Below are 113765 nucleotides of genomic sequence, written 5' to 3' on the forward strand. Positions count from 1 at the left end.
GCGCGCTGGCGGCCGGGTTGGTGCCGCTCGACGAGGGCTCGGACTTGGGCGGTTCGCTGCGCAATCCGGCGCACCGCGGCCGCGGTGGAGCGGGCCGCCGAGGCCGTCGACGACGCTCGGCAGCAGTAGCCGCACGGTCCGCTCCCGGGCGGTGTCACCACCGGGCCCGTCACACCCGGGTGGGTGATCACCGTGCGTGGCCCCGATGGGGGGCCCCCGGCCTCCCCGCTTCCCCGCCTCGGCGCCTTCCCGGCTCTCCCTGACTCCCCGCGCCGACGGACGTGAGAGGCCCGGAACCGCCCTCCCGCTGCCGGGCAGCAACACACCGTGCCCACTGGTCGCGGGCACGGCCCCCGTGGCCGGCTCCGGCCGGGCCCACCCCGCACCGTCAGGCCGTGCGCGGCACGCGGCGCAGCGCAGAGCCTGTTCACCATTGCAAACGATCATGGTCGGTGGCTCGCGACGGCGACCCCGTCGGCGCTAAGGTCGAATGCATGTTCGATCCGGTGGTGGATGAGGCGGACCTGACAGACCTGGTGCTCGCCCGTCCGCACTGGGCCGAGCGGGAGCCCCCCGAGATCGACCCGGAGATGGAGGACGAGGAGGCGCCCCACGTCCTCCACCCGCCAGCACCCGGCACCCCGGTGATCGATCCCGACTCCCCGCCCGGCGCCCGCCTCGCCCTCGACATCGAGTACGCCACCGCCCTCGCGAACCAGCTCACCGACACCCAACTGCTCGAGGTCGTCGCGGCCACCGCACGCCATCGCAACTGGCTCGCCGCGCTCGAACACCGCGTGATCGCTCTCTACGCCGACCGCCATCCCCGGTCCGGCGAGGCCGTCCGCCCCGGTGCCGCCGCCGCGACTCCGGTGCAGCAGTGGCTGCCCGACGAGCTCGGCCTCGTCCTGGCCGTCAGCCGCGAACGGGCCCGCGGGATCATCGCCGACGCCCAGCGCCTCGCGCACGTCCTGCCCGCGACGCTCGACGCCCTGCAGTCCGGGCGGCTCGACCGGTGCAAGGTCGACACCGTGCTGCGTGCCACCGACGTCCTCGACGACGAGCAGGCTCGCCAGGTCGAGGCCATCGTGCTCGCGAATGCCGCCGGGGCCACCCGCCGTCAGATCTACGACCGCCTCCGCCGCGCCGTGGCCACGGTCGATCCGGACGGAGCGCGCCGCCGCCACCTGCGCAGCCTGGACGACCGCAGGATCGGGCTCTCCCACGGAGATGACGGCATGGCCACCCTCTGGCTCACCGGTTCCGCCCCCGACGCCCAGGCGTCCTGGAGATCACTCGACCGCCTCGCCCGCTCGCTCGGCGCCGAGGACCCGCGCACCCTTGAGCAACGCCGCGTCGACCTGGCTCATCAGCTCCTGCAAGGCACCCTTTCCGTCACCGACCTCGGCCAGGTGCACACGGCCGTGGAGAGCCTCCTCGCCGCCACCCCGGTGCCCGTGGCCCCGGCCGCGGTCCCGGTGACCAGGCCGCCGGCGGCCACCGCCCGACCCGGCACCGAGCAACCCGGTCCGGGCACCACCGGGCCACCCGGCCCGACCAACACCGACCCCACCGGCCACCACAGCGCGTCCCGGTGCGGTGCCCGCGAACCCGCCGACCAGCCCGCCGGTCCGGCCCGGGTCCCGCATCACGTGCTCGCCGAAGCGGTCGCCCGAGCGCTGGCCCAGAAGCCCGACCCGAGCGATGCGCTCGGCCGCAAACCACTCGTCCAGGTCGTGGTCTCCCTCGACACCCTCATCGGCACCAGCGAGCGCCCCGCCGAACTCACGGGGCACGGCCCCATCCCCGCCACCACCGCCCGCGCACTCGCTGCCGGTGGGGTCTGGCAGCAACTCATCACCCACCCCGCGACCGGCCGGATCCGGAACGTGGGGCGCACCATGTACTCACCGCCCGCTGCCATGGCCGACCACGTCCGAGCCCGCGACGGGCGCTGCCGTGGCCCGGCCTGTGATCACCCCGTGCGGGACCTCGACCACCACATCCCCTGGGCACGAGGCGGTCAGACCAGCGAGGACAACCTGCACGGTTACTGTCGCGGCTGCCACACCCTGAAGGATCGACCTGGCTGGCAGGTTCTGGCCCACCCCGACGGCACCATCGAATGGATCAGCCCTCACGGCTGGACCAGCACGTCGCATCCCCGCGACTACCGAGACCTCACCGGCGACGCGCCTCCGGATGCATCCCCAAGGCCGGGCACCGTCTCGTCACCGGCGCCGGCCGCCGTGGCATCCGCGCGACGCGACCGGTGCGTCCCGCCCCGCCCGGTGAGGACCCTCGCCGGCTCGGACACCACCTCGTACGACTCGGACGATGCGGGCGACGACCCGGCACCCTTCTGACCGCACCCGACAGGTCGGGTCTCGGTCTCGGGACCACCGGGCCGCGGGCACGAGCCCCCGGTCGCGGAGGCGTCGGCCCCGAGTCGATGGCACACTGGACTCCGTACGTCGTACTGAAATAGTACCGAGGCGTACCGCCCCATCATCGAACCGGCACCGACCTGTGGAGATGCCATGACCGGCACGCCCGACCCCCGTTCCCAGATCCGTGCGCCGCACGAGCTGAAGGGGATGAATGATCAGCTCCTGGCCCGGCGCGAGGCCGGAGAGCTGCCGTTCGAACTGCCGGTGCTCACCGTGCCGGGCCGGCGCAGCGGCCGCCCCCGGGCCATCCCGCTCACGGTCCACGAGCGGGACGGTGCCCGGTTCGTCGTCGGCGGCTTCCCGGCCGCCGACTGGATCGCGAACGTCCGCGCCGCGGCCGGGCAGGCGATACTGAGCAGTGGCGTACCAGCGACCACCGAGACCGTCCTCCTGACCGAGCTCCCGGTCGAGGAGGCACGCCCGGTGCTCGCAGCGTGGCCGGAGGTGACCCCGGAGGGGGTCGAGATCATGGTGGAGAGCGGCATCGCGGCTGCACCGACGTCCGAGGCGCTGGCAGCCCTCGCCGGCATCTGCCCCGTGTTCCGGATCGATCCGGGCTGAGTCGCGGGCTGTGCCGCCGGCCCTCCCGCGCTCGGCGGTGCCGGTGCGGTCCGCCGCACGACCAGATCGTTCGCTCGAACAACGATCGTGTTCCGGGTCACCGTTGCGCGCGGGGCGGGCTCGGCACGGTCCCGCATACGCTCGGCCCGTGATCACACGGTGACGGCATTCCGGCGCCCGCGGAACACTTCCTGGTGGCGATGGCTCCTGCTCGCCGTCCTCACCGTGCTCGGCACCGCCGGCCTGGCCGCCCTCGGTGTGCCCTCCCCCGCACTGTTCGCCGGGCTGTTGGTCGCCACCGTGCTGGCCCTGTGCGGGCTCGGTCCGAGCCGGGTCGGGCGCCCGCTCAGCGTCGGTGCGCAGGCCGTGATCGGCGTCGTCATCGGGTTGCTCGCCCAGCCCGACACGCTGGCCGCGATCGCGTCGAACTGGCTCCCCGTCCTGCTCATCAGCCTGGGGACGCTACTGGTGAGCATGGCCGCCGGCCTGCTCATGGGCCTGCAGTCCGGCGTCACACCACTCACCGGGATGCTCGCGCAGACCGCGGGCGGCGCGTCCGGGCTCGTCGCGATCAGCCGCGAGCTAGGTGGCGACGAACGGATGGTCGCGGTCATCCAGTACCTGCGTGTCGGCCTGGTGACGGCGATGATGCCGGTGGTCGCCGTCGTGCTCTACGGCGCGCAGCACGACGCGCCCGGCGCCGTGCCGGATCCCGCCGCACCCGCTGCGTCGTGGGCCGGGTTCGCGGTGCTGGCCGTGTGCGCAGCCGCCGGTATCCCGCTCGCCCGGCTCGCCCGTGTACCGGCCGGGGCACTGCTCGGTCCGATGGTGATCGCGCTGGCGATCACCCTCAGCGGATTCTCGTTCGGCGCCTCGGTCCCGCTGCCCGTCGTCGACCTCGCCTACGCGCTCATCGGCTGGCAGGCCGGTCTGCGGTTCACCCGCCGGGCCCTCGCCACCGTCGCACGGGTGCTCCCGCTCGCCACCGTGCTCATCCTGGCCGTCGTCGCGCTGTGCGCGGGGCTCGGCCTGGTCCTGTCGTACTTCACCGGCATGACCCCGCTGGAGGGCTACCTCGCGACGACCCCCGGCGGGGTGTACGCGGTACTGGCCACCGCGATCTCGTCCGGGGTCGACGTGACGTCGGTGGTCGCCGTCCAGGTGCTGCGCGTGGTGCTGATGCTGCTCGTCGCGCCGTGGATCGCCCGGCTCACCGGTCAGTGGCTCGGTTCGGGCGGTCGTGGCGGTGACCAGGCGGAGCCGGAGCACCCACCGGGGTGACGACGCGCGGTCGGGCCCGGGCGGAGCGCCCCCGCGCCGGAGCGCCCGGTCAGCGCACCCGTTCGATCCGGCCCGGCGGCGGCTCCGGCACCGCCCCCGGATGCAGCACCGAGGCGATCGCCTCGACCCCGTCCACCAACCGCGGCCCGGCCCGCACCACATAGGACGCCGAGTCCAGGGCGTACACCGGGATCTGCGCCGGGAGCCGGTCCAGCACCGCGCGGGCCTGCGCGAGTGCTCCCTGCTCGCCGGTCAGCCCGAAACCGCACGGTGCGACCAGCACGACGTCGAACGGGCCGGGCAACGTGTCCCACCCGGCCGCGACGCTGCGGCCACCCGGAACCGCGCCGACCGCGGACCCGCCCGCCGCCGTCACCAGGTCCGGGACCCAGTGCCCGGGCAGGAACGGTGGCTCCGTCCACTCCAGCACCAGCACCCGGGGCCGCGGCCGTCCGCACACCGCGGCAGCGACGCCGTCCAGCCGCCCGGTGAGCTCTCCGACGAGAGCGACCGCCGCCTCCGGGACCTGCGCCGCCGTACCGACCGCGGTGATCACGTCCAGGACGTCGGGCAGCCGGTGCGGGTCGAGCGACAGCACCTGCGCGTCCGTCCCGATCGACTCCTGCGCCTGCGCCACCGTGGATCCCGGCAGCGCACACACCGCGCACAGATCCTGGGTGAGGATCAGGTCGGGATCGGCGGCGGCCAGCGCCGCCCGGTCCAGGTCGTAGAGCGGCAGCCCGGCCGCCGCCCGCTCCCGGACCACCGCATCGATCTCCGCCGGCGTCCCGGCCGCGGGCAGAGCCGTGTCGACCACCACCGCAACCCGGTCCCGAACCCCCGCCGGATGGTCGCACTCGAAGGTCACCCCGACCAGCCGGTCGGCCAGCCCCAGCCGCCCGGCGATCTCGGTACCGGCCGGCAACAGTGAGGCGATCCGCACGTACGGCAGCGTAGGTGCTGCCGACACCCCTGCCCATGCGGCAGGGTGAACGACGACCGATCTCCGGAAGGACAGGACTCCATGACCGTGCACGAGCGCGCCGGAACCCCGGCCCGCCCCGAGGACCTGGTGGACGTGCCCGCGCTGCTCGCGGCGTACCGGGACGTCCACCCGGACCCGAAGGTCGACGTCCAGCGGGTCGCGTTCGGCACCTCCGGGCACCGGGGGTCGGCGTTCACGGCCACCTTCAACGACGACCACATCGCCGCCACCAGCCAAGCGATCGTCGAGTACCGCGCCGCTCAGGGCATCGACGGACCGCTGTTCCTGGGGCGCGACTCACACGCACTGTCCGAACCGGCCTGGCGCACCGCGGCCGAGGTGTTCACCGCGAACGACGTGACGCTGGTGGTCGACTCCCGGGGAGGCCTCACCCCCACCCCGGCGATCTCGCACGCGATCCTGGTCGCGAACACGGGAGAAGGCGGGCGGGCAGGTAGCGCCGGATCGGGTCGGCTCGCCAACGGTGCCGGATCGGGTCGGCTCGCCGACAGTGCCGGATCGGGTCGGCTCGCCGACGGTGTCGTCGTCACCCCGTCGCACAACCCGCCCGCCGACGGCGGCTTCAAGTACAACCCGCCGGACGGCGGCCCGGCCGGCACCGAGGCCACCACCTGGATCGCGAACCGGGCCAACGAACTGCTCGAGGCCGGCCTCGCCGGCGTCCGGCGCTCCACGACGATCGACCCCGGCCGCTACGACTTCCTGGGCGAGTACGTCGCCCAGCTCGACCAGGTCCTCGACATGGACGCGATCCGCGACGCGGGCGTCCGGATCGGCGCGGACCCGCTCGGCGGCGCCTCGGTCGACTACTGGGGCGCCATCGCCGAGCGGTACGGGCTCGACCTGACCGTGGTCAACCCGACCGTCGACCCGGCGTTCGGGTTCATGACGCTGGACTGGGACGGCAAGATCCGGATGGACTGCTCGTCGCCCTACGCGATGGCGTCGCTGATCACACGCATGGCGCCCGGCGGTGCCGGCGCGCGGCCCGCCGACGCCCCGTTCCGCATCGCCACCGGGAACGACGCCGACGCGGACCGGCACGGCATCGTCACCGCCGACGGCGGCCTGATGAACCCCAACCACTTCCTCGCCGTCGCGATCGGCTACCTCTACGCGCACCGCCCCGGCTGGCCCGCGGCCGCCGGGGTCGGCAAGACCGCCGTCAGCTCGTCGATGATCGACCGGGTGGCCGCCGACCTGGGCAGGCCGCTGGTCGAGGTGCCGGTCGGGTTCAAGTGGTTCGTGCCCGGCCTGCGATCCGGGGAGATCGGGTTCGGCGGCGAGGAGAGCGCCGGCGCGTCGTTCCTGCGCCGGGACGGCTCGCCGTGGACCACCGACAAGGACGGCCTGCTGCTCGCGCTGCTCGCCGCCGAGATCACCGCGACCACCGGGCGCACACCCAGCGAGCACTACCGTGAGCTCACCGCGCGCTTCGGCGAGCCGGCCTACGCCCGGACCGACGTGGCCTGTACCCGCGAGCAGAAGGCGGCGCTGGGCAGGCTCGACGCCGACGCGGTCACCGCCACCGAACTGGCCGGTGACCCGATCACCGCGAAGCTCACCCGGGCCCCGGGCAACGACGCGCCGATCGGCGGGCTCAAGGTCGTCACCGGGTCCGGCTGGTTCGCCGCCCGCCCGTCGGGCACCGAGGACGTCTACAAGGTCTACGCCGAGAGCTTCCGCGGCCCCGACCACCTGGCGGCGATCCAGGCGCAGGCGCGCGACGTGGTGTCCGCCGCACTGGCGGGCTGAGGAAGGATCACCGACGTGAGCAGCACGCACGAACACGGTTTCGGTGTCGACATCGGCGGTTCCGGCGTCAAGGGGGCGCCGGTCGACCTGGCGACCGGGAAGCTCGTCGGCGAGCGGGTCCGGATCCCGACCCCGCAGCCTTCCACCCCGGAGGCGGTCGCCGGGGCGGTCGCCGAGATCCTCGACAGCTTCGGCTGGACGGGTTCGTTCGGCTGCACCTTTCCCGCGGTCGTCCAGCACGGGATCACCCGGACCGCCGCCAACGTCGACGCCTCCTGGGTCGACTGCGACGCCGCGTCGGTGCTGCGCACCGTGACCGGCCGGGACGCCACGGTGGTCAACGACGCCGATGCGGCCGGGGTCGCGGAGGTCGAGTTCGGCGCCGCCGGGGCCGCCTCCGGCGTCGTCCTGCTCGCGACGCTCGGTACCGGGATCGGGACGGCGTTGATCTCGCACGGCCACCTCGTGCCGAACACCGAGCTCGGCCACGTCGAGCTGGACGGGCACGACGCGGAGACCCGAGCCGCCGATTCGGCCCGCGAGCGCGAGGGCCTGAGCTGGAAGGAGTGGGGCGGGCGGCTCACCCGGTACTTCCGCCACGTCGAGAACCTGCTCTGGCCGGACCTGATCGTCGTGGGCGGCGGGGTCAGCAAGAAGTTCGACAAGTGGTCGCCCCACGTGTCGACGCGGACCCCGATGGTCCCGGCGAAGCTGCGCAACGAGGCCGGGATCATCGGGGCGGCGCTGCTCGCCCGCGGCTGAGCGGAGGGGATCTCCCCCCGGTCGCCGGCCGGGTTCAGGCCAGATCGGCGACGGTGGCGGCCGCACCCCGGGTGTAGAGCGACTCCAGCGCGCCGCGGAACGCACCGGCGAACCGCTCGTCCTCGGCGAGGTCGCCGAACACCGGGGTGTAGCGCAGGAACGTGAGCGGCTCGGTCCGCTCGCGCTGCGCGAGCACGGTCAGCTCCGCGGCGAGCCGGTCCTGCTGCTCGATCGGGGTGCCCTGCTCGTCGGTCCCCTCGGCGTAGCGGCACCATCCGGCGACGACGGCGGCCGCCCGGTCCACCGGCCCGCCCGCGGCGAGCTGCTCGCGCACCACCGGCAGCAGGAAGATCGAGATCCGGTCCGAGCTGCCGTAGTTGATACGGAGCAGGGTGTCGGCCACGCCGGCGTTGGCGAACCGCTCGATCAGCGTGTCCTTGTACCCGTCGAGGTCGATCCCGGGCACCGGGCGCAGGGTCGGAGTGGCCTCGTCGTCCATGTAGCCGCGCAGGAACGCCGCGAACACCGGGTCCTGCGCGACCTCGTGCACGTAGCGGTACCCGGCGAGGTAGCCGAGGTAGCCCAGCGCCTGGTGGGTGGCGTTGAGCAGGCGCAGCTTCATGAACTCGTAGGGCACCACGTCGTCGACGACCTGCACGCCGACCCGCTCGAAGTCGGGGCGGCCCGCGGCGAAGTCGTCCTCCAGCACCCACTGGGTGAACGGTTCGCAGACCACCGGCCAGCCGTCGCGCAGGCCGAACCGCTCGGCGAGCGCTTCGCGGTCGGAGTCGGCCGTCGCCGGGGTGATCCGGTCGACCATCGAGTTCGGGAAGGTGACCTGGTCGGCGACCCAGGCCCCCAGCGCGGGGTCACGCAGCTGGGCGACCCCGGTGAACACCCGGCGGGCGGCGTCGCCGTTGCCCTGCATGTTGTCGCAGCTCATGATCGTCAGGGGCCCGGTGCCGCGCTCCCGGCGCCGGGCGAGCGCCTCCACGACCAGGCCGAACGCGCTGGCCGGATCGCCCACGCCGGGGAACTCGGGATCGAAACCGCCGGTCTTCTGGTCGATCGCGTAGCCGCCCTCGGTGATCGTCAGGGAGACGATCCTGGTGTCGGCGTGCGCGATCCGCTCGATCACCGCCTCCGGGTCGTCGGGGGCGAACAGGTAGTCGAGAAGCGAACCGACGACGCGTGGGGCGAGCGAGCCGTCGGGTTCCTTGCGCACCAGCGTGTACAGCCCGTTCTGGGCGCGCAGCACGTCGCGCATGCGGGAGTCGCCGGGCAGCACGCCGACGCCGCAGATCCCCCAGTCCCGGGCCTCCCCGGCGATCAGCAGCGAGTCGACGTACATCGCCAGGTGCGCGCGGTGGAAACCGCCGACGCCGATGTGCACGATGCCGGTCCGGATGCCGGTCCGGTCGTAACCGGGGACGTCCACCCCCGGCACTCCTTCGTTCCAGATCGCGGCCTCGTCCAGCGAGCGCATGGCCCTCTCCCCCGGGTCGACTCCGTACCGACGGGCGACCCTACCCGGGACCGGGCGCCCGGCCGTCCCGTCCACCGCACCGACCTGAACGACGCACCGGATACCAGTGCCGTACCTGCACGGAACAGCGCCGACGGCACGACAACGTTGCGATTAGCGCAAGTCGGGCATTACGGTGCCCCGTCATGACCTCCCGTCCCGCGACCACAGGAGACGCCGCCGTCGCCTCCCGGGTGCGCGATCTGCTCGAGCGGGAGGGCTGGACCCAGCGGCGCTTCGCCGCCGCGATCGGGCTGGAGGAGACCAAGCTGTCCAAGGCGCTGGCCGGCCGCCGCCGGTTCGCCGCCGCCGAACTCGTCGCGATAGCCGACGTCACCGGGGAGACCGTCAACCGCCTGCTGCACGGCCGCGACGATGCCCGGACGCACACCGCCGTACCCGGCGGCGCCGCGGTCACACCCACCGCCGCCACGACGGCCGGACCGGCCACCCACCGCGCCCGCCGGACCCGCCGCCGGATCCTGGACGCGGCCTGGCAGCTGATCGCCGACCACGGCTATCACCGGGTCCGCACCGCGGACGTCGCCCGCGCCTGCGGCACCAGTCCCGCCGCGATCCACTACCACTTCCCCACCCGCTCCCAGCTCCTGGACGAGGCACTGCGGCACAACGTGAAGCTGGCGTTCGACCGGCAGGTCGCGGAGCTGGGTGAGATCGCCGACCCGCACCGGCGGCTACTGCGGCTGATCGACCTGCAGCTGCCCCACGGTGAGCTGTTGCGCCGCGAATGGTCGATCTGGATCCAGGTGTGGGCGGAGTCCGCGATCGACCCGGCACGGCGCGAGCTCTACTGGGACTCCTACGACCGCTGGTACCGCAGCGTGCTCATGACCTTGCAGGACGGGGCGTCGGCCGGCGTGTTCGTCACCGGGCGGGCCGAACTGCTGGCCCACCAGCTCACCGCGCTGATCGACGGTCTCGGGATCCAGGTCATGGCGGGCACCCCCGGGACCGGGCCCGCCGAGATGCGCGCGGTGCTCCACGACTTCATCGACCGGGCCGTGCTCGCGGTGCCGGGAGACCCGTCGACCGAGAACGACCGGATGGAGAACGGATGAACCGTGACGTCATCATCACCTGCGCGGTGACCGGGGCCGGAGACACGGTGGGCCGCAGCCCGCACGTCCCGGTCACCCCGGCCGCGATCGCCGCCGACGCGATCGCCGCCGCCCGCGCGGGCGCCGCCGTCGTGCACATCCACGTGCGCGACCCCGAGACCGGTGACCCGTCCCGCGCGGTCGCCCTCTACCGCGAGACCGTCACCCGGATCCGGGACTCCGGTGTCGACGTCGTCCTGAACCTGACCGCAGGAATGGGCGGCGACCTGGTGATCGACGCCGAGGACCCGTTGAGACCGGTCGAGGGCACCGACCTGGTCAACGCTCTGGAACGGCTCCCGCACGTCGAGGAGCTGCTCCCGGACATCTGCACGCTCGACTGCGGATCCCTGAACTTCGGCGAGGGCAACCAGCTCTACGTGTCCACGCCGGACATGTTGCGCACCGGTGCCAAGCGGATCCAGGAGCTCGGTGTGAAGCCCGAGTTGGAGATCTTCGACACCGGTCAGCTGTGGTTCGCCTCCACGATGGTCACCGAGGGGCTGATCGACGCCCCGCCGCTGTTCCAGTTGTGCATGGGCATCCCCTACGGCGCCCCAGCCGACCCGGGCGTGCTGGCCGCGATGGTCGCCCTGCTGCCACCCGGCTCGAACTTCGCGTCGTTCGCGATCGGCCGCGACCAGCTGCCCTGGGTGGCGCAGTCGATGCTGCAGGGCGGACACGTCCGGGTCGGGCTGGAGGACAACCTCTACCTGGCCCGTGGTGTGCAGGCCACCAACGAGCAGCTCACCGAACGGGCCGTCGAGATCGTGCAGAACCTCGGTGGACGGGTCGCGACCCCGGGCCGGGCGCGCGAGATCCTGGGGCTGACGGAGCGGGCCGGTGTCTGAGCCCCCGGTGCGCGAGCACGAACCCGAGACCCCCGTCTCCGGGATCCGCACCGTCGCCTGCATCGGCGCCGGGGTGATCGGCGGCGGTTGGGCGGCGTACTTCCTGGCCCGCGGCCTGCGGGTGCGCGCATGGGACCCGGCACCGGACGCTCAGGCCCGGTTGCGGCGCACGATCGACGCAGCCTGGCCCGCGCTGACCGAGCTGGGCCTGGCCGACGGCGCCGACCCGCGCGCGCTGGAACTGTTCCCGACCGCGGCCGAGGCGGTCGCGGGCGCCGACTTCGTGCAGGAGAGCGCCCCGGAGGACCTCGCCCTGAAGCGGACCCTGCTGGCCGAGCTGGCCGACGCCGCCGGGCCCGGTGTCGTCGTCGCCTCGTCGACCTCGGGGTTCCCGATGTCCGACATGGCGACCGAGGCCGTCGATCCGGGGTGCCTGGTCGTCGGGCACCCGTTCAACCCGCCGTACCTGATCCCGCTGGTCGAAGTGGTGGGCGGGACCGCGACACAGCCCTGGGCGACCACCCGGGCGGCCCGGTTCTACCGGCACATCGGCAAGTCGGTCATCGAGATGGACCGGGAGCTTCCCGGCTTCATCGCCAACCGGCTGCAGGAGGCGATCTGGCGCGAGGCGCTGCACATGGTGGCCGCGGGCGAGGCCACCCCGGAGGAGATCGACCGCTCGATCACCGACGGGCCGGGTCTGCGCTGGCCGGTGCACGGCCCCTGTCTGACCTTCCACCTGGCCGGCGGCGAGGGCGGCATGGCGCACATGCTCGACCACTTCGGACCTTCGCTGAAGGCTCCGTGGACGCGGCTCGACGCCCCCGAGCTGACCACCGCGCTGCGTGACGACATGGTCGCCGGGGCACAGGTCAGCGCCGGGGGACGGCCGATGGCCGAGCTGGTGGCGGAGCGGGACCGGGCGGTCATCGCCGTCCGTCGTGCGGTCGAGGCGGCCCGGGCCGCCGGAACCGGCGGGGGCACCGGTGGCTGACCCGCTGCAGCCCGGGGGGCCACTGGTGCACACCGACACGGCGCGTCCGGAGTGGATCGACTACAACGGGCACCTCTCCGAGCCGTACTACGTGCTGGTGTTCGGCGACGCGACGACCGCGCTGATGGACCGGGCCGGGATGGACGCCGGTTACCGGGCGGCCACCGGCTGCTCGTTGTACACGGTGGAGGCGCACGTCCGGTACCTGGCCGAGGTCGGACCGGGTGCCCCGCTGACCGTGCACACCCGGGTGCTCGGCCGGGACGCCAAGCGGTTGTGGCTCTGGCACGAACTGCGCGTCGCCGACCGCCGCGCGGCCACCGAGGAACTGATGTGCCTGCACGTCGGGGCGGACGGGACCACGCCGTTCCCGCCCGACGTCGCCGACGGGCTCGACGCGCTCGCCGCGCTCGACGGGGGCCGGCCCGCCCCCGAACAGGCCGGACGGGCGATCCGTCCGGTCGGCGGGCGGGCCGCGGAGAACGGGACGGTGGTGCGCCGGCCCCCGACCTGAGCCCGCGACCGCGGCCCCGGGGCGGGACCCCGGGGCCTTCCCGGAGGAGAAGTCATGATCAGCACGACAGCGGGGAACAGCACGCCGGCGGCGTCGATCTCCCGGCGCCGCCTGCTCGCCGGCGCGGCCGGCCTGGGGGCGGTGGTGCTGCTCGCCGGCTGCGGCGGCACCGCCGCCGCCCGCGACGCCGGGCCTCCCCGCCGCGGCGGGGTCCTACGGGTGGGGGTGACCGGCGGTGGCGCGTCGGACACCCTCGACCCGCACAGCCCGGCCACCAACCCCGACATCGCCCGCACGCTGAGCCTCTACGAACCCCTGCTGCACTGGGACGACGCGTACACCCTGCAACCCGCCGTCGCCGAGATGGTCCGACCCGAACCGGGGGCCCGCGCATGGACCGCGACGATCCGCGCCGGCATCACCTTCCACGACGGCCGCCCGGTCACCCCGGACGACGTCGTCGCCACCTTCCGCCGGATCACCGACCCGGACGACCCGAAGTCCGGGGCCTCCCAGTTCGGGATCCTGGACGACGTCGTCGTGGCCGGTGACCGGCAGGTCCGGTTCGAGCTCACCGAGCCGTCGCCGGTGTTCGACCAGTACCTGGCCGAGTACTCGTGCGGGATCGTGCCCGCCGACTTCGATCTCGCCCGCCCGGTCGGGACCGGGGCGTTCCGGGCCGAGTCGTTCACCCCCGGCCAGCAGAGTGCCTTCGGTCGGCACGAGGGTTACTGGCGTCCGGACCAACCGTGGGTCGACCGGTTGGAACTGATCAACTTCTCGGAGGACGACGCGCGGATCAACGCGCTGCTCTCCGGCCAGGTCGACGCGATCGACCAGGTGCCGCTGTCGCTGACCGAGGTCGTCGGGTCCTACTCCCAGATCCGGCTGCTCACCTCGCAGACCGGGGCGTGGCTGCCGATCACGATGCGGGTCGACGTCGAGCCCTTCGACGACGTCCGGGTGCGGCAGGCGCTGCGGTTGATCGCAGGGCGCGGGGAGATGGTGAACCAGGTGCTGTCCGGCCTGGGCGCCCCCGCGGTCGACCTGTACGCGCGGTTCGACCCGGACTACCTGGACCCGCAGCGGGAACAGGAGCTGGAGCGGGCACGCGAACTGCTCTCGGCTGCCGGGCGGCCGAACCTGTCGCTGGAGCTGGTGACCTCGCCGATCCAGGCGGGCACCGTCGAGGCCGCCCAGGTGTACACGACACAGGCCCGCGCGGCGGGCGTCGAGATCGGGCTGCGCCGGGTCGACACCTCCACCTTCTTCTCCGACCAGTACCTGCAGTGGGAGTTCGCCCAGAGCTTCTGGAACACCCGCAACTACCTCCCCCAGGCGTCCCAGTCCTCGATGCCCGACGCCCCGTTCAACGAGACCCACTGGGACGACGCCGAGTACCAGGCCGTCGTCCGCCGGGCCCGCTCCGAGGTCGACGGCGGGATCCGGGCACAGCTCGTCCGGCAGGCCCAGCAGATCGAGTTCGACCGCGGCGGTTACCTCATCTGGGGTTTCCCGGACCGGGTGGACGCGCACCAGACCTACGTCGGCGGCCTCGTCCCGAACCGGACCGGGTTGTCGCTGTCGGGTTACGAGTTCCGGAAGGCGTGGGTGGCCGCATGAGCCTGCTGACGACGATGATCATGAAACGCCTGCTGGTGAGCGTGCTGGTGCTGCTCGTCGTGTCATTGCTGATCTTCGCCGCGACGCTGCTGCTGCCCGGTGACCCGGCGCGGGCGATCCTCGGCCAGCAGGCCACCCCGGAGCGGGTGGCGGCGCTGACCGAGCAGCTCGGCCTGGACCGGCCCGCCTGGGAGCGCTACCTGTCCTGGCTCGGCGGTGTCCTCACCGGCGACCTCGGCTTCTCCGCCGCCACCCAGGGCCCGGTGTCCGAACTGCTCGGCGGCCGGATCGCCGCGTCGGCGCTGCTGCTGGTGCTCACCGCACTGATCAGCACGCCGGTGGCGCTGGCGCTGGGCACCTGGGCGGCGACCCGCCGCGGGACCCGGACCGACTCGGCGCTGTCCGGTGCCAGCCTGGTGCTGGCCGCGCTGCCCGAGTTCGTCATCGGTGTCCTGCTGGTGATCCTGTTCGCCACATCGGTCCTGCAGATCCTGCCGTCGGTGACGATCGCGCGGCCCGGCGAGCCGGTGTGGGCGCGACCCGAGCAGCTGGTGCTGCCGGTCCTCACGCTCGCGCTGGTGGTCATCCCGTACGTCGTGCGGATGACCAGGGCCACGCTGTCCGAGGCGCTGGACGCCGGGTTCGTCGAGATGGCCCGGCTCAAGGGCCTGCCCGAGCGCACCGTGCTCGTCCGGCACGCCGTCCCGCACACGATCGGGCCGGTCGCCCAGGTCCTCGCGTTGCAGCTCGCCTGGCTGGCCGGCGGTGTCGTCGTCGTCGAGTTCCTGTTCCGCTACCCCGGTGTCGGTCAGGCGCTGATCGACGCCGTCGCCAACCGGGACGTCCAGGTGGTGCAGGCGATCACGCTCATCATCGCCGCGTTCTACGTGCTGGTGAACCTGGCCGCGGACGTGGCCGGGATCCTGGCCGATCCACGGATCCGGCACGCATCTGGAGGTGGCGCATGAGTGCCCCCGCTGTCCCTGCAGGACTGCTGCGGCGCACGTTCCGCCGTCGCCAGGCCCGGATCGGGGCGGTGCTGACCCTCGTCGTCGTGGCGGTCGCGCTGCTCGGCCCGGTGCTCGGACCGCTCTTGACCGGTTACGGCGTGGACGACTTCGCCGGGCGCCCGTTCCGGCCCGACGGGGTCGCCGGCACCGACGATCTCGGGCGCGACGTGCTGACCCGGTTCCTCGCCGGCGGTGGCCCGGTACTGCTCTACGCGCTGGCCGCGACCGCGATCGGCATCGTCGGCGGCGCGATCGCCGGGATGCTCGCCGGGTACTCGGCCGGTGACCGGACCAGCAGGCTCGACTCGCTGATCATGCGAGGTGGCGACGTGCTGCTGTCGTTCCCGCAGCTGGTGCTGGCGTTGCTGGCGGTGGCGGTGCTCGGTTCGTCGGGCTGGCTGCTGGTGCTGGTCATCGGGATCACGCACATCCCCCGGGTGGCCCGCGTCGCCCGGCAGGCGACGCTGTCCGTGGCCGGACAGGACTACGTGCTGGCCGCCCGGATGTACGGCGTGCCGCGGCGGCGGATCCTCGCCACCGAGGTGCTGCCGAACATCACCGGTCCGTTGATGGTCGAGCTGGGTCTGCGCCTGACCTACTCGATCGGCTACGTGGCCTCGCTGTCGTTCCTCGGGCTCGGGGTGCAGCCACCGGCAGCGGACTGGGGGCTGCAGATCAACGAGAACCGGATCGCGCTGATCGTCACACCGTGGGGGGTGCTGCTGCCGGTGCTCGCGATCGCGGTGCTGACCGTCGGCACGAACATGATCACCGACGCGCTGGCGAAGGAGTCGGCCGACACGACCGGGGAGGCTCCGGCATGAGCAGCACGAACGAGGCCGGCACGGGATGCACGATCGAGTGCAGCGGGCTGCGGGTGGCGACCACCGGCGGCCGGGAGGTGCTGCACGGTGTCGACTACGCCGTCGCACCCGGTGAGATCCTCGCCCTGGTCGGCGAGTCCGGTTCGGGCAAGACGACCGCCGCGCTCGCCGCGCTCGGGCACTTCCGGGCCGGGCTCGCCCACACCGGTGGGAGCATCCGCTTCGACGGGCACACGGAATCCCACGAGGACCTCCTCACCCTGCCGGCGGCGACGCTGCGCGGCGTCCGCGGCCGGTTGGTGAGCTACGTGCCGCAGGACCCGGCGCTCTCGCTGAACCCGCTGCTGCGGATCGGCACCCAGGTCTCGGAGGTGCTGGTGGCGCACGGTTACGACGGTGACGTCGACGAGCGGGTGCGGGAGGTGCTGACCGACGTCGGCCTGGACTGCGACGAGTCGTTCCTGCACCGCTACCCGCACCAGCTCTCCGGCGGGCAGCAGCAGCGGGTCGGGATCGCGGCCGCGTTCGCGAACCGGCCGGACGTCGTCGTGCTCGACGAACCGACCACCGGGCTCGACGTGACCACCCAGGACCTGGTGCTCGACACCGTCCGCGATCTGGTGACCCGGTCCCGGACGGCGGCGCTCTACATCACCCACGACCTGGCCGTCGTCGCCGGGCTGGCGGACCGGGTGGCCGTGATGCAGGCCGGCGAGGTGGTCGAGGCGGGGACGGTGCGCCAGGTGCTCACCACACCCGAGCACCCGTACACGCGGAGCCTGATCGCGGCGGTGCCCGATCTCGACCGGATCGTCGAGCGGGACACCGTCGCGTCGGGCGCGGATGCCGGTACCCCGCTGCTGCAGGTGTCCGGGGCCGGGAAGAGCTACGGGCGCGCGACCGTGCTCGACGGCATCGACCTGGAGCTGTGGCCCGGTGAGTGCCTGATGCTGCTCGGCGAGTCCGGCTCCGGCAAGACGACCCTGGCCCGTGGCCTGGCCGGGTTGCTCGATCTCGACACCGGGTCGCTGGCGCTGCGCGGCGAGCCGTTGACCACCCCGCGCAGCTACGTCCAGCTGCGCAGCGTGCAGTACGTGTTCCAGAGCCCGTTCGCGTCACTGAACCCGCGGCGGACGGTCGCCGGCTCGCTGGAGGTGCCGCTGCGCCACCTCACCGATCTCGACGCCCCGGCGCGGCGGGCCCGGGTAGTGGACATGCTCGGTCAGGTGCGCCTGGACGAGACGTTCGCGGGTCGCTACCCGGGCGGGCTGTCCGGTGGGGAACGGCAGCGGGCGGCCATCGCCCGGGCCCTGGTCACCGCGCCGGACGTGCTGGTGTGCGACGAGGTCACCTCGGCGCTCGACGTGTCGGTGCAGGCGGCGATCGTGGACCTGCTCGCGACAGTGCGCCGCGAGCTCGGCACGGCCATGCTGTTCGTGACGCACAACATCGCACTGGCCCGCGAGGTGGCGGACCGGATCGCGGTGCTGCAGGGCGGGCGGATCGTGGAGCAGGGCACCGTCGAGGAGGTGCTGGCGAACCCGCAGCACGCCTACACCCGGCAGTTGCTGGAGCACACGCCGTCGATGGCTGCGGTGCGGTGAAAGGGCCGGTACCGGCTGCTGGCCGGTGCCGGCTGCCTGCCGATGTCGGCTGCTGGCCGGGTGCCGGCTGCCTGCCGGTGTCGGCTGCCTCCCGCTACCGGCTACTGGCCGGGTGCCGGCTGCCTGCCGGTGTCGGCTGCCTGCCGATGTCGGCTGCTGGCCGGGTGCCGGCTGCCTGCCGGTGTCGGCCGGGCGGAACCACTCACCAGGTGAGCGGTTCCGGCCGACCGCCCGGCCTCGCCGGGCCCGGCCCGACCCGGCCCGGGAGACAACGGCACGGAGCGGACGGCCGGCGCTCCGCTCAGATGAAGCTCAGCACGTCCTCGGCGGCCAGGCGCGGCAGGCGCGGGTACCAGGGGTCCGCCCCGGGGTGGCCGATGTTCACCACGAGCAGGGCGCGCAGCCGGCCTCCGGGGAAGAACTCCTCGGTGACGGCGTCGGCGTCGAATCCGGCCATCGGGCCGCTGGCGAGGCCGTGCGCGCGGACGGCGAGCAACAGGTAGCCGATCTGCAGGCCGGCGTTGAACCGTGCCATGCCCTCGCGTCCGTCACGGCCCTGCGCCTCGAAGTTGTCCCGCATGTCGGGATTGATCGGGAAGGTGAAGGGTGTGTGCTCGTGGAAGTCCAGGTCCGCGGCCAGGATCGCGGTCACCGGGGCCTGTTCGGACTTGGCCCGGTTGCCCTCTGCGAGCAGCGGGATCAGCCGCTTCTTCGCCTCGGCGGTGCGCACGAACGTCACCCGCAGCGGCTGGGTGTTGGCGGCGGTCGGGGGCCACTGGGCGAGATCCCAGATCGAGCGCAGCGTCTCGTCGGACACCGGCTCGTCGGAGAAGGTGTTCGAGGTACGGGCCTCGGTGAACAGCACGGCCCGGCCGGCGTCGTCGAGCACGGGCAGGCGAAGGGGGAGCTGGGTCTCGGTCGTCACAAGCGATAAAACGCTCAACCAACAGCCCGGATTCCGGCCGCGCAGGTGAAGTGGATCACCCGGTGGCGGTGATCCCCCAGTGCAGCACCTGTGCCTCACCCGGGACCAGCTCGATCAGGTCGGTGCCCGAGTTCAACGCGTCGGGCGGGCAGGTCATCGGCTCCACCGCGACCGCCCTCGACGCGACGACGGCACCGTCCGGGCCCTGCCGCGGGAAGTCCCCCGGGGTGAAGACCTGCACCCAGCCGAACACCGGGTCCGCCCACAGCTCGGTCCCGCCGCCGTCCGGAGCGACCACCCGGTGCCGGACCAGCCCGTCACCCTCACCGGGCACGCAGCCGCCGAACGCATGGTCCAGCTCGAGCCCGGCCAGCGGGGTCCCGGCGAACGGGCGCTGCAGCGGTTCCGGCGGTCCGTCCGGCAGCTGGTCGCGCAGCGGCAGGCAGGTCCGGGCGGCCAGGGTCAGCTCCAACTCGTCGGCCGGGACGTCACCGACCCGCAGGTAGGGATGGAACCCCAGGCCGAACGGCACCGGCGCGGTGCCCACGTTCTCCACCTCGGTCTCGACGCCCAGCCCACCGGGACCGACGGTGTAGGTGAGCCGGAGCCGCACCGGCTGCGGCCATCCCGGTTGCACCGGCGCGACGGCGGTCAGCACCAGCCGGTCCGCCGCGCGGTCGGCGAGCGTCCACAGGACGTGCCGCAGCAGTCCGTGGATGGCGTTGCCCGCGCCGGGCTCGGTCAGCGCGAGCTGCTGCTGTGCCCCGCGCAGGCTCCAGCGACCGCCCCGCACCCGGTTCGGCCACGGCGCGAGCACCGCGCCCGAGCCCTTCGCCGGGCGGGCCGTCGGCGGGTGCGGTTCGACCCGGACCCGGCCGCCCTGGACGAACCCGGCCAGCCCGCCACCGACCTCGTCGACCTCGGCCCGGCAGTCCCCGGAGACGATCACGAACCGCTCACCGCACGCGTCCATGCCCGCAGTGTGCGCGACCGGCCCGGATCAGCCCGCGAGCGGGGTGGCGCGCGCGGAACCGGCGTCGAGCGCCGGTTCGATCCGCGACGGCGGGCCGAGCTCGGCGACGGCGAACTCGACACCGGTCCCGCGGGCCAGCCCCACCAGGTGCTCGTGATGGGTGAACAGCAGCACCTGGGCGGAGCCGGCGAGTTCGGCGAGCACCCGGATCGCGGCCGGGGCGCGCTCGTCGTCGAAGGTCATCAGCACGTCGTCGAGCACCACCGGAACCGGCGGCAGGCCCGCCGCGACGCGGTCTGCCTGCAGCTGTTCGATCCCGGCCAGCCGCAGCGCCAGGTGGACCTGGTCCGCGGTGCCCTCGGACAGGGTCGGCGGGGTCAGCTCCTCACCGTCGGCGCGCACCGCGACCAGTGTCCGCGCACCGGACACCGGTTCGGACGGCGGGCGCAGCGCCACGAACCGGCCACCGGTCAGCCGTTCCAACAGGGCACCGGCCCGGACCAGCAGCGGGGAGGCGTGGCTGCGCTCGTAGGCGTCCAGCTCGCGTCGCAGGATCTCGCGCTGCAGGTGCAGCACCAGATAGCGCTCGGCCGCGTCGGCGACCCCGGCCAGCTCCTCCTGTGCGCGGGCGTGCAGCTCGGCCGCACCCTCGGCGTCCTCCAGCTCTCGGCGCCGGGCACGCAGGCCACCCAGCTGCTCGCGCACCTCGTCCTGTTCGGCGCCCAGTTCCCGCTCGTGCGCCTCGGCCCGCTCCAACGCCTCCGCCAGCGCACCCGGATCGGCGCTCAGGCTCACCCCGCCGGCGCCGGTGGGCGGTTCCGCACCCGGATCGGCCGCGGACGCCACCAGCTCGTCGGGGTCGAGGTCCGGTGCGGCGGCGGCGAGCAGCCTGGACTGCTCGGCGATCCGGCCGTCCAGCTCCGCCACCACCGCACCGCGCTCGGCAGCGGCCTCCAGCCCGCCCGGTTCCATCGCCTCGGTCAACGCCAGCTCGACGGCGAGCCGGTCGAGCACCGCCCCCGCGGCCGCGACGTCGCGGGCGGCCCGGGCCGCCGCCTCCTCCGCTACGAGGATGCCGTCGTCGAGATGCCCCGCCGACACCGCGGCCTTGGTGACCTCGCGGACCCGGTCGGCCAGCTCGCCGAGCCGGTCGGCGGGCGCGGTGCCGGTCGGGGCCCGGTCCAGGTGGCGTTCGACCAGTGCCGTGACCGCCCGGCGGTGTGCGTTCACCGCCCGCTCCAGACGGGTGGCCTCCTGCTCGTCCTGCCGGGCCAGCGCACCGGCCTGCTGGGCGTCGGCGACCGTGTCGCGCCGGGTGCCCCAGCCGGACGGTTCCAGATCGGTCGGCAGCCCGGCGCCGCGCAGCGCGAACCGCCAGCGCTGACTCGCGAGCTCCCGGTCGTGCCGTGCGGCGTCGGCGGCGCCACCGGCCCGCTCGGCCTCGCTGCGCAACCGGGCCAGCAGCACCTGGCGGTCCCTGGCGTGCCCCGCCTCGACCGCCAGGTCCTCGGCGGCGAGCAGCAGGACGTCCAGCGGCGCCCCGTCGCGCGGACGCCCGGCGGCGGCCAACGCGGAGGCGAGCGCGCGTTCCTGCTCGTGGGCCTGGTCGCGCAGCCGGGCCAGCCGCTCGTCGGCGCGGGCCACCTCGTCGTGCGCGCGGGCCGCCTCGGTGAGCGCCGCGACCACGGCGTCGGCGTCGTCCGGCTCGGGGACCGCGACACCGTGCGACCGCCACAGCGTCGCCCACGCCGACGAGGCCGCGTCGCCCTGCTCGCGGGCCCGCTCGACCGCCGTACCTGCCTCGGTCAGCGCGACCGCCGCGGCGGCGAGCTCCGACTCCTTCTGGGCGAGCTCGGCGACCCGGTCCGCGGAGGCGATCATGTCGTCGGCGACGCGGTCGGCCGCCGCCACCGCGGCCGCGACCCGACCGGCCGCCGTCGATGCCGCGCGGTCGTCGGCGGCCAGCAGCCCGGCCACCGCCTCGTCGCGTTCGGCACGCGCCGCGGCCAGCGCATCGGGCCCGACCGGACGCCCCCGGGCCACCACACCGTCACGGGCGGTGCGGGCCCGGTGCTCGCGCTCGGCCGCGTCGGCGGCCACCCGCTCGGCCGCCCGCAGCTCCTGCTCCGCCGCGCGCAGCGCCGTGCGGGCCGATCGGACCTCCCGTACCGGCGGGGCGAGGACCGCGATCGTGTCACCGGGCCCCTGGGAACCGGGCCCCGCTGAACCGGACCCCTCGGAACCGGGGCCACGGTATCCGGCCGCGACGAGCGCGTCCGAACACCGGGCGCGCGCGGCGTCGCGTTCGACGACCGCTGCCCGGCAGAGCGCCGTCGCGGACCCGTCGGCCTCGATGGCCCGTCGGACCTCGGCGACCCGGCCGACCCGGTCGGGATCCAGCCCACCCGGCACGTCCGCCGCCTCACGCACCTCGGCCAGCGCCTCGGCGTACACCCGCTCCGCGCGGTCGGCCTCGACGACAGCGTCGTGCAACCTGCGGGCGATCTCGTCGAGATCACGCGCCCGGTCCGCGGGCAGGTGCACCTCGGCGAGCCGCTCCCCCGCGCTGCGGCCATCGTCGGCGACCAGCCCGGCCAGCGCCGACTCCGCCCGCCGGTGCGCCTCCGCGGCATCGGCCCGCAGCCGGGCCGCCCGCTCGGCGTCGGCGCGGCGGGCCTGGGCCGCGGACTCTAGCTCGCGCACCCGGCTCGCGTCGGCCAGCAGGTCCTCGTCGAGGTCCAGCTCAGCCCGGGCGGCCCGCAGCTCGTCGGCCCGCTCACGGTGGTCGTCGCGCTGCTGTTCGGCGGCGGCCCGGTCCGCCGTCGCCCGGGTGTACTCGGCGAGCGCCTCCGCGCCGAGCGCGGCACCGGTCGCGCACTGCGCCGCCCGCTCGGCGCGCAGCGCGGCCAGCTCGCAGGCCGGTTCCCGGGCGCGGAGCGCCTGCCGGACCCGGTCGGCTCCGTCGGCCGCGGACCGCCGGGCCCGGGTCAGCTCCGCGGCACGACGCTCCAGCCGGGCGATCTCCTCGGCGACGGCGGTGACCTCGCCCGCCCGCGACGTGCGTTCGGTCGCCAGCTGCTCGGTCTCGGTGAACCGGGCGAACGCGGTCCGCACGGCCACCGAGCGGTTGCCGCGGTGCTCCTTGAACAGCGCGTCCGCCTCCGCGTCGAGGGCGGCGACCAAGGCGCGCGCGTCGCGCCCGCTGCGGGCGGTGAACACCAGCTCGGCGAGGTCCCCACCGCCTGCGCACAGCTTGCGTCCGCCCTCGCGCAGCTGCTCGTGGCCGAGTCCGAAGCCCTCCCGCCAGCGCCGGCGGGCCTCGGCCCCGCCGGGCCCCCACGGCGCGTCGACGGCGATCTCGGCCGGGCTCGCCGGGGCCCCGGGAACCCGGTGCAGGCCGCGGGTCGTGCGACGCAGCAGCTGCTCACCGTCGGGTCCGTCGACCAGCGCGGACACGGCGAGCCGGGCCGGGCTGAACGCGTACCCGTGCCGGACCGGGCGGGGCATGCCCCAGAGCAGGTCGGACAGCGCGTCGAGCAGGGTGGTCTTGCCGGCCTCGTTCGGACCGGAGACGAGGGTCAGGCCCGGGCCGAGCTCCAGCTCCCGGCCCTCGTAGGCGCCGTAGCGCTCCAGGACCAGGGTCCGCAGCCTCACCGGTCGCCCCCCGCCCCGGCCATCCTGGCCAGCAGTTGCTGCTCGGCGTGGCGGGCCAGCTCGGCCAGCCGGGCGTCGTCACGCAGGTCGAGCAGGCCCGCCTCGCGCAGCCTGCGCCCGACCTCGCGGTCCAGCGGGGCGGCCAGCTCCCGGATCCGCTCCGGGTCACCGGCCAGCCCGGTGGCGGCCGCGGACACCGCCGCGGTGAGTTCGGGGTCGACGGCGAGCGCATCGGACGGCGGCCGGGTGCGGTTGCGGATCTTCTCCAGTACCGCGCCGGCCTGCCCGGCGGCGAGGTCCAGCTCGGCCCGCACCCGTTCGGTCTCGGTGAGCGCGGCCGCGGCCGGGCCGGCGCCGTGCAGGGTCACCTGCGCGACGACGGTGCGGGGCGCGGCCTGCACGCAACGCTCGCGCAGTGCCGCAGCGGCCGCGTCGAACACCTCGTCGGCACCGGCCAGGCCGGTGATGTCCACCTCGACGAGTTCCCAGCGCGCCACGTCCAGCACGAGCGGCTCGACCGACGCCACACCGCCCGCATCGACATCCACGAGCAGGGCGCCCTTCGGACCCCGCTCCTGCGGGTGGCGGCCCTGCAGGTTCCCGGAGAAGGCGGCCTTGTGCGCCCCGTCGCACACCGTGCGCCGCTCGTGCACGTGCCCGAGCGCGAAGTACTCGTACCCGCAGCCCGACAGGTCCTCCGGGCGGCACGGCGCGTAGGTGTCGTGCCGGTCGTCACCCTGTACCGAGGTGTGCAGCATGCCGACGTTGACCAGGCCGGGTATCCGGTCCGGATAGGCGGGCACCAGGTTCTCCAGGACGGCGCGCCGGGCGAAGCCCTGACCGTGTACCGCCAGGCCGAGATCGTCGAGCACGACCGTCTCGGGCCGCTCCACGGACAGTCGGCGGGTGTTCGGGGGCAGGCGCAGCGACCGGGTGATCTCGGACTCCGCGTCGTGGTTGCCGTTGATCAGGAAAACCGGGATGCCCTCGTCGTGCAGCCGGGACAGCTGCCGGACGAAGAAGGCGCCGGTGGCGTAGTCCTTCCAGTCGCCGTCGTAGACGTCGCCGGCGAGCAGCAGCGCGTCGGCCCGGTGGTCCACGGCGGCATCGACCAGGATCTCGCAGGCCCGGCGGGTCGCGGCGCGCAGCGTACCGGCCAGCTCGGAGTCACCGAGCCGGGCCAGCCCGCGCAGCGGACTGTCCAGGTGCAGGTCGGCGGCGTGCACCAGGCGCATGGCTGCTCCGTCCTGTCCCGGCCCGGTCTCGCCCGGGGTGCTCGTCGAGGGGCGCGCCGAGTGTAGGAGAGGGCACCGACAGCGACGGTGACGTGACCCGGCGCGTCCCCGAAACGGGGTGAAGTCGCAGCTCAGGTGCCTGAGGACACACAGCGGCGCCCGCCACATCCGGGTGTAGAGTAAGGGTACCCTGAGTGAGGATGGGGGAACCCGACTCCGACAGCTCCCCGAGGGCCGAACGATGATCCTGCTCTGCGAGCGGTGCTACGCCTCGATCGATCCCGACAGCGAGGGCCACTACCGGCTCTCGCACATCGACCATGCCGACTCCGCCGGCCGCATCACCTGGCGTGACGCGGTGGTGCACACAGCACCCTGCGCCGCGGCCGGCGGCGAGTGGCGTCCCGAGCCCCAGGACCGCGCGGCATGACCCGGGACCTGATCTGCGAGCGGTGCTGGAACCCGATCGACCGCACCGTCGAACCGCTCCGGATGACCACCCCCGGCGGCGTCGCGGCACACGGCGCCCCGGTGCGCACGTTCGTGCACGCCCTGCCCTGCGTGGCACCGGACACCGGTGACTGGGACACCGGCCGGCGCGGGCTGTCCCCGGCCGCCGTCCGGCACGCCGCCGCCCGCGCCGACCACCGCTGAGCGGACCCGGCCCGGTCCCGCCCGCCGCGGACCGGCGAGCCCGGCCTCAGCCCAGCGCGGCCGCGTCGGCCGCGAGCGCGCGGATCCGGTCCCAGTCCCCGGCCGCCACCAGATCCGGCGGAGAGATCCAGGAGCCGCCGACGCAGGACACGTTCGGCAACGCCAGGTAACCGGGCGCCCGGTCGGCGGTGATCCCGCCGGTCGGGCAGAACCGCAGGTCGGGCAGCGGGCCGGCGACGGCGGTGAGGAACGCTCGTCCGCCGGCGGCCTCGGCCGGGAAGAACTTCATCGCGGTGTGCCCGCGCTCGGCGACGGCCAGCATCTCCGAGATCGACGAGGTGCCCGGCAGCAGGTCGAGCCCGGAGTCCTCCATGGCGTCGAGCAGCCGCGGGGTGGCCCCCGGGCTGACCAGGAAGCGCGCCCCGGCGTCGACGGAGAGCCGCACGTCGCCGGGTGTGCGGACGGTGCCGGTCCCGACGACGGCGTCCGGCACCTCGGCGGCGATCCGGCGGACCGCCTCGGCTGCGGCCGGGGTCCGCAGGGTCACCTCGATCACCGGCAGGCCGCCCTCGACCAGGGTGCGGGCCAGCGGGACGGCCGATCCGGCGTCCTCCAGCACGACGACCGGGACGACGGGGGCCAGCTCCAGCAGCTTCTCGCTCATGGTTCCTCTCAGGATCCGGTTGCTCTCAGAGTCCCGGTGCCGCGACCACGGCGCCCTCGTCGGCCGGTCCGACGGCGGCGCGGAACACGCCGAACAGCTCCCGCCCGGTGCCGAAGGCCGGCCCGGACGGACCGGCCGGGCGGGCGGGCTCGCGGGCGTCGAACTCGTCGGCGTCCACCAGCAGGGACAGTGTGCCGTTCAGGGTGTCGACCCGGATCGGGTCACCGTCGCGCACCTTCTGCAGCGGGCCGCCACAGGCCGCCTCGGGGGTGACGTGCAGGGCCGCGGGGACCTTGCCGGACGCACCGGACATCCGGCCGTCGGTGACGACCGCGATTCGCTGCCCACGGTCCTGCAGCACGCCGAGCGCAGGCGTGAGCTTGTGCAGCTCGGGCATCCCGTTGGCCCGCGGACCCTGGTGCCGCACGACGGCGACGAAGTCCCGCCCGTCCAGCTCACCGGCCCGGTAGGCCGCGAGCAGGTCGTCCTGGTCGTCGAACACGACCGCCGGCGCCTCGACGAACCGGTGGTCCGGCTCGACGGCGGAGGTCTTGACGACCGAGCGCCCGAGATTGCCGTGCAGGACGCGCAGGCCGCCGTCCGGCGAGAACGGGTCACCGACGCCGCGCAGCACCGACTTGTCCAGGCTCTCGGTGGGGCCCTCCCGCCAGACGAGGTCCGCGGCCTCCCCGGAGCCGTCGAGGAACGGCTCGCGGGTGTAGCGGCGCAGCCCGGGACCGTCGACCGTCCGGACGTCGTCGTGCAGCAGCCCGGCCCCCAGCAGCTCGCGCACCAACAGCGACATCCCGCCGGCGGCCTGGAAGTGGTTCACGTCGGCGTGCCCGTTGGGGTAGATCCGGGCGAGCAGCGGCACGACCGAGGACAGGTCGGAGAAGTCGTCCCAGGTGATCCGGACGCCTGCGGCCGCGGCCATCGCGACCAGGTGCATGGTGTGGTTGGTCGAGCCACCGGTGGCGAGCAGCGCGACGATGCCGTTGAGCACCGCCCGCTCGTCGACGATCTCGCCCATCGCCCGGTCCGGGTCGTCGGCGGCCGCGAGCGCGCGGCGCGCGGCCTCGACGGTCAGCGCGTCCCGGAGCGGGGTGCCGGGATTGACGAACGACGAGCCCGGCAGGTGCAGGCCCATGACCTCCATGAGCAGCTGGTTGGAGTTCGCGGTGCCGAAGAAGGTGCAGGTACCGGGGCCGTGGTAGCTCCGGGACTCGGCCTCCAGGAGCTCGTCGCGGCCGACCTCGCCCGCCGCGAACGCCTGCCGGACCCTGGCCTTCTCCTTGTTCGGCAGACCCGAGGGCATCGGCCCGGCCGGGACCAGCAGCACCGGGAGGTGCCCGAACGACAGCGCGCCCATCACCAGCCCGGGCACGATCTTGTCGCAGACGCCGAGCAGCACCGCGGCGTCGAACATGTCGTGGCTCAGGGCGACCGCGGTGGACATCGCGATGACGTCGCGGGAGAACAACGACAGCTCCATCCCGGCGCGGCCCTGGGTGATGCCGTCGCACATCGCCGGCACGCCACCGGCGACCTGGGCGACGCCACCGGCCCCGCGAGCCGCGTCGCGGATCAGCTCCGGGTAGCCCTCGAACGGCTGGTGCGCGGAGAGCATGTCGTTGTAGGCGGTGACGATCCCCAGATTGCGGGCCGGGGTGGCGGTGAGGGTCAGCTTGTCGGGGCCGCAGGCCGCGGCACCGTGCGCCAGGTTCGCGCAGCCGAGGCTCTCCCGGCCGGGGCCGGCCGGCGCGGCTCGGCGAGCGGCGCGGATGCGCTCGAGGTAGGCGGCTCGGGTGGTCGCCGATCGGGCGACCACCCGCCGGGTCACCTGGTCGAGGACCGGGTGCAGATCCGGGGTGACGGTCACGATGCGTCCATCTCCTGGAGGTGGTGGGCACGGTGGAGGACCGGGCGGAGCATGCCCGCAATTCGTACTCTAACGAGAGAATTAGGTACTTACAAGACGTTAGTGTCAGCCGATTGGCGTTTTGCCAGTTCAAAGCCCTGTGGTTGACTGGATGAATGCGAGGACGCACCCCGACCAGCGCGCCCGCCACCGCGGGCGAGATCTTCCGGCTGGTCCGGGACGGCATCGCCGCGACCCGGACCGAGATCGGCCGGGAGACCGGGCTGTCCCGGACCGCGGTGGCGGCCCGGGTCGACCGGCTGCTCGCCGACGGTCTCGTCACCGAGGTCGTCGGGGCCGCCGCCACCGGTGGCCGGCCCGCCGCGCGGCTCGAGTTCAACGCCGCGGGCGGCACCGTGCTCGCGCTGTCGGTCGGTGTCAGCCGGAGCAAGGCGGCGGTGTGCGACCTGACCGGTGAGGTCCTGGCGGAGGCGGTGATCGACCTGCCCGCCTCGGTCGGCCCGTACCGGTTGCTCGGCGACGCCGTCGCCACCCTGGAGAAGCTGCTCGGCGACGCCGGTGCCGAGGAGTCCGGGATCCGTGGCCTCGGACTCTCCATCCCGGGCACCGTCGACGACCGCAACGGCTGGTCGGTGGGCGTCCCCTCGCTGCCGGGCTGGGAGCGCATCCCGCTCCCGCCGCTGCTGACCGAACGCTTCGCAGTGCCGGTCCGGGTGGACAACGACGTGAACGTCATGGCGCTCGCCGAGCACGCCGCGCACCCCGACGTCGCCGACCTGCTGATGGTGAAGATCGGCTCCGGGGTCGGGGCCGGGCTGGTGTCCGGCGGGTTCCTGCAGCGCGGTGCCTGGGGGGCGGCCGGCGAGATCGGGCACATCCCGGTGCACGACGGCCCGGGGATCGGCTGCGGCTGCGGCAACATCGACTGCCTGGAGGTGCTGGCGTCGGGCCGGGCGCTGGTGCGCGACCTGTCGGTCGGCCGCCCGGACGGTGAGGTCGCCTCGATCGCCGACGTGGTCGCGCTGGTGAAACAGGGCGACCCGGACGCCGTCCGGCTGGTCCGGATCGCCGGTCGCAGGCTCGGCGAGGTGCTGGCCGCCGCGGTGAACCTGGTGAACCCGGCGCTGGTAGCGATCGGCGGTGACCTGGTGGGGGCGTTCGACCCGCTGGTCGCCGGTGTCCGCGAGGCGATCTACCGGCGCTCGATGGCGACCGCGACGCAGAACCTGCGGATCGAGCCCGGACTGCTGAGCGGGCGCAGCGGCGTGATCGGCTGCGCGATCCTGGTGCTCGACGAGGTGCTCTCGGCGGCCGCGGTGGATCGCGCGGTGAGCACGGCCGGCCGCGCGGCGGGCCGGCCGGTCAGCGGTTGACCGGCGGCGGCTCCGGGGTCCGCAGCAGGTCGAAGCGCATCTCGCGGGACACGACGAACCCCATGTTCCGGTACAGCCGGACGGCGCCGGTGTTCACCGCGGACGCGTGCAGCAGCGGGCGTTCCCCGCGCGCCACGATCCCCGCGACGACGGCGCGGACCAACCGGCCGGCGAGGCCCTTGCCGCGGAACTCCGGGTCGGTGCACACGGCGCTGATCTCGGTCGCGCCCGCCGCACCGGGCCCGCCCAGGCGCATCCGCTCCCCCGCCATCGCGACCAGCCTGCCGTCGTGCCGGATGCCGACGAACCGGCCGAGCTCGGCGGTGCGCGCCAGCCACGGGCCGGGCTCGGTGCGCGCGGTCAGCTCCGCCATCTCGGTCCGGTCGGCCGGGCCGAGCTCGATCGCGTCGTCGTCGGGTTCGCCGGGCGCGGCGGAGCCGTCCATCTGGACACCCGGGAACGCCCGTTCCAGCCGCCAGCCGGCCGGGAGCTGCGGCGGCCCGTCCCCGGCGCGGACGAGGACGACCTGGTTGCCCGGCCCGCAGAGCGCCGCGAGATCGGACCAGTCGTCGGCGGTGGGGTCGAGCGGCATCCCACCGAACGGGGAGACGTCCGGGTCGAAGCGGGCCGCGCGTCCGCGTACCGAGCCGAACTCGCGCAGCCTGCCGGTGAGGGTGTCCGGGACCGGGTTGCGCAGGGCGGCGGCGAGATCGGCGTGCACGCTGCGATCCTGCCCCGGGCTCCGGCGGCCCGGCCCCGCGGGGCGCGGCTCGCCGTATCGGAACGCCTGCGGCCGAGGAGCACCGTGAGCACCGCCGGGTCCGGAGCATGGTTCGCCCCCGGGCGGGTCAACCTGATCGGCGAGCACACCGACTACAACGACGGCTTCGTGCTGCCGTTCGCGCTGCCGCACCGGGCCGTGGTCACCGCGTCCGTGGCGGACGGCGGGCCGAGCCGGGTATGGTCGGCGCAGCAGGACGGCGTCATCGCCTTTTCGGCGTCGACGGTGACCCCCGGCGAGGTGACCGGCTGGGCGGCGTACGTGGCCGGGATGTGCTGGGCGTTCCGGGAGGCCGGGTACCCGGTCGCCGAGGTCGATCTGCGCCTCGACTCGGACGTGCCGGTCGGGGCGGGACTGTCGTCGTCGGCGGCGGTGGAGTGTGCGGTCGGGATGGCCCTGGCCGGGCTGGCCGGGGTGCGGGTCGGCCCGACCGAGCTGGCCCGGATCGCCCGGCGGGCGGAGAACGTGTTCGTCGGGGCGCCCACCGGCGGGATGGACCAGATGGCGTCCGTGCACGGCAGGCCCGGCCGGCTGGTCTTCCTCGACACCCGCGACGACACCGTGGAGCTGGTGGTGTTCGATCCGCCGGCGCACGGACTGGAGCTGCTGGTGATCGACTCGCGGGCGCCGCACGCGCACGCCGGCGGCGAGTACGGCGCCCGGCGGGCCGACTGCGAGGCGGCGGCGGCCGCGCTCGGCGTGCCCGCGCTGCGCGATGCGGGCCCGGCGGACCTGGCGTCGCTGGCCGACGACCGGATCCGGCGCCGGGCCCGGCACGTGATCACCGAGAACGACCGGGTACGCGAGGTCGCGGCGATCCTCTCGGCGGGCGCCGACCCGCGGGAGATCGGGCCGCTGCTGGACGCCTCGCACGTCTCGATGCGCGACGACTTCGAGATCACCGTCCCGCACGTGGACGTGGCGGTCGAGGCGGCCCGAGCGGGCGGAGCGGTCGGCGCGCGGATGACCGGCGGCGGTTTCGGCGGGTGCGTCATCGCGTTGTGCGACACGGACCGCGTCGGCCCGGTGATCTCGGCGGTGCGTTCGGCCTACGCCGCGCGCGGCTGGGCGGCGCCGGTGGTGTTCCCCGGACGGCCGTGCGAAGGGGCCGGACGGCTCTCCAGTTAGGCTTTTGAAGAGCCGATCGGACTCGGTACAGTGCTGAAGGACAGGCACCTCTGTTCCCGATCGATCGAGGAGACGGCTCGTGCCGCATCCACACCCCGTCATGGACCCCGCCGACATCGTCGTGTTCGGCGGAACCGGCGATCTGGCCATGCGCAAGCTCCTGCCGGCGCTCTACCTGCGCGACCGCGACGACCAGCTGGCCGTGGGCACCCGGATCGTCGCGGTGTCACGATCCGGACTCGACGACGCCGGCTACCGCGACAAGGTCGACGCCGAGCTGCGGGAGACCGCACCCCGCTGGGCCGGTGCCGACGTGTGCACCGACGACGCGGTGCACGAGCGCTTCCTCGGGCGGCTGCACCACGTGACGCTCGACGTCGCCGAGGACGACTGGTCCACGCTCGCCGACCTGCTCGGCCCGCAGGACCGCCGGATCCGGGTGCTGTACCTGGCGTCGGCACCGCAGCTGTTCGGCCGGATCTGCGTGGGCAGCGCGCAGGCCGGCATCGTCGACGACCGCACCCGGGTGGTGCTGGAGAAGCCACTGGGCCACGACCTCGCGTCGGCACGCGCGATCAACGACGAGGTCGGCTCGGTGTTCGCCGAGGAGCAGATCTTCCGGATCGACCACTACCTCGGCAAGGAGACCGTGCAGAACCTGCTGGTCCTGCGCTTCGGCAACTCGCTGTTCGAGCCGATGTGGAACGCGGGCCAGATCGACCACGTGCAGATCACCGTGGCCGAGTCGATCGGCGTCGGGAACCGGGCCGACTACTACGACGGTTCCGGTGCGCTGCGCGACATGGTGCAGAACCACCTTCTGCAGCTGCTCTGCCTGGTGGCGATGGAGCCGCCCGCCCGGATCGACGGCGAGGGCGTGCGCGACGAGAAGCTGAAGGTGCTGCAGTCGCTGAAGCCCCTCGACGGGCCCGACGTCGTCCGGGACACCGTGCGTGGGCAGTACACCGAGGGCCTGGTCGACGGTGCCGCGGTACCCGGCTACGCCACCGAGCTGGCCGAGTCGCGGGCCGCGACGCCGCGCGAGCGGGAGCGGTCCACGACCGAGACCTTCGTCGCACTGCGCGCCGAGGTCGCCAACTGGCGCTGGGCCGGCGTGCCGTTCTACCTGCGCACCGGCAAACGCCTGGCCACCCACGCGTCGGAGATCGTGGTGCAGTTCAAGCCGGTCCCGCACTCGATCTTCCCGGCGTTCGGCGAGGAGCTCCCGGCGAACCGGCTCGTGCTTCGCCTGCAACCGGACGAGGGCGTGCGGCTGCACATGACCGCCAAGCAGCCCGGTCCCGGTGGGATCCGGCCGATCCCCGCGCCGCTGGACCTGTCGTTCGCCCGCACCTTCGGCGACCGGTTGCCCGACGCCTACGAGCGGTTGCTGATGGACGTGCTGCGCGGCAACCCGACCCTGTTCATGCGGCGCGACGAGATCGAGGCCGCCTGGACCTGGGCGGAGCCCATCCTGCGCACCTGGGCGTCCACCGACCAGCGCCCGCGGCCGTACTCGGCGGGGAGCAACGGCCCGGCCTCGGCCACCGCGCTGGTCGAGCGCGACGGCCGGGCCTGGCACGAGGACTACTGAACGGGCAACTACTGAACGGGCAGCGCACCGGGCCGGCGCAGCCCCGGGCGGCGCGCGACGTGATCCACCACGCGACGTGGTGAAACGGCCCGATCATGCTGTTGGTCACATCACCGGCCCGGTTCCTAACCTGATGGTCGTCCGTCACCGCCGCCCGGCGGCGACCACCAGGAGCGGATCGACCGATGAAGTTCGTGACCTTCCAGACCCGGCCCGGACCCGGCGGGCCCCGACCGACCCGGTTCGGGATCCTCGACGGTGACACGGTCCGCGAGGTGCCGGGCAGCCTGCTCGGCCGGCTGCGTGAGGACGACGGCCTCGCGCAGCTGAGAGCCCTCGGCCCGAGCGGGTTCTCCGGTGAGCACCGGCTCGGCGACGTCGCACTCCGAGCGCCGTTGCCCCGACCGAACTCGATGCGGGACTTCATGCTCGTCGAGGAACACGTGAAGGGGAGCCTCGGCGAGGTCCCCGCCGAGTGGTACCGCATCCCGGTCTACTGGAAGGGCAACTGCGACACCGTCATCGGTCCGGAGGCGACGGTGCCGTGGCCGTACTACACCGACAAACTCGACTTCGAGCTGGAGCTCGGTGCGGTCATCGGGCGCCGTGCCTTCCGCGTCGACGTCGGCGAGGCCGCCGAGTGCATCGCGGGGTTCACCGTCTTCAACGACTGGAGCGCCCGCGACATCCAGATGCGCGAGATGAGCGTCGGACTGGGTGTGGGCCTGTCCAAGGACTTCGCGACCTCGTTGGGCCCCTGCCTGGTCACCCCGGACGAGTTCGACGTCACCACGGCCCGCATGCGGGCACGCGTCAACGGTGAGGTGTGGTCGGAGGGCACGCTCGGCGGGATGCGGTTCAGCTTCCCCGAGGTGATCTCCCACCTCTCCCAGGAGCAACCGCTGCAGCCCGGTGACGTGCTCGGCAGTGGCACGGTGGCCCGCGGATGCGGGCTCGAACTGGACCGGTGGATCCGGCCGGGGGACACCGTCGAGCTCGAGGTCGACGGCATCGGCGTGCTGCGCAACGTCGTCGGCCCGAAGAACCCGCCGCCCGGACCCGGAGCCGGGATCCCCAGCATCCTGCGCCCCGCCGCGCCGGCGAACGGCGCCTGACATCACCCCGAGGAGTCGACGATGACCAAAGTGATCCTGCAGGTGTATCCCACGCTCGGTGCCGAGGACAAGATGGCCGAGCTGCGCCCGATCGGCCGCAACAACCAGGCCTGGCAGGACATGCTGGCCGGGCTGGTGGACGTCGCGAAGGCCGCGGACGACCTCGGCTACTGGGGTCTGACCCACGTCGAGCACCACGGCCACTCGGAGGGCATGGAGGTCTCCCCGTCGCCGCTGATGCTCAACATCTACCTCTCGCACTTCACCCGGCGGCTCAGGCACGGGCAGCTCGGCCTGGTCCTCCCGGCGCACGACCCGGTCCGCCTCGCCGAGGAGATCGCGCTCGCCGACCACATGATGCAGGGCCGCCTGTTCGTCGGCATGGCGCGCGGCTACCAGGCCCGCTGGCAGAACGTGCTCTGCCAGAAGTACGGGGTGACCTCGACGGCCTCCGACCAGAGCGAGGCCGACCAGCGCAACCGACTGCTGTTCTCCGAGAACTTCACGATCATGAAGATGGCCTGGGAGAACGACCTGCTCCGGTACAACGGCCCTACCTACCAGGTCCCGTTCCCCTTCGAGGGGATCAAGAACTGGCCCCCGGCGGAGACGATCACCCGGCCCTACGGCGTCCCCGGGGAGGTCGACGAGAACGGCACCCTGCAGGGGCTCAGTGCCATTCCCAAGCCCTACACCTCACCGCACCCGCAGCTGTTCCAGGCCTTCGGTGCCAGCCCGGGCACGCTGCGCTGGTGCGGCGAGGAGAACGTGACGCCGACGATCCTGATGGGCTCGCACGAGAAGCTGCGCCAGCTGATGGAGATCTACCTCGAGGGCGCGAACTCGCGCGGCCGGAGCCCCGCCTTCGGCGAGGGCATCGGGGTGTGCCGCACCTTCTACGTCTACCCGAACGGCACTCCCGAGGACGAGGTCCGGGCCCGCATCCGGCGCAGCGTCGAGCTGTACGAGGCACCGGTGTGGCAGGGCTGGTACGCCCAGTTCGGCTTCATGGAGGGCGCGCGCCTCGACGGTGAGGAGGGGCCGGTCCCCAAGCCCGGTGAGCACCTCGCGGACCGGCTGATCAACAGCGGTCTGCTGATCGGCGGCACGGTCGACGACGTCAAGCGTCAGGTCGCCGGGTTCCTGCAGAAGATGCCGATCGACTACTTCGTCTGGCTGTTCCACTGGGGGATGATCCCGCCCGAGGAGGGGCTGCCGATGCTGGAGCTCTTCGCGAACGAGGTCATGCCCGAGTTCGATCTGGACGCCGCGCCGCGGACGGCGAGCGCCGCCACCGTCTGATCCACCGGCGTCCGTCCCACCGGGGGTACCCGGCCGCCACCACCCGCGCCGGACCGGCGCCCGCCCGACCGGGCGGGCGCCGGCTCGCGGCCGTCGACCGGAGAGCAGAACCATGACCGACACCACGCCCGGCCACGTCGAGCACCGCGCCGATCTCCCCGCCCCGAAGATGGTCGCGCTCGGTGGCGGGTTCCACGCGTTCATCCAGCTCGACGGCAGCTGGGGGCTCAACAACGCCGGGGTCTTCGTCGGCGACGACGGTGTCGTCGTCATCGACACCGCGTTCACCGCCGACCGGGGGCGGTTGCTGCGCGACGCCGTCCGCGAGCTCTCGGACCTCCCGGTCCGCACGGTGCTGAACACCCACCACCACGGCGACCACGTCTACGGCAACTACCTGTTCCCCGGTGCGACCGTGGTCAGCAGCGAGCGGTGCCGCGAGGCCGTCCTCGCCGACGAGTTCGAGGTGACCAACTGGTTCCCCGGGGTCGAGTGGGGCGACCTGCGGGTCTCCCCGCCCACGTTGACGTTCGAGGACTCGATCAGCATCTGGTGCGGCGACGTCCGGGCGATCGCCCGGCACGTCGGGCCGGCGCACACCTCCAACGACGTGTTCGTCTGGGTGCCGGAGCGGCGGCTGCTCTACGCCGCGGACCTCGTCTTCCACGGCGGGACACCGTTCGTGGTGATGGGCTCGATCCAGGGGTTGATCGAGGCCCTCGGCGAACTCGCCGCACTGGAGCCCGAGACGGTCGTGCCCGGGCACGGTGAGCTGACCGGGCCGGAGTCGATCCAGGACCAGCTCGCCTATCTCCGTTTCGTCCAGGAGGTCGCCGCCGAGGGCTTCCGGGCCGGGAAGGAGCCGCTGGAGCTGGCCAGGGCCACCGACCTCGGGCCCTTCGCCCGGCTGACCGACCCGGAACGGATCGTCGGGAACCTGCACCGGGCCTACTCCGAGCTGCGCGGCGAGCCGCTCGGCCAGCCGCTCGACTACCACGGGATCGTCGCCGAGATGGTCGAGTACAACGGTGGTCGCCCGCTGCGCTGCCTGGCCTGATCTGCGGCGCCGCCACGGTCGACGGGCACCGGGTGGGCGATCCGGTGCGGTAACGTCACCCGGCGGTCCTCCCCGGTGCCCGTCGGCCCCGGGCACGAACCTCGACGAGGAGGGGCAGGTGGGCGCTCGCGGTGCACCCGGGGGCGGCCGGCGTGCAGGTTGAGCTGCGTCATCTGCGGGCGTTCGTCGCGGTCGCCCGGGAGCTGAACTTCACCCGGGCGGCGGAGCGGATGCACCTCGCCCAGCAGGCCCTCAGCACCCAGATCCAGCGACTCGAGAAGAGCCTCGGCACCGACCTGTTCGTGCGCACCACCCGTCGCGTCGAGCTGACGGCCGCCGGTGAGCTGCTGCTCGCCGAGGTCGCTCCGCTGCTGGAGTCCCTGGACGCCGCGTTCGAACGGACCCGCCGGGCAGGGCAGGAGGGCGGGCTCTCGATCGCCTACACCCCGACGGTCGCCCCGGAGGCGCTCCCCGCGGGGGCGAACCGGATGCACCGTGAGTACCCGACGATCACTCTCCGCACGGCCGAGATGTGGCAGCCCGAGTCGGTCGAGGGGGTTCGGTCGGGACGCCTGGACGTGTGCTTCATCCGTACCCGTGCGGGCACCGGTGACCTCGCGACGGCCGTGGTCCGGCAGGAGCCGCTGGGCATCGTCCTGGGCGACGGGCATCCCCTGGGCCGGCGGCCGGTGGTCCGGATCGACCGGCTGGGCGACACCTACCTGACGATCTGGCCGCGGGCGATGTCCCCCGGCTACTTCGACGCCGTGTGCGAGGCGTTCCGGGCGGCCGGGTACACCGGGCCGGTGCGGGAGTACGAGAACCACACCCGTGACACCTGGTTCGGCGACACGGTCGCCCGGATGGAGATCGCCTCCGGGCGGGCGTTCTCGGTCGGGTTCCGGTCCCAGCCGTTGACCGACGGGTTCGTCTGGCGGGAGCTGGACCCGGCCCCGTCGGTACCGCTCACCGTCTGCTGGCGGGAGCCGGCGAACACGACCCTTCGGCTGTTCCTGGACGTGGTGCACGCCGTCGCCCGCGAGGAGCGGTGGCTGACCGACACTCCGTGAGTCGCCGGGGTGTCCCGCCGGGACACCGGGGAGCCCGGTCAGCCCTGCGGGGTGCTGCGGCAGCGGTCGGCCGAGTACAGATGCGAGTCCGGGAAGTGCCGGGCGGCGAGCGCCTCCCCGACGATGATCACTGCGGTGCGCTCGATGCCCGCTTCCCGCACGGCCTTCGGCATCCCCCGCAGTGTGCCGCGCAGCACCACCTCGTGGGCGCGGGAGGCGTGCGCGACGACCGCCGCGGGGCAGTCGTCGCCGTAGGCGGGGGCGAGGGCGTCGACGGCCTCGTCGATCCGGTGCACCGCCAGGTGCAGCACCACGGTGCCGCCCGCCCGGCCGAGCGAGGCCAGGTCCTCGGCCGGCGGCATCGGGGTCGCCCGGGCCGCGACCCGGGTGAGGGTGACGGTCTGCGCGACCGTCGGGACGGTCAGCTCCCGGCCCAGTGCGGCGGCCGCGGCGGCATAGGCGGGGACGCCGGGACACACGTCGTAGGGCACGCCCTCGGCCTCCAGGCGACGCATCTGCTCGGCCATCGCGGAGAACACCGACGGGTCCCCGGAGGCGAGCCGGGCGACGTCGAGGCCGTGCCGGTGCGCCCGGACCATCTCGTCGATGATCTCGTCGAGGGTCATCAGCGCGGTGTCGACGGTGCGGGCACCGGGCGGGCAGATGTCCAGCATCTCCGGCGGCACCAGGCTGCCCGCGTACAGGCAGACCGGCGCGGCCGCGATCAGGTCCCTGGCCCGCAGCGTCAGCAGGTCCACCGCGCCCGGCCCGGCCCCGATGAAGTGCACCGTCACGGCTCGTCCCCCTTCTCGTACGTCCAGATCGTGACCGGCATCGACGGTCGCCAGCCGTGGAAGCCCGACCCGCCGGCCGCCCGGCCGATCGGTTCGGCCAGGGCGACCTGCACCCGCACCAGCTCACCGCCGTGCTCGGCGTGCGCGGCGGCCAGCAGCGCCTCGGTCTGCACGGTCACCGCGTTGGCGACCAGCCGGCCGCGGCGGCGCAGCGCACGCAGACAGGCGTCGAACACGCCGTCGCGGGTGAGGCCGCCACCGACGAAGATCACGTCCGGCTCCGGCAGATCGGCCAGCGCCTCGGGCGCACGGCCGGTCACCACCTGCAGTCCGGGGACGCCGAGCGTTGCGGCGTTGCGCGCGACCCGCTCGGCACGATCCGGTCGCGGTTCGACGGCGATCGCCCGGCAGGCCGGGTGTGCACGCATCCACTCGATCCCGATCGATCCGCTGCCGGCGCCGACGTCCCACAGCAGCTCCCCCGCCCGCGGCGCGAGCCGGGCCAGGGTCACGGCGCGGACGTCGCGCTTGGTGAGCTGGCCGTCGTGGCTGTAGGCGTCGTCGGGCAGGCCGGGGGTCTCGCCGAGAGGGCGCAGGCCGTCGTCGGGGACGCACTCGACGGCGACGACGTTGAGCGGGTCCGCCCCGCCGCGCCATCCGGCGGCGGTGCCGGCGACGATCCGCTCGTCGGCGGCACCCAGGCGCTCCAGCACGGTGAGCGGCGACCGGCCCCAGCCCGCGCCGGTGAGCAGGGCGGCGATCCCGGCCGGTGACCCGGCTCCGGCGGAGAGCACGATCAGCCGAGCTCCCGGCGCCAGCGCCCGGCGCAGTGCGTCGAGCGGGCGGCCGACGACGCTGAGCACCCGGACGTGCTCGGACCCCCAGCCGAGCCGGGCGCAGGCCAGCGCCACCGACGACGGGTGCGGCAGCACCCGCAACCGCTCCGGCCCGGTGATCCGGGCGAGCGTCGCACCGATCCCGAAGAACATCGGGTCGCCGGAGGCGAGCACCGCCACCCGGCGACCGGTGAGCTCGTCGAGGATCCCGGGCAGGGCAGGGACCAGCGGTGACGGCCAGGGCCGCCGCTCCCCCGCGACGACGTCAGCGGGCAGCAGGTCCAGCTGACGGGGCCCGCCGAGGAGCACCTCGGCATCGCGCAGTGCGTCGCGGGAGGGCTCGGCGAGCCCGGCCCAGCCGTCCGCCCCGATCCCGACGACGGTGACCGGCGGATCACCCATCGGTCGCGGCCGTGACCGGTCCGCCGGTCGGGTCGGCGGGGCCGGGGCCTGTGGTCGATGTGGCCCCGCCAGCGGTCTTGTCGGTGACACCGGCGCTGTCGAACGTCGCGACGTCGGCCATCGCCCGGGCGGCGCCCTGCAGCACCGGGAGTGCGAGCAGCGCCCCGGTGCCCTCGCCGAGCCGCATGTCCAGCTCCAGCAGCGGTGTCAGACCCATGTGCTGCAGCGCGGTCGTGCCACCCGGCTCGGCGGAGCGGTGCCCGGCCAGGCAGTAACCGGTGACGTCCGGCGCGAACGCGGCGGCGGCGAGTGCCGCCGCACCGGCGGAGACCCCGTCGAGCAGCACCGGCACCCGCAACGCGGCGGCGCCCAGGACCAGCCCGGCGAGCCCGGCGTGCTCGAAGCCGCCGACCGCGGCCAGCACCCCGAGCGGGTCGGCCGGGTCCGGCCGGTGGCGCTCCAGCGCCTCCCGGACGACGGCCGTCTTGCGGGCCAGGGTGTCGTCGTCGACACCGGTGCCGCGCCCGGTCACCTCCGCCGGGTCGGCGCCGGTGAAGGCACAGATCAGCGCGGCCGCGGCGGTGGTGTTGGCGATGCCCATGTCACCGGTCAGCAGGCAGCGGTTCCCGGCGGCCACGAGGTCGCGGGCCACCTCGATGCCGTGCTCGACCGCCGCGCGGGCCTGCTCGCGGGTCATCGCGGGTCCGGCGGTCATGTCGGCGGTGCCGCGGGCGACCTTGCGCGGCAGCAGCCCGGGCACCGGGTCCAGCTCGGCGGCGACCCCGACGTCGACGACCTGCACCTCGACCCCGAGCTGGCGGGCGAACGCGTTGACCACCGCACCGCCGTGGAGGAAGTTCGCGACCATCTGCGCGGTGACCTCCTGCGGCCACGGCGTCACCCCGCGGGCGTGCACCCCGTGGTCGGCGGCGAACACCGCGACCGCGGCCGGCGCGGGCACCGGCGGCACCGGCTGTCCGGCGATCCCGGCCAGGGTGACGGCGACGTCCTCGACCCGGCCGAGTGCGCCGCGCGGCATCGTCATCCGGTCCAGCCGGTCCCGGGCGGCGGCCCGGGCGGCGGCGTCGACCGGGCCGATCGCGGAGACGGTGGACCCGAGCAGCGCGGCCGGGGCTGCCCCGGGCAGTCCGCGCGCCCCCCAGGTCTCCTGGTGCACCGCCCAGTCCAGCGGGCGGCGCCGGGCCCATCCGTGGCTCTCCAGCTCGGGCCGGGCCGGGAACGCCTCGACGTGCCCCACGCAGAGGTAGGCGACGAGCTGCACGTGGCCGGGCAGGCCGAGCAGCTCGTGCACGGCGGCCAGCCCCGCGTCGTCGAAGAAGCTGACCCAGCCGACGCCGAGGCCCTCGGCGCGGGCGGCCAGCCACAGGTTCTGCACGGCCAGCGCCGCCGAGTAGGGCCCCATCTCGGGCCGGTCGTGCCTGCCCAGGGTGTGCCGGCCGCCGCGGGTCGGGTCGGCGGTGACGGCGATGTTCAGCGGCGTCTCCCGGATCGCCTCGATGCGGATGGCGCGCAACGCCTCCGCCCGTGCCCCGGGCAGCGAGGCCGCGTAACGCTCGCGGTGCTCGGCGACCAGGGCGTGCACCCGCTCCCGCACACCGGCGTCGCGGACCAGCACGAAGTCCCACGGCTGGGAGAACCCCACGCTCGGGGCGGCGTGCGCGGCCTCCAGGACCCGGGTGAGCAGCGCGTCGTCGACCGGGTCGGAGCGGAACCCGGTACGGACGTCGCGGCGGGAGTGCAGCACGTCGTAGAAGTCGCCCTGCACCCGTGACCTCCCGATGATCGACCCACAGCGGCGAACGAGCCGACCACACGGCACATCGGGGGGTCAACCGGACCGGGCGGGCCGGTCGGGCAGGTCACACCGGGGACCCCGGCCACCGGATCGTCCGGATACTGGACGGATGCCGGTGAGCTGTCCCTGTGGCCGCGACCGCCCGGAGCGGGCCTGCTGCGGACCGGTCCTCGACGGCCGCCCCGCGGCGACTGCCGAGGACCTCATGCGCAGCCGCTACACCGCCCTCGTCCGGGGCGACACGGCGCACCTCACGGCGACCTGGCACCCCTCGACCCGGCCGCGGGCACTCCGCCTGGAACCGGGCTCGGTGTGGACCGGGCTGGAGGTCCTCGACCGCCGCGGCGGGGCGATGTTCGACGCCGAGGGTGTGGTCGAGTTCCGCGCCCACCGCCGGGACGGGGCGCTGCACGAGCGGAGCCGGTTCGTCCGGGAGGGCGGCCGGTGGTTCTACGTCGACGGTGAGCTCGATCCCGGTCCCGGCGGCCCGGGGTCGGGCAGGTAGACCCCGTGCAGCCGCCACCCGGTGGCGCCCGGTTCCCAGTGCAGGTTCTCACCGGGCAGCGGGTCGATGCGCTCCAGCCTCGCCCACAGCTCCTCCTGGGCGCGGCCCAGCTCGCGGGCCGCGCGGCGCAGGCCGGTCAGGATCCGGACGAGGGTGCTGTCCTCGCTGCTCATGGCGTCGATCCTGGCCACCGACGATCCCGGGCGGAATCGGCAGTGACGCCGATCGTGAGCAATATCCCGCCACGCCCGCCCGGTTGCACCCTGACGTGCCGTCCGGACCGGGATAGCGTTCCGGTGCGTGGATCACTCCCCGACGCAGGACCGTCCCGATCTCGGCGACGCCCCGGCCGGCGGCCCGCTGGACGGAGTTCTGGTCGCCGACTTCTCCCGGGTGCTGGCCGGCCCGTACGCCACCATGATGCTGGCCGACCTCGGCGCGACGGTGATCAAGGTGGAGAGCCCGGGCGGGGACGACACCCGCACCTGGAAACCCCCCGTGCACGACGGCACGGCCACCTACTACCTGTCGATCAACCGCAACAAGCGGTCGGTCGTGCTGAACCTCAAGGACGCCGGCGATCTCGCGGTGGCCCGGCGGCTGGCGCAGCGGGCCGACGTGCTGGTGGAGAACATGAAGCCGGGCGGCATGGCCCGCTTCGGGCTCGACCACGCCTCGGTCGCCGCGGACAACCCCTCGGTCGTCTACTGCTCGATCTCCGGTTTCGGCCCGCTCGGCGGCGCCCACCTGCCCGGTTACGACCTGCTGGTGCAGGCGGTGTCGGGCCTGATGAGCCTGACCGGTCCGGCCGACGGCCCGCCCTACCGGGCCGGGGTCGCGGTCTTCGACGTGCTCACCGGCCTGCATGCCGCGCTGGCCGTCACCGCTGCGCTGCGGCACCGGGAACGGACCGGTGAGGGCCAGTTGCTGGAGACGAACCTGCTCTCGGTGGCGTTGTCGACCCTGGTGAACCAGACCGAGGCCTACGTCGCCGCCGGCGCCGTGCCGCACCGGATGGGCAACGAGCACCCGAGCGTCTTCCCCTACCAGCCGATGCCCTGCAAGGACGGCGACCTCATCGTCATCGCCGGGAACGACGGCCAGTTCCGCAGGCTCGCCACCGTGCTCGGCGACCCGGCGATGGCCGAGGACCCGCGCTTCGCGACGATGTCGGACCGGATCACCCACCGCGCCGAGATCGAGCAGCGGCTGCGGGCCCGGCTCGCCACCCGCACCGCCCAGGAGTGGTACACGGCGATCACCGAGGTGGGGGTGCCCTGCGGACCGATCAACTCGGTCGACGGCGGTGTCGCGCTGGCCGAGCAGCTCGGCCTGGAGCCGGTGGTCCGGGCACCGGACGCGGCGGGAGTGCCCACCGTCCGCAACCCGGTGACCTACTCGCGGACGCCACCGTCCTACCGCCGCTCGCCCCCTCCGCTCGGTGCGGACTCCGACGACGTGCGGGCCTGGCTCGCCGGGCCCTGACCGGACGGCTGCGCGACTCGGCCCGGGCGGTCGGCGCCGAGCGCCAGCAACCGGACCTGCAGTTCGACGGTGAACCGCTGCACGGGGTCGTCCAGGCTGATCCCGCTGCGCTCCTCGATCCGCTGCAGCCGGTAGCGCAGCGTGTTGCGGTGCACGCACAGCCTGCGGGCCGCCTCGGAGACGTCACGACCGGCATCGAACCAGGCGAGCAGCGAGGCCAGTACCTCGGCGCGGCGGTCCGGGTCGTGATCGAGCCAGGCGTCCAGTGCGCCGTCGAACAGGCCCGGCCGGTCCCGGGCGATCTCCCCCAGCTCGGCGAGCACCGCCCAGGGGCGCAGGTCGCTCAGGCTCGCGACCGACGGCCGTCCGCGGCCGGCGAGCACCGACGCCGCGCGGCCGAGCGGGCCGGCCAGCCCGGTGACACCGCCGTCGGTGTCCACCCGGCCGCTCACGCAGGCGACGAGGCGGGCGCCGGACAGCGCCGCGAGCCGGTCCCGCACTGTCTCGGCGTCGCGTTCGGCGGCGTCGCGGCCCCGCCAGCCGGGCAGCAGCACGAAGATCGCGCCGTCGTGCCGGGTCAGGGCCGCGCCGGGGAACACCATGCGCACGCAGGCCCCGGCGAGCGGGACCGGGGCGGGCTCCGGGCCGTCACCGGCCGGGCGGAGCGCGACCAGGGTCCACTCGGCGGGCCCGTCGAGCGCCTCCAGCGATCCGGCCCCGGACAGCGCCCCGCGCAGCAGCTCGTCGGCGAGGTCGCCGGGGCCGGGGGCTCTCCCGTCCGGGGCGCCCACCATCCGGGCGGCGACCACGGCGGCCGCCTCGGCGAGCACGTCCGGCACCGTGTCGGACAGCGGTTCGCCTCCCTCGGCGACGATCACGTACCCGGCGACGGCGTCCCGGACGACGACCGGTGCCACCACCCGCGGCGCCGCACCCGGGAACAGCACCCGTTCGGGTCTGCGATGGTGCAGCAACCGGCGGGCGGCACCGGATCCGTGGAACCACTCGCGGACGGCGGCGGGGGCCCGGCGGTCCAGCACCGAGCGCTCGCGCAGCGGGTCGAGGAGATGCCCGAGTCCGGCGTGCGCGAGGGTCCGCAGTTCGGCGTCGACGATCTCGACGGGTCCACCGGCGGCCGCCGCCGTGGCCTCCGCCAGCGGGAACAGGTCGGCGGCCGGGATCGCGGGCCGCTGTCCGAGGCGGGCCGCCGGAACCAGCGACCGGGCGAGTACGCACAGGTCGTCCCAGCAGACCCGGTCCGCGGCGACGAGCACGGTCACCCCGGCCCGTCGGGCCTGGTCGCGGACCGCGGTGACGTCCTCGACGCCCTTGAGGACGACCGCGCAGGCACCGCCTCCGGCTGCCTCGGCGACCGCCTGGCAGGCCAACCGCGTGTCGACCGAGGGCGCGGCCACGAGCAACAGGTCGTCCTGGCCGCACGGGCGGCCGGACAACGGGTCCCAGAGGGTGACCCCGCCGAGCGGGCCGTCGATCCCGTGCGGTGCGGCGAGCACGTCGAGCACACCGCGCCCCGGCCCGAGGAGCAGGTCGGCGAGCCGTGGTGCGGGGGTGTCGTCCACCGTCGGCACCAGCCGCACGACCGGGTGGCGGTCCGTGCGGGCGGGTGCACCCTCCACCGGTCGCCGGTCCGTCAGGGTCACTGCGTCACCACCTCTCCGGGCACGTCGGTCGGCGTGCGATCTCGGAGTGAGGGTAGGAACGGTCGACCCGCGAGTCTGTGGGCGAACTGCACGGCCTGCCCGGTGGAGTGTGCAGACTGCACCTCGGGCCGGTCGCCGGCGCGGTGGCGGGGCGGTGACGGGGCGGGCACCCGGCCGGACACATGGACGTGACAGGAGTGTAGCCCGCCCGACACGGTCCACCGCTGCGTCGTGCACCACACCCGGGGGCCGACGGGACGGTCAGTCGGACCGGTCCCACGCCACACCCAGCGCCCGGGTCGCCAGGTGCACCACGATCCGGTCGTCCGGGTCGTCGAGGTCGACCGGGAGCAGGTCCCGGATCCGCTCCAGCCGCTGCATCACGGTGTTGCGGTGCACCCCGAGCGCGGCCGCCGTGTCGGTCGCCGAGGACTCCCGGTCCAGGTAGCCGCGCAGGGTCCGGACGAGCTCGCCGTGCGGATCGGCCTCCAGCAGCGGGGTCAGCACCTCGGCCGCCACCGACCGCAGAGCGGGCGAGCTGTACCAGCCGACCAGCATCCGTTTCATGCTGACCCCGTCGACGTGCTCGACGGCCGCCGGCCCGTCCTCGGTCCCGGCCAGCAGACAACCCCGGCGGGCCTCCTCCAGCGAGCTGCGCAACCCGGACAGTCCCTCACGGGTGCCGCCGATCCCGGCGCACAGCCGCAGGCCCGGCCGGTCCGCCTCGACCGACAGCAACGCCTCCCGGACGGCGTCGCGCACCGCGGCGGCCGCCCGGTCCGGGCCCTCCGGCACGGTGCCGGACGGTTCGGTGGTCGCCCACAGCACCCATCCGTCGGGCCGCTCGACCAGCCCCATCGGCATGCCGTGCGCAGCGAGGCGCTCGTCGAGGTCGGCCACCGGTTCGCCGGACCGCAGCTCGGCGCTGCCGGGCCGCGCCGCGATCTGCACGGCCGTGTGCCTGCCCGCCAATCGCCAACCGAGCGCGGTCGCCTGCTCCACAGCGCGCGGCGACGGAGTGTCCCCCTGATCCAGCAGCTCACCGAGCAGCAACGAGCGGCGCCGTCCGGCCCGCTCCAACGAGGCCGCAGTGCGGGCGACATAGGCGGTGTAGGACAGTGCCGCGATCGCCATCGACTGGCGGATCGGTTCCAGCAGTGCGCCGGTGACCGTCTGCAACCGGGCGGCGAGCCAGAAGTTCGCCGGAGCGTCCGGATCGAGCTGGACCGGCTGGACGAGCACCGCGTCCCCGTCGCCGACCCCGAAGGTGCCGGCCGTCGGACGGGCCGCGCTCAGGTGCATCCGCACGTCGGGCCGGTCCATCAGATCCCGGACGGCGGGCTCACCGGCGACGAAACGGGACTCCGCGTCGACCAGTGCCACCGGTCCGCCGAGGGCCTGCGCAAGGGTCCTGGTGAGGCGTCCGGCGTCCGCAGACGGTGCCTGGAAGCGTTGCGCGGTCGTCCCGAGGATCCGCAGCCCGGCGATCTCCGGGGCACGGACGTAGGGATCGAACGCGGCGGCCACCGACGCCGGCGCGATCTCGTCGAGCACGACCAGCGGGACGGCGAGCCGGTCGGCGAGCCTGCGGGTGGCGAGCGGGACGGCCGCACCGGGCCGTTGCGCGAGGATCCCGGCGATCCCGGCACCGTGCGCGAGCCGCAGCGCGAGGTCCGCACCGGGAAGGTCCAGGGCCAGCTGCTCCGGCCCGAAGACCACCACGCTGCCGGGAGCGAGATCCTCGATGGCGTGCACCGACCCGCCCGGCACGACCATCCGCACCGCACGGTCCAGTCCGCCGGCACCGCCGAGCACCTCGTGCCCGCGCAGCAACCCGGTCGCGAGCAGCCTGCCCAGTGTGACCGTCGATCCGCTCACCACGCCTCTCCCGTCGCCGACGGATCCACCAGCGGACCGGTCGCCGTCACCCGCAGCCGTACGCACGGCATCGGCACGTAGGTCATCGCCATCTCGCGCACCGCGCCGACCCGCACCCGGCGCGGGTCGGCACCCGCGCGGACGGCACCGTCACGGGCGGCCCGCCGGGCCAACCGCACCCCCTCGGCGAGGGAGCCGTCGGCGAACCGGAACAGCCGGTCGACGGTGGCCGAGGCCTCCGCGGTGGCGGCACCGTACGCGGCGGCCGACTCCGCCTCCGCCGGACGTTCCGCCTCCGGCGGGACCGGCACCGCACCGGGGGTTCCCGCGACCGCGACCGGTGCGTCCCCGAGAGCGGCGCCGACGCGCAGGATCCCGGCCCGGACCCGTTCCAGCAGCGCCGCCCGGCCCACGGCGGCGTCCGGTCGTACGTGCACGACGCGGTCGGTCCGCACCGCCAGCCGGACACCGCGGACCTCCCGGAACGTGCCGGTGTCGGGCACCAGCCCGCCGTCGAGGCCGCCGATCCGCATGCCGTCGGCGCGCGTGTCCAGCACGACCAGGGTCGGTGATCCACTGAGCCGGGCCGCCCCGGCACGGGTGGTGGCGTGCGGGGCTCCGAGCAGCAGCAACGGGTGCGCCGCGGCCACGTCCGGGCTGAGCACGTGCCCCCCGCCGTCCATCAGGAAGAGCTCGGCGTCCGGCCCGGCGAGGGATGCCAGCTCGTCGGCGAACGCCGCGGTGAGCGCGCCGGCCCGGCGGGCCAGTGCCGCGTCGAGCACCGCGGTGTTCTCCCGCTCCAGCAGGCCGACGCCCCCGTAGGGGTGCGCGGTGACCACCGGCACCTGCGGGCCCAGCACCGCGCCGAGCAGCGCGGCGGCCCGCTGCTCGTGCCCCGGGTCGAGATGCCCGGAGACCGCCGCGACCGCGACCGCCGCGACCCGGCCCGCGCAGCGGCGGGCGAACGCGCCGATCGCACCGGTGTCCAGGGGCGCGATCTCCGAACCGTCGTGCAGGTAGCCGCCGCCGACGACCGCGACCGGCCCGCACACGGCGTCGGCGAGGTCGTCCGGCCAGCCGGTCAGCGGTGGCACCCCGGTCGTCGCCGGGGCGCCGATCCGCAGCACCCCGACCCGGTCCAGCACGGCGGGGTCGCCGAGCAGGTCGGCCGGGCCCGGGCAGCTGACCACCGCGCGCACCGGTCCGGGATCGGGTGGCAGCAGTCCGGCCACCAGCCGGCGCACGAGACCTGCCGGGACTGTCAGGTCGGTCGTACCTGCCAGGTCGGTCGGAGCCGGTGGGTCGCTCGGGCCTGGCGGGGCCGGCGGGTCCCTGGGTTCTGTCAACCCGGCCGGGTCCGCCGGGAGCGTGCACCGGGCGAGGATCCGGTCGTCGGCACCGACCAGCACCGCGGTCGCCGCGCCCGGGCCGAGATCGATCCCGATCCGCAGCAGCCTGGTGCCGCTCACGGCGCCCCGACCCGGACCGGGTCGACGTCGAGGCCGAACGCGCGCGGACCGGCCAGCGCGTAACCCTCGGGCCGGTGCCAGCGCTCGTCGACCGGCAGCGCGACCACGTGCACCTGCTGACCGACGACGACGTCCACGGTCTGCAGCACCGCGCCGGTGTCCCGGTCGATCAGGTCGATCACGTCCGGCACCGTCACCATCACCACGCCGTCGCAGGACGCGACCAGGTTCTCGTTCTGGAAGTCGACCCGCAGCATCCGCGCGCCCCGCCGGTCGTACGGCGGGTCCGACTCGATGCTGACCACCCCGCGCGGGAAACCGTCGGTGGTGCGGTGCACCAGCTCCCGGACGACCCCGGAGAACAGCAACCGGCCGCCGGTCTCCGCCAGCAGCGGCCCGGGATCCCCGACGGCCGCGGAGCGCAGCGCGCGGCCGATCCGCACGCACTCGGTGAGCCCGCCGCGCGGCGCGAGCCGGGCGCACTCCTCGGCGGTCAGCCGGTAGGCGCTGATCAGCGCGACCAGCCCCATGTGCGGCATCGCGCTGCGCAGCAACCGCGACACCGTGCCCGCGTCGTCGGCGGAGAGCACCGCCGAGGTACCGCGGGAGTCGACCACCACCACCGGGGACGCGGTCAGGCCGGCCAGGGTGAGCAGCGTGGCCTCGATCATCGGCAGGCAGCGGCGCATCGCGTCGGCGTCCACGCAGGGCAGGCCGAGCTGGGCGGCGGTCACGATCGGCGCGATCGCGTTGACGGCACCGAGCTGGACCGGCAGCACCGCCGAGCAGGTGCCGTCGGCGATCGTCTCGAACAGCGCCCGCAGCCGGGCACTCTCGTGCTCGCCGTGGAACATCTCGACCAGCACCGAGGGGGTGCCCGCCGACAGCACGGGCAGCACCAGCGACTCCGGCGGGAGGTCGGCGGCGTCCACCAGCGGGACCGGGCCGTGCCGGCGCAGTGCGGCGCGCAGCATCTGCCGGGGCAGGTAGGGATCTCCCCCGCCGCCGCTGCCCAGCACCACCGCGCCGCCGACGACGTCGTCGACGTCCTCGTCGGTGATCCAACCCTCGGTGCGCCAGTCCCCGGTGGTCCACCGCATCGCCGTGCTCCACCCTTCTCACACCGGGTCGGTCACCCCGAAACCCGCGTACACGGCGGCGAACGTACGGGCGGCCGCCGACAGCTCGTCGACCGGCACGTACTCGTCGGCGGTGTGCGCGACGGTCATCGAACCAGGACCGTAGACCACCGCCGGGATGCCGAGGTCGTTGCGCAGGAACCGGGCGTCGGTGCCCAGGTTCAGCCCGCGCACCGGCGCGCCCCCGGCCGCGGCGCGCACCCGGTGCACGAACGGGTGCTCCGGGTCCAGCTCCGAGCCCTCGATGAAGGCCAGTGTCTCGACGGTGTGGTCGATCCCCGGGCCGGCGCGCCGCAGCACCTCGCCGAGCCCGGCCAGCACCTGCTCCTCGGTCCAGCCGGGCAGCACCCGCCGGTCCACCCGCAGGGTCGCCTCGTCGGCGACGATGTTGGGCATCGAGCCGCCCGAGATGGTGCCCACGTTGCAGGTCGGGTCCCCCAGCAGCGGGTGCGCCTCGGTGCCGAAGTCCGCCAGGTGCAGCACCTGCACCAGCCGGGCCGCGTCGGCGATCGCGGAGTGCCCGGCCGCCGGGTCACCGCCGTGCGCGGCGCGTCCGCGGACCCGCACCTCGGCGAGCAGCGCGCCGCGTTCGGCGACGCCGACGCCGAGCTCGCTCGGCTCCGGGACGATCGCCGCGTCCGCGGCGATACGGCCGGCCGCCACCAGTGCGGCAGTCCCCCACCGGCCACCGGTCTCCTCGTCGGCGACCAGATGGAACTGCAGGTCACACGGCAGTTCGACGCCCGCGTCCTGGCAGGCGCGGACGCCTTCGATCGCGGCGGCGATACCGCCCTTCATGTCGCAGGCGCCGCGCCCGTACACCCGGCCCTCGCGCACCACCCCGCCGAACGGCGGCACCGACCAGTCGGCCGCCCGCAACGCGACGACGTCGATGTGCCCGTTCACCAGCAGGGTCGGGCGGCTGCCGTCGCCCGCGCCGAGCGTGCCCAGCACCGACGGGCGGCCCGGCGCGGGTTCGAACACCTCGGTGCGGGCGCCGAGCCCGTGCAGCACGTCGCGGAGCAGCCCGACGATCGCGGTCTCGCCACCCGGCGGGTTACGGGTGTCGCACTGCACCATCGCCACCGTCAGGTCGGTGCAGCGGTCGGTGTCGACCGCCGCCCGGGCCCGGTCCGCACAGGTGTGCACGGCGGTCACCGGCGGCCGCCGGGACGGGCGTCGGCCGCGGTGTCCGGCAGGGTGTCCGGCTGGGTGTCGAGGAACGCCGTGCTGTCCAGGAAGCCGAGCGGCGCGATCCCGTCGAGGAACCCGCGCAGCTGCGGCCGGGCCCGGAACAGGTCGGTGAACAGTGCCCGCGCCCCGTCGGTGTCGCCGCTGCGCGCCATCAGCAGCGCCCGCCAGAAGTCCGCCTCCCGGTTGTCCGGCCCGAGCAGCTCGGCGGCCCTGGCCAGCCCGTCCAGCCGGTCCGCCAGCTCGTCCGCGGACACCCCGGTGAACGGCCCGAGGGTCAGGCCCCGCTCGAAGATCACACCTCCGATCAGGTCGAACGCCCGCTGCCGGGGCAGCAACCTGCCCAGCTCGCCGACCGGATCGGGGTGGTCGTCGATGCGCAGGTCGACCAGGGTCTGCTCCCACGGACGGTCGGTGCGGGTGCCGGTGACGACCTTCAGCACCGCCGACTGCGATCCGCGCACGTCGCCGCCCGCCGCCTCGGCGGCGACCATCGCGGCGAGCAGCCGGTCGGCCAGCTCACCGGAGGCACCGTGGTAGGCGTCGAGCATCGCGGGCCAGACCTGCGCCGAGCCGAGCATGTTGCCCTGCACGGCGACGCCGTCCCCGGTGGCCCCGCCGGCTGCGGGGGCGCACCGGTCACCGGTGTGCGAGGCGGCGCCGCCGCCGGCGTCGACCACACCGAGCTGGCGGTAGCCGGCGTCCGGATCGGACGCGACGAGTGCAGCGACCGCGTCGGCGGCCGACGCGCCGGACCGGATCAGGTCCAGCGCGCCGGGACCGTGCGCCACCTCGACGAACGCCTGGGTGGCCGCCGCTGCGACGCCGGGCTCGGTCCAGCCGACGAGCCGCCCGACCCCGAAGAAGTGTGACTGGGCGGCGACCCCCAGCGCCCCGGTGCGGGGACAGCGCGCCACGATCGAGTAGGTCACCGGGTGGCCTCCACGTGCTGGGTGATCAGTGCGGCGACCTGCTCGGGCCGCTCCAGCATCGGCAGGTGCCCGACGCCGTCGAGGAACACCGGTTCGGTGCCGGTCGCGGCCGCGATCTCCGCGGTCATCTCCGGTGGGCAGGTCGGGTCCTCGGTACCGGTGGCGGCCAGCACCGGGACCCCGACCCGCCCGGCCAGGTGCCGGATGTCGGCCCGGAACGCACCGTGCAGGATCGCCGCGACGACGGACTCGTCGCGGGTGCCCGCCGCCTCGGCCAGCCCCTCGACGACCCGCGGCTCGGTCCGGAACGCGCTGCCGACGATGTTCGGCAGCAGCCCGGCGAAGTAGCCGGCGGTGCCCTGCGCGGTCAGTTCGGACACCATCGCCTCGATGGCCTCGTCCGGTGCGCCCACCCCGAGGGTGGAGCCGAACGTGGCGACCGAGAGCACCCGCTGCGGGTGCAGCGCCGCGGCGGCCAGGGCGATCGACCCGCCCAGCGAGCCGCCCGCCAGGTGCACCGCCCGCAGCTCGAGCGCGTCGAGCACGGCGATCACGTCGGGGAGCCAGCCGTCCTCGATCGAGAACGGCCCGGCGGTGGTGGACGTGCCGTGGCCGCGCAGGTCCAGCGCCACCGTCGGCACGTCCAGCGCCGCGGTGACGTGCCCCCACACCGAGCCCGCGGTGTTGATCGGGTGCACCAGGACGAGCGTGCCCTCGGTGACGGGTTCACCGGTGACCCGCACCGTGAGCGGCCCGGCCGGGCCGTCCACGGTGCGGGTCGACGTCGCGACGCCGCTCATTCGGTGCCGTACTTCAGCTGCCCCTCGGGGGCGGACTCGCTGATGTGCATGTGCCAGATCCGCCACTCGGCGTTCCCGGCGCCGTCGTCGCGGCGCAGGAACTCGGTGTTGCGGAACCGGGTCGCCCCGCTCGACTCCAGCTTGCCGGTCGGGGAGGGCAGCACCAGCTCGGCCTCGCCCTCCGAGGTCAGCAGGGCCACGTCGCCGAAGACCTGGATCTCGGGCTCGGTCACGTCCTCGATCCGGGTGATCGTGACGCCGATCGAGCTGAGGTTGCGCCACAGCTTCGCCTTGTCGGCGGCGCCGCGGTAGACGAAGCCGTTCAGGTTGAACTGCAGGTAGCCGTCGCCGACCGGGAAGTAGGGCAGCATCTTGTCCACGTCGAGTCCGACGTTGGCGGCGAACCAGCCGTCGTGGACGGCCCGGACGGCGGCGACGTCGTCGGCGTTGCTCATGGTGATCTCTCCTGGTTGTCGGGGTCGGGGGTCAGGACGTGAAGTCGGGGACGAGACCGGCGACGGTCGCGAGGGTCTCCTCGGCGTTGTCGGCCACCACCGGCACGACGACGACCTTGTCGGCGCCGGCGTCGAGCAGGGCCCGGATCCCGGCCCGGGCCTCGTCCGGGCCGCCGGTGACGCTGAACGCGTCGACCCACTCGTCGGGCATCTCGGCGGCGACGGTCTCGGCGCCGCCGCGGGCGATCATGTCGGCGATCGCCTCGTTCGCCCCGATCGAGGCGAACAGCGGGCACGGGCCGGTGGCGGCGACGTAGAACGCGAGCACCGGCTTGATCTGCTCGCGTACCTCGGCCGCCCGGGCCGGGTCGCCGGTCAGGTTCATCGCGACCAGGACGACCTGCTCGGGCCGGATGTCGCGGCCCGCGGCATCGGCGGCGGCGTCCAGCTTCTCCCGGGTGGAGCGCACGTAGTCCGGGGTGGCGAGCACGCTGACGACGATGCCGTCGGCCAGCTCACCGGTCAGTGCGATGCCCTTGTCGCCCAGCACACCGGTGTAGAGCTGCGGCGGCTGCGCCGGCGGGTGGGTGAGGGTGACCTCGCGGTAGGAGTGCACCCGGCCCTCGTCGTCGACCTTCTCCCCGGCCAGCAGCGACCGCACACCGGTGAGGGTCTCGCGCAGCGCCGACATGGGCGACTTCACGGTGAGCGCCATCTGGGCGGTCCAGGCCGGGACTCCGTGCCCGACACCGGGTTTGAACCGGCCGGGGTAGGCGCGGGCCAGGGTGGCGGCCTCCATCGCCAGCAGCGCGGGGTGGCGCACCATCGACGAGACCACCGCGATCCCGACCGGGATCCGTTCGGTGGCGCCGAGCGCGATCGCCGAGGCGGCGATGCCGCCGAGGAAGAAGTAGTCCTCCGGGATCCAGAGCTCCCCGAAGCCGCGCTCCTCCACCTCGCGGGCCAGCCGGGCGATGTCCTCCGGTGGTGTCGTGCTGCCGAGCAGCAGGCCGATCCGGTTGGTCATGATCCTCAACTCCTGGTTCAGCCCAGCGCCCGCAGCCGCGGGGCCAGGTCCTTGTCGAACAGCTGCAGGAACCGCTGCTGGTCGTGTCCCGGTGCGTGCAGCACCAGGTGCCGGAATCCGGCGTCGACGTAGGGGCGGACCCGCTCGGCGACCTCGTCCGGGTCGGACGCGACGATCCAGCGGGACGCGATCTGCTCGATCGGCAGCTCGTCGGCGACCCGTTCCATCTCCAGCGGGTCGGAGATGCCGTGCTTCTGCTCCGGGCGCAGCGACAGCGGCGCCCAGAACCGGGTGTTCTCCCGCGCCGCGTCGGGATCCGGGTCGTAGGAGACCTTGATCTCGATCATGCGATCGACGTCGATGCGCCGCCGCCCGGCCGCCTCGGCGCCCGCGTCGACGGCCGGCTGCAGCTTCTCGGTGTAGAGGTCCATCCCCTTGCCGCTGGTGCAGATGAACCCGTCGGCGGCCCGCCCGACGTAGCGCGCCACGACCGGGCCCCCGGCCGCGACGTAGATCGGGACCGGGACCTCGGGGCGGTCGTAGACGGTCGCGTCGACGGTGCGGTAGTACTCGCCGTCGACGGTGACCCGCTCGCCGCTCCACAGTGCCCGGATCAGGTCGATCGCCTCCCGCATCCGGGCGAACCGCTCCCGGAACTCGGGCCACTGCAGCCGGGCCACCGCCACCTCGTTCAGCGCCTCCCCGGTGCCGACGCCGAGCAGCACGCGCCCCGGGTACAGCGCACCGAGGGTGCCGAACGCCTGCGCGACGACCGCCGGGTTGTACCGGAACGTCGCGGTGAGCACGCTGGTCCCGAGGGTGACCCGGGAGGTGCGCTCGCCGGCCGCGGCGATCCAGGCCATCGAGAACGGGGCGTGCCCGCCGCGATGCCGCCAGGGCTGGAAGTGGTCACTGACCAGCACGCTCGCCATGCCGCGCTCCTCGGCGAGCACGGCGAGCTCGACGAGCTCGCGGGGGCCGAACTGCTCGGCCGAGGCCTTGTACCCCAGCACCAGTTCCGACTCGGTCACGCGGTCCCTCCTGTCTCCTGGTCGACGACCGGGACGGCGTGCGCGACGGCCGTCGCACCGATGTAGGTGCGCAACGACTCGTGGAAGCTCGCCGGTAGCCCGGCCATCGCGGTGCGGAACCCGTCGAGGTCGGCGACCTCGATCAGCTCCGGGTAGTGGTGTGCCGGGACGTCGGCGCCGTCGAGCACCGGGCCCTCCATCCGCAGCACCCGGAAGCTGAGGACGCCCGGCATCGCGGCGGCGGTGGGGGCGCCCACCTCCTCCAGCCAGCGCTCGTAGTCCGCGCGCACGCTCTCGTCGGTGAGCGTGGTCAGGGCGACGACGGTCTGACCGGTCTGGCTCATCGGGCCGGTTCCTCGGCCAGTCCGGCGAGCACCCGCTCGGGCAGCACCGGGATGGAGGTGAGCGGCGTCGCACCGGCGGGCAGCGCGTCCTGTACGGCGTTCGCGATCGCCGACGGCGCCGCGATCACCCCGCTCTCCCCGACCCCCTTGGCGCCGTTGAGCGCGAACGGGGTCGGCGTGACGGTGTGGAACACGTCCAGCTCGGGGATCTCCGGGGCGATCGGCATCAGGTAGTCGGCGAACCCGACGGCACCCGGCTGCCCGCTCTCGTCGTAGACGATCTCCTCGGTGAGCGCGGCGCCCAGGCCCTGCAGCGCCCCGCCGACGATCTGGGCGTCGACGATCCGCGGGTTCAGCTGGGTCCCGCAGTCGTGGCCGAAGACCATCCGCGGGACCCGGACCTGACCGGTGTCCGGGTCGATGTCGACGAGTGCGACGACGACGCCGTAGGAGAACGCGAGGGCCTGCGGGTCGAACGCGCCGAGCGTCTCCAGCCCGGGCTCCATCCCCTCCGGGAGGTTGCCGCCCTGGTAGGCGGCCGCGGCGACGGTGGCGTAGCTCAGGCCGGTCGCCCCGGCTCCGCGCACCCGGAACTCCCCGTCGGCATGCTCGACGTCGTCGGGATCGGCTTCCAGCAGGTGGGCGGCGATCCGGCGCATCTTGTCGACCGCCTTGTCCGCGGCCAGGATCAGCGAGGAGCCACCGATCCCGGCGGCCCGGCTGGCCCCGCTGGCGTAGGCGGTGTAGTGGCTGGAGTCGGTGTCGCCGAACCGGACGGTGACGTGGTCCAGCGGCACGCCGAAGCGGTCCGCGGCGAGCTGGGCGAACGCGGTCTCCAGGTCCTGCCCCATCGGGGTCTGGCTGGACACCACCCGCACCCGGCCGTCCGGCTCGACGGTCGCCGAGGTGGCGTCCCAGCCGCCGGTGGTGATCCCGATCAGCGGGAACACGCCGGACGGGCCGAAGTTGGTGCACTCGTTGAAGAACGCGACCCCGATCCCGGCCGGGCGCCCGGCGGCACGGATCTGGTCCCGCTCGCGCAGCATCTCGGCGTAGGCGGGCCGGTCCAGGGCCATCCCCAGCATCTGCGGGTAGTCACCGGAGTCGAGGAGCTGCCCGGTGGCGGTGGTGAAGGGGAACGCGTCGGGCGGGACGAGGTTGCGCCGCCGCAGCTCCACCGGGTCGAGCCCGAGCTGCGGCGCCGCGAGATCCAGCAGCCGCTCCATCGGGAAGTTCGCCTCCGGTTGGCCGAAACCGCGGTAGGCGCCGAGCGGTGTCTTGTTGGTGACCACCGCGGTCGCCTGGATGTCCACCGCGGGCACCGCGTACGGCCCGCACAGCAGCGCACCGGTGGCCCAGCCGGTGCCGGCACCGCAGGTCGACGGGGCGCTGCCGAGGTCGATCAGGTAGCGGGCACGCAGCCCGACGATCCGGGCGTCGGCGTCGAACCCGATCTCGAGCTCCATCCGCTGGTCCCGGGACGGGGTGGAGGCGACGAACGCCTCGTCGCGCTGCTCGGTGAACCGCACCGGGCGGCGCAGGCGCAACGCGAAGTAGGGGACGAGCACCTCCTCCGGGTACAGCACCGCCTTCATCCCGAAGGCGCCGCCGACGTCCGGGGCGATCACCCGGATCCGGTTCTCCGGCACACCGAGCATCGCCGCGACGCCCTCCCGGATCTGGTGCGGCGACTGAGTGGAGGTGTGGATGGTCAACCGCGGCCCGGTCGGGTCGTAGTCGCAGACCACACCGCGGGTCTCCATCGAGTTGGCCAGGATCCGGGAGGTCGTGAACGTCTCCCGCACGACGGTGTGCGCACCGACGAGGGCGGCGGCCGCGTCCGGCGGTTCGGGCAGCCCGGGGATCGCGACCGGCCAGGCCGCCCGGACCTGGACGTTGTCCCCCCACTCCTCGTGCAGCAGCGGCGCGTCGGGGGCGAGCGCCTGGTCCACCGTGGTCACCGCGGGCAGCGGCTCGTAGACGACCTCGATGGCGTCCCGGGCGTCCTCGGCGACGTACTGGTCCCGGGCGACGACGACGGCCACCGGCTCGCCGACGTGGCGGACCTTGTCGACGGTGAGCGGCCTGCCGTGCCCGGTCTTCTGCCCGGGCAGGTCCCACAGGTACTGCTGGGGGCCGATCTCGTCGAACAGCTCGGCACCGGTGACGACGGCGTACACCCCGTCGATCGCCCGGGCCGCGGCGGTGTCGACGGAGACGATCCGGGCGTGCGCGTGCGGGCTGCGCAGCACGACCATGGTGGCCTCGCGGTTGTGGTGCACGTCGTCGACGTAGCGTCCGGCACCGCGGACGAACCGGTCGCCGGTACGGCTGGGGATGCTGCGACCGACGTACCCGCCGGTCGACTGCTCGGTGACGGTCACGCGCCCGCCTCCCCGCTGCCGTGCCGGCCGGCCTGCTCGGCCGGGTCCGGGTCCTCCAGGGCCGACGCCAGGGCCGACTCCAGGGCGTCGACGATCCCGGCGTAGCCGGTGCAACGGCAGATGTTCGCCGAGAGCCTGCGGAGCAGCTCCGCACGGTCGAACCGGGCGCCCGCCCGGGCCTCGGCGATGATCTCGGTGCCGAGCACGACGAAACCCGGTGTGCAGAACCCGCACTGGAAGCCGGTGTGGTCGATCAGCGCCTGCTGGAAGCGCGACAACGTGCCGTCAGGGTCCTCGATCCCCTCGACGGTGGTGATCTCGGCCCGGTCCGCCTGGACCGCCAGAGTCAGGCAGGACCGCGCCGACTCGCCGTCGACGAGCACCGTGCATGCCCCGCACCAGCCCTGGTGACACGACGTGTGGGTGCCGGTGCGACCGGCCCGTTCGCGCAGGAAGTCGGCGAGGTTGGTCCGCGGCTCGGCGAGCGCGGCGACCGGTTCGCCGTTGACCTGCATGGTCAGCACCCGTTCCCCGGTGGGGCGGGCGGGTGCGGTGGTGGGAAGATCGGTGGTGGTCATGCGGCCTCCTCCCGGGAGGGCGTGTGGTGGGTGGGGTCGGGGGTGACCCGGCTCAGCGCGGCGGCGACCGCGACGGCGACCAGGCGCCGCCGGTACGCGACCGAGCCGTAGCGGTCCCCGTTCGGCAGGACCAGGTCGGTCGCCGCAGCCGCGACCGCGTCGGCGTCCCCGGCACCGCCGGCGCCCGGCGTGGGCACGACGACCGGGGTGCCGCCGACACCGGTCACGGCGACCGTGAGTGCGCCGTCCGGGCCGTGCCCGGCGACCGCGGAGACCTTCGCGTGCCGCCGGAAGTGCCGCTGCTCGAACACCCACGGGTGCGCCGGGACGGGCAGTTCCACGGCGGTGAGCAGCTCGTCAGGACGCAGGCTCGTGCGGAACGGGCCGGTGAACAGCTCCGCGGCCGGGATGCGGCGCTGTCCCGAGGCCGAGTGGGCGACCGCGACACCGCCCAGTGCGAGCAGCACCAACGGTAGCTCCGCGGCCGGGTCGGCGAACGCGATGCTCCCGCCGACGGTGCCGCGGTTGCGGGTGGGGACGTGCCCGACGTGCCCGAGCGCCTCCACCAGCACCGGGACCCGCGCGGCGAGCGGGTCGTGCTGCACCGTCCGCTGGGTCACGGCCGCACCGATCCGCAGCCGGTCGCCGTCCAGGGTCACGCCGCCGAGCTCCGGGACGCGGCCGATCGCGAGCACCAGACCCGGTGTGCGGGTGCGGGCGTTGAGCTGGGGTACCAGGCTCTGGCCACCGGCGAGCACGGCGACATCACCCGGCTCGGCGGCGAGCACGGCACACGCCTCGTCGAGGGAACGGGGTTCCCGGTAGCGGAACGGGGCAGGACGCATGGACCCTCCCAGGGGCGGGGACGCCAGGTGGTGGTGGGCGGCGCGGTGTCCGACCGGTGTCGGGATCCGAAACTAGGAGTGGCGGGGTCGGCGACGCTTCGGCGTCGCGGACAAACCTCCGGGGACCGCGGTGTGCACGGTGCTGTCCGCCGTCCCCCGAAGATCACCGCGCCGGTGCACCGGGCCGCGATCCGCGCGGTCGGACGCACCGTGACGGCGATCATGGGGCCACCGTGCCCACTCCACGCCCGTCCGGGTTGTGCACCGTGGCCGAATCCGGCCCGGCCCGACGCGTGACGGCGGTGGATCCTTCCCGCACGGCCTGGACCTCCGCGTCCCCGGACGCCCACGCTGACCGGGCCCGGCCCACCCCGCCGGACACCGTTCCGTCATCACCCACGAGGTGCCCGTGTCCGAGACCCCTGTCCAGCTGCTCTCCCCCGACGGCGAGCTCATCGACCACCCCGATCATCCGCTCGACGTCGACGCCCCGCTCGCCCGCGACCTGCTGCGCCGGATGGTGCTGGCCCGCCGTCTCGACACCGAGGCCCTGCACCTGCAACGCCAGGGCGAGCTCGGTCTCTGGTTGCAGTGCCGCGGCCAGGAGGCCGCCCAGGTCGGCGCGGTGACCGCGCTGGAACCCCGCGACCGGATCTTCCCCAGCTACCGCGAGCACGCCGCCGCGCTCTGCCGGGGCGTCTCCCCCGCCGGACTGCTCTCCCAGTGGCGCGGTTGTTCGGCCGCCGGCTGGGACCCCGACGAGCACCGCTTCGGCGTGTACACCCTGGTGCTCGCCGCGCAGCTGCTGCACGCCGTCGGGTACGCGATGGGTGTGCAGCGCGACGGCGCCGACGAGATCGTAATGGCCTGCCTCGGTGACGGCGCCGCCAGCGAGGGCGACGCCTCGGAGGCGCTGAACTGGGCGGCGACGACGTCCGCGCCGGTGGTCTTCCTGTGCCAGAACAACCAGTTCGCGATCTCCACCCCGGCCCGGCTGCAGCAGCGCGCCCCGCTGCACCAGCGGGCCCGCGGTTTCGGGCTGGACGCGCACCTGGTCGACGGCAACGACGTGTTCGCGGTGCACGCCGTCACCGCCTCCGCCGCCGCGGCCGTCCGGGCCGGGTCCGGGCCGGTGCTGATCGAGGCCCTCACCTACCGGATGGGCGGGCACAGCTCGTCCGACGACCCGTCGCGCTACCGCGACGACGCCGAGCTCGCCGCGTGGGCCGCCCGCGACCCGATCTCCCGGGTCGAGCGGCTGCTGGAGGACCGCGGCTGGTCCGACGCCGGGTTCCGCGACGAGCTGCGCCACGAGTCCGACGAGCTCGCGGCGCAGGTGCGCGCGGCCTGCCTCGCGCTGCCCACGCCCGCGTTCGACTCGGTGTTCGCGCACGTCCTCGCCGGCGGTTCCGCCACGGTCGACGCCGAGCGCACGGCGCACGCCGCCTACGCGGCGTCCTTCCTGGACTGACTTCCCCGGTTCCGGGCCGTCCCGGCCCGACGACGACGAGGACAACCCCTGTGACCAGACGATCCACGATGGTCCGCGCGTTGAACGACGCGCTGCGCAGCACCCTAAAGGACGATCCGGCCGTACTCGTGATGGGCGAGGACGTCGGCAGGCTCGGCGGTGTCTTCCGGGTCACCGACGGACTGCAGAAGGACTTCGGCGAGCAGCGCGTGCTCGACACCCCGCTGGCCGAGTCCGGCATCGTGGGCACCGCGATCGGGCTCGCGATGCGCGGCTACCGCCCGGTCTGCGAGATCCAGTTCGACGGGTTCGCCTACCCGGCGTTCAACCAGATCGTCTCCCAGCTCGCCAAACTGCACGCGCGCACCGCGGGTGCGGTCCGGCTCCCGGTGGTGATCCGGATCCCGGCCGGGGGCGGGATCGGTGCCGTCGAGCACCACAGCGAGTCGAACGAGGCCTACTTCGCGCACACCGCCGGCCTGCGGGTGGTGTACTGCTCGACCCCGCACGACGCGCACTGGATGCTGCGCCAGGCGATCACCGGTGCCGATCCGGTGCTGTTCTACGAACCGAAGCGGCGCTACTGGGCGAGCGGTGCGGTCGCCACCGACCCGGCCGATCCGTCGGTGCTCCCGCTGGACCGGGCCCGGATCGTCCGGCCCGGACGCGACCTCACCCTGCTCACCTACGGCGGCATGGTCGCGGTCTGCCTGGCCGCGGCCCAGGCGGCCACCGAGGACGGGCACGACCTGGAGGTCGTCGACCTGCGGACGCTGTCCCCGCTCGACCTGGACACGATCATGGGCTCGGTACGCCGGACCCGGCGCGCCGTCGTCGCGCACGAGGCCCCGACCTTCCTCGGGCTCGGCGCCGAGGTCGCCGCCGCGGTGACCGAACACTGCTTCTTCGATCTCGAGGCCCCGGTGCTGCGGGTCGGCGCCTACCACGCGCCCTACCCGCCCGCCCGGCTGGAGGACAAGTACCTGCCCGATCTCGACCGCGTGCTCGACGCCGTCGACCGAACCCTGGACCCCGCATGAGCAGCTCCACCGTCTCCGCCGGCACCGAGTTCCGGCTGCCCGACGTCGGCGAGGGCCTGACCGAGGCCGAGATCGTCACCTGGCGGGTCGCACCCGGGGACACGGTCGGCGTCAACGACCCGCTGGCCGACATCGAGACCGCGAAGTCGCTGGTCGAGCTGAGCAGCCCGCACGCGGGCACGGTCGCCGAGCTGTGTGCCGCCGAGGGCGACACGGTCCCGGTGGGATCGGTGCTCCTGCGTTTCACCGGTGCGCACGGGTCCGGCCCCTCCGTCGGAGCCACCGGCGGCACCGGAAGCGCCGGGGCCCGGGACGCCGCGGACCTGCCCGCCGAGGAGCCGGCCGTGCTGGTCGGGCCCGGTCCGCGGGCCGAACCCAGCCGCAGGCGGCGGCGGGCCCGGGACACCGGGCCAGGCCGTCCGCACACGGCTGCGGGCGCCGCCACCGGCGGCACGGACCACCCCGACGGCCGGCCCGGCGCCGGCAACTCCGGCAGCAGCCCCAACACCGGCACCGGCACCGGCACCAACACCGGCACCGGCACCGGCGCCGGCACCGGCACCGGCACGGGCGCGGGCACGGGCACGGGCGGCGCCACTACCGCGGCCGGCGCCGCCGTCGCCGGCGACGCCGACGCGCCCGCGCCGCGCGCCCCGGTGAACCCCGCTCCCCCACCCGCCGCGCCCGCCGTGCGCAGGCTGGCCCGTGAGCTCGGCATCCCGCTCGCCTCGGTCACCGCCACCGGCCCCGGTGGTCGAGTGCTGCGCGAGGACGTGCTGGGCCACTTCACCTCCGGGCTCGGCCCCGCCGTGACGGCACCGGACGGCGAGATCCGGACCCCGATCCGCGGGGTCCGCCGTGCCACCGCGGAGGCCGTCACCCGCAGCGCCTTCACCGCACCGCACGTCACCGAGTTCCTCGACGTCGACGTGACCGGGACGGTCGAGCTGGTGGCGCGGCTGCGCGAGGACCCGCGGCTCGCCGGGAGCCGGGTCACCCCGCTGCTGGTGGTGGCCCGGGCGGTGCTCGCCGCCGTCCGCGCCCATCCGGAGATCAACGCCACCTGGTCGGCGGAGACCGGTGAGATCGTGCAGCACGCGAGCGTCAACCTCGGGATCGCGGCGGCCACCGACCGCGGGCTGATCGTGCCGAACATCGCCGCCGCCGACCGCTTGGACCTGCCCGGCCTGGCCCGGGCGCTGGACGCACTGGTCGAGACCGCCCGCGCCGGCCGCACACCGGTCTCCGACCTGACCGGTGGCACCGTCACCGTCACCAACATCGGGGTGTTCGGGGTGGACGCCGCGACCCCGATCCTCAACCCCGGGGAGGCCGCGATCCTGTGCCTCGGGGCGTTCGGCCGCCGCCCGTGGGTGGTCGGTGACGACGTCGTCCCCCGGTGGACGACCCGGCTGTCGCTGTCGTTCGACCACCGGCTGGTCGACGGCGAGCTGGGCAGCCGGGTGCTGGCCCGGATCGGGGCCGTGCTGACCGACCCCACCTGGGAGCTGGCACTGGCCTGAACCCCGCCCCGGACCGCCCCCACGAAGAAGGAGCCATGACCGTACTGATCGACCGCAGGAGCCCGGGCGCGCCGACCGCGCTCACCACGTTCGCCGAGCAGGAGTTCGAACAGCTGCTCGTCAGCCGCGACCCGGCGGGCGGCCCGCGCGGGTTCATCGCGGTGCACGACACCTCGCTCGGGCCCGCCCTGGGCGGGGTCCGGGTGCGCCGCTACCCCGACGACGAGACCGCGGCCGCCGACGCGCTACGCCTGGCCAGGGCGATGACCTACAAGGCCGCGCTGGCCGGGCTGCCGCTCGGCGGCGGGAAATCGGTGATCAACGCCGACCCGCGCACCGAGAAGACCGCGGCCGTGCTCGCCGCCCACGGCCGGGCCATCGGGCTGCTCGGCGGGCGCTACATCCCGGCCGCCGACATGGGCACCGGCCCCGAGGACCTGCGGGTGATCGCCGAGCACACCCCGGTCGTGGCGAGCGCCGAGCGGGACCCCTCACCGTCCACCGCACGCGGGGTGGTCGCCGCGATGCGGGCGGTCGCCCGACGACGCGGGCACGACTCGCTGGCCGGGCTGTCGGTCGCCGTGCAGGGCGTCGGGAACGTCGGCCGGCACATCGTCGAGCTGCTGCACGCCGAGGGGGCCCGCACCGTGGTCGACGATCTCGACCCGGGCCGGGTCCGGGACGTGGCGGACCGGTTCGGTGCGGTCCCGGCCGACGGCTCCGACGTGCTGCTCGCCGACGTCGACCTGGTCTGCCCGGCCGGAGCGGGCCTGGTCCTCGACACCGAGCGGGTCGACCGGCTCCGCGCCTGGGCGGTGGTGCCGGCCGCGAACAACGCGCTGGCCGGTGACGAGCAGGCGGCCCGGTTGCGCGAACGCGGCATCGACTACGTCCCCGACTTCGTCGCCAACGCCGGTGGCCTGATCTCCTGCGAGGCAGAGATCCGCGGCGTCACCGAGTTCACCGACCGGCTGGACGCGATCGCCGGCACCACCGCCGAGGTGCTGGCGGCCGCCGACGCCGACGGGGTCGACGCGCTCACCGCCGCCACCGCGGTCGCGGACCGCAGGCTCGCGGCGGCCCGGGCCCGCGGGTAGCGCCCGGCGGCCGCCGGAGGACCGTCGCGGCCCTCCGGCGGCTCCCGCCCGGACACCGCCACGGGCTCAGCGCAGCGAGGTGCGCCGCTCCACCGATCCCGCCCCCCACCAGGCGAGCACCCCGGTCGCGACGACGGCGAGCGGCACGATACCCAGTCCGACGACGCTCGGGTCGTTCTGCCCGACCGGGTCGCGCAGCGCCTGCATGAAGTCCGCGAGCATCCCCTGGGCGACGAACGTCCCGGCGTCGGGCCCGGTGATCCGCAGCCCGAACGGCACGAACAGCATCGCCGCGAGCCCGAGCACCTGCATCACCAGGTAGAGGGCGACACCGCCGAGCACCGGCGCCCCGAACCCGAGATGGTTGAACCGGCTCTCGGCCCCGATCGACATGACCGCGGCGCCGGCGACGACGGTGAACACCGACTGCACGAGCACGCATCCGGCGAGGAACCAGACGGTCGCCGCCCCGACCGTACCGATCCCGTCCGACAGCTCCTGGAACGCCGCCGCGACGCCGACGCCCCGCGCCGATGCGGAGACGGCGACGACGGCACCGGCCCCGCCGACGGTGAGCGCCAGCGCGCCGACCGTCACGGCGATCCCGTGGAGGACCTTCACCGCGAAGAGGGTGCTTCCCCGCACCGGGACGGTCATCGTGAAGTACCCCTCGCGGCCGTACATGGTGCGCCAGTAGTGCTCGGCGAGGACCACGAGGACCAGCGGGGTGATCAGCGTGACGACCGCGACGGCCAGCGCGAAGCCGAGCTCGCCCAGCACCGGGATCCGGAGGGCGACCACCACCAGCGAGAGCGCCCCGACCCCCAGCGCGACGCCGATCGTGGTGCCGAGCGTCCGCCGGGTCGAGCGGACCTCGTGGGAGAGCAGCGCGCCGATCATGAGGCGTACACCTTCCGGAAGAGTGCGTCGAGGCTCGTGCCGTGGACGTCGCGGAGGTCGTCGGCCGTGCCCTGCAGCAGCACCCGCCCCTCCCGCAGGAACACGACGGAGTCGACGATCGGTTCGACGTCCTGGATGAGGTGGGTCGAGACCAGCAGGAGTGCGTCCTCGGCGAAGTTCTGCAGGATCCCCCGGAGGATCACGTCGCGCGAGGCCGGATCGACCCCGGAGATCGGCTCGTCGAGCAGGTACACCCGGGCCCGCCGGGACATCGCGAGCGAGATCTGCACCTTCTCCCGCATCCCCTTCGACATCTCCTTGAGGGTGCGGTCCTGCGGCAGGTTGAAGAATCCGATCATCTCGCGGGCCCGGTCCGCGTCGAAGTCGGCGAAGAACCGGGCGAACTGTGCGATCGCGTCGGCGGGCGTGTGCCGGTCGGGCAGGAAGGAGGTGTCGGGGAGGAACGAGACGAGCGCCTTCGACCCGGGCCCCGGGGCGTGGCCGGCCACCCGGACCGTGCCGGTCCAGTCGGCGAGCACCCCGGCGAGGATCTTCAGCAGCGTCGTCTTGCCGGACCCGTTGTCCCCCATCAGGCCGATGACCTGGCCCGAGGTGAGTTCGAGATCCAGCCCGGCCAGCGCGGGTCTGCCGCGGTAGGCCTTGTGGAGGTCGGTGACCTCGATGGCCGGTGGGTCCGCGTTCATCGGACGTCCTTTCGCTCGGTGTGTGCGGTGTCGGCGGCCGCCCGGTTCCGCTCCCAGCGTCGGGCGAGCAGCTCACCGGCCTCGGCGAGGCTCATCCCGAGCCCGGCCGCGGCGGCCGCGAACCCGTCGGCGGTGGCGGCGGCGAGTCCGGTGCGGGCCTGCGCGACCGCGTCGGCGTCCCGGGTGACGAAGCGACCTGCGGTGCGCTCGGCCGTGGTGAGGCCCAGCCGGTCGACCTCGCTGAGCGCCTTCTGCACGGTGTTGGGGTTCACGCCCAGTTCGAGCGCGAGTTCCCGCACGGAGGGCACCTTGGTACCGGCCGGCCATTCCCCGACCGCGACGCGCCGCCGGAACTCGTCGACGAGCTGCGACCAGATGGGGCGTGAGTCGTCGATCTGCATCCGGCCCCCTTCAGCGGTGGTCCGGGCACGCTGCCCGGGCTTGTATCACTGTATGACGACAGTAGTACAGCAGGCAAGTGCAGGATCGCCGAGGCCGGCTCAGCGCAGGTGCAGGTGCAGGTGCAGGCATCGGCACGGGCACCGGCGCAGCCGGGCCGGCGCGCACAGGCCGGGTGAGCGCTGCCCGGACCGGGCAACCGCCCCGGTCAGATCGCGGGCGGTCCGTCGTGTGCGGTGACCTCGGGCACCTCGTGCGGGAACGGTGAGACCGCCACCGCACACAGCTGGCCGGTGCACCCCTGCGCCAACCGCGACGTGCCGCGATCGCGGGTCAGGACGTTCGGGTTGCCGTGCACGCAGAGGGCGTCGTCCCCGGCGTCGGGGCGCTCCGGGTCCGGGCGCGGATCCCACCACGCACCGGTCGGTAGCTGCAGCACACCGGGCCGGATGTCGTCGGTCACCCGGGCCGAGGCCAGGCAGGCACCCCGGTCGTTGTGCAGCCGCACCACGTCACCGTCGGAGATCCCGAGGCCCGCGGCGTCGTCCGGGTGGATCCGCACGACCTCCCGCCCGGACCGCTTCGAACCCGCCGAGTGCGCGCCGAAGTCCAGCTGCGAGTGCAGCCGGGTCGCCGGCTGGTTGGACACCAGCCAGAACGGGTGCCGCTCGTCGGGCGCCTCGGTGGGTTCCAGCCAGGCGGGGTGTCCGGGGTGGTCGGCGTAGCCGTGTCCGGCGATCCGCGCGGACCCGACCTGGATGCGCCCCGACGGCGTCGGCAACGGGTGCGCCGCCGGATCGGCGCGGAACCGGCCGAGGGCGCCGCCGTCGTCCGGGCGCTGGGGCAGCTCCAGCTCGCCGCGCTCCCAGAACTCGTCGAAGTCCGGGGCGTCGAGGCCACGGTCGGCGAGCGCCTTGCGGGTGCGGTCGTACATGTGGACCAGCCAGTCGTGCGCGCTCCGGCCCTCGGTGAACGTCTCGCCGTGCCCCAGCCGGTGGGCGAGCGCGGCGAAGGTGTCGTAGTCGTCGCGGGCCTCACCGCGCGGCGGGACGAGCCGCTTCATCGCGACCATCAGCGGGTCCGAGCTGGTGGCGCCGATGTCGTCGCGCTCGAGAGTGGTCGTGGAGGGCAGGACGACGTCGGCGTGCCGTGCGGTGGCGGTCCACATCGGGTCGTGCACCACGAAGGTGTCCAGCTCGGCGACGGCCCGGCGCAGCCGGCGCAGGTCCTGGTGGTGGTGGAACGGGTTGCCGCCCGCCCACCAGGCGAGCCGCACGTGCGGATAGGTGTGCTCGGCGCCGTCGTAGGCGTAGGTCTCGCCCGGGTGCAGCAGCATGTCCGCGACCCGGGCGACCGGGATGAACGACGACACCGGGTTCGGGAGCCGGGAGAAGGTCGGCACCGGCACCGCGTTGCGCAGCCTGCCGTAGTGCCCGAGCGAACCGAGGCCGTAGTTGAAGCCGCCACCGGGCAGCCCGATCTGGCCGAGCACCGCGGCCAGCGCGGTCGCCCCCCACACCGGCTGCTCACCGTGCTCGGCGCGCTGCAACGACTGCGCGACGGTGACCAGCGTCCGCCCGTAGGCGATCCGCCAGGCCAGGTCCCGGATCGTGGACGCGTCGATCCCGGTGATGCCGGCGGCCCACTCGGCGTCCTTGACCGGCGTCGCGAACAGGTACTCGCGCAGCTGCTCCCAGCCCTCGCAGTGGGTGTCGAGGAACTCGCCGTCGTGCCGGCTCTCGGCGGTGAGGGTGTGCATCAACGCCAGCATCAACGCCACGTCGGTGCCCGGGCGGATCGGCAACCAGGTCGCGTCGACCTCCTCGGGCAGGTCCGGACGCAACGGGCTGACCAGCACGAACACCGCACCCCGGTCGCGCGCGGCGCGCATCGCCCCGCGCTCCACGTGCCGGCTCACCCCACCGGCGGCGATCGCCGAGTTCTTCAGCGCCATCCCGCCGAACGCCAGCACCGTGTCGGTGTGCGCGGCGACCGCCTCCCAGGTGACGGCGTTACGGCTGACCGAGTCGAACGCGCCGAGCACCTGCGGCAGGATCACCTCGGCCGCGCCGCCGGAGTAGGTGTTGACCGAGCGGGTGTAGCCGCCGGTCGCGGCGAGGAAGCGGTGCAGCTGCCCCTGCGCGTGATGGAACCGTCCGGCGGACGCCCAGCCGTAGGAGCCGCCGTAGACGGCGGCGTCGCCGTAGGTGGAGCGGACCCGGTGGGTCTCCTCGGCGAGCCGGTCCAGCACCGCGTCCCAGGACACGGTCAGGTAGCCGTCCCGGCCGCGAGCGGGATCGCGGCCGGGCCCGTGTTCCCACCAGCCCCGCCGGACCGCCGGGGCCATCACCCGGGCCGGGTGCGCCACCGCGGCCGGGATGTTGTCCAGCACCGGCGACGGGTCCGGGTCGCCCGGGTGCGGGCGCACCCGCAACCGCTCGCCGTCGTAGCGGGCGCGGAACACGCCCCAGTGGGCACTGTGGGTCTGCTCGATCTCGGTCACCGCGTTCCACGCTATGCGGCCCGCACCCGCATGCGGAAGCCGATCGCGGGGGAAGCTGGGTGCATGACGAACACGCTGACCGCCGCAGAGCTGCTCATCGACCACTTCGGCCGGGTGGACGGGCTGGTGCACGACGTCGTCGACGGGCTCACCGAGGACGATCTGGCCCGCCGCCCGGACGGCCCCGACGGCACGGGCAACCCGATCGGCTGGCTCGTCTGGCACCTGCTGCGGGTCCAGGACGACCACGTCGCCGAGGCGTTCGGCACCGGCCAGGTCTGGATCGACGACGGCTGGGCCGAGCGCTTCGGGCTCCCCCTGGACCCGCACGACACCGGGTACGGCCACACCCGCGAGCAGGTCGACGCCGTCCGCACCACCGCCGGGCTCCTCGCCGGGTACGGCGAGGCGGTGCACGCCAGGACGGTGGCGCACCTGGCCTCGCTCACCGACGCCGACCTCGCCCGGGTGCTGCCGCCCACCTACGGCGAGGGTGTCACGCTGGGCGCCCGACTGGTCAGCGTGCTCGGTGACGACCTGCAGCACGCCGGACAGGCCGCCTACCTGCGCGGGCTGTTCGGTCGCTGAACGCCGCCGGTCCGCGGTCGCCCCCGTTCGCGGACGGCGACCGGTGGTGGTGACCCGTCACGACCGTCACCGGCGTCCGGCGCCCGGGCGGCGCCGCATAGGCTGATCGGGATGCCCGCGCCCACGCACGTTCCCGACCTGACCGGCCTCGCGCTGCTCGACGCGATCGCCCGCACCGGCAGCCTCGGCGGCGCCGCGCACGAGCTGGGACTGTCCGTGCAGGCCGCCACGGCCCGCGTCCGGGCGGTCGAACAGCTGGTCGGCACCCCGGTCCTGGAGCGGGGCCGGCGCGGTCGCCGGTCGAGCAGGCTCACCGCGCGGGGGGTGCTGCTCGTCGAATGGGCCGGGCCGGTGCTCGCGGCGGCCCGGGACCTCGACGCCGCGGTCGCCACCCTGCGCCCGCCGGGCGAGGGCGCTCCCGACGGCGAGGACACCGGCAGCAACCCGGACCGTGCCGAGCCGGTCGTGCTGGCCGCTGGTCCCACGGCCGCCGAATCACTGCTGCCCGGCTGGTTGGTCGAGCTGCGCGACGGCCCCGGCGGGCGGATCACGCTGCTCGACACCGCCGATCCGGCGACCGCGGTCCGTGACGGGCACGCCACCGTCGGGATCGTCGAGAACGGCGGCCCGCTGGACGGGCTGCACGCGACCACGGTCGCGAGCGACACCCTGGTGCTGGTCGTGCCGCCCGGGCACCCGCTGGCCGGCGGCCCGGGGATCGACGGCGCCGAGCTGGCGGCGACGCCGCTGGTGAGCCGGCGGCCGGACGCCGGTTCGCGACCGGTGCTCGATGCGGCTCTGCGCGACGTGGCCGGCGGGTCCCCGCTCGCCCGGCCGATCCGGGAGCTGGCGGCCGACGCCGCGGTGCGGGCCGCCGTTCGCAGCGGCGACGGACCGGCGGTGCTGCCCCGGATGGTGGTCGGCACGGACCTGGCGACCGGGGTCCTGGCCGAGGTGCCGGTGCACGGGGTGGAGCTCACCCGCGAGTTCCGCGCCGTGTGGCAGGAGGGGACCTCACCGCAGGGGACCGCCCGGGACCTCCTGCGCATCGCCACCGGTGGCCGGATCCGCTGAGCCGCGGCGATCGGCCCGGTGCACCGCCACCCAGCCGATCGTGGCCGCGCCGATGCAGGCCAGCGCACCGAGGGCGAGCCCGCCACGGCCGCCGAAGTGTTCGCTCACCCAGCCCGCGATCGGACCGCCGACCGGGGTCGACCCGAGGAACGCCACCGACCACAGCGCCATCACCCGGCCACGCATGTGCGGATCCGAGGCGAGCTGCAGGGTGCTGTTCCCGCCGGCCATGAACGCGACGCTGGCCATCCCGACCAGGCCCATCGCGACGAGGGCGAGCCACAGCGTCGGTGCCACCGCGACGAGGCCCATCGCCAGCCCGAACAGCAACGACGTGCGCACCATCGCGGGCAGCCCGGTCCGGCCGCTGCCCGCGACCACCAGGCCGCCGATCACCGCGCCGACGCCCATCGCGCCGGTCAGGTAGCCGTAGGTGCCGGCGTCGCCGCCGAAGGTCTCGGAGGCGACGACCGGCAGCACGACCGGGAACTCGTAGGCCAGGCAGCCGACCAAGGCCATCATGACCAGGGGGACGCCGAGCTCCGGGGTCCGCCGGACGTAGGCCAGCCCGGCGCGCAGCTGACCGGGTGCCCGTGGTTCCGGTTCGCTCGGGGTGAGCGCGGAGACCTCGAGCCGCAGCAGCGACGTCACGACGGCGACGAAGCTGGCCGCGTTCACCGCGAAGCACATACCGGTGCCGCCCGCGACGATCACCACCCCGGCGACGGCGGGGCCGATCGCGCGGGCCGCGTTGACCAGGACCGAGTTCAGGGTGACGGCGTTGCGCAGGTCGTCCGGGCCGACCAGCTCGTGCACGAAGACCTGCCGGGCCGGGTTCTCGAACGCCTTGTTCAGGCCGAGGACCGCGGCCAGCAGGTAGACGTGCCACAGCAGGACGGTGCCGGTGAGCGTGAGGATCGCCAGCGCGAGCGCCTGCAGACCCATCAGCGTCTGCAGGCCGATCATCAGCCGCCGCCGGTCCAGCCGGTCCACCCAGACACCGGCGTAGGGACCGACCAGCAGGGTGGGCAGGGTCTGCACGGCGACGACCGTGCCGAGCACCGCCGCCGACCCGGTCAGCTCGTAGACCAGCCAGGACTGCGCGATCGACTGCATCCAGGTGCCGATCATGGAGATCGACTGGCCGCCGAACCACAACCGGTAGTTGCGGCCGGAGAGGGCCGAGAAGGTCCGGGCGGAGTACGACCGCAACGCCGTCCGGGCGCTCACCGGGGGTCTCGGAGCGAGCCCGCGAGGGCCTCGAGCGCGGGCAGCGCGGCCCGCAGCGGCTCGGCGTGACCGTCCGGGAGGCCGTCGACGTGCTGGGCGAGCAGCCGGGCGCGTTCCTCGCGCTGGCGGGTGTGCTCGGCGATCCCGGCCTCGGTCGCGGCGACCCGCACGGCGCGCCCGTCGACCGGGTCGGTGTCACGGACCAGCAGCCCGGCGGCCTCCAGCTTCCCGGCCAGCCGGGACAGCATCGTGGGGTTGAGACCCTCCAGCGTCGCGAGCTCGCCCATCCCGAGCGGGCCGCGGACGACCACCGTCGCGAGCACCGACACCTGGGTGCGGGTCAGGTCGGACCCGCGGGAGCGCCGGTCCAGCCCGCGGGTGATCCGGGCGAGGGCCAGCCGCAACCGGACGAGCTCGTCGGGATCCAGGCCGCTCATGGTGCTCCGCTCGTCGCTGTATGCTGCTGGGCTCTTCATTGCCTACCGGCAAGCATATACCTCGGTACGGACGTGCGCCGGGCCCCCCGGGTGGCGAGGGCTCAGCCCCCGGTCACCCCGCCCTCGGCACGGAGCCGGGCCGCCAGCCGCTGCAGCTCCTCGCGCAGCGACGCGAGCTGCTCGATCGGCAGCCCGGTGGCCCGGACCACCTCGTTCTGCGCGACCACGGCCCGTTCCCGCAGCGCCGCCCCCTCGTCGGTGAGCGAGACCTGGACGCTCCGCTCGTTGTCGGGACGGCGGAACCGGGTGATCAGGCCGCGGCTCTCCAACCGGGTCAGCATCGGCGAGAGCGTGCCGCTGTCGAGGAACATGCGCTCCCCCAGCTCCCGCTGCGGGATGCTCTCCTCCGCCCACAGCACGAGCAGTACCGCGTACTGGCTGTAGGTGAGCCCGATCGCGTCGAGCACCGGCCGGTAACAGCCGGTCATCGCCCGCGACGCCGAGTGCAGCGCGAAACAGAGCTGCTCGTCGAGCGGCAGCGGCGCAACCGATCCGGGCTGGTCCATCGGCACAGCGTAGGCCGTCGCACCGGGGAGTCCAGCCACGCCTCGACCGCGGCCGACCGCCTCCGGGGTGCGGCCGGCGCGCCTACCATCGGGCCCGGACGGCACCGACCGAGGACGGGGTGGGGCGATGGACGAGCGCGACCGGACGCATCTGCGACGTTGCGTCGAGCTGGCCGAGGAGGCGCTCCTGGCCGGCGACCAGCCGTTCGGCTCGGTGCTGGTCGACGGCTCCGGGACCGCCCTCGCCGAGGACCGCAACCGGGTGTCCGGCGGGGATCCGACGCAGCACCCGGAGTTCGCACTGGCCCGCCTGTCGACCGGCCTGCTCGCTCCCGCCGAGCGGGCCGCGGCCACCGTCTACACCTCGGGCGAGCACTGTCCGATGTGCGCCGCCGCGCACGCCTGGGCCGGTCTCGGGCGGATCGTCTACGCCAGCTCCACCGCTCAACTGCGCACCTGGCACCAGGAGATCGGGGTGGCGCCCGGCCCGGTCCGGCCGCTGCCGGTCACCGACGTGGCGCCCGGTGTCCGGGTGGAGGGGCCCGACCCCGATCTCGCCCCGCGGGTCCGGCTGCTGCACGAGCGGTACCACCGGGGCCGGAGCTGAGCAGGGTCCGGGGCGGCCGGTGCCCTCAGGCGGCCGGCCCGACCGGGAAACGCAGTACGGCGCCGAGTCCGTCGACGAGCGTCACGTCGTCACCGGGTGCGGCGAGCACCACCCGGGCGTCCGCGGCGGCGGCCGCGCGCACGAGCACCCCGACCGCGGGCGCCGAGGTGACCGGCCCGCCGTCGAGCAGGTCCTCCGGTTTCTCCGCGACCGCCGCCGGGCTCGCACCGACCAGCAGTTCGGTGCCCGGCACCGACGAGGGGTCGATCACCAGGGTCTCGACGGCCTGCGCCCGGGTCGCGGCGACGACGTCGCTCAACCCGGTCACCGCCAACCCCTCGGCCCGGCCGGACGCCGTCGCGTAGCTCGCGACCGCCTCGGACCGGCGCCGCTCGCGCACCTCGTCCGCGGCGGCCCGCACGGTGTCCTCGAGCCGGCTCGGCGAGGTGCCGCCGGTGTTCTCGACCTCGGCCATAATCTCGGCCGAGGCGGGCGCCAGCTCGTCGCGCAACCGGGCCCTGGCCGGCGCCTCGCCCGCCACCACGAGCAGTTCCGCGTTGCCGGCGCGGACCAGCTTGTCGACCCGTTCGGCGACGGCCTGCGCATTGCGCTTCCAGGTCTCCTCGACCCGGGCGTCCGCGCCGCCCTCGCCGGGGCCCGCGGTGTTCGCCTTGTGCACCGGGCCGGAGGAACCGGAGTCGACGGTCTCCACGGTGCCGTCCACCGCGCGGATCTCCCCACCGGTGTTGTCGATCGCGACCACGACGGTCGGCACCTGCTCACCGACCGCGGCGAGCACCGGCAGCAGCTCGGGCACGGGACCCCAGGACGCGGTGCCGCGCTCGGGCGGGACCTCGGTGTGCCGGTCGAGCAGCACCGAGTCCGGATCGGCGACGAGCACCCGGCCCGCGGTGCCGTCCGGGGCGGGCGCGTTGGTCACCGCGTCGTCGAGCACCGCCAGGGTCCGCTCGTCCGCCCCGGCGTCGACGAGGCGCTCGCGCAGGTCGCGCCACCGCAGCCGGTACTGCTCGGTGGCGTCGGCGGTGTCGTGCGTGGCGTCCAGGACGACGGTCGCGAAGGGACCGTCGCTGTCGTTCAGGTGTCGGATCCAGTCGGTTCGCATCACCGGTCGCGTTCCCGGCACGTGGCGGTGCAAACCATCGGCTGCGGCGTGTGCTCCGTGCGCCGGCGGGTGATCCCGGGCAGACTCGGTGATCACCGCGGCGCCACAGGCGGTCGTCGCCCGGACCCGACCGGGAGTCCCATGTCCAGCCAGAACCGTCACGTGGCCCCCGACACCGCGTCGCCCGCCCCCGTGCTGGCACTGCGCGCGCTGGCGGTGGCCTCGGTCGTCGCGATCGCCTGGCAGTTCGTGACCGCTGCCGGTCTGTTCACCGGCGGCCCGGTCGGGCCGCACGCGACCGGTTCGATCGTGCTGCACGTCGTCACCGGGCTGACCGCGGGCGCGGCGATCTGGTTGCGCACCCGCACCGGGGGCCCGTGGTGGCCGTCGGTGGTGGCCTCGGCGGTGTTCGTCCTCACGTTCGTCCAGGGGTACTTCGGCGACATCCCCGGCCTGGTCGTGCACCTGCCGGGCGCGATGGCGCTGACCGCGGGCTCGGTGTGGCTGGCCGCCTGGTCGTTCCTGCGGTTGCGCTGAACCGCAGGGAACGACCACTCGACCGCCGGGCAGGGACCGGCCGGACGTCGCCGGCGAGGCGGTGCAGGGTGGCCCCGGTGGGCGGGACGCTGCCGGCCGCCGCGCCGGGGTCCCGGTCGGGCACGGCGGGTCCGCCGGCGGCACGCCGCGCGACGCGCCCCGGTGCGCTGTGGCATCCGGTGGGGCGGCGCAGCCCCCGATCCGGTGTCCGCCGGGCGGAATCACTCTGCCGCCCATAGGCTCGGGTGATCCGGCGGGCCCCCGCCGTGCCCGGACCAGGTCCGGGTCGACCGATCGGCCGGCAGGAGGCGTGACGATGGCCGTCGAGACGGGACCTGCGAGACAGCGGGAGCGGACCGGCCAGGTCCCGGCGGGAACGGGCTGGCCCGACGAGATCCGCCGGCGGGTGCACCGGCACGTCGAGGACGTCGTCCGCCGACGGTGCGCCGAGCACGTGCACTCCATGGTGGGCGCCGAGTTCCTGTCCGGGGTGCTCGCCGACTTCGTCGCGCGGGGGAAGTACCTGCGGTCGATGTTCGGGTACCTGGGCTGGCGCTCCGCCGCGCCCGACTCCCCCGGCGCGCTCGACGCCTTCGCCGGGCTCGAGCTGCTGCACGCCTTCGCCCTCCTGCAGGACGACGTGATGGACGGCTCGTTGCTGCGCCGCGGCCGGCCCACCGTGCACGTCCAGCTCGCCGCCTGGCACCGCGAACAGGGCCTGTCCGGGAGCGCGCAGCGGTTCGGCGAGTCCGGGGCGGTGCTGCTCGGCGATCTCTGTCTGGTGTGGGCCGAGCAGGCGATGCGGGAGAGCGGCCTGCCGGCCGCGGTGCTCGACCGCGGCTGGCCACGCTACGACGCGATGCGTTCCGAGCTCGCGGTCGGCCAGTTCGCCGACCTGGTCAACGACGCCCGCCGGGTCCCCGACCTGGACGAGGTGATGGACGTGCTGCGCCGCAAGTCCGGCAACTACACCGTGCGGCGCCCGCTGGAGCTCGGCGCCGCGATGGCCGGCGCCGACGAGGAGCTGCTGGCCCTGCTCGGCGACTACGGCACCATGATCGGCGAGGCGTTCCAGATGCGCGACGACGTGCTCGGCGTGTTCGGCACCGACGCCACCGGCAAGTCCGCGGGCGACGACCTGACCGAGCGCAAGGCGACCAGCCTGGTGGTGCTCGCCCGCGAGCTCGCCGACCCGGCCGCCCGGTCCCGGTTGGACGCGGTGCTGCTCGGTTCCGACGAGGACGGCCCGGTCGACGTCGCCGCCGCCCGGGCCCTGATCGAGTCCACCGGTGCGCGCCGCCGGATCGACGAGCTGATCACCACGCGGGTGCAGGGCGCGCTGCGCCTCGTGGACGGTGCGGTCGCCGACGGCAGGCTCGGCGACGACGTCGCCGGGGTGCTCCGCTCGATGGCGGTGCGCTGCGCCGACCGGATCTCCTGAACCGCGGTGCACGCCCCGTCCGGTCCTACCGTGCCCGACGAGCGCGCGCCCGCTGCGCTCCGGCACCTCCGCTCCCCGGGCGCATCGTCCCGGACGTCCGGTTCTACGCTCCGGCTCATGGCCGAGCGCACCGACGACCGCCCCGACGACCGGACCGATGCCTCCTCGGACGGCTCCCCCGGTACGGCGACCCGCACCGGGAGCGTCGGCCGGGCCGGCCTGCCGCGCCACGAGGTGCCCACCCACTTCGACGACGGTGCGGGTGACTACGACCGGCTCGTCGGCATGAACCCCGGCTACCACGCCCACCTGCGTGCCTCCGCGGCCCGGATGCGGCTCCCCGGCGACGGCGCCGGCCTGCGGCTGCTCGACGCGGGCTGCGGCACCGGCGCCTCCACCGCCGCGCTGCTGGCGGCCGCTCCCCGCGCCGAGATCGTCGCCGTCGACGCCTCGGCCGGGATGCTCGCCAGGGCCCGCTCGAAGCCGTGGCCCGCCTCGGTGCGGTTCGTGCACTCCACCGCCGAGGCCCTCGCCGAGACCGGTGTGGAGGGTCCCTTCGACGGCATCCTGGCCGCCTACCTGCTGCGCAACCTCGACGACCCGGACGCCCAGCTGCGCCGCTTCCACGACCTGCTCCGCCCTGGCGGCGTGCTCGCCCTGCACGAGTACTCGGTGGCCGACTCAGCACGGGCCAGAGCGGTCTGGCACGCGGTGTGCTGGGGTGTGATCGTCCCGCTGGGCCGGCTGACCACCGGCGACACCGCGCTCTACCGGCACCTGTGGCGCAGCGTGAACGCCTTCGACGGCATCGGGCGGTTGCGCGACCGGTTGCGCGGCGCCGGGTTCGACGCCGTCCACTCCGAGACGATGACCGGCTGGCAGAACGGCGTCGTGCACACCGTGTTGGGAACCCGCCGATGACCCTCGTGCCGCTCGACCCGCGACGGGTCGTCCATCCCCCGGCCGACGGGCCGGGTGATGCCGGCGTGCTCGGCCGGCGTCCGCGGGTCGCCGTCGTCGGCGGTGGGATCGCCGGTCTGGCCGCGGCGACCGGATTGGCCGAGCGCGGTGTCGTCGTCGAGGTGCTGGAGCGCGAGCCCTACCTGGGCGGGCGGGTCGGCGCCTGGTCGGACCGGCTCCCCGACGGCACCCCGGTGTCGATGGGCCGTGGGTTCCACGCGTTCTTCCGGCAGTACTACAACCTGCGCGCGCTGTTGCGGCGTGCCGATCCGGGCCTGCGCCGGATGGTCGCGCTGGAGGACTACCCGCTGATCGACGCCCACGGTCGCCGCGACACCTTCCGCGGGCTGCCGCGCACTCCCCCGTGGAACGCCGTGCTGTTCGCGCTGCGCAGCCCGACGTTCCGCCCGCGCGACCTGGTCCGGCTCGATCCGCGCGCGGCCGCGCCGCTGGCCGCGGTCTCGGTGCCCGGGATCTACGAGGCGCTCGACCACATCGACGCGCAGACCTTCCTCGAGTCCATCAACTTCCCGCCCGCGGCCCGGCACCTGGCGTTCGAGGTGTTCTCCCGCAGCTTCTTCGCGCCGCCGTCGACGATGTCGGCCGCCGAGCTCGCGACCATGTTCCACATCTACTTCCTCGGTTCCTCCGAGGGGTTGATGTTCGACGTGCCCGACGACGGGTTCGACGTCGCCCTCTGGGAGCCGCTGCGCCACTACCTGACCGCCCGGGGGGTCACCTTCCGGACGGGCACCGTCGTGTCGTCGGTCCGGCGGGATGCCGGGAGCGGACGGTTCCACGTGGATCATTCCTCCGGCGGTAGCGAGGCCGACGCGGTCGTGCTGGCGACCGACGTGCCCGGGTTGCGGGACGTCGTCGCCGCCTCCGATCTCGGGGCCGACGACGACGCGGCCGCCGTCCCGGCCCGGCCGGACGCGCTGCAGGCCTGGCGGGAGGACGTGGCCGCACTGGGCAGCGCACCGCCGTTCCTGGTGTACCGGTTGTGGCTGGACCGCCCGGTGCGCGAGGACCGGCCGCCGTTCCTGGGCACCGGCGGGGTCGACCCGCTGGACAACATCACGGTCCTCGACCGCTACGAGCGGGACGCCGCGAGGTGGGCGGCGCGCACCGGTGGCTCGGTGGTCGAGCTGCACGCCTACTCCGCGGCCGTCCCCACCGGGTTCGACGAGGCGGAATGGACCGCGGACCTGCGCAGCCGCTGCCTGGCCCGGCTGCACGCGATCTACCCGGAGACCGCGGGCGCCCGCGCCGTCGGGGAGCTGGTGCAGTGGCGGCGCGACTGCCCGATGTTCGGGATCGGCGACTTCGCCCGCCGGCCGGGCGTCGTCACCCCGGTCGACGGCCTGGTACTGGCCGGTGACGGCATCCGGGTCGATCTGCCGGTCGCCCTGATGGAACGCGCGGCGAGCACCGGCTGGCTGGCGGCGAACCGGTTGCTCGCCGGCTGGGGGCTCGCCGGTCACCCGCTGGAGACCGTCCCGACCCGTGGCCGGTTCGGCCCGCTGCGCCGCGCCGCAGAGTACGCGATGCGCCCCCGCTGACCCCCTCTGAGAAGGAACCCGTCATGAGCATGCTGTCCCGGATCTCGCGCCGCTGGCCGGCGAGCTGGCCGCTGCAGCCGCTGCCGCCGTCGAGCTGGGCGCGCCAGCAACCCACCTACGCCGGTGCGGATCCCAAACTGATCTCCGCCGCGCTGGAGCGGGCCCAGGCCCGGCCGTCGGGCAACTGGTTCGTGCTCGCCTCGTCCCGCGAGGTCCGGGCGGACCGGCCGTTCGGCACCCGGGTCGGTGGGATCGAGCTCGTCGCCTGGCGGGACACCACCGGGACGGTGCAGGTCGGCCCCGGCGCCTGCCCGCACCTGGGTGCGCCGATGGCGCTCGCCGCGATCGACTGCGGCGAACTGGTGTGCCGGTGGCACGGGCTGCGCCTGGGCGCGGGTTCGGGGCCGGGCTGGACGGTGTACCCGGCCTACGACGACGGTGTGCTGGTCTGGGTCCGGCTCGACGACCTCGGTGGCGAGGAGCCCACCGACGCACCCGTCGTCCCGGCCCGGCCCGTGGGCCGCACCCTGGACGCGGTGACCACGCTGACCGGGGTCTGCGAGCCGGAGGACATCGTCGCCAACCGGCTCGACCCGTGGCACGGGGCGTGGTTCCACCCGTACTCGTTCCAGCGCCTCGACGTCGTCTCCGCGCCGCGGGTCGACGGTGTCGGTGAGGTCGGGGAGGTCGGGGAGGTCGGGGAGGTCACCGTGGACGAGGACCGGTTCCTGGTGACCGTCACCTTCAAGGTCGGCCCCCGGGTCGGGGTGCCGGTGCAGGCCGAGTTCGTCTGCCCGGAGCCGCGCACCGTCGTCATGCGGATCGTGGACGGCGAGGGCGTGGGCAGCGTCGTCGAGACCCATGCGACGCCGCGCGGTCCCGGCCGGGACGGGCGGCCGCGCACCTCGGTCGTCGAGGCCGTCGTCGCCGGGTCGGACCGGCCCGGTTTCGCGGTCGCGTCCCGGCTGGCCCCGGTGATCCGGCCGGCGATGGCGGCCGCCGCCACGAAGCTCTGGCGCGACGACCTGGACTACGCGCAGCGGCGCTACGAGATGCGCACCGGGCGCGGCTGATCCCCGCTCGCGCCGCGGCGCAGCTCGCGCGGCGGGACCCCGAACCAGCGGCGCGCCGAGCGGGTCAGTGCGGACTGCTCGGCCAGCCCGACCATCCCGGCGACCTGGGTGAAGGGCAGGTCGGTGCGGGTGATGAGGCGTTGCGCCAGCTCCCGGCGCGCGTCGTCGACGATCCGCTCGAACGTCGTGCCCTCGCCCGCCAGATGCCGCTGCAGGGTGCGCGGGTGCACCCGCAGCAGCCGCGCCACCGCGCCCACCCGGACCGGGCCGCTGCCCAGCGACCGGTCCACGGCCGTGCGGACCCGGTCGGCGACCGTCCGGCCCGGCCGATCGAAATGGGTCTCCAGGTAGTCGATCGCGATCGCCCGCACGGTCTCGTCGCCACCGGCCAGCGGCCGGACGACCAGGTCGGACGGGACCCGCAGCACCGCGGCCGGCCGGTCGAACCGGACCTCGGCCGCGAAGAACGCGCGGTACCGGTCCGGCGCGGTCAGCGGGGGATGCGGCAGGTGCACCGAACGCAGGCCGTAGGCCCCTCCAGCCAGCAACCGCACGATCCGGTGCAGCACCCCGGTCCCCAGGTCGGCGGCCTGCGGGGGCAACGGTTCGGTGCTGCCGTACTCCAGCCCGGTCACCCCGGGCACGTCCTCCGGGTCGGGCACCGAGCCCACCGTCAGCACCGGGCTGTGCACGTACAGGTAGCGCGACGCGCAGTCCAGCGCGGCTCCGAGGGTCGCCGAGTTCTGCACGGCGACGGCGAGCGGGCCGAGGATCTCCGGGCCCTGCCGTTCGGCGAGCCGCAGCCCCAGGTCCGGGCAGCCGAGCTCGCTCGCGGCGGTCTCGAGCACCCGCCCCATCGAGCGGGTCGGGACCAGCGCGTCGGGATCGGCACCCTCCACCGCGTCGACCGGGATCCGGAACCGGGCGAACAGCGCGGCCGGGTCACCGCCCAGCTCCCCGACGAGCTGGGGCAGACCGCGCAGCGCCCTCGCCCGGGTGAGTGATCCCGCCCCCATGGCGCATGAGGTTAAGTTGTTGTCGCGCGAGGTCAAGTTACCCGCGGTAGGTTTCGGGCAGAATCGACGTCGAGCACCGGTCTGGGCCGGTCAGGCCAGTCAGTGCAGACGACCACGACAGGGAGGCCATCCCGTGACTTCCGGGACACAGTCCAACGACCCCGACCGGACCGAACACCGGGACGTGATCATCGTGGGGGCCGGCCTGTCCGGCATCGGTGCCGCGTGTCGCCTGCAGCAGGAGCTGCCCGGCAAGGACTACGCGATCCTGGAGGGGCGCGAGAACCTGGGCGGGACCTGGGACCTGTTCCGCTACCCCGGCATCCGCTCGGACTCGGACATGTTCACCCTCGCCTACCCGTTCCGCCCGTGGCGCGAGCCCAAGTCGATCGCCGACGGCGCCGACATCCGCCGCTACATCGGCGAGACCGCCGACCAGTACGGCGTCCGCGACCACATCCGGTTCGGCACGAAGGTCGTCGCGGCGTCCTGGGACTCCTCGACCGCCCGCTGGAGCGTCGACACCGAGACCGCCGACGGGCCCCGCCGCTACAGCTGCGACTTCCTGTTCATGTGCTCGGGGTACTACGACTACGACCAGGGCTACCAGCCCGAGTTCCCCGGCCGGGAGGACTTCACCGGCACCTGGGTGCATCCGCAGTTCTGGCCCGCGGACCTCGACTGCACCGGCAAGCGGGTCGTCGTGATCGGGTCCGGGGCGACCGCGGTCACGCTGATCCCCTCGCTCGCGGAGCAGGCCGAGCACGTCACGATGCTGCAGCGCTCGCCGTCGTACCTGACCGTGCTGCCCAGCCGCGACCCGATCGCCGACCGGCTCCGCCGGATCCTGCCCGCGAAGGTCGCGCACACCATCCTGCGCTACCAGTACGTCGCGCTCACCCAGAGCTTCTACCAGCTCGCACGACGCCGCCCGGAACGGGTGAAGAAGGTGCTGCGCGGGCTGGCCCTGCGGTTCCTGAAGGACGAGTCCTACGTGGACCAGCACTTCACGCCGTCCTACGAGCCGTGGGACCAGCGCCTGTGCGTGGTCCCGGAGGGCGACTTCTTCACCTCGATCCGCTCCGGTGACGCATCCGTCGTCACCGACCACATCGACCGGATCACCGCCGGCGGCATCCGGCTGCGCTCCGGCGACGAGCTCCCGGCCGACGTGATCGTGTCCGCGACCGGGTTGTCGCTGAAGCCGCTGGGCGGCATGACGATCCGGGTCGACGGTGAACAGGTCGACATCGGCAAGACGGTCACCTACCGCGGCCTGATGCTCTCCGGCGTGCCGAACCTGGCGTTCTGCATCGGCTACGTCAACGCGTCCTGGACGCTGCGCGCCGACCTGGTCGCCCGCTACGTCCCGCGGCTGTTGGCGCACATGGACCGCAAGGGGATCGCGATCGCGACCCCCGCGCCCACCGTCGCCCCGGACCGGCCGCTGCTCGACCTCGCCTCCGGTTACGTCAAGCGCTCCGAGCACCTGTTCCCGCGGCAGGGCCGCAAGGACCCGTGGCGGTTGCGGCAGAACTTCTTCCTCGACGCGGTCGGCCTCGGCCGGGCCGACCTGGAGAAGGACATGCTGCTCACCCCGGCCTCCGCGGTCGGGCAGCGCTCGGCCGCCGTCACCGCACCCTCGGCCGCCGGGATCGCCGCCGACACCTCCCCCGCGGTGGCCGCAACAGCGACCGTCACCGAGAAGGAGCCCGCGTCATGAGCCGCAGCCCGTTCCGCTTCGCCGAGGGCACCGCCGTCGTCACCGGCGCGGCCGGCGGCATGGGCGCGCACCTCGCCCGCCTGCTCGCCGAACGCGGCAGCGATCTCGTGCTCGTCGACCGCGACGGCGCGAAGCTCGACGCGGTCGCCGGCGCCGTCCGGGCCGCGCACCCCGGCTTGTCGGTGAGCACCGAGACCGTCGACCTGGCCGACCGCGACGCGCTCGACGCGCTCGCCGCCCGGATCCGCGCCGGGCATCCCGAGATCCGGCTGCTGGTCAACAACGCCGGTGTCGCGCTGGGCGGTGACTTCGCCCGGCTCACCCTGGACGAGTTCGACTGGGTGCTCGACGTCAACTTCCGGGCCCCGGTCCGGCTCACGCACGCCCTGCTGCCCGCACTCACCGCGCGCCCCGGCGGACACGTGGTCAACGTGTCCAGCCTGTTCGGCCTGATCGCGCCACCCGGCCAGTCGGCGTACTGCGCGTCGAAGTTCGCGCTGCGCGGCTTCTCCGAGGTGCTGCGCGGCGAGCTCGCCGGAACCGGCACGACCGTGACCACGGTGCACCCGGGCGGCATCGCGACCGGGATCGCCGCGTCGGCTCGGGTCGGCGTCAACATCCCGGCCGACGAGGCCGCGAAGGGCAAGAAGGACTTCCAGAAGCTGCTGAGGTTCCCGGCCGACCGGGCGGCCGAGCAGATCGTCGAGGCGATCGAGAAGCGCCGCCCGCGGCTGCTGATCGGGATGAGCGCGAGGGTGCCCGACGCGCTCGCCCGGCTCGCCCCGGTGAGCGGGATGACGCTGCTGTCCCGGCTGCTCGGCTCGGCCGGGCGGGTGCAGCGGACGGTGGGTGCCCGATGACCCGCTTCGTCGACGCCGGTGGCGCCCGCATCCGGGTCCGCGAGTCCGGCGACCCGGCGGGTGAACCGGTCCTGCTGCTGCACGGCATCGGCCGCAGCCTGGAGGACTGGGACCCCCAGCACGAGCTGCTGGCCGGGTACCGGGTGATCGCCGCGGACCTCGCCGGGTTCGGGTACTCCGGGCGTGCGCCCGGGCGGGCGAGCCTGGCGAGCCTGGCCGACACCGCGCTCGCCACGCTGGACGCGCTCGGCGAGACCCGGCCCGCGCACGTCATGGGCAACTCCCTGGGTGGTGCGGTCGCGCTGCTGCTGTCCACCCGCGCACCGGACCGCGTCGCCACGCTCGTGCTGGCCGACCCGGCCGGGTTCGGCGCCGAGGTGACGCCCGCGCTGCGGGTGCTCGGCGTGCCGCTGCTGGGCCGGTTCCTGCTCGGCCGGATGGACGCCCGCGCCGCCCGGCGGACCGAGCGGTCGCTGTTCGTGGACCCGTCCCTGGTCACCGACGAGCGCGTGCGGCGCGCCCTCGAGATCGCGGCCCGCCCCGAGTTCGCGCAGACCTTCCTGGAGATGATCACCGAGCTCGGCACCGTGCGCGGGGTGCGGGCCGGTTGGCGGTCCGCGCTGCTCGCGGCCGCGGCGAAGGCCCCGAAACCGACCCTGGTCGTCTGGGGCGAGCGCGACCTGATCCTGCCGGTCTCCCAGCTGCGGGCCGCCGCCCGCGAGCTGCCGCAGGTGACCACGCACGTGTTCGGCCGGGTCGGGCACATGCCGCAGATCGAGGTCCCGGAGCGGTTCGCCTCGCTGGCCCTGGAGCACATCGGCCGGACCGCGCGCCGCACCGGCGTCCCCGGAGACGTCCGCGCCGGCACGTGACCGGCCGCCACGGCACGGACCCGATCCCCTGCGGGCCACCGCGCAGCGGGCCCGGACTGCCCGTACCGTCCGATTCATGCGGACTGCACCGTGGCGTCGCGGGTGGCTCCCCGCGCTGACCGTCCTGCCCCTGCTGGCGGCCTGCGGGCTCGGCCCGAACCCGGTGACGAACGCGGTGTCCGGTCACGAGGCCCCGGTCGCCGCGGCCGCGGCCGATCTGGTGCCGGTCCCGCTCGACGTCCCGGCCGGGATGGACCAGGCCCCGCTCGACCGGCCGCGGGAGGCGCTCGTCCCCCCGGGGTGGACGCTGTCGGTGTTCGCCCGGGTGCCGAACGCGCGGCTCGCCGCGTGGACCCCGGACCGGAACCTGCTCGTCTCCGTCCCGGACGACGGCCGGGTCCTGATCCTCGCCCCGGACGGCGCACAGCGCACCCTGCTCGACGGGCTCACCCAGCCGCACGGGCTCGCGTTCTCCCCCGACGGCTCGACGCTGCACGTCGCCGAGAGCAACCGGGTCGTCTCCTACGCCTACGCGGCCGGCGCGGCGAGCGAGCCGCGCGTCGCCGCCGACGGCCTGCCCGATGCGAACAGCCCGGACCTGCGCGGTGCCTACGGCCACGAGCTGAAGTCGGTCGCCGCCGGGCCGGACGGCGCGCTGTACGTCTCCATCGGCTCCACCGGCAACGTCTCGGTGGAGGACCTCGCCGCGACGCCGCCACGGGCCTCGATCCTGCGGATCCCGCCCGGTGGTGGGCCGGTCGAGCCGTTCGCGGTCGGGGTCCGCAACGGCACCGGACTGGCGGTCGCCCCGGACGGCGCCGTCTGGACCGCCGTCAACGGCCGCGACAACGTGCCCTATCCCTACGACCGGCCCTACGGCGACGCACCCGACTCGTCGTTCGGCGAGATCATCAACCAGTACGTGACCGCACACCCCGCCGAACCCCTCGCGCGGCTCACGCCCGGCCGGAACCTGGGCTGGCCGTACTGCAACCCGGACCCGGACACCCAGCCCGGGGTGCAGGGCAGCCCGCAGGACTTCACCGACGTGCCGTTGGTCCCCGACGCGGAGCTCAACCCCGGCGGCCGCGAGTTCGACTGCGGGTCGCTCGCGCCGATGGAGCAGGCGTTCCCCGCGCACTCGGCCCCGCTCGGCCTGGCGTTCACCTCCGGCGAGCTGCCCGCGCCGTACACCGGGGGCGCCCTGGCCGGGGTGCACGGATCGTGGAACGCGGACCCGCCGCGCGCCCCGGAGGTCTCCTACTTCCCCTACACCGACGGGGAGATGGGCCCGCAGCAGACCCTCGTCGGCGGGTTCCAGGACCCCTCCGGGGCGCGCTGGGGCCGTCCGGTCGCCGCCGTCGCGGGCCCGGACGGCGCCGTCTACATCACCGACGACGACGCGGGCGCCGTCTACCGGCTCGCCCCGCCGTCGTGATCCCGCCGATCCCGTCCATGATCACCGTCGTGGCGCGTCCGGCCACGCGGATCGCGGACCTGTGCACCACGACGGTGATCTTCCGGCTCCGGGTACCGTCACCGGGGTGCAGATCGTGGGGTGGGCCGACGAGGACGCGGGCGGGCCCGCGGTCGTGCTGCTGGACCAGCGGGTGCTGCCGCAGCGCACCGAACACCTGCACCTGACCACCGTCGACGGGGTGATCGACGCCGTCCGGACGCTCGCCGTCCGCGGAGCGCCCAGCCTGGGCATCACCGGCGCCTACGGGGTCGCGCTCGCCGCGCACCTGCACGGGACCGGCTCCGCGTCCGCCCGGGCCGCGGTCCTCGCGGACGCGGAGCGGATCGCGACCGCCCGGCCCACCGCGGTACCGCTGTCGATCGGCGTCCGGCGCGCACTCGCGGCACTCGACGGTGCGCCCGGGAGTGCGTCCGGACATGTGTCCGACAGCGCGTCGCTCAGAGCGTCCGACGACGCCTCGCTCAGTGCGTCCGACGACGCGTGGCTCAGTGCGTCCGGTGGTACGTCCCGGACTGCGTCCGACGGTGCGTCCCGGAGTGCGTCCGGTGGCGCGTCCCGAACTGCGTCCGACCGGGCCGACGTGCCCGCCGGTTCACCCGCCGACGTGCTCGCCGCCGCCCGCGCGATCGCCGACGAGGCCGCGACGATCAACGCCGCCGCCACCCGCCGGGCCGCCGACCTCGTCCGCGAACGCTGCCCCGACCGCCCGCTGCGGGCGCTGACCGTCTGCAACACCGGCCCGTTGGCGGCCGGACCGGGCGGCACCGCGCTCGGCGCGATCCTGGCGCTGCACGCCGACGGCGCGCTCGACGAGGTGCTCGCCTGCGAGACCCGCCCGCTGCTGCAGGGTGCTCGGCTGACCGTGTGGGAGCTGGAACGGGCCGGGGTGCCGCACCGGCTGTGCGTCGACTCGGCGGGGCCCGCGGCGATCGCCGCCGGACGGGTGGACGTGGTGTTCGCCGGGGCGGACCGGATCGCCGCCAACGGCGACGTGGCCAACAAGATCGGCACCTACATGCTGGCCTGCGCGGCGGCCCGCTCCGGGATCCCGTTCGTGATCGTCGCCCCGGAGGAGACGATCGACCCGGACACGGCGACCGGTGCGGACATCGTCGTCGAGGAGCGCGGCGCCGACGAGGTCCGCGAGCACGGCGGCACCCTGATGACCCTGCCCGGCACACCGGTCTATAATCCGGCGTTCGACGTCACCCCGCACGACCTGGTGACCGCGATCGTCACCGAGACCCGGGTGTGGGCTCCGGCGCCGATCCCGCCACCTTCTGCCTCTGGACCGCGAACCGGCGCAGTGCCTCGCTGATCTGGCCCGGCGACAGCAGCCGCGGCTCCCCCACGGCCCGGGCGCGCAGCCAGACCTCGCACAGCCATTCGAGCTGCCGCGCACCGTCGTAGGCGGCGCCGAGATGCTCGCCGAGGACCAGCGTCCCGTGGTTGACGAGCACCACCGCGCTGCTCTCCCCCAGCGCCGCCATCGTGTTCGCGACCAGCTCGTCACTGCCGAAGGGGGCGTAACCGGCGACGCGCACCGAGCCGCCGAACATCGCGATCTGGTAGTGCACCGGTGGGACGTCGTCGCGCAGCAGCGACAGCGCGACCGCTGCGGGCGAGTGCGTGTGCACCACCGCCGACGTGCCCGGCCGGGCCTGCGCGGCCAGGTGCAGGGCCAGCTCGCTGGTCGGCGCGCGGCCACCGTCGGCGACGGTGCCGTCCGGCGTCACCAGCACCACGTCGTCGGGGGTCATCGTCTCGTAGTCCACCCCGGACGGGGTGACGGCGATCAGCCGGCCGCAGCGCAGCGACAGGTTCCCCGACGTGCCGACCACCAGGCCGTCCCGCACCATCCGGCGGGACCAGGTGCAGAGCGTCTCGCGCGCGGTGTGCGGATCCGACATGCCGGCAGACCCTACCCGCGAGTAGGCGCGTCCGGCAGGATGCGGCCATGGACGCCGATGTCATCGTGGTCGGGGCCGGGCTCGCCGGTCTGGTCGCCGCAGCCGAGCTCGCCGACGCCGGACGGTCGGTGCTGGTCCTCGACCAGGAACCGGAGCAGAACCTGGGCGGGCAGGCGTTCTGGTCGCTCGGCGGGCTGTTCCTGGTCGACACGCCCGAGCAGCGGCGCACCGGGATCACCGACTCGCTCGATCTCGCCCTCTCGGACTGGCTCGGGTCGGCCGCGTTCGACCGCGACGTCGACGACCCGGCCGGGGAGGACTTCTGGGCCCGGCAGTGGGCGACCGCCTACGTCCACTTCGCCGCCGGGGAGAAACGCGCCTGGCTGCACGAGCAGGGGGTGCGCTGGCTGCCGGTCGTCGGCTGGGCCGAGCGCGGCGGGCACCTCGCCGACGGGCACGGCAACTCGGTGCCCCGCTTCCACCTGACCTGGGGCACCGGCCCCGGCGTGCTGGAGCCGTTCGTGCGCCGGGTCCGGGAGCACGCCGTCACCGGCCGGGTCACGCTGCGTTTCCGGCACCGGGTCGACGGGCTCGCCGTCACCGACGGCGTCGTCGACGGGGTGCACGGCCGGGTCCTGGCCCCGGATACCGCCGAGCGCGGCGCTCCGACCAACCGTGACGTCGTCGGCGACTTCACCTTCCGGGCCGGCGCGGTCCTGGTGACCTCCGGCGGGATCGGGGGTGACCACGACCTGGTCCGCGCGAACTGGCCGGCACGGCTCGGCACCCCGCCCGAGCACATGGTGACCGGCGTCCCCGCGTACGTCGACGGGCGGATGCTGGGCATCACCGAGGCCGCGGGCGGCCGGATCGTCAACCGGGACCGGATGTGGCACTACACCGAGGGCGTGCAGAACCACTCCCCGATCTGGCCCGGGCACGGCATCCGGATCATCCCCGGGCCGTCGTCGCTGTGGCTCGACGCCACCGGACAGCGGCTGCCCGCGCCGAACTTCCCGGGCTTCGACACCCTCGGCACCCTGGCCGCGCTCCGTACGACCGGGCACGAGCACTCCTGGTTCGTGCTCACCCGGAAGATCATCGAGAAGGAGTTCGCGCTGTCCGGGTCCGAGCAGAACCCGGACGTCACCGGCAAGGACCTGCGCGCGACGCTCGGCCGGATCCGGCCCGGTGCGACCGCGCCGGTGGAGGCGTTCACCGAGCGCGGCGCGGACTTCGTCGTCGCCGACACGCTCGACGAGCTGGTCGCCGGGATGAACCGGCTCACCGGCGGCTCCCCCGAGCTGGACGTCGAGGTGATCCGCCGTCAGGTCGTCGCCCGGGACCGGCAGCTCGGCAACGGGTTCGCGAAGGACCTGCAGGTGATGGCGATCCACAACGCCCGCCGCACGCTCGGCGAGAAGCTGGCCCGCACGGCGCCGCCGCACGCGCTGCTCGATCCCTCGGCCGGCCCGCTGATCGCGGTCCGGCTGCACGTGCTGACCCGCAAGACGCTCGGCGGCCTGCAGACCGATCTGGCCGGGCGGGTGCTCGACGCCGCCGGCTCACCCGTGCCGGGGCTCTGGGCGGCCGGGGAGGTCGCCGGCTTCGGCGGCGGGGGCGTGCACGGCTACCGCGCCCTGGAGGGCACGTTCCTCGGCGGGTGCCTGTTCTCCGGCAGGCAGGCAGGGCGGGCGATCGCACTGGCGACCTGAGCCAGCTGACCCGCACGGGTGTCACGCGTCCGGGTCACACCGCGCGCCGGGGCGCCCGCGGCCGGACAGGATCCGGGGACCGCGGTTCACGCGGACGCCGGGGACGACCGCTCCCCGACGACGCGGCACGTCCCCGTACCGCGCCGGAAGGCGCAGGAAGCAGGAGCATCGTGAGGACCCTCGTGCGCGCCGCCGCCGTCGTCGCGGCCGGTCTCGTGGTCGCCGCAGGCACCGCGGGCGTCGCCGCCGCCCAGCCCGTCCCCCCGTCGGAGCCGACCCCGGCCGACCAGGCTGCGCAGTACGCCTGCGTGCAGGAACACCTCGATCTCGCGACGCTGCCGCAGCAGGCGCTGCAGGATCCGGTGGCGTTCTCCGCACTGGTCGCCGATGCGGCGCAGAAGTGCGAGGACGTCCGGGCACCCGCGACACCGGTGTCCTGAGGCCTACAGCAGGTCGCTGCGGCTGAGCACGCCGACCAGCACGTCGTCGGGATCGACGACGGGCACCACCCGGAAGCCCCGCTCCGACAGCAGCTGGTCGGCGTCGGTGAGCGGGTCGTCGGGGTGGACGACCTCGACGTCACGGGTCATCACGCCCTCGACGGTCCGGGCGCGGGTGCGCCGGCCACCGTCCAGCGAGCCGTGCATCAGGTCGGCCTCGGACAGGATCCCGAGCAACCGGTCCCGGTCGTCGACCACCGGGACCGCGGTGAACCGGTACGACAGCAGCACCTCGGCCGCGTCGTCGAGGGCCAGCGTCGGCGGGATCGCGACGAGCCCGCCGTCGGTCATGACGTCGGCGACCCGCAGCGAGGAGAGCGGACGGCCACCGACCCGGCCCGCTCCCCGTGGCATCATCGCCTCGGGCAGCGGGCCGATCAGCCCGGCTCCGCCGAACCGGCGGGCGGTCCGGCGCAGCAGACCGCCGGCCAGCCGGTGCCGCAGCAGGTCGCTGCGGGTGATCACACCGACCAGCACGCCACGGTCGACGACCGGGACCAGCCGCAGCTCGCCGTAGACCCGCATCCGGTGCGCGATGATCGAGACGTTGGTGGTCGGCAGCACCGTCACGACCTGCTCGGTCATCGCGTCGCCGACCGTCGCCGCCGGGTCCGCCCGGTACCGCAGCACGTCGACCAGGCTGATGATCCCGACCAGCGAGAACCGGCGGTCCACCACCGGCAGAGCGGAGTAGCGCGACTCCGCCATCCGCTCCTGCGCCCGGGCGAGCGGTGCGTCCGCCCACACGGTGACGACGCGTTCGGTCATGACATCCCGCGCTCGCAGCACCATGCTCCGACGGTAGCCGCGCGGCCGTACCGGTGCGGAACGCCCGATCCGGGCGCCGGGCCCGGCAGCGCCACGACCCGGGGGCCCCGCCGCACCGACGGGCGTTTCACCTGGACCGGCGGCGGGCACGCCGGGATGATCGACGACGACAGCATCACCCAGCGCCATCCGCGGCGGTCCCTCCGGCCGGTGCGGATCGGGGAAGGACCAGCGTGAGCAGCCCACCGCCCTACCCGGGCCAGCCGGGGGATCCGCAGGACCCGGACCAGCCCGGCCGTCAGGCCCCGCCGTCCGGGCAGTCCGCCCCCGACCAGCCGGGGCACGGCCAGCAGCCCGGGTACGAGCAGCAGCCCTACGGCCAGCAGCCCGGATACTCGCCACAACCCGGATACGGACAGCACCCCGGATACGCGCCGCAGCCGGGATACGGCCAGCAACCCGGCCAGGCGCAGCAACCTGGGTACGAGCAGCCCTACGGTCAGCAACAGCCCTACGGCCAGCCCGCCTACGGCAGCTACCCCCAGCGACCCGACCAGTTCCCGGGTGGTGGCCAGCCCGGTCCCGGCGGGCCGGTCGGCGCCCCGCCGCGCAACGGCGTCGGCATCGCCGCGCTGGTCTTCGGCATCCTCGGGTTGCTGACCTTCTGGATCCTGGTCGGCGGTCTGTTCGGCCTGGTCGCGATCGCGCTGGGCATCATCGGCATCGCCCGGGTACGCAAGCGCATCGCGACCAACCAGGGCGTCGCGATCAGCGGCCTGGTTCTCGGCGTGCTGGGCGTGCTGGCCACGGTGGCCTTCGCGGTCTTCGCGGTGGGGGTGTTCACCAGCATCGGCGGCACCGACTTCTACGAGTGCGTCGAGCAGGCAGGCGGCGACCCGGCGGCGGTCCAGCAGTGCCAGCAACAGTGGGAGGAGCGGCTGCAGCAGGAGAGCGACCGGCTCGACGGAACCTGAGCCGGGAGATGATGTCGGGGTGACCGACGACGAGCACTCCCAGATCGACCGCGCACTCGTGATCGCCGCGCACCCCGACGACATCGACTTCTCCTGCGCGGGCACGGTCGCGGTCTGGACCGACGCCGGTGTCGAGGTGACCTACTGCCTGGTGACCGACGGCGACGCCGGCGGGTTCGACCCGGCCGTGCCGCGTTCGGAGATCGGCGGCATCCGGCGATCCGAGCAGCGCGCCGCGGCGGCCGTCGCCGGGGTGAGTGACCTGCTCTTCCTCGGCTATCCCGACGGACGGCTGACGGTCACCCTGGAGCTGCGCCGGGATCTCGCCCGGGTGATCCGGCAGGTGCGACCGGACCGGGTCGTCGTGCCGTCCCCGGTGCGCGACCTGGACAGCATGTACGGCAGCCATCCCGACCACACCGCCACCGGTGAGGCCGCGCTGTGCGCGGTCTACCCGGACGCCCGCAACCCGTGGGCGCATCCCGAGCTCGCCGAGGCCGGGTTCGCCGCGCACACCGTCGGGGAGGTCTGGGTGACCGGCGGCGCGCCCGGTGCCCCGGACACGGCCCGGCACGTCGACATCACCGGCACGTTCGAACGCAAGATGGCGGCGCTGCGGGCGCACCGGAGCCAGACCGCACACATGACGGACCTCGACGGGCTGATCCGGGACTGGGCCACCTCACGGGCGAAACAGGCCGGGCTGCCGGCCGGGCGGCTCGCCGAATCGTTCCGGGCGCTGGACACCCGCTGAGCTCACGGGCTCGACCGGCCCCGTCTCGGGGTGCCTTTGCCCGCAGGCGGGACAAGGAGTAGAGTTAGCCGTACCGAACTCGCGTGTTCGGGACGGGCTAGCCCCGGGTCGATCTGGAGGTGGTCACCATGTTCCGAGCCGCCCCCGAGCCACGCCCGGTCGAGTTCCGGACGGTCGCCCTGGCCGGGCTGCTCATGGTCCTGCTCTCCGCGGCGACGATCGTGTCCGTCTCCGTCGCACCGGCCGCCGTCACGCTTCTGCTGGCGGCCGCCGCGTTCTCCGTCCGCCCGCTGGTCGTCCTGCACCATCGCCGGTCGGCCCCCGCCGAGCAGCCGGCCGCCGGCCGTCGCTGAGCCGCCCGCGGCGGGTCACCGGGAGGCCGGACACACCAGCCCGAACAGCGCCCCCGGGGAGCCGTTCCGGCACCCCGCCTCCGCGGGCACCGGAGCCTGCTCCGGCGCGAGGCCCGTCGGGCTCGACGCCAACAGCAGCGCGGCCCCCGCGACCAGTACGACCACGAGCAGCAGGGCCAGGCCGAACGCCCCACCGGCACCCTCGTCACCGTCGCCCACCGTGCACCCCTCCCCCGGACGGACCACATACTCCCACGGGGAGCACTCCCCTGGGGAGTATGGAAGGGTCCCGGCATGGTGCGAGGTCAGACGACGACCACGACGTCGTTCGCGATGCTGGGGATGCTCGCCGTCCAGCCGTGGAGCAGCTACGAGCTGACCACACAGATCCGGCGCAGCCTGGCGCGGTTCTGGCCGCGCGCGGCCAGCAAGCTCTACGAGGAGCCGCGCAAGCTGGTCGCGCTCGGGCTGGCGACGGCGCAGCCGCGACTGCACGGACGCCGCAGGCGCACCGTGTACACGATCACCCCGGCGGGCAGGCAGGTGCTCGCCCGCTGGCTGGCCGAGCCGGCCGCGCCACCGGTGCTGGAATCCGAGCAGCTGCTGAAGGTGTTCCTCGCCGACCACGGAACACGGGCCGACCTGCTCGCCACCCTTGCCGCCGCCCGCAGCTGGGCCAGGGAGATGGCCGCGCTCGACGGGCAGATCGCGGCCGGCTATCTCAGTGGTGAAGCCCCGTTCCCGCACCGGGCGGCGCTGAACACGATCGTCGGGCGGTACCTGTCGGATCTCTCCGAGGTCACCGAACGGTGGGCCGACTGGGCGACGTCGGTGATGCAGTCCTGGCCGCAGGACATGGCCCTCGCCGAACCCGACCGGGACACGCTGCGCCTCGTCGCCGGCCGTGCCGGTCCTACCGACCGCGCCGACCTGCCCGGCCCGGCCGATCCCGTCGGCTCTGCCGGCCTTGCCGGTCCGATCGGCTCTGCCGGTCCTGCCGGTCCGATCGGCTCCGCCGGCCCTGCCGGTCCGATCGACTCTGCCGGTCCTGCCGACCTGTCCGATCCCGCCGGCCGTGCCGACCGCTGATCGCACCGCCATCGCGCCGGTCGAGCGGGCCGCGGCGCGCGGCCGGAACGGCCCGTCAGGCGTCCCGGGCCACCCGCTCGGCGGCGGCCCGCAGCAGCGGCACCGCGGACTCCAGCAGGGTGTCGGTCATCCGGGTGGTCGGCCCGGAGATGGAGATGGCCGCCGGCAGCGGACCCTCCAGCGCGACGGCGACGCAGCACACGCCGAGCTCCTGCTCCCCCTCGTCCAGCGCGTACCCGGCGGCCCGCACCCGGTCGAGCTCCGCCTCGAAGGCCTCCCGATCGGTGATCGTGTTGTCGGTGTGCGCCACCATCTCGGTGTGCCGCATGATCTCCCGGACCCGATCCGGAGCCATCCGGGCGAGCATCGCCTTGCCGACGGCCGTGCAGTGCGGAGAGACCCTCCTCCCCACCTCGGTGAACATCCGCATCGAGTGCCGGCCCGGTTCCTGAGCGACGTAGACGACCTGGTTGCCCTCCAGCAGCGCCAGGTTGGCGCTCTCACCGAGCGCGTCGACCAGCTCGGCGAGCCGCGGTCGCGCCCACACCCCGACCAGCCGGCCGGCGGCGTCACCGAGCCGCACCAGCCGGGGCCCCAACGCATACTCGCGGGAGGACTGCTGGCGTACGTAACCCCGACCGGCCAGCGTCCGGACCAGCCGGTGGATGGTCGGCAGCGGCAGCCCGGAAGAGGCTGCCAGGTGGGACAGGCTGACCGTCCCGCCTGCGTCGGCCATCGCCTCCAGCAGGTCGACCGCCCGCTCCACCGACTGCACGGTGCTGGAGCGGACCGGAACGGCGGTGTCGCCGTCGCCGGTATCGCTGTTCCGCATGACGGAAACCCTAGCCGCTCGGTGATCCGCGGCGCAGTCTCCGGCCCGGCCGGTACGGGCTCCGCCTCCCGGGAGCCTCGGACCGTCACGAACTGGAGGACACGATGACCGGCATGCCGACCGACACCCCCCTGCCGCTGCCGCTCACCGCGAACTGCTCGATCCTCTTCCCGGATCTGCCGCTCGCCGAGCGCCCCGCCGCCGCGGCCGCCGCCGGGTTCGACGCCGTCGAGTTCTGGTGGCCGTTCGACACCTCGGTACCCGGTGACGCCGAGATCGACCGGTTCGTGACCGCGGTGTCCGACGCCGGCGTCGTCCTGTCCGGGCTCAACTTCACCGCCGGGGACATGACCGCCGGCGAGCGCGGCATCCTGTCCGACCCGGCCCGGCGCGGCGAGTTCACCGACAACGTCGACGTCGCGGTCGGCATCGGGGCCCGGCTCGGCACCCGCGGGTTCAACGCGCTGTACGGCAACCGTATCGACGGACTCGACCCGGCCGCCCAGGACGAGGTGGCCGCGCAGAACCTGGCACTGGCCGGGCGGGCCGCCGCCCGGATCGGCGCCGTCGCACTGCTCGAACCCGTCAGCGGGATCGACCGCTACCCGTTGCGGACGGCCGCCGACGCCGTCGCCGCGCTCGACCGGACCGGGTCCGGCGAGGTCCGCCTGCTGCTCGACATCTACCACCTCGCTGTCAACGGCGACGACCCGGCGGCTGCGATCGACCGCTACGCCGACCGGATCGGGCACGTCCAGATCGCGGACGCACCCGGCCGCGGCGAGCCCGGCACCGGGAAGCTCCCGATCGCGGCCCTGATCGAACGGGTCCACGCCGCCGGGTACCGCGGCCGGATCAGCCTGGAGTACCGCCCGGTGACCGCCGACCCGTTCGGCTGGCTGAGCGCCTGACACCCGACCGACACCTGACCGACCCGCAGAGTCCGAGTCCGGGTCCGGGATCGGGCCTGCTGCGCGACGCCGGGCCCCACCGTCGCGCCGGTCACCCGCGTAGCGCGAGCCTCACCCGGTCGGTGCCACCCCGGCGACCCGATCCCGGGGCCGGGGCACCCGAGCGTGCGCGGTGAGCTCACGCACAGCCGCTTCGGCCGAGGGGAAGGCGCTGCACCGCAGCAGCACCCGATGCGCGCGTAGCGGCAGCAGCTCCGCCCGGCCACCGCAGCCGGCGAGGTGCACCCGCACGCCGTCCTCCCGGGAGCGGGCCGCGACCCCGCCCAGTTCCTCGGTCGCGGCACCGTCGAACTCACTGACCCCGCCCAGATCCAGCACCACGTGGGCCGGAGCGGTGCCGCACGCGCGCTGCGCGTCGATCATCCGGCCGATCGCCTCCGCGCCCTGACGGTCCAGCCGGCCGGTCACCCGGACCAGGCGGACCCCCGGGGCGGCCGTCTCGACGGCGAGCCCGGTCACCGGGTCGTTCCGCACGTCGTCCTCCTCCTCGTCGCACGGTCCACCGGCGGACCGTGTACCGGCGGACTTCCCGGTCACCACCCGGTTACACCGGCGCTGGACGCTGGATCGATCCGGCGGTGGGCCCTGCCGGTCCGCTGGCCCGAAGGGCACGCTACGTGATATACATCACTGCCTGCCGAGCTGGACACGAGCGTCCCGGACCGGCGGGGACCTTCGACCCTGCTGGGTCGTCGAGCGCCGCGTCACCCTTGTCGGGTCGGCCTCGCGACCGGCGCACGCACGAACCACCACCCGTCGCTGGGGAGCGGGCGGGTGGCGCCCCATGGCCGGGGCCGGCGCATTCGGGACCGCCGGCCCCGGCCATCAGGCACGGGGCCGGCGAGGTCGGCCCGCCCGCCACTCGTGGCGGGTGCCGGTCAGCCCGCCTCCGGGTCCCGGTAGCGCTGCTCCAGCTCCCGGATCTCGGCGAGCCCGACGAGCTCGGCGAACGGGTCCACGCCGCCGAGCCGGTCGAGGATCGCGGCCGGCGTCCCCTCGTCGCGCACCACCCGCAGGAACTCGCGCATGGCCGCGGTGGCCGCCAGCAACGTGCCGATCGGGAACAGCACGAGGGCGAAACCGAGCTCGGCGAGCCGCTCCCGCGACAGCGGCGGGGTGCGTCCGCCCTCGGCCCAGTTGAACACCAGCTTGTGCCCCCGCAGCGCCGACGCGACCTGCTCGATGTGCGCCTCCGAGGTGGGCGCCTCGACGAAGAGCAGATCGGCACCGGCGTCGGCGAAGCGCTTCGCCCGGTCGACCGCGGCGTCCAGGCCGTCCACCGCAGCGGCGTCGGTCCGGGCGATGATCAACAGGTTCGGGTCGGTGCGGGCGTCGACGGCGGCCCTGATCTTCGCCGTCATCTCACCGGGCCCGACGACCTGCTTGCCCGCCATGTGCCCGCACCGCTTGGGCATCACCTGGTCCTCCAGGTGCAGCGCGGCGACGCCGGCCCGCTCGTAGTCGCGCACGGTGCGGATCACGTTGACCGGGTTCCCGTACCCGGTGTCGGCGTCCGCGATCAGCGGCAGGTCCACGGCGTCGGCCAGCCGGGCGGCGTGCGCGGCCATCTCCGCGCCACCGAGCAGTCCCACGTCGGGACGGCCGAGCAGGCCGGCCGTGGACCCGAAGCCGGTCATGTACACCGCGTCGAACCCGGCCTGCTCGACGAGCCGTGCGGACAGCGCGTCGTAGGCCCCGGGCGCGAGGACCGGTTCACCGGAGTCGAGCAGGGCGCGCAGCCTGGCACGTCGGTCGCCGGGCTTGCTGAGCAGGTCACCCACGGCAGTCCTTCCATTGTTGTGTACAACTGATCACAGCCTGCCTGGGTCGGCCCCCGAACAACACCCCTCGAGGTACGGTGCGTGGTCCGCCACACTCACCGATTGCATACAACAGCGGAGACGATGCCCGCTGCCACATCCGTCCCGGAGTACGTCACGGCCCCGCCGACTCGTACCGTCACGGCCGCGTCCCGGGGGTTCTCCCCACTGCCCCGAGTGGCGCGAACCGGAACGATGAGCGTTCGTGACCGACACCCGGCCCGCGGCTCCCCGTGATCTCTCCGACCGGCTCCGCCATCCCGTACCGCACCTGTTCGTCTACGCGTTCGCGATCATCCCCGCGATCGCGCTCGTCGCCGCCGTGCCGCTCGCCTGGGGCTGGGGTCTCACCTGGCTCGACGCCGGTCTCGCGATCGGGATGTACGTGGTGTCGATGCTCGGTGTGACGGTCGGGTTCCACCGCTACTTCACTCATGGATCGTTCAAGGCGACCCGGCCGCTGCGGATCGCCCTCGCGGTGGCGGGGAGTCTGGCCGTCCAGGGGCCCGTCCGGCACTGGGTCGCCGACCACCGCAGGCACCACGCGTACGCCGACGCCGAGGGCGACCCCCACTCGCCGTGGCGCTACGGCACCTCCCCCGCCGCGCTCGTCCGCGGGTTCTGGCACGCCCACATGGGCTGGATCTTCGACCGCTCGCTCACCGACCAGCGCCGGTTCACCCCCGACCTGCTCGACGACCCGGACATCGACCGGGTGCACCGTGCCTTCTCCGCACTGACCGTCGTGTCGCTGCTGGCACCCGCCCTGATCGGCGGCCTCGCGACATGGACCTGGTGGGGTGCGTTCACCGCGTTCTTCTGGGCCGGGCTGGTCCGGGTCGCGGTGTCGCACCACGTGGCGTGGTCGACCAACTCGATCTGCCACCTGGTCGGCGAACGCCCGTGGCGGGCCCGGGACCGGTCCACCAACGTCTGGCTCCTCGCGATCCCGAGCATGGGCGAGTCCTGGCACAACCTGCACCACGCCGACCCGACCTCGGCACGCCACGGCGTCGGCCGGTGGGAGATCGACATCTCGGCCGGTGTCATCCGGCTGTTCGAACTGCTCGGCTGGGCGCACGACGTGCGCTGGCCGACCGCGAAGCGACTCGCCCGGCTCGCCGCCCGCCCGGAGCGGGCCCGCACCGCCTGACCCGCCCCGCAGCCCGTCCGTCTGCGCGGGCCCGCCCGAGGGCTGGCCGGCGCAGACGCGGTCAGGGCACCGGGACGACGTGCACCGGCCCGTCGGTGTACAACCGGCACCGGTCACCGGCCCGCCAGCCGGCGCCCGGCTCCGCCCGGACCCGCACCGCGGGCCCACCGTCGGGCTGCGCGGTGACCAGCAGCGCGTCGCCCACGAACTCCACCCGTTCGACGGTGCCCGGCCTCCCCTCGGGGCCGTCCGCATCGGTGATCCGCAGCTGCTCCGGGCGCAGCACCGCGAGGACGGACCCGTCCGGGGTGACCCCGGGACGCCGCAACGCCGGACCCAGCACCGTCCGCACCCGGTCACCGGCCGCCGTAGCGGGCAGCAACGCCGCGTCGCCGACGAAACCGGCGACCCGCGCGGTCGCCGGGCCAGCGTACAGCTCGCGGGGTTCGGCGGTCTGCTCCAGCCGTCCCGCGTGCAGAACCGCGACCCGGTCGCTCACCGACAGCGCTTCGCGACGGTCGTGGGTGATCAGGACGGCGGTGCCGCCGGCGGCCCGCAGCGCCTCCACCACCTCGCCCCGGACCTGCTCGCGCAGTCCGCTGTCCAGCGCCGAGAACGGTTCGTCGAGCAGCACCACCTGCGGCCGCGGGGCGAGCGCCCTGGCGAGCGCGACCCGTCGTCGTTCCCCGCCGGAGAGCTGATGCGGCATCCGGTCGGCCTTGTCCGTCAGTCCGACCAGCTCCAACATCTCCTCGACCCGGGCCCGGGCGGACGCCCGTGCACCGGCGGGGCGGCGCAGTCGGGCGAGCCCGGGAGGGACGAGCCCGAAGCCGATGTTGCGGGCCACCGTCAGGTGCGCGAACAGGGCCCCCTCCTGGGGGACCAGCCCGACCCGGCGGCGCTCGGGAGCCAGCCCGGTGACGTCGTCACCTCCGAGGTGCACCGTGCCGGCGTCCGGCCGGTGCAGCCCGGCGACCACGCGCAGCAGCGTCGTCTTGCCGCTGCCCGAGGCGCCCAGCACCGCGACGAGCTCGCCGACCCCGACCGCGAGGTCGATGCCGTGCAGGACCGGCTCCCCTCCGTACCCTGCGACGATCCCGTTGATCTCGAGTGTCATGATCGTTCCTCCCGGCTCGTACCCGCCCGCACCAGCAGCGCCGCGGGCACGCACGCGACCACCAGCAGGGCCAGCGCCGCCGGGGCGGCCGCGCCGTAGGAGGCCACCGCGGTCCTCCCCCACAGCAGGGTCGCCAGCGTGTCCACCCCGGTCGGACGCAGCATCAGCGTCGCGGGGAGCTCCTTCATCGCCGTCACCATCACCAGTAGCCCGCCGGTCGCCACCCCGGGCCAGGCCTGCCGGGCCGTCACCGCCCACCAGGTGGCGCGCGCCGACCGGCCCAGCGTGCGGGAGACCTCCTCCACCTCGGGCGGCACCCGTTCCACCGCGGAGCGGGTCGCGCCGATCGCCTTGGGCAGGAAGAGCACGGCGTACGCGAAGACCAGCACCACCGCCGTCTGGTACAGCCCCGGCAGCACGGCGAGCGAGAAGAACACCAGCGACAGACCCACCACCACGCCGGGCAGCCCCTGGCCGAGATAGGACAGCGACTCCACCGCGGAGACCGTGCGGCCCCGGTACCGCGCGGCGAGCACCCCGACCGGCACGGCCAGCGCCACGGCGAGCAGCGCGGCCGCGCCCGAGAGCATCAGCGTCGACCAGGCGGCCGAGACCAGCCTCGCCCAGTCGACGTCGACCCCGCCGGCCCGCACGATCCGGGCGATGAGCGCCGCCGGCGGACCGAGCAGGGTCACCGCGGCGACCACCGACAGACCACCGACCGCGAGAGCCGTTCCGGCGCGGCCCAGCCGGACCGGCGGCACCCGCCGGACGGCGGTCGTCGCCCTGGCCCGGGTGAAACGGCGCCGGGCGACCCGTTCCGCCACCACCAGCAGCAGGGTGAGCGCGGCAAGCACGAGCGCGGTGACGGCAGCGGCGGTGCGGTCGATCGAGCCCTCGTAGGCGGCCCGGACCGCCCAGGTGAAGGACTCGTAGCGCAGCATCGCCGGGGCGCCGAAGTCGGACAGGGTGTAGAGCGCGGCGAGCAGCGTCCCGGCCAGCGCAGCCGGGAGCGCCTGCGGGAGCGTCACCCTGCAGTACGCGGCCAGCGCACCGCGACCGAGGGTCCGGGCCGCGTCCTCCGGCCCGGTGTCGGCGGTGCGCAGCGCGGCCGCGGCGGGCAGGGTGACGTACGGGGTGCACGCGAGCACCAGCACGAGCACCAGCGGCCCCAGTCCCTGGGCCGTCGGCGAGATCGCCAGGACGGCGAACGAGAGCAGGTACGACGGGACGGCCAGCGGCAGCGCGGCGAGCACCCACCACAGTCCCGGCCTGGGCAGCCGGACCCGGGCGAGCAGCGTCGCCGTCACCAGGCCGAGCACCAGGCAGCCCGCCGACACGCACGCCACCAGCACCGCCGAGTTCACGGCGAGGGTGACCGTCCGTTCCCGGACGAGGAGCTCGGCGACCCGGTCCGTACTGGCCCCGCCCACCCGGACGAACAGCCATACCAACGGGATCGAGGCGAGTGCGGCGACCACGGCGGCCGCACCCAGCAGTAGCCGGGGAGGGCGCGGAGACGCGCGGGGGCCCGCCGGAGAGATGTTCTCCGGCGGACCCGGTCGCGACACCGCGGGATCCGCGACGTCGGGGCGGTGCAGCACGGTCAGATCAGGCCCACCTGGGTCAGCAGCTGGGTGGTGCCCTCGAGGTCACGCAGCTGCCCGAGGTCGATGTCCGGCGCCTGCAGGTCGGCCAGCGCGGGCACACCCTCCGGCGAGGGCACGCCGTCGATCAGCGGGTACTCCCCGGTCTCGGTGGCGAAGTACTCCTGCGCCTGCTCGGAGACCAGGAACGCGACCAGCTCCTGGGCCTCGGCCGAATCGGCCGCACCGCTCAGGATGCCGGCACCGGTGACGTTGACCAGCGCGCTCACGGTGCCGGGGGCACCGAACTTCATGGCGGCGTTCGGCGGCGGCACCTCGGCCTCGAGGAAGTAGTAGTGGTTGGTCAGTCCGACGTCGATGGCGTTGCTGCTCACCGCCTCGATGATGGCACCGTTGTTCTCGAAGCTCTGCACGTCGTTGGCGCGCAGCCCCTCCAGGAACTCGCGGGCGGCGTCCTCGCCGTCGCTGACCCGCATCGCCGTGATGAACGCCTGGAACGACGCGTTGGTCGGCGCGATCCCCACGCGGCCCCGCCAGCGCGGGTCGGTCAGCTCGGTGACGTCGGCCGGGACCTCGGCCTCGGGGATCGAGGTGTTGTACGCGGCGACCCTGGCCCGCCCGGTCAGGCCGACCCAGCTGCCGTCGGTCGAGGTGTACGGGGCCTGGACGGCTCCGCTGGTCTCGGCCGGGAGCGTCGCGAACGCGCCCGCCTCGCTCAGCGCGCCGAGCGCGCCCGCGTCCTGGGAGAGGAACACCTGGGCCGGTGTCGCGTCGCCTTCCTCCGCGAGCTGGGCCGCGAGTTCGGTGGTGGAGCCGTAGCGGACGTCGACGGTGATCCCCGACGCCTCCTGGAACTGCTGGATCAGCGGGCCGACCAGCTCCTCGTCCCGACCCGAGTACAGGGTGAGGGTGCGCGTCCCCTCGTCCGCCGCCGTGGGCTCGGCCGGGGCGGCGTCCCCTCCGCCACCGGCACAAGCGGTGACGAGCAGGGAGACGGTCAATAGGGCGCCGGCGAACATGCCGCGTCTCGTCGATCGGGTCACGTTGGGGGTCCTCCGAAGTTCGGTCGTACCAGCCCGGAAAGCCGGGAGTGTCCGATCACTCCCGATCAGGGCGAGGGGAGGCTAACCTCTGGCCAGGTTTCCCGGATCTCCCGAGAATTGAGGGGGTGCTCAGAGTGGTGCGGGTTCTCCTGGTCGACGACCACCGATCGTTCACCGACCTGCTCACCCTCGGGCTGGCCGGCGAACGCGACCTGTCCGTGGCCGGCGCGGCGCACTCGGTCGCCGATGCTCGCCCGTTCCTCGCCGCCGGCGCGGTCGACGTGGTGCTGCTCGATGTCCGGTTGCCCGGCGGTGGGCTGTCGCTGCTGCCCGATGTGCACGAGGCGGGGGCCCGCGCGCTGGTACTGACCGCACACCCCCGGCCTGCCCCGGCCCGGGAGGCGCTGGCCGCCGGGGCCGCCGGGTTCCTCGGCAAGGACACGCCGCTCGCCGGGATCGTCGCCGCCGTCCGCGCGGTCGCCGACGGCGGCACCGCGCACGGCGTGACCACCACGGACGCGCCGCACCTCACCCCGCGCGAGGCGGACGTGCTGTCCGGCCTCGCCCACGGCAGGGACGTCACCCGGATCGCCGTCGGCCTGGGCCTCTCGCTGCACACCGTGCGCGACCACGTCCGCGCACTGCTCGGCAAGCTCGACGCCCGCTCCCAACTGGAGGCCGTGGTGGAGGCCGAACGGGTCGGGCTGGTCGCGTTCGACCCCGAGGGCGAACCGATGGCGCCCGCACGACCGCCCGCGCCGCCGTGACCGTCGTCCGCCGGACCCTGCTCCGGCACGCGCTCGCCACCCTGGCCGCGGTCCTGCTGGTCTGTGCACTGGTCGTGGCCGGGGTGTGGTGGCTGGCCCACGACGAAGCGGAACGCCGGGCCGAGCAGATCTCGCGCCGGGTCGCTGCGGCCGTCGTCGTCCCGCTGGCGGACCGCGACCTGGACGCCGCCGGGCCGGAGGCCCGCCAGCAGCTACTGGAGGACGTCGCCCCGTTCCGCACCGTCGGGATGGTCACCCGGGTCAAGATCTGGCTGGTCGAGGGGCCTTCGGCACGGGTGGTGTTCTCCGACGAGCCGAAGATCGAGGGGCTGACCCGCCGGTTCGACCCGGAACTCGCCGCCCGGCTGGACGGCGGCGCGGCCGTCGTGCTGGACGTCCCGGTCGACGAGGAGCACCGCTACGAACCGGGCCCGAACCAGCGCGAGGTGTTCCTCGGTTTCACCGATGCCGCCGGCCGGCCCGCCCGGCTGGAGGTCTATGTCCCGGTGGACATCAACGGTGCCACCGTCCGCGCGCTCGGCCTGCTCGTGCCACCGGTGATCGCCGGACTGCTCGCGGTGGCACTGGCCGTGCTGCCGTTGTCGGTCGCGCTGGCCCGCCGCCGGGACCGGGAGCGGGCCGAACGGCGGGACGCGGCGCTCTACGGGCTGGCCGCGGGTGAGCTGGCCCGCCGCGACCTGGCCCGCAGGCTGCACGACGACGTGCTGCCCGGTCTCGCCTCGGCCGGGATGATGCTCGACCTGGCCCCGGCCCGCCCGGAGCTGCTCTCCCGTGCCCGGGAGAGCGTCGGCGACGGGATGACCCGGATCCGCTCGGTGCTCGACGAGCTGCTCCCCGAGGAGATCGATGCGGCCGGGTTGCCCGGCGCGCTACGCGCGTTGGCCGCCGCGGACGAGCCCGTCGCTGCGGTCGAGATCGGCACGGTGGACGGACTGGGTGACCGGTCGGCCGTACTGCTGTACCGGGCGGCGGGAGAGCTGCTGCGCAACGCGCGTGCGCACTCCTCGGCGAGCCGGATCACGGTCCGGTTCGCCGTCGTCGGCGACCGGGCCCGGCTCACCGTGTCCGACGACGGCACCGGCTTCGACCCGGACGCCCACCCGGTGCCCGGCCACGTCGGCCTCCCCCTGGTGCGTCGCGCCGCCGAGGACGCCGGCGGCCGGGTCACCGTGCGCAGCGCCCCCGGTGCGGGCAGCACCGTCGTGGTGGAGCTGCCCGCGACCTGACCTGCGGATGCATGATGTGCACCGAAGCACATCCGGCAAACTTGCACACACTGCACCGTTCTCCCGTACAGTCGTTGCGTGACATCAACTACCCGCTCTGCGGAGGAGGTCGCTGCGCACCGCCGCGACGTGCTGCTCCCGTTGACCGGTCTTCTCATGGCGCTGTTCGTCGGTGTGCTGTCCAGCACGATCGTCTCCAACGCGCTCCCCCGGATACTGGGCGATCTCGGCGGCACCCAGGCGGAGTACACGTGGGTGGTCTCGGCCGCGTTGCTGGCGATGACCGCCTCCACCCCGATCTGGGGCAAGCTCGCCGACCTCTACTCGAAGAAGCTGCTCGTCCAGGCGGCGATCGGGATCTTCCTGATCGGTTCCCTGCTGTGCGGGCTGGCGGTGTCGACCTCACAGCTGATCGGTTTCCGGGTACTGCAGGGGCTCGGGATGGGCGGTCTGCAGGCCCTCACCCAGGTCGTCATCGCGGCGATCATCGTCCCGCGCGAGCGGGGCCGCTACATGGGGTACCTCTCGGCGATCATGTCGCTGGCGGTCGTCGGTGGACCGCTGCTGGGCGGCATCATCGTGGATTCCCCCCTGGGGTGGCGCTGGTGCTTCTTCGTCGGTGTCCCGCTCGCCGCGATCGCGATGGTGGTGCTGCAACGCACGCTGAACGTCGCCACCGTGAAGCGCGACGACGTCACGATCGACTATCTGGGTGCGTTCCTCATCGCTGCGGGTGTCTCCGCGCTGTTGCTGTGGATGTCGCTGGCCGGCAAGCAGTTCGCCTGGACCTCGCCGATCTCCATCGGCCTGATCGTCGGTGGGCTCCTGCTGCTGGCGCTGACCGTCGTCGTCGAACGGCGGGCGAAGGAACCGGTGCTGCCGCCGTTCCTGTTCCGGGACCGAACCGTGGTCCTGGCGACCGTGGCGAGCCTGTTCGTGGGCGTCGCGATGTTCGGCTCGACGATCTTCCTCTCGCAGTACTTCCAGCTGGCCCGCGGCGCGACCGCGACCGAGGCCGGTGTGCTGACCCTGCCGATGATCGGTGGCATGTTCCTCGCCTCGACCCTCACCGGTCAGCTGATCACCCGCTACGGGGCCTGGAAGCGCTACCTGGTCGCCGGCGGGGTGGTGCTGACGGCCGGCCTCGCGCTCGGTGGCGTGGTGATCTCCTCGACGGTCCCGTACTGGCAGGTCGCCCTCACGATGGCGATGATCGGGCTCGGCGTCGGTGCCACCCAGCAGAACCTCGTCCTCGCGGTGCAGAACACGGTCGCGCTCCGGCACATGGGGTCGGCCAGCTCCACGGTGACGTTCTTCCGGTCGCTCGGCGGCTCGGCGGGCGTCGCCGGGCTGGGCGCGCTGCTGGCCGCGGTGGTCGGCAGCCGGACGGCGGCCGGCCTGGCCGAGACCGGCCTGGCCGACGGGGCGGGCCCGGTCAGCGGCGGCCAGGTCCCGAACCTCGGCGAGTTGCCCGAGCCGGTGCGCGCGATCGTCATGGAGTCCTACGGCCACGCCACCGCGATGATCTTCCTGGTGGCCGCGCCGCTGGCGTTCCTGGCCCTGCTCGCCATCGTCGCCCTGCGCGAGGTGCCGCTGCGCGACACCCTCGACCTGCCCGCGGAGCCGACCCACGGTGACGCCCCCGGCCCGGTGCTGCACGGCGTGGTCCGGGCCGACGGGGCGCCGGCCGGTGGCGCCGTGCTGACCGTGCTCGACGGGCACGGCGCCGAGCTCGGCAGCACCCGGGCCGACGCCGAAGGCCGCTACCGGCTGTGCGTCGCGACCGGCACCGTCTCCACGGTCTACCGCTGGGAGGGCAGACCGGCCGCACACCGGGTGACCGTCCCGCAGGAGGGCCTGCGCCTCGACGTCGATCTCGATCCCGACGACGGGGGGCTCCGCGCCGCGGCCGATCCCCCGGCCCGGCACAACGTGGGGGCCGACCGTGGCTGAGTGCGCCCCCGGCCGACGCGAGCGGAAGAAGGCCGCCACCCGGACCGCGCTGGCCGCCGCTGCGCTGCGGCTGTGCAGCGAGCACGGCCTCGAGCACGTCACCGTCGAGCAGATCGCCGATGCGGCCGACGTCGCGCCACGGACGTTCTTCAACTACTTCACGTCCAAGGAGGAAGCCGTCGTCGCCGGCAACGCGACCTCGACCGACGTGCTGGTCGAGGCGTTCGCCGCGCGACCGGCGGACGAGCCGGTGCCCGAGTCGCTGCGGCACGCGCTGCACGCCGTGGTGGCCGACCCCCAGCACCGCGAGCGGGTGCTGCGGATGCGGGTGCTGCGTGGGCACCCGACGTTGCTGGCCCACCAGCTGGCCGCGTTCGTGGCCCAGGAGCGGGCGCTGGCCGAGGCCGTCGTGGCGCGCACCGGTGCGGACCCGGCCCGTGACCTGTATCCGATGCTGGTCGCCGCAGCCGCCGTCACCGGGCTGCGGGTGGCCGTGCAGCACTGGTTGGGCGACCACGGCGCCGATCCGCGCGACCCGGATCTGCCCCAGCTCGTCGACGAGGTCATGGCCCACTTCGACGCCGGCCTGCGTGCGGTGACTGCGGCACCGGCCTGACCCCGGCCCGGGACCGGCCGGCCCGGCCGGTCCCGCCGGACGGCGACGGGACGGCTCGACCCGCACCGTGCTGGATCCGTGGCGAACCGGCAGAGCGACGGCGCGCCGTCACACGGCGGTGGAGACGGACTCGTGCCACGGAATGACCAGCCGTTTGGCCGTGGTCACCGCCAGGTAGAGCAGCGAACCCAGAACCGCCAGCAGCACGATCACCGCGAACAGCCGAGGCGCGTCGAGCGCGTTGAGGCTCGACACGGCCAGGAAGCCCAGGCCCGCGCTACCGCCCAGGTACTCCCCCACGATCGCCCCGATCACCGAGAAGACGATCGCCACCTCGGCCCCGGCGAACACGTACGGCAGCGTCGAGGGCAGCTCCAGGTTCCGGAACGTCGCCCAGCGACCGGCCCCCAGGCCCCGCATCACGTCACGGTGCCCCCGCTCCACCGACCGGACGCCCAGCATGACGTTCAACATGATCGGGAAGAACGCGAGCAGTGCCGCCATGATGATCTTCGACGTCGGGCCGAACCCGAACCAGATCACGAAGATCGGCACGAACGCGACCTTCGGTACCACCTGCAACGCCACCAGGGCCGGCTGCACCGCGCGCTGCAGCCACACCACGCGTCCCAGTACCGCCCCGACCGTCACCCCTGCGACGAGTGCGATCCCGAACCCGGCGAGCACCTCGAACAGGGTGATCCCGACGTGGCCCCAGATCTCCGGGCCCGCGAACAGCTCCGCCAGCGCCGAACCGACCGCAGCCGGCGCGGGAAGGATGAACTCCGAGACCCCGACCACCGACACCGCGAACTGCCAGCCGCCCAGCAGCAACGCCAGCATCACCGGTCCCGAGACCCACGGCAGCCGGCGCATCCACACGGACTCGCCGTTCGGGCCCGTGGGATCCGGACCCCCCGGGCTCGTCGCGACCCGCCCGTCCACGCCCGGCCGGGCACCTCCCACCTCGGCATCGTTGCCCTGCTCGGGCACCTGCTCACTCCGCTCGACCGTCGTCATCGCGTCTCAGTCCTCCCGGTCCAGCTCGCGCCGCAGCCCGGCCACGATCTCCCCGAACTCGGCGTGCGTCTCCACTCCGGCCGACCGCGGCCGGACCAGCCCCACCGGCACGACCGACCGGATCCGCCCTGGCCGCGGGGTCAGCAGCACCACCCGGTCGGCGAGGAACACCGCCTCCGGGATCGAGTGCGTCACGAACACCACCGTCGCCCCGGACACGGCGTGGATCTGCTGCAGCTCCAGGTTCATCCGGTCCCGCGTCAGTGCGTCCAGCGCCCCGAACGGTTCGTCCATCAGCAACACCGACGGATCGCAGGCCAGCGCCCGGGCGATCGCCGCCCGCTGCCGCATCCCGCCCGAGAGCTCCCGCGGATAGGACTCCTCGAACCCGGACAGGCCCACGGTGGCGCACAGCTCCGCCGCCCGCGTCCGTCGAGCCGCCCTCCCGGCCCCGCGCAGTTTCAGCGGGAGCCCCACGTTCTCGGCGACCGTGAACCACGGGAACAGGTTCGCCTCCTGGAAGACGAGCCCGAACTCGGCGAACACGGCGTCGTCGCGCCGCCCGGCGACCCACGCCGGGCGACCTCCCGCCTCGACGGTCCCCGCCGAGGGCGCCAGGAGACCGGACAGGATCCGCAGCAGCGTCGTCTTCCCGCAGCCGGACCGGCCGACCAGCGACACGAACTCGCCGCGGCCGACCTCCAGGTCGATCCCGGACAATGCGTGCACCTCACCCCGTCGGGTCGGATAGACCTTGTCCACGCCCGACACCCGGATCCCCACCGCCCGGGAGGCGAGCTCCCCCGCCGCGCGATGTGCCATGTCCTGCGTCATGCCGCCTCCTCCTCGGGTCGAGCGCTCTGCGCGGTCGTCCCGGCCACGTTGCGCACGGTGCACAGCCGCTCGGCGTCCGGCGCGGTGGCATACCGGATCAGCAGGTCCGTCGCCGCGGCGACGGCCGGGCCGTCCACGCCGTCACGCATCCTGCGCTCGTCGTCGGTGAGGATCACGCCGCACCTACCGCGGCTGGCTCCCTCGTACTCGGACTGGGCATCGTCGCCGGTCTCCTCGTGGCGGGGTGGTCGGGCCGGGATCAGTCGTCGACGTTCTCCGGGACACGACCGGTGAGCTCGGCGGCGTCGAGGTCGTGCACGCTGCCGTCCGGCCCGGCGCGGCCGGGGAAGTAGGACGCCAGGCCGTCGCGGCGGCGCAGGCCGTACTCGCGCGCCGTGGCGGCCACCCGGCCGGCGAGCTCGGCGGGTTCCGGCGCGGCGTCGACCAGAACCACCCGCCGGCCGAGCCGGGCGGACTCAGCGGCGGCCGACAGCCCGGCGATGCCGGAACCGACCACACAGACGTCGGTGGCCACGGCGTGCTCCGCCGGATCGCCGTCGCTGACCGGGGCGTGCCGGACGACGGTGCGCACCGGCAGGTCGATGAGCGGATGAGGCATGGCTCACACGCTAGGCACGGCAGCGACGGCTCCGGAAATAGAGCTTCCGCCTGCCGATCATCGATGCGGCGAATAGTCCCTGTTCAGAGCGGGTTCTTGGACGGCTCCGGCGATCTCGACGAGGAGGTCGCGCAGCCAGCGGTGGGCCGGGTCGGCGTCGAGGTCGGTGTGCCACCACCCGCTCGACCATCGGCCCGGGCTCACCCGGGCCGTCCGGCACGGCCGGACGGAGCCCTCATCCGGGCGCTCGGGTCGACGGACCGTCGGTCCTGCCCGCGGCTCGGGCACCGGCACGGCCGGGTCGCACCGGTGCCGCCAGGAACGCCAGCACCCGGCGCAGCAGCAGAGCGGCGGCCACCGGGTCGTGGTCGGGCGACGCCGGCTCGGCGAACAGATGCCCGTCACCGGGGTAGAGCGCCAGCACGGCGTCCGGCGCCTCGGCGACCAGTGCCCGCGCCGCCTCCGCGTCGCCGTCGCCGGTGAACCACGGGTCGTGCTCGGCGGCGTGCACCTGGACCGGCACCCCGGGCGGCCACCCGCCGAACTCCGACGACGGCAGGCAGGCGTGGCACAGGACGGCGCCGCGGGCGCCCGGGCGGGTCTGCGCGAGCCGCTGTGCGGCGACGACACCCAGCGAGAAGCCGAGGTAGACCTGCTCGGGCGGCAGGTCTGCGACGGCGGCCGCGGCCCGCTCGACGAGTGCGGGGAAGCCGATCGACCGGACGTGCTCGACACCGGCCTGCACGGTGTCGAAGGTGCGGCCGTCGAACAGATCGGGCACCGTCACCGTGTGCCCGGCGGCGGCCAGGTCCGCGGCGAACCCGCGCACCCCCGGCGTGCGGCCCAGTGCGTGGTGCAGAACGACGACGTCCGCCATCGGATCCTCCCGGGGTAGGCGATCCGGGACGCTAGCAGTCAGCCGGTGCGGCGACCGGTCCACTGCGGCTCGACGCGTGCCCAGTCCAGCTCCCAGGCGCGGGCGAACCGGCGTGTCGTCCAGCGGAACGCGAGGAACCCGGCGCCCAGCACGAACCCGCCCCACAGCACAAGGGTCAGGAAACCGGCACCGAGGCCGACCGCTCCGGCGTCCGCCGCGGTGAGCGGCGGCCCGGTCAGCACGCCGTCCCCGCCGACCCAGACGGTCACCCGGTCCCCGACCTCGCGCAGGCCGGGGACGGAGGTGCGGCCGGTCCGCTCGGACCCGTCCGGTGCGGTCCAGGCGACGGTGACGGCCTGCAGCCCGACCTGCGGATCACCCGGCGGGCTGGCCCGCCCCGTCACGACGGCCTCGATCGCGGTCCGATCCGCGGCCTCCGCTGTCCCGCGCTCGGCGACGACCCGGTAGGCCGCGGAGCCGGCGAGCCAGGCCGCCACCAGACCTGCGACGACGAGCAGGCCCAGCCCGGCCCACAGCACGTCCTCCCACCGGGCGGTGCTGCGCCGCAGCCGGTCGGCGGATCCCTCCCCCGGGGGTGCGCCGGCCCGGCCGGGCTCGTCCGCAGTACGCATGGCCTCTCCTCGCACGAGCTCCGGTCCACGGTCGCGTCGTGACACCGGTGGTTCGTGCACGCCGCAACAGCGCTGGTCTGTGCACAGAGAAATACCCTCGATGTGGGGCCGCTACAGCCCCCTCGGGACGAGGATCACGCGTGAACCGGTGCACGGCGCATCCAGCCGGGCGGGCGCCGACCGACAGAACGGGCCGGGTCGCGGAGAGATCCCCGTGGCCCGGCCCGTGCGGTGAGAGCGTCAGCCCGTGTTCGCCGTCCGCTTCGGCAGCACCCAGTGCGGCCGCGGGAAATGGCAGGTGTAGCCGTACGGGTACTTCTGCAGGTAGTCCTGGTGCTCCGGCTCGGCCTCCCAGAACTCGCCCACCGGCTCGACGTCGGTGGTCACCCGGCCGGGCCAGAGCCCCGAGGCGTCGACGTCGGCGATCGTGTCCAGGGCGATCCGGCGCTGCTCGTCGTTCGCGTAGAAGATCACCGAGCGGTAGCTGCGGCCGATGTCGTTGCCCTGCCGGTCCTTCGTCGTCGGGTCGTGGATCTGGAAGAAGAACTCCAGGATCTCCCGGAAGCTGATCCGTTCCGGATCGAAGACGATCTCGACGGCCTCGGCGTGGTCACCGTGGTTGCGGTAGGTCGCGTTCGGCGTGTTCGGATCGCCGGAGTAGCCGACCCGGGTGGAGACGACGCCCGTACGCTTGCGGAGCAGCTCCTGCACTCCCCAGAAGCAGCCGCCGGCCAGGATCGCGGTCTCGGTCATCTCAGGGCCTCCTGTTTCGGGTTCGTCCGCTAGAACGGCACGTCGGCTCGGGATGTTCCCTCGCACACGACCGTCGCACAGGGGGACCTTCGCCCCTGGGAGCCGAGCTGCGACCGGCGGACGCTGGACCCGGTGGCTCGCATCCTCCTCCGGGTCGGGTCGCCCGGGCCGGTTCGCCCCCGTCGAGCCATCGCCCCCGACCCGGCGCGGGACGGGCCGGCCCGCACAGCACCGCCCCGGTCAGCCGTCGGTGCCGGGCCGGGCCTTTCCTGCCGCTTCGGCGGTGTCCCCGTCCTCGGGCTCCCCCGCCGACCCGGCCGAGCCGTTCTGGGCCGCACCATCCCCCGTCCCGGCCGACCCGCCGGTGCCGGAGTCGGTGCTGGCGTCCGTGCCGTCGCGGGCGCTGCCTGCGACGACCGCCCCGGTGGCGCCGGCCCCGGCCGGCACGGACGGCTCTCCGGCCGGTTCGGCGGCGTGCCCGGCGAAGCGCTGGTCGCGCTGGTCGATCTGCTCACCCAGATAACGCAGCAGCACGGCGGCGACCGCGGCGACCGGCACCGCGAGGAACGCACCGGCGATCCCGCCGAGCGAACCACCTGCGGTCACGGCGAGCAGCACGACCGCGCCGTGCAGCTTGAGGCTCTGCCCCTGCAGGAACGGCTGCAGCACGTTGCCCTCGACCTGCTGCACGACGACGATCAGCACCAGCACCAGCACCGCGGTGGTGAAGCCCTGCGTGACCAGCGCGATCAGCACGGCGAGCGCGCCGGCGACGAAGGCACCGACGATCGGGATGAACCCGCCGAGGAAGGTCAGGATCGCCAGCGGAAGCGCCAGCGGCACGCTGAGCAGCACCAGGCCGATACCGATGAAGACGGCGTCGATCAGGCTGACCAGCGCCTGCACCCGGATGAAGCCGCCGAGCACCGCCCACATCCGGGACAGCACCTCGGTCAGGTGCCCCCCGGCGGTACGCCCGCTGATGGAGGTGATCCAGGGCAGGAAGCGCGGGCCGTCCTTGATGAAGAAGAACGTCAGCACCAGCGCGAGCACGATCGCCAGCAGACCGGAGGCGACCGTCGACACGCCGGTGAGCACGCCACCGGCGATGGCGCTCGCGCTCTGCTGCAGCTGCGTGGTGATCTGCGTGAGCAGGTCGCCGATCTGGCCCTCGCCGAGGTTCAGCGGCGGGCCGGAGATCCACTGCTGGATCTGCGCCAGGCCGGCCACCACTCCGTCGACGATCTGCTGGGACTGGCCCACGACCGACGGCGCGATCGCCACGAACAGTCCGGTGATCGCGCCGATCCCGACCAGCAGCACGACGATCGACGCCAGGGCCGGGGGCACCTTGCGGCGGATCAGCCACGCGGCAGGCGGGCGGAGCACCGTGGTGAGCAGGATGGCCAGCACCACCGGCCAGGCGATGACCCAGAAGCTGCCGACCACGTAGCCGATGAGGACCAGCCCGACCGCGATCAGCGCGAGCCGCAGGCTCCAGGCCGCCATCCAGGTCAGTCCGTTGCCGATCAGCGTCCCGCGGCTGGTGAACGCGGTCACCGGGGCGGGACTCAGCACCGATCCACCCGCCGGATCCCTGCGCGGAGAGATCGGCCCCGACCCCTGGACGGCCGGTTGCGACCGCGACTCCATAGCCCACCCCGTTCGTACCGGCCCGTCCTCGACGGGCGCTGTGCGGCGCAACCATAACTGCGCCGGGGTGCACCCGCCGGGATGCGCGCCGGGGCCGACCGGACACCCGCCGTCGGCGGAGGCGGCTCCGCGGACGGCGGGTGCTCACGCCTGCTCCTCCTACTTCAGGGCGGTGTAGAGGGCACCCTCGAAGTTCCCGTACAGGTTGAGGGCGCCCTCCTCGATGAAGGGCAGCGAGTTCGTGTAGATCGAGGCGCAGATGCCGGTGGTGCGGTCGACCCAGAAGTGGGTGTTGAACAGCCCCGCCCAGGCCCCGGTCCCCGCCCGGCGTGCACCCGGGACGTCGGCGGTGTTGAGCAGCAGCCCGTAGCCCCACTTGAACCCCGGGCCGGGGGCGAAGGTCGCGGTGATCGGCGGGTCGGCGGTCGGGATCTCGGCCGGGAAGTCGAGGTCGCCGATCTGGTTGCTGAACGCGGCGTCGACCGTCTCCTGCGCGAGGATCCGCTCGCCGTCGAGCTCGCCGCCGCGCAACAGGGCGCGCTCGAACC

Annotated in this window: 107 protein-coding genes (1 of these 107 cut by a window edge); 53 read left to right on the forward strand and 54 right to left on the reverse strand. The window is 74.4% G+C overall.

Annotated features, from left to right (window positions below; translation table 11 throughout):
• Positions 1–494 precede the first annotated feature (494 nt).
• The 3 genes from AB0J24_RS01985 (at position 495) to AB0J24_RS01995 (ending at position 4292) form a co-directional block, all read left to right on the forward strand.
• Positions 495–2366: a DUF222 domain-containing protein gene (locus tag AB0J24_RS01985; protein ID WP_358673933.1), complete on the forward strand. Its 1872-nt coding sequence runs from the start codon at positions 495–497 to the stop codon at positions 2364–2366.
• 174 nt (positions 2367–2540) lie between these two features.
• Positions 2541–3011 carry a nitroreductase/quinone reductase family protein gene (locus tag AB0J24_RS01990; RefSeq protein ID WP_358673936.1) on the forward strand — a complete coding sequence of 157 codons (471 nt, stop codon included), beginning with the start codon at positions 2541–2543 and terminating at the stop codon, positions 3009–3011.
• Positions 3012–3170: 159 nt separating this feature from the next.
• The gene (locus AB0J24_RS01995; protein WP_358673939.1) at positions 3171–4292 is read left to right on the forward strand and encodes an AbrB family transcriptional regulator; all 1122 of its coding nucleotides are present in this window, start codon (positions 3171–3173) and stop codon (positions 4290–4292) included.
• Positions 4293–4341: 49 nt separating this feature from the next.
• Here the strand turns inward: AB0J24_RS01995 and AB0J24_RS02000 are convergent, their stop codons facing one another.
• Positions 4342–5235 carry an ABC transporter substrate-binding protein gene (locus AB0J24_RS02000; protein WP_358673942.1) on the reverse strand — a complete coding sequence of 298 codons (894 nt, stop codon included), beginning with the start codon at positions 5233–5235 and terminating at the stop codon, positions 4342–4344.
• 81 nt (positions 5236–5316) lie between these two features.
• On the opposite strand from AB0J24_RS02000, the gene AB0J24_RS02005 reads away from it, so the two are divergent.
• A complete protein-coding gene (locus tag AB0J24_RS02005; RefSeq protein ID WP_358673945.1) occupies positions 5317–7053 on the forward strand; it encodes a phosphoglucomutase in 1737 nt (578 codons plus the stop codon).
• A gap of 15 nt (positions 7054–7068) precedes the next feature.
• On the forward strand, positions 7069–7815 hold the full coding sequence (ppgK, locus tag AB0J24_RS02010) for a polyphosphate--glucose phosphotransferase (protein ID WP_358673948.1): 747 nt from the start codon (positions 7069–7071) through the stop codon (positions 7813–7815).
• Positions 7816–7849: 34 nt separating this feature from the next.
• On the opposite strand, the gene AB0J24_RS02015 is transcribed toward ppgK, so the two are convergent.
• Entirely contained in the window at positions 7850–9301 is a 1452-nt protein-coding gene (locus AB0J24_RS02015; RefSeq protein WP_358673951.1) for a mannitol dehydrogenase family protein, read from the reverse strand.
• 185 nt (positions 9302–9486) lie between these two features.
• On the opposite strand from AB0J24_RS02015, the gene AB0J24_RS02020 reads away from it, so the two are divergent.
• The 8 genes from AB0J24_RS02020 to AB0J24_RS02055 are packed head-to-tail and all read left to right on the forward strand — an operon-like array spanning position 9487 to position 17878.
• Positions 9487–10419 (forward strand): TetR/AcrR family transcriptional regulator, encoded by a 933-nt coding sequence (locus AB0J24_RS02020; protein ID WP_358673954.1) that lies wholly within the window; start codon positions 9487–9489, stop codon positions 10417–10419.
• Complete coding sequence (locus AB0J24_RS02025) at positions 10416–11309, forward strand: 3-keto-5-aminohexanoate cleavage protein (RefSeq protein ID WP_358673956.1); 894 nt, start codon at positions 10416–10418, stop codon at positions 11307–11309. The genes AB0J24_RS02020 and AB0J24_RS02025 overlap by 4 nt, the downstream gene beginning before the upstream one ends.
• Positions 11302–12303, forward strand: coding sequence for a 3-hydroxyacyl-CoA dehydrogenase NAD-binding domain-containing protein (locus AB0J24_RS02030; RefSeq protein ID WP_358673959.1), 1002 nt, complete (start codon positions 11302–11304; stop codon positions 12301–12303). Before AB0J24_RS02025 ends, AB0J24_RS02030 begins: the two co-directional genes overlap by 8 nt.
• Entirely contained in the window at positions 12296–12817 is a 522-nt protein-coding gene (locus AB0J24_RS02035; protein WP_358673962.1) for a thioesterase family protein, read from the forward strand. Before AB0J24_RS02030 ends, AB0J24_RS02035 begins: the two co-directional genes overlap by 8 nt.
• A gap of 54 nt (positions 12818–12871) precedes the next feature.
• A complete protein-coding gene (locus AB0J24_RS02040; RefSeq protein WP_358673965.1) occupies positions 12872–14440 on the forward strand; it encodes an ABC transporter substrate-binding protein in 1569 nt (522 codons plus the stop codon).
• 5 nt (positions 14441–14445) lie between these two features.
• The gene (locus AB0J24_RS02045) at positions 14446–15408 is read left to right on the forward strand and encodes an ABC transporter permease (protein WP_358674376.1); all 963 of its coding nucleotides are present in this window, start codon (positions 14446–14448) and stop codon (positions 15406–15408) included.
• Entirely contained in the window at positions 15405–16274 is an 870-nt protein-coding gene (locus AB0J24_RS02050; RefSeq protein ID WP_358673968.1) for an ABC transporter permease, read from the forward strand. Before AB0J24_RS02045 ends, AB0J24_RS02050 begins: the two co-directional genes overlap by 4 nt.
• Entirely contained in the window at positions 16271–17878 is a 1608-nt protein-coding gene (locus AB0J24_RS02055; RefSeq protein WP_358673971.1) for an ABC transporter ATP-binding protein, read from the forward strand. Before AB0J24_RS02050 ends, AB0J24_RS02055 begins: the two co-directional genes overlap by 4 nt.
• Positions 17879–18179: 301 nt before the next feature.
• On the opposite strand, the gene AB0J24_RS02060 is transcribed toward AB0J24_RS02055, so the two are convergent.
• From AB0J24_RS02060 to AB0J24_RS02075, 4 genes are read right to left on the reverse strand one after another with little or no spacing between them, the layout of a single operon-like run.
• Positions 18180–18803, reverse strand: coding sequence for a malonic semialdehyde reductase (locus AB0J24_RS02060; protein ID WP_358673974.1), 624 nt, complete (start codon positions 18801–18803; stop codon positions 18180–18182).
• Between the two features lie 55 nt (positions 18804–18858).
• Positions 18859–19776, reverse strand: coding sequence for an aldose epimerase (locus AB0J24_RS02065; protein WP_358673977.1), 918 nt, complete (start codon positions 19774–19776; stop codon positions 18859–18861).
• Between the two features lie 27 nt (positions 19777–19803).
• Positions 19804–23430, reverse strand: coding sequence for an AAA family ATPase (locus tag AB0J24_RS02070; protein ID WP_358673980.1), 3627 nt, complete (start codon positions 23428–23430; stop codon positions 19804–19806).
• Positions 23427–24665 carry a DNA repair exonuclease gene (locus AB0J24_RS02075; RefSeq protein WP_358673983.1) on the reverse strand — a complete coding sequence of 413 codons (1239 nt, stop codon included), beginning with the start codon at positions 24663–24665 and terminating at the stop codon, positions 23427–23429. Before AB0J24_RS02075 ends, AB0J24_RS02070 begins: the two co-directional genes overlap by 4 nt.
• 241 nt (positions 24666–24906) lie before the next feature.
• On the opposite strand from AB0J24_RS02075, the gene AB0J24_RS02080 reads away from it, so the two are divergent.
• The gene (locus AB0J24_RS02080) at positions 24907–25095 is read left to right on the forward strand and encodes a hypothetical protein (RefSeq protein WP_358673986.1); all 189 of its coding nucleotides are present in this window, start codon (positions 24907–24909) and stop codon (positions 25093–25095) included.
• Positions 25092–25319 carry a hypothetical protein gene (locus AB0J24_RS02085; protein ID WP_358673989.1) on the forward strand — a complete coding sequence of 76 codons (228 nt, stop codon included), beginning with the start codon at positions 25092–25094 and terminating at the stop codon, positions 25317–25319. Before AB0J24_RS02080 ends, AB0J24_RS02085 begins: the two co-directional genes overlap by 4 nt.
• 46 nt (positions 25320–25365) lie before the next feature.
• Here the strand turns inward: AB0J24_RS02085 and eda are convergent, their stop codons facing one another.
• Both eda and edd read right to left on the reverse strand, forming a co-directional pair.
• The gene (gene eda, locus AB0J24_RS02090) at positions 25366–25983 is read right to left on the reverse strand and encodes a bifunctional 4-hydroxy-2-oxoglutarate aldolase/2-dehydro-3-deoxy-phosphogluconate aldolase (RefSeq protein WP_358673992.1); all 618 of its coding nucleotides are present in this window, start codon (positions 25981–25983) and stop codon (positions 25366–25368) included.
• Positions 25984–26008: 25 nt separating this feature from the next.
• Complete coding sequence (edd, locus tag AB0J24_RS02095) at positions 26009–27862, reverse strand: phosphogluconate dehydratase (RefSeq protein ID WP_358673994.1); 1854 nt, start codon at positions 27860–27862, stop codon at positions 26009–26011.
• A 155-nt stretch (positions 27863–28017) separates the two neighbouring features.
• Between edd and AB0J24_RS02100 the strand changes: the two genes are divergently transcribed.
• The gene (locus AB0J24_RS02100; RefSeq protein ID WP_358673997.1) at positions 28018–29235 is read left to right on the forward strand and encodes an ROK family transcriptional regulator; all 1218 of its coding nucleotides are present in this window, start codon (positions 28018–28020) and stop codon (positions 29233–29235) included.
• Here the strand turns inward: AB0J24_RS02100 and AB0J24_RS02105 are convergent.
• The gene (locus tag AB0J24_RS02105) at positions 29225–29956 is read right to left on the reverse strand and encodes a GNAT family N-acetyltransferase (RefSeq protein ID WP_358673999.1); all 732 of its coding nucleotides are present in this window, start codon (positions 29954–29956) and stop codon (positions 29225–29227) included. The genes AB0J24_RS02100 and AB0J24_RS02105 overlap by 11 nt on opposite strands.
• A gap of 84 nt (positions 29957–30040) precedes the next feature.
• Between AB0J24_RS02105 and galK the strand changes: the two genes are divergently transcribed.
• The 6 genes from galK to AB0J24_RS02135 all read left to right on the forward strand — a co-directional run bounded on the left by galK (position 30041) and on the right by AB0J24_RS02135 (position 37282).
• Positions 30041–31144, forward strand: coding sequence for a galactokinase (gene galK, locus AB0J24_RS02110; RefSeq protein WP_358674002.1), 1104 nt, complete (start codon positions 30041–30043; stop codon positions 31142–31144).
• A 79-nt stretch (positions 31145–31223) separates the two neighbouring features.
• Positions 31224–32738 (forward strand): glucose-6-phosphate dehydrogenase, encoded by a 1515-nt coding sequence (gene zwf, locus AB0J24_RS02115; protein WP_358674005.1) that lies wholly within the window; start codon positions 31224–31226, stop codon positions 32736–32738.
• Between the two features lie 185 nt (positions 32739–32923).
• The gene (locus AB0J24_RS02120) at positions 32924–33853 is read left to right on the forward strand and encodes a fumarylacetoacetate hydrolase family protein (RefSeq protein ID WP_358674008.1); all 930 of its coding nucleotides are present in this window, start codon (positions 32924–32926) and stop codon (positions 33851–33853) included.
• Between the two features lie 21 nt (positions 33854–33874).
• A complete protein-coding gene (locus tag AB0J24_RS02125) occupies positions 33875–35155 on the forward strand; it encodes an LLM class flavin-dependent oxidoreductase (RefSeq protein WP_358674011.1) in 1281 nt (426 codons plus the stop codon).
• Between the two features lie 112 nt (positions 35156–35267).
• Positions 35268–36212, forward strand: coding sequence for an MBL fold metallo-hydrolase (locus AB0J24_RS02130; protein ID WP_358674014.1), 945 nt, complete (start codon positions 35268–35270; stop codon positions 36210–36212).
• A gap of 152 nt (positions 36213–36364) precedes the next feature.
• The gene (locus tag AB0J24_RS02135; protein WP_358674016.1) at positions 36365–37282 is read left to right on the forward strand and encodes a LysR family transcriptional regulator; all 918 of its coding nucleotides are present in this window, start codon (positions 36365–36367) and stop codon (positions 37280–37282) included.
• A gap of 38 nt (positions 37283–37320) precedes the next feature.
• Here AB0J24_RS02135 and cobM read toward each other — a convergent pair whose 3' ends face one another.
• The 3 genes from cobM to cobT are packed head-to-tail and all read right to left on the reverse strand — an operon-like array spanning position 37321 to position 41100.
• Entirely contained in the window at positions 37321–38076 is a 756-nt protein-coding gene (gene cobM, locus AB0J24_RS02140; RefSeq protein WP_358674019.1) for a precorrin-4 C(11)-methyltransferase, read from the reverse strand.
• Positions 38073–39314: a precorrin-6y C5,15-methyltransferase (decarboxylating) subunit CbiE gene (gene cbiE, locus AB0J24_RS02145; protein ID WP_358674022.1), complete on the reverse strand. Its 1242-nt coding sequence runs from the start codon at positions 39312–39314 to the stop codon at positions 38073–38075. The genes cobM and cbiE overlap by 4 nt, the downstream gene beginning before the upstream one ends.
• Positions 39307–41100 carry a nicotinate-nucleotide--dimethylbenzimidazole phosphoribosyltransferase gene (gene cobT / locus AB0J24_RS02150; protein ID WP_358674025.1) on the reverse strand — a complete coding sequence of 598 codons (1794 nt, stop codon included), beginning with the start codon at positions 41098–41100 and terminating at the stop codon, positions 39307–39309. The genes cbiE and cobT overlap by 8 nt, the downstream gene beginning before the upstream one ends.
• Before the next feature lie 139 nt (positions 41101–41239).
• On the opposite strand from cobT, the gene AB0J24_RS02155 reads away from it, so the two are divergent.
• The gene (locus AB0J24_RS02155) at positions 41240–41635 is read left to right on the forward strand and encodes a YchJ family metal-binding protein (RefSeq protein WP_358674028.1); all 396 of its coding nucleotides are present in this window, start codon (positions 41240–41242) and stop codon (positions 41633–41635) included.
• On the opposite strand, the gene AB0J24_RS02160 is transcribed toward AB0J24_RS02155, so the two are convergent.
• On the reverse strand, positions 41581–41808 hold the full coding sequence (locus AB0J24_RS02160; protein ID WP_358674031.1) for a hypothetical protein: 228 nt from the start codon (positions 41806–41808) through the stop codon (positions 41581–41583). The two genes, AB0J24_RS02155 and AB0J24_RS02160, sit on opposite strands and share 55 nt — an antisense overlap.
• A gap of 127 nt (positions 41809–41935) precedes the next feature.
• On the opposite strand from AB0J24_RS02160, the gene AB0J24_RS02165 reads away from it, so the two are divergent.
• Entirely contained in the window at positions 41936–43120 is a 1185-nt protein-coding gene (locus tag AB0J24_RS02165; protein WP_358674034.1) for a CoA transferase, read from the forward strand.
• On the opposite strand, the gene AB0J24_RS02170 is transcribed toward AB0J24_RS02165, so the two are convergent.
• From AB0J24_RS02170 to AB0J24_RS02235, 14 genes are all read right to left on the reverse strand, one after another.
• Positions 43051–44781 carry a helix-turn-helix domain-containing protein gene (locus AB0J24_RS02170; protein WP_358674036.1) on the reverse strand — a complete coding sequence of 577 codons (1731 nt, stop codon included), beginning with the start codon at positions 44779–44781 and terminating at the stop codon, positions 43051–43053. The genes AB0J24_RS02165 and AB0J24_RS02170 overlap by 70 nt on opposite strands.
• Before the next feature lie 261 nt (positions 44782–45042).
• Positions 45043–46659 (reverse strand): helix-turn-helix domain-containing protein, encoded by a 1617-nt coding sequence (locus tag AB0J24_RS02175; protein ID WP_358674039.1) that lies wholly within the window; start codon positions 46657–46659, stop codon positions 45043–45045.
• Positions 46656–48128 (reverse strand): hydantoinase/oxoprolinase, encoded by a 1473-nt coding sequence (locus AB0J24_RS02180; protein ID WP_358674042.1) that lies wholly within the window; start codon positions 48126–48128, stop codon positions 46656–46658. The genes AB0J24_RS02175 and AB0J24_RS02180 overlap by 4 nt, the downstream gene beginning before the upstream one ends.
• Positions 48125–49228: a DUF917 domain-containing protein gene (locus tag AB0J24_RS02185; protein ID WP_358674044.1), complete on the reverse strand. Its 1104-nt coding sequence runs from the start codon at positions 49226–49228 to the stop codon at positions 48125–48127. The genes AB0J24_RS02180 and AB0J24_RS02185 overlap by 4 nt, the downstream gene beginning before the upstream one ends.
• A gap of 18 nt (positions 49229–49246) precedes the next feature.
• On the reverse strand, positions 49247–50425 hold the full coding sequence (locus tag AB0J24_RS02190; protein ID WP_358674047.1) for a M20 family metallopeptidase: 1179 nt from the start codon (positions 50423–50425) through the stop codon (positions 49247–49249).
• Entirely contained in the window at positions 50422–51390 is a 969-nt protein-coding gene (locus AB0J24_RS02195; RefSeq protein WP_358674050.1) for a DUF1028 domain-containing protein, read from the reverse strand. The genes AB0J24_RS02190 and AB0J24_RS02195 overlap by 4 nt, the downstream gene beginning before the upstream one ends.
• Positions 51387–52190 (reverse strand): alpha/beta hydrolase, encoded by an 804-nt coding sequence (locus AB0J24_RS02200; RefSeq protein ID WP_358674053.1) that lies wholly within the window; start codon positions 52188–52190, stop codon positions 51387–51389. The genes AB0J24_RS02195 and AB0J24_RS02200 overlap by 4 nt, the downstream gene beginning before the upstream one ends.
• Complete coding sequence (locus AB0J24_RS02205; RefSeq protein ID WP_358674055.1) at positions 52187–52645, reverse strand: nuclear transport factor 2 family protein; 459 nt, start codon at positions 52643–52645, stop codon at positions 52187–52189. The genes AB0J24_RS02200 and AB0J24_RS02205 overlap by 4 nt, the downstream gene beginning before the upstream one ends.
• Positions 52646–52676: 31 nt before the next feature.
• Positions 52677–53672: an LLM class flavin-dependent oxidoreductase gene (locus AB0J24_RS02210; RefSeq protein ID WP_358674058.1), complete on the reverse strand. Its 996-nt coding sequence runs from the start codon at positions 53670–53672 to the stop codon at positions 52677–52679.
• Positions 53673–53689: 17 nt separating this feature from the next.
• The gene (fgd, locus tag AB0J24_RS02215; protein WP_358674061.1) at positions 53690–54703 is read right to left on the reverse strand and encodes a glucose-6-phosphate dehydrogenase (coenzyme-F420); all 1014 of its coding nucleotides are present in this window, start codon (positions 54701–54703) and stop codon (positions 53690–53692) included.
• Positions 54700–55047, reverse strand: a complete 348-nt coding sequence (locus AB0J24_RS02220) for a hypothetical protein (protein ID WP_358674063.1) — start codon at positions 55045–55047, stop codon at positions 54700–54702. Before AB0J24_RS02220 ends, fgd begins: the two co-directional genes overlap by 4 nt.
• Positions 55044–57431, reverse strand: coding sequence for a xanthine dehydrogenase family protein molybdopterin-binding subunit (locus tag AB0J24_RS02225; protein WP_358674065.1), 2388 nt, complete (start codon positions 57429–57431; stop codon positions 55044–55046). Before AB0J24_RS02225 ends, AB0J24_RS02220 begins: the two co-directional genes overlap by 4 nt.
• The gene (locus tag AB0J24_RS02230; RefSeq protein ID WP_358674067.1) at positions 57428–58009 is read right to left on the reverse strand and encodes a (2Fe-2S)-binding protein; all 582 of its coding nucleotides are present in this window, start codon (positions 58007–58009) and stop codon (positions 57428–57430) included. Before AB0J24_RS02230 ends, AB0J24_RS02225 begins: the two co-directional genes overlap by 4 nt.
• On the reverse strand, positions 58006–58854 hold the full coding sequence (locus AB0J24_RS02235; protein WP_358674070.1) for an FAD binding domain-containing protein: 849 nt from the start codon (positions 58852–58854) through the stop codon (positions 58006–58008). The genes AB0J24_RS02230 and AB0J24_RS02235 overlap by 4 nt, the downstream gene beginning before the upstream one ends.
• Before the next feature lie 409 nt (positions 58855–59263).
• On the opposite strand from AB0J24_RS02235, the gene AB0J24_RS02240 reads away from it, so the two are divergent.
• The 4 genes from AB0J24_RS02240 (at position 59264) to AB0J24_RS02255 (ending at position 63985) form a co-directional block, all read left to right on the forward strand.
• Complete coding sequence (locus AB0J24_RS02240; RefSeq protein ID WP_358674073.1) at positions 59264–60325, forward strand: thiamine pyrophosphate-dependent enzyme; 1062 nt, start codon at positions 59264–59266, stop codon at positions 60323–60325.
• Positions 60326–60393: 68 nt separating this feature from the next.
• Positions 60394–61365 carry an alpha-ketoacid dehydrogenase subunit beta gene (locus AB0J24_RS02245; RefSeq protein ID WP_358674379.1) on the forward strand — a complete coding sequence of 324 codons (972 nt, stop codon included), beginning with the start codon at positions 60394–60396 and terminating at the stop codon, positions 61363–61365.
• Positions 61362–62888: a dihydrolipoamide acetyltransferase family protein gene (locus tag AB0J24_RS02250; protein WP_358674076.1), complete on the forward strand. Its 1527-nt coding sequence runs from the start codon at positions 61362–61364 to the stop codon at positions 62886–62888. The genes AB0J24_RS02245 and AB0J24_RS02250 overlap by 4 nt, the downstream gene beginning before the upstream one ends.
• Before the next feature lie 35 nt (positions 62889–62923).
• On the forward strand, positions 62924–63985 hold the full coding sequence (locus tag AB0J24_RS02255; RefSeq protein WP_358674079.1) for a Glu/Leu/Phe/Val dehydrogenase dimerization domain-containing protein: 1062 nt from the start codon (positions 62924–62926) through the stop codon (positions 63983–63985).
• 66 nt (positions 63986–64051) lie between these two features.
• On the opposite strand, the gene AB0J24_RS02260 is transcribed toward AB0J24_RS02255, so the two are convergent.
• The 4 genes from AB0J24_RS02260 to AB0J24_RS02275 form a co-directional block, all read right to left on the reverse strand.
• Positions 64052–64885: a hypothetical protein gene (locus AB0J24_RS02260; protein ID WP_358674082.1), complete on the reverse strand. Its 834-nt coding sequence runs from the start codon at positions 64883–64885 to the stop codon at positions 64052–64054.
• Positions 64882–65589 (reverse strand): ABC transporter ATP-binding protein, encoded by a 708-nt coding sequence (locus AB0J24_RS02265; protein ID WP_358674085.1) that lies wholly within the window; start codon positions 65587–65589, stop codon positions 64882–64884. Before AB0J24_RS02265 ends, AB0J24_RS02260 begins: the two co-directional genes overlap by 4 nt.
• Complete coding sequence (locus AB0J24_RS02270; protein WP_358674088.1) at positions 65586–65990, reverse strand: GntR family transcriptional regulator; 405 nt, start codon at positions 65988–65990, stop codon at positions 65586–65588. The genes AB0J24_RS02265 and AB0J24_RS02270 overlap by 4 nt, the downstream gene beginning before the upstream one ends.
• 206 nt (positions 65991–66196) lie before the next feature.
• Complete coding sequence (locus tag AB0J24_RS02275; RefSeq protein WP_358674091.1) at positions 66197–68491, reverse strand: molybdopterin-dependent oxidoreductase; 2295 nt, start codon at positions 68489–68491, stop codon at positions 66197–66199.
• A 63-nt stretch (positions 68492–68554) separates the two neighbouring features.
• Between AB0J24_RS02275 and AB0J24_RS02280 the strand changes: the two genes are divergently transcribed.
• Together AB0J24_RS02280 and AB0J24_RS02285 are read left to right on the forward strand one after the other, a co-directional pair.
• Entirely contained in the window at positions 68555–69079 is a 525-nt protein-coding gene (locus AB0J24_RS02280; protein WP_358674094.1) for a DinB family protein, read from the forward strand.
• Positions 69080–69190: 111 nt separating this feature from the next.
• Positions 69191–70153, forward strand: a complete 963-nt coding sequence (locus AB0J24_RS02285; RefSeq protein WP_358674097.1) for a LysR family transcriptional regulator — start codon at positions 69191–69193, stop codon at positions 70151–70153.
• On the opposite strand, the gene AB0J24_RS02290 is transcribed toward AB0J24_RS02285, so the two are convergent.
• The 3 genes from AB0J24_RS02290 to AB0J24_RS02300 all read right to left on the reverse strand — a co-directional run bounded on the left by AB0J24_RS02290 (position 70094) and on the right by AB0J24_RS02300 (position 72386).
• Positions 70094–71383: an MFS transporter gene (locus AB0J24_RS02290; RefSeq protein ID WP_358674100.1), complete on the reverse strand. Its 1290-nt coding sequence runs from the start codon at positions 71381–71383 to the stop codon at positions 70094–70096. The two genes, AB0J24_RS02285 and AB0J24_RS02290, sit on opposite strands and share 60 nt — an antisense overlap.
• Positions 71380–71820: a MarR family transcriptional regulator gene (locus tag AB0J24_RS02295; protein WP_358674102.1), complete on the reverse strand. Its 441-nt coding sequence runs from the start codon at positions 71818–71820 to the stop codon at positions 71380–71382. Before AB0J24_RS02295 ends, AB0J24_RS02290 begins: the two co-directional genes overlap by 4 nt.
• Positions 71821–71921: 101 nt before the next feature.
• Entirely contained in the window at positions 71922–72386 is a 465-nt protein-coding gene (locus AB0J24_RS02300) for a MarR family transcriptional regulator (protein ID WP_358674105.1), read from the reverse strand.
• A gap of 127 nt (positions 72387–72513) precedes the next feature.
• On the opposite strand from AB0J24_RS02300, the gene AB0J24_RS02305 reads away from it, so the two are divergent.
• Complete coding sequence (locus AB0J24_RS02305) at positions 72514–72993, forward strand: nucleoside deaminase (RefSeq protein ID WP_358674108.1); 480 nt, start codon at positions 72514–72516, stop codon at positions 72991–72993.
• A gap of 25 nt (positions 72994–73018) precedes the next feature.
• On the opposite strand, the gene AB0J24_RS02310 is transcribed toward AB0J24_RS02305, so the two are convergent.
• Complete coding sequence (locus tag AB0J24_RS02310) at positions 73019–74116, reverse strand: Vms1/Ankzf1 family peptidyl-tRNA hydrolase (RefSeq protein ID WP_358674110.1); 1098 nt, start codon at positions 74114–74116, stop codon at positions 73019–73021.
• Positions 74117–74257: 141 nt separating this feature from the next.
• On the opposite strand from AB0J24_RS02310, the gene AB0J24_RS02315 reads away from it, so the two are divergent.
• From AB0J24_RS02315 to AB0J24_RS02335, 5 genes are all read left to right on the forward strand, one after another.
• Complete coding sequence (locus tag AB0J24_RS02315; protein WP_358674113.1) at positions 74258–74653, forward strand: hypothetical protein; 396 nt, start codon at positions 74258–74260, stop codon at positions 74651–74653.
• Positions 74654–74969: 316 nt separating this feature from the next.
• On the forward strand, positions 74970–76094 hold the full coding sequence (locus AB0J24_RS02320) for a polyprenyl synthetase family protein (RefSeq protein ID WP_358674116.1): 1125 nt from the start codon (positions 74970–74972) through the stop codon (positions 76092–76094).
• A gap of 117 nt (positions 76095–76211) precedes the next feature.
• A complete protein-coding gene (locus tag AB0J24_RS02325; protein ID WP_358674118.1) occupies positions 76212–77015 on the forward strand; it encodes a class I SAM-dependent methyltransferase in 804 nt (267 codons plus the stop codon).
• A complete protein-coding gene (locus AB0J24_RS02330; RefSeq protein ID WP_358674121.1) occupies positions 77012–78616 on the forward strand; it encodes an FAD-dependent oxidoreductase in 1605 nt (534 codons plus the stop codon). Before AB0J24_RS02325 ends, AB0J24_RS02330 begins: the two co-directional genes overlap by 4 nt.
• 23 nt (positions 78617–78639) lie before the next feature.
• Positions 78640–79689, forward strand: a complete 1050-nt coding sequence (locus AB0J24_RS02335; RefSeq protein ID WP_358674124.1) for a DUF5914 domain-containing protein — start codon at positions 78640–78642, stop codon at positions 79687–79689.
• On the opposite strand, the gene AB0J24_RS02340 is transcribed toward AB0J24_RS02335, so the two are convergent.
• On the reverse strand, positions 79662–80705 hold the full coding sequence (locus tag AB0J24_RS02340; RefSeq protein ID WP_358674127.1) for an AraC family transcriptional regulator: 1044 nt from the start codon (positions 80703–80705) through the stop codon (positions 79662–79664). The genes AB0J24_RS02335 and AB0J24_RS02340 overlap by 28 nt on opposite strands.
• A 133-nt stretch (positions 80706–80838) precedes the next feature.
• Between AB0J24_RS02340 and AB0J24_RS02345 the strand changes: the two genes are divergently transcribed.
• The 5 genes from AB0J24_RS02345 to AB0J24_RS02365 all read left to right on the forward strand — a co-directional run bounded on the left by AB0J24_RS02345 (position 80839) and on the right by AB0J24_RS02365 (position 86958).
• Positions 80839–82428, forward strand: coding sequence for an NAD(P)/FAD-dependent oxidoreductase (locus tag AB0J24_RS02345; protein ID WP_358674130.1), 1590 nt, complete (start codon positions 80839–80841; stop codon positions 82426–82428).
• A complete protein-coding gene (locus AB0J24_RS02350) occupies positions 82425–83288 on the forward strand; it encodes an SDR family NAD(P)-dependent oxidoreductase (protein ID WP_358674133.1) in 864 nt (287 codons plus the stop codon). Before AB0J24_RS02345 ends, AB0J24_RS02350 begins: the two co-directional genes overlap by 4 nt.
• On the forward strand, positions 83285–84160 hold the full coding sequence (locus AB0J24_RS02355; RefSeq protein WP_358674136.1) for an alpha/beta fold hydrolase: 876 nt from the start codon (positions 83285–83287) through the stop codon (positions 84158–84160). The genes AB0J24_RS02350 and AB0J24_RS02355 overlap by 4 nt, the downstream gene beginning before the upstream one ends.
• 76 nt (positions 84161–84236) lie before the next feature.
• Positions 84237–85598 (forward strand): SMP-30/gluconolactonase/LRE family protein, encoded by a 1362-nt coding sequence (locus tag AB0J24_RS02360; RefSeq protein ID WP_358674139.1) that lies wholly within the window; start codon positions 84237–84239, stop codon positions 85596–85598.
• A 106-nt stretch (positions 85599–85704) separates the two neighbouring features.
• A complete protein-coding gene (locus AB0J24_RS02365; protein WP_358674142.1) occupies positions 85705–86958 on the forward strand; it encodes an S-methyl-5-thioribose-1-phosphate isomerase in 1254 nt (417 codons plus the stop codon).
• Here the strand turns inward: AB0J24_RS02365 and AB0J24_RS02370 are convergent.
• The gene (locus AB0J24_RS02370) at positions 86876–87550 is read right to left on the reverse strand and encodes a class II aldolase/adducin family protein (RefSeq protein WP_358674145.1); all 675 of its coding nucleotides are present in this window, start codon (positions 87548–87550) and stop codon (positions 86876–86878) included. The two genes, AB0J24_RS02365 and AB0J24_RS02370, sit on opposite strands and share 83 nt — an antisense overlap.
• Before the next feature lie 47 nt (positions 87551–87597).
• Between AB0J24_RS02370 and AB0J24_RS02375 the strand changes: the two genes are divergently transcribed.
• Both AB0J24_RS02375 and AB0J24_RS02380 read left to right on the forward strand, forming a co-directional pair.
• A complete protein-coding gene (locus AB0J24_RS02375; protein ID WP_358674147.1) occupies positions 87598–89265 on the forward strand; it encodes an FAD-binding dehydrogenase in 1668 nt (555 codons plus the stop codon).
• A 170-nt stretch (positions 89266–89435) separates the two neighbouring features.
• Positions 89436–89705, forward strand: coding sequence for a hypothetical protein (locus tag AB0J24_RS02380; protein WP_358674150.1), 270 nt, complete (start codon positions 89436–89438; stop codon positions 89703–89705).
• Positions 89706–89708: 3 nt separating this feature from the next.
• Here AB0J24_RS02380 and AB0J24_RS02385 read toward each other — a convergent pair whose 3' ends face one another.
• Positions 89709–90557 carry a CBS domain-containing protein gene (locus tag AB0J24_RS02385; protein WP_358674153.1) on the reverse strand — a complete coding sequence of 283 codons (849 nt, stop codon included), beginning with the start codon at positions 90555–90557 and terminating at the stop codon, positions 89709–89711.
• Positions 90558–90766: 209 nt separating this feature from the next.
• Here AB0J24_RS02385 and AB0J24_RS02390 point away from each other — a divergent pair, with 209 nt between their 5' ends.
• From AB0J24_RS02390 to AB0J24_RS02400, 3 genes are all read left to right on the forward strand, one after another.
• Entirely contained in the window at positions 90767–91507 is a 741-nt protein-coding gene (locus AB0J24_RS02390) for a DUF4190 domain-containing protein (protein ID WP_358674156.1), read from the forward strand.
• Positions 91508–91526: 19 nt separating this feature from the next.
• Positions 91527–92261: a PIG-L deacetylase family protein gene (locus AB0J24_RS02395; protein WP_358674159.1), complete on the forward strand. Its 735-nt coding sequence runs from the start codon at positions 91527–91529 to the stop codon at positions 92259–92261.
• Positions 92262–92389: 128 nt separating this feature from the next.
• A complete protein-coding gene (locus AB0J24_RS02400; RefSeq protein WP_358674162.1) occupies positions 92390–92614 on the forward strand; it encodes a hypothetical protein in 225 nt (74 codons plus the stop codon).
• 15 nt (positions 92615–92629) lie between these two features.
• Here AB0J24_RS02400 and AB0J24_RS02405 read toward each other — a convergent pair whose 3' ends face one another.
• Positions 92630–92833: a hypothetical protein gene (locus AB0J24_RS02405; protein ID WP_358674165.1), complete on the reverse strand. Its 204-nt coding sequence runs from the start codon at positions 92831–92833 to the stop codon at positions 92630–92632.
• A gap of 75 nt (positions 92834–92908) precedes the next feature.
• Between AB0J24_RS02405 and AB0J24_RS02410 the strand changes: the two genes are divergently transcribed.
• Positions 92909–93703, forward strand: a complete 795-nt coding sequence (locus AB0J24_RS02410) for a helix-turn-helix transcriptional regulator (RefSeq protein WP_358674168.1) — start codon at positions 92909–92911, stop codon at positions 93701–93703.
• A gap of 55 nt (positions 93704–93758) precedes the next feature.
• On the opposite strand, the gene AB0J24_RS02415 is transcribed toward AB0J24_RS02410, so the two are convergent.
• Positions 93759–94535: an IclR family transcriptional regulator gene (locus AB0J24_RS02415; protein ID WP_358674170.1), complete on the reverse strand. Its 777-nt coding sequence runs from the start codon at positions 94533–94535 to the stop codon at positions 93759–93761.
• 113 nt (positions 94536–94648) lie between these two features.
• On the opposite strand from AB0J24_RS02415, the gene AB0J24_RS02420 reads away from it, so the two are divergent.
• A complete protein-coding gene (locus AB0J24_RS02420) occupies positions 94649–95446 on the forward strand; it encodes a TIM barrel protein (RefSeq protein ID WP_358674173.1) in 798 nt (265 codons plus the stop codon).
• A gap of 111 nt (positions 95447–95557) precedes the next feature.
• Here the strand turns inward: AB0J24_RS02420 and AB0J24_RS02425 are convergent, their stop codons facing one another.
• Both AB0J24_RS02425 and AB0J24_RS02430 read right to left on the reverse strand, forming a co-directional pair.
• A complete protein-coding gene (locus AB0J24_RS02425) occupies positions 95558–95980 on the reverse strand; it encodes an STAS domain-containing protein (RefSeq protein ID WP_358674176.1) in 423 nt (140 codons plus the stop codon).
• A gap of 404 nt (positions 95981–96384) precedes the next feature.
• The gene (locus AB0J24_RS02430) at positions 96385–97287 is read right to left on the reverse strand and encodes an oxaloacetate decarboxylase (RefSeq protein WP_358674179.1); all 903 of its coding nucleotides are present in this window, start codon (positions 97285–97287) and stop codon (positions 96385–96387) included.
• A gap of 310 nt (positions 97288–97597) precedes the next feature.
• Between AB0J24_RS02430 and AB0J24_RS02435 the strand changes: the two genes are divergently transcribed.
• Positions 97598–98479 carry an acyl-CoA desaturase gene (locus AB0J24_RS02435; RefSeq protein ID WP_358674382.1) on the forward strand — a complete coding sequence of 294 codons (882 nt, stop codon included), beginning with the start codon at positions 97598–97600 and terminating at the stop codon, positions 98477–98479.
• Between the two features lie 61 nt (positions 98480–98540).
• Here the strand turns inward: AB0J24_RS02435 and AB0J24_RS02440 are convergent, their stop codons facing one another.
• The 3 genes from AB0J24_RS02440 to AB0J24_RS02450 all read right to left on the reverse strand — a co-directional run bounded on the left by AB0J24_RS02440 (position 98541) and on the right by AB0J24_RS02450 (position 102246).
• A complete protein-coding gene (locus AB0J24_RS02440) occupies positions 98541–99596 on the reverse strand; it encodes an ABC transporter ATP-binding protein (RefSeq protein WP_358674182.1) in 1056 nt (351 codons plus the stop codon).
• On the reverse strand, positions 99593–101077 hold the full coding sequence (locus AB0J24_RS02445) for an ABC transporter permease subunit (RefSeq protein ID WP_358674185.1): 1485 nt from the start codon (positions 101075–101077) through the stop codon (positions 99593–99595). Before AB0J24_RS02445 ends, AB0J24_RS02440 begins: the two co-directional genes overlap by 4 nt.
• A 125-nt stretch (positions 101078–101202) precedes the next feature.
• Complete coding sequence (locus AB0J24_RS02450; RefSeq protein ID WP_358674188.1) at positions 101203–102246, reverse strand: iron ABC transporter substrate-binding protein; 1044 nt, start codon at positions 102244–102246, stop codon at positions 101203–101205.
• 134 nt (positions 102247–102380) lie between these two features.
• Between AB0J24_RS02450 and AB0J24_RS02455 the strand changes: the two genes are divergently transcribed.
• The 4 genes from AB0J24_RS02455 to AB0J24_RS02470 all read left to right on the forward strand — a co-directional run bounded on the left by AB0J24_RS02455 (position 102381) and on the right by AB0J24_RS02470 (position 106829).
• Entirely contained in the window at positions 102381–103013 is a 633-nt protein-coding gene (locus AB0J24_RS02455) for a response regulator transcription factor (protein WP_358674191.1), read from the forward strand.
• Positions 103010–104260: an ATP-binding protein gene (locus AB0J24_RS02460; RefSeq protein WP_358674194.1), complete on the forward strand. Its 1251-nt coding sequence runs from the start codon at positions 103010–103012 to the stop codon at positions 104258–104260. Before AB0J24_RS02455 ends, AB0J24_RS02460 begins: the two co-directional genes overlap by 4 nt.
• A 78-nt stretch (positions 104261–104338) precedes the next feature.
• Complete coding sequence (locus AB0J24_RS02465; RefSeq protein WP_358674197.1) at positions 104339–106213, forward strand: MDR family MFS transporter; 1875 nt, start codon at positions 104339–104341, stop codon at positions 106211–106213.
• Entirely contained in the window at positions 106206–106829 is a 624-nt protein-coding gene (locus AB0J24_RS02470; protein ID WP_358674200.1) for a TetR family transcriptional regulator, read from the forward strand. The genes AB0J24_RS02465 and AB0J24_RS02470 overlap by 8 nt, the downstream gene beginning before the upstream one ends.
• Before the next feature lie 108 nt (positions 106830–106937).
• On the opposite strand, the gene AB0J24_RS02475 is transcribed toward AB0J24_RS02470, so the two are convergent.
• The 9 genes from AB0J24_RS02475 to AB0J24_RS02515 all read right to left on the reverse strand — a co-directional run.
• Positions 106938–107849, reverse strand: a complete 912-nt coding sequence (locus AB0J24_RS02475; protein WP_358674203.1) for an ABC transporter permease — start codon at positions 107847–107849, stop codon at positions 106938–106940.
• A gap of 6 nt (positions 107850–107855) precedes the next feature.
• Positions 107856–108683 (reverse strand): ABC transporter ATP-binding protein, encoded by an 828-nt coding sequence (locus tag AB0J24_RS02480; RefSeq protein ID WP_358674206.1) that lies wholly within the window; start codon positions 108681–108683, stop codon positions 107856–107858.
• Positions 108680–108859 (reverse strand): hypothetical protein, encoded by a 180-nt coding sequence (locus AB0J24_RS02485; RefSeq protein WP_358674209.1) that lies wholly within the window; start codon positions 108857–108859, stop codon positions 108680–108682. Before AB0J24_RS02485 ends, AB0J24_RS02480 begins: the two co-directional genes overlap by 4 nt.
• 83 nt (positions 108860–108942) lie before the next feature.
• Positions 108943–109302: an FAD-dependent oxidoreductase gene (locus AB0J24_RS02490; protein WP_358674212.1), complete on the reverse strand. Its 360-nt coding sequence runs from the start codon at positions 109300–109302 to the stop codon at positions 108943–108945.
• A 235-nt stretch (positions 109303–109537) separates the two neighbouring features.
• Positions 109538–110179 (reverse strand): dienelactone hydrolase family protein, encoded by a 642-nt coding sequence (locus tag AB0J24_RS02495; protein WP_358674215.1) that lies wholly within the window; start codon positions 110177–110179, stop codon positions 109538–109540.
• Between the two features lie 38 nt (positions 110180–110217).
• Positions 110218–110811, reverse strand: a complete 594-nt coding sequence (locus tag AB0J24_RS02500; protein ID WP_358674218.1) for a hypothetical protein — start codon at positions 110809–110811, stop codon at positions 110218–110220.
• A gap of 240 nt (positions 110812–111051) precedes the next feature.
• Positions 111052–111564 carry a peptide-methionine (S)-S-oxide reductase MsrA gene (gene msrA / locus AB0J24_RS02505; RefSeq protein ID WP_358674221.1) on the reverse strand — a complete coding sequence of 171 codons (513 nt, stop codon included), beginning with the start codon at positions 111562–111564 and terminating at the stop codon, positions 111052–111054.
• 240 nt (positions 111565–111804) lie between these two features.
• Positions 111805–113142, reverse strand: coding sequence for an AI-2E family transporter (locus AB0J24_RS02510; protein ID WP_358674224.1), 1338 nt, complete (start codon positions 113140–113142; stop codon positions 111805–111807).
• Between the two features lie 234 nt (positions 113143–113376).
• A protein-coding gene (locus tag AB0J24_RS02515; RefSeq protein WP_358674227.1) for a serine hydrolase domain-containing protein crosses the window boundary here: on the reverse strand, positions 113377–113765 show its 3' portion. 781 nt of this gene lie beyond the right edge of the window; 389 of the gene's 1170 nt are visible here — the last part of the coding sequence; its start codon lies beyond the right edge, outside the window; it ends in the stop codon at positions 113377–113379.

The organism is Pseudonocardia sp. NPDC049635 (genome assembly GCF_040659795.1).
Taxonomy (GTDB): Bacteria; Actinomycetota; Actinomycetes; order Mycobacteriales; family Pseudonocardiaceae; genus Pseudonocardia.

Bases quoted from the DNA above. Each gene is read 5' to 3' on its own strand.
- AB0J24_RS02355 (WP_358674136.1), top strand. From the start codon at position 83,285: ATGACCCGCTTCGTCGACGCCGGTGGCGCCCGCATCCGGGTCCGCGAG.
- AB0J24_RS02050 (WP_358673968.1), top strand. From the start codon at position 15,405: ATGAGTGCCCCCGCTGTCCCTGCAGGACTGCTGCGGCGCACGTTCCGC.
- AB0J24_RS02250 (WP_358674076.1), top strand. From the start codon at position 61,362: ATGAGCAGCTCCACCGTCTCCGCCGGCACCGAGTTCCGGCTGCCCGAC.
- AB0J24_RS02490 (WP_358674212.1), bottom strand. From the start codon at position 109,302: ATGCCTCATCCGCTCATCGACCTGCCGGTGCGCACCGTCGTCCGGCAC.
- AB0J24_RS02160 (WP_358674031.1), bottom strand. From the start codon at position 41,808: ATGAGCAGCGAGGACAGCACCCTCGTCCGGATCCTGACCGGCCTGCGC.
- AB0J24_RS02385 (WP_358674153.1), bottom strand. From the start codon at position 90,557: ATGGTGCTGCGAGCGCGGGATGTCATGACCGAACGCGTCGTCACCGTG.
- AB0J24_RS02185 (WP_358674044.1), bottom strand. From the start codon at position 49,228: ATGCGGTGGACCACCGGGGACTGGCGCACCGAGGGTTGGATCACCGAC.
- AB0J24_RS02350 (WP_358674133.1), top strand. From the start codon at position 82,425: ATGAGCCGCAGCCCGTTCCGCTTCGCCGAGGGCACCGCCGTCGTCACC.
- AB0J24_RS02245 (WP_358674379.1), top strand. From the start codon at position 60,394: ATGGTCCGCGCGTTGAACGACGCGCTGCGCAGCACCCTAAAGGACGAT.
- AB0J24_RS02255 (WP_358674079.1), top strand. From the start codon at position 62,924: ATGACCGTACTGATCGACCGCAGGAGCCCGGGCGCGCCGACCGCGCTC.
- AB0J24_RS02130 (WP_358674014.1), top strand. From the start codon at position 35,268: ATGACCGACACCACGCCCGGCCACGTCGAGCACCGCGCCGATCTCCCC.
- AB0J24_RS02265 (WP_358674085.1), bottom strand. From the start codon at position 65,589: ATGAACGCGGACCCACCGGCCATCGAGGTCACCGACCTCCACAAGGCC.
- AB0J24_RS02310 (WP_358674110.1), bottom strand. From the start codon at position 74,116: ATGCGAACCGACTGGATCCGACACCTGAACGACAGCGACGGTCCCTTC.
- AB0J24_RS02235 (WP_358674070.1), bottom strand. From the start codon at position 58,854: ATGCGTCCTGCCCCGTTCCGCTACCGGGAACCCCGTTCCCTCGACGAG.
- AB0J24_RS02325 (WP_358674118.1), top strand. From the start codon at position 76,212: ATGGCCGAGCGCACCGACGACCGCCCCGACGACCGGACCGATGCCTCC.
- AB0J24_RS02025 (WP_358673956.1), top strand. From the start codon at position 10,416: ATGAACCGTGACGTCATCATCACCTGCGCGGTGACCGGGGCCGGAGAC.
- AB0J24_RS02200 (WP_358674053.1), bottom strand. From the start codon at position 52,190: ATGAGCGGCGTCGCGACGTCGACCCGCACCGTGGACGGCCCGGCCGGG.
- AB0J24_RS02270 (WP_358674088.1), bottom strand. From the start codon at position 65,990: ATGCAGATCGACGACTCACGCCCCATCTGGTCGCAGCTCGTCGACGAG.
- AB0J24_RS02400 (WP_358674162.1), top strand. From the start codon at position 92,390: ATGTTCCGAGCCGCCCCCGAGCCACGCCCGGTCGAGTTCCGGACGGTC.
- AB0J24_RS02420 (WP_358674173.1), top strand. From the start codon at position 94,649: ATGCCGACCGACACCCCCCTGCCGCTGCCGCTCACCGCGAACTGCTCG.
- eda (WP_358673992.1), bottom strand. From the start codon at position 25,983: ATGAGCGAGAAGCTGCTGGAGCTGGCCCCCGTCGTCCCGGTCGTCGTG.
- AB0J24_RS02285 (WP_358674097.1), top strand. From the start codon at position 69,191: ATGCCCGCGCCCACGCACGTTCCCGACCTGACCGGCCTCGCGCTGCTC.
- AB0J24_RS02075 (WP_358673983.1), bottom strand. From the start codon at position 24,665: ATGCGCCTGGTGCACGCCGCCGACCTGCACCTGGACAGTCCGCTGCGC.
- AB0J24_RS02370 (WP_358674145.1), bottom strand. From the start codon at position 87,550: ATGTCGGATCCGCACACCGCGCGCGAGACGCTCTGCACCTGGTCCCGC.
- AB0J24_RS02220 (WP_358674063.1), bottom strand. From the start codon at position 55,047: ATGAGCCAGACCGGTCAGACCGTCGTCGCCCTGACCACGCTCACCGAC.
- AB0J24_RS02005 (WP_358673945.1), top strand. From the start codon at position 5,317: ATGACCGTGCACGAGCGCGCCGGAACCCCGGCCCGCCCCGAGGACCTG.
- AB0J24_RS02330 (WP_358674121.1), top strand. From the start codon at position 77,012: ATGACCCTCGTGCCGCTCGACCCGCGACGGGTCGTCCATCCCCCGGCC.
- AB0J24_RS02015 (WP_358673951.1), bottom strand. From the start codon at position 9,301: ATGCGCTCGCTGGACGAGGCCGCGATCTGGAACGAAGGAGTGCCGGGG.
- AB0J24_RS02375 (WP_358674147.1), top strand. From the start codon at position 87,598: ATGGACGCCGATGTCATCGTGGTCGGGGCCGGGCTCGCCGGTCTGGTC.
- AB0J24_RS02205 (WP_358674055.1), bottom strand. From the start codon at position 52,645: ATGAGCAACGCCGACGACGTCGCCGCCGTCCGGGCCGTCCACGACGGC.
- AB0J24_RS02230 (WP_358674067.1), bottom strand. From the start codon at position 58,009: ATGACCACCACCGATCTTCCCACCACCGCACCCGCCCGCCCCACCGGG.
- AB0J24_RS02120 (WP_358674008.1), top strand. From the start codon at position 32,924: ATGAAGTTCGTGACCTTCCAGACCCGGCCCGGACCCGGCGGGCCCCGA.
- AB0J24_RS02040 (WP_358673965.1), top strand. From the start codon at position 12,872: ATGATCAGCACGACAGCGGGGAACAGCACGCCGGCGGCGTCGATCTCC.
- AB0J24_RS02440 (WP_358674182.1), bottom strand. From the start codon at position 99,596: ATGACACTCGAGATCAACGGGATCGTCGCAGGGTACGGAGGGGAGCCG.
- AB0J24_RS02155 (WP_358674028.1), top strand. From the start codon at position 41,240: ATGCCGGTGAGCTGTCCCTGTGGCCGCGACCGCCCGGAGCGGGCCTGC.
- AB0J24_RS02305 (WP_358674108.1), top strand. From the start codon at position 72,514: ATGGACGAGCGCGACCGGACGCATCTGCGACGTTGCGTCGAGCTGGCC.
- AB0J24_RS02055 (WP_358673971.1), top strand. From the start codon at position 16,271: ATGAGCAGCACGAACGAGGCCGGCACGGGATGCACGATCGAGTGCAGC.
- AB0J24_RS02415 (WP_358674170.1), bottom strand. From the start codon at position 94,535: ATGCGGAACAGCGATACCGGCGACGGCGACACCGCCGTTCCGGTCCGC.
- AB0J24_RS02100 (WP_358673997.1), top strand. From the start codon at position 28,018: ATGCGAGGACGCACCCCGACCAGCGCGCCCGCCACCGCGGGCGAGATC.
- AB0J24_RS02410 (WP_358674168.1), top strand. From the start codon at position 92,909: ATGGTGCGAGGTCAGACGACGACCACGACGTCGTTCGCGATGCTGGGG.
- AB0J24_RS02315 (WP_358674113.1), top strand. From the start codon at position 74,258: ATGTCCAGCCAGAACCGTCACGTGGCCCCCGACACCGCGTCGCCCGCC.
- AB0J24_RS02065 (WP_358673977.1), bottom strand. From the start codon at position 19,776: ATGGACGCGTGCGGTGAGCGGTTCGTGATCGTCTCCGGGGACTGCCGG.
- AB0J24_RS02335 (WP_358674124.1), top strand. From the start codon at position 78,640: ATGAGCATGCTGTCCCGGATCTCGCGCCGCTGGCCGGCGAGCTGGCCG.
- AB0J24_RS02260 (WP_358674082.1), bottom strand. From the start codon at position 64,885: ATGATCGGCGCGCTGCTCTCCCACGAGGTCCGCTCGACCCGGCGGACG.
- AB0J24_RS02320 (WP_358674116.1), top strand. From the start codon at position 74,970: ATGGCCGTCGAGACGGGACCTGCGAGACAGCGGGAGCGGACCGGCCAG.
- AB0J24_RS02475 (WP_358674203.1), bottom strand. From the start codon at position 107,849: ATGACGACGGTCGAGCGGAGTGAGCAGGTGCCCGAGCAGGGCAACGAT.
- AB0J24_RS02085 (WP_358673989.1), top strand. From the start codon at position 25,092: ATGACCCGGGACCTGATCTGCGAGCGGTGCTGGAACCCGATCGACCGC.
- AB0J24_RS02340 (WP_358674127.1), bottom strand. From the start codon at position 80,705: ATGGGGGCGGGATCACTCACCCGGGCGAGGGCGCTGCGCGGTCTGCCC.
- AB0J24_RS01990 (WP_358673936.1), top strand. From the start codon at position 2,541: ATGACCGGCACGCCCGACCCCCGTTCCCAGATCCGTGCGCCGCACGAG.
- AB0J24_RS02500 (WP_358674218.1), bottom strand. From the start codon at position 110,811: ATGCGTACTGCGGACGAGCCCGGCCGGGCCGGCGCACCCCCGGGGGAG.
- AB0J24_RS02125 (WP_358674011.1), top strand. From the start codon at position 33,875: ATGACCAAAGTGATCCTGCAGGTGTATCCCACGCTCGGTGCCGAGGAC.
- AB0J24_RS01985 (WP_358673933.1), top strand. From the start codon at position 495: ATGTTCGATCCGGTGGTGGATGAGGCGGACCTGACAGACCTGGTGCTC.
- AB0J24_RS02080 (WP_358673986.1), top strand. From the start codon at position 24,907: ATGATCCTGCTCTGCGAGCGGTGCTACGCCTCGATCGATCCCGACAGC.
- AB0J24_RS02295 (WP_358674102.1), bottom strand. From the start codon at position 71,820: ATGAGCGGCCTGGATCCCGACGAGCTCGTCCGGTTGCGGCTGGCCCTC.
- AB0J24_RS02020 (WP_358673954.1), top strand. From the start codon at position 9,487: ATGACCTCCCGTCCCGCGACCACAGGAGACGCCGCCGTCGCCTCCCGG.
- AB0J24_RS02280 (WP_358674094.1), top strand. From the start codon at position 68,555: ATGACGAACACGCTGACCGCCGCAGAGCTGCTCATCGACCACTTCGGC.
- AB0J24_RS02495 (WP_358674215.1), bottom strand. From the start codon at position 110,179: ATGGCGGACGTCGTCGTTCTGCACCACGCACTGGGCCGCACGCCGGGG.
- AB0J24_RS02480 (WP_358674206.1), bottom strand. From the start codon at position 108,683: ATGACGCAGGACATGGCACATCGCGCGGCGGGGGAGCTCGCCTCCCGG.
- msrA (WP_358674221.1), bottom strand. From the start codon at position 111,564: ATGACCGAGACCGCGATCCTGGCCGGCGGCTGCTTCTGGGGAGTGCAG.
- AB0J24_RS02360 (WP_358674139.1), top strand. From the start codon at position 84,237: ATGCGGACTGCACCGTGGCGTCGCGGGTGGCTCCCCGCGCTGACCGTC.
- cbiE (WP_358674022.1), bottom strand. From the start codon at position 39,314: ATGGGTGATCCGCCGGTCACCGTCGTCGGGATCGGGGCGGACGGCTGG.
- AB0J24_RS02300 (WP_358674105.1), bottom strand. From the start codon at position 72,386: ATGGACCAGCCCGGATCGGTTGCGCCGCTGCCGCTCGACGAGCAGCTC.
- AB0J24_RS02210 (WP_358674058.1), bottom strand. From the start codon at position 53,672: ATGACCAACCGGATCGGCCTGCTGCTCGGCAGCACGACACCACCGGAG.